The sequence below is a fragment of the Deltaproteobacteria bacterium genome (assembly GCA_016709225.1).
GTDB classification, from domain to species: Bacteria; Myxococcota_A; Polyangia; order Nannocystales; family Nannocystaceae; genus Xiheibacterium; species Xiheibacterium phototrophicum.
The window spans coordinates 576,715-692,057 of sequence record JADJEE010000001.1 but is presented as its reverse complement, the minus strand read 5'-3'; the positions used below and the strand labels follow the sequence as shown (position 1 = coordinate 692,057).

Below are 115,343 nucleotides of genomic sequence, written 5' to 3'. Positions count from 1 at the left end.
GCGAGCACCGTGCCCGCGCCGGCGTCGCCCGTCGGGGGTGCAGCGCCGACGATGCCGAGCGCCGCGCCGCCGGGTCGCACGCTGTCGCTCGAGCACGAGCCGGCGCAGTGGGGCGGCATGGACCAGGTGGGTCCCACGATGCGTGCGCCATCGGGCGCGGTGCCGCCGGTCGCAGGCGCGCCGTCGTCGGCGTCGATCGAGAGCGGACAGGGCACCAGCGCGCGCGGTGACTTCCGGCCGATCGAGCGCACGGTGCTGCTGCCGGAGCCCGCGCCGGTCCCCGCGAGCGCGCCGGCGCCCGACAAGATCGTGGTCTCGCCCGAGCTGCCGTCGTCGCAGACGATGACCGCCGGCTCCATCGCGCGCCCGCCCGCGTCGACGCCATCGCGACCCGGCGGTGCGCGACGCGTCGAGCAGCGCGCGGCCGCGGTCGCCACCGCGATCGGCATGACGCCGACGATCGGCGAGCGCCGTGCCGTGGCCGACGGCGCGCGCCTCGACCAGCAGGTCGAGGCCGCACGCGCGGCGGGCCTGACCGGCGCGTCGGCGCCGGCGGTGGTCGGCCGCTACGAGGTCCTGCTGCGAATCGCCCGCGGCGGCATGGGCACGGTGTACCTCGCGCGCATCACCGGCGAGGGCGGATTCCGACGTCTGTTCGCGCTCAAGGTCATCCGCGATCACCTGAGCCAGAACGACGAGTACGTGCGCATGCTGCTGCAGGAGGCGCGCATCGCATCGCGCCTGCACCACCCCAACGTGGTCGGCATCGTCGACATCGGCACGCTCGCCAACCAGCACTACCTCGTGATGGACTACGTCGAGGGCTGCACCTTCAGCGAGCTGCTCAAGGTGCACCGCCGCACGCGCCCGGCCCACCTCATCATCCCGCTGATGCTCGACGCGCTGACGGGCCTGCATGCGGCCCACTCGTTGGTCGACGACGACGGCGCGCCGCTGGTGCTGGTGCACTGCGACTTCTCGCCGCAGAACATGCTGGTCGGCACCAACGGCATCTGCCGCATCACCGACTTCGGCATCGCCAAGGCCGCCAACGCGCTGCACGAGCGCTCGAGCATCACGCGCGGCAAGCCGGCGTACGTCTCGCCGGAGCAGGTCATCGGCCGCGCGCTCGATCATCGCTCCGACGTCTTCTCGGCCGGCGTGGTGCTGTGGAACGCGCTCACCGGCGAGCAGCTCTTCAGCGGCGACTCGCCGGAGCAGACCCTGCAGGCGGTGCTGCAGCGCCCGATCCCGCCGCCGTCGACGGTGGGCCTGCGTCCGCCCAGCTGCTTCGACCGCGTGTGTCTGAAGGCGCTCGAGCGCGATCCCAACAACCGCTACCAGTCGGCCGAGCAGATGCTGATCGACCTGCGGCGCATCGCGATCGCGCAGGACTTCCTGGCGCCTTCGTCCGACGTCGGCCGCTGGGTCATCGACACCTTCGGTCGCCAGCTCGAGCTGCGGCGTCAGGCCGCGGGCATCTCCAGCCGTCCGCTCGGCATGGACAGCCAGCCCATCGCGATCTCGGTCGCGGTCCCCGAGCTGGGCCTGGGCGATCCCGAGCTCACCGCCGAGACCCGCGCGCTCCCCTACGACTACGGCCAGACCCCGGTCGAGTCGAACGCATCCAAGACGACGCTACTGCACAGCGACGTGGCCGCCGCGTTGCCACCGCCCGCACCGCGGCCGTCGCATGCCAAGGCGATCGCGATCGGCGTGGTCGTCACCTTCATCACGGTTGCGATCGCGATCGCGATCGCCCGCCCAGAGTGGATCCGCGGCGGCGCCGTCGACGAGTACGGTCGCTACGGCGACGCGAAGCCCGACGACACCAAGCAGGCCGACGGCGGCGACGCCGACGATGCCAAGCAGGCCGACGGCGGCGCGACCGACGATACCAAGCAGGCCGATCCGCCCGCGGAGACGAAGGTCGACGGCGACGCCAAGGCGCCCGACGCCAAGGCGCCCGACGCCACGGCGCCAAGCGGGGGCACCACCGCGGGCGACGCGAAGGCCGACGACGCCAAGGCGGGTGCCACCGCCGATCCGACGCCGCCCGCCGACGTGCCGCTCGCGCCGCCCGCCGACCGCAAGCCGAGCAGCGGCGGCACGGCACGTCCGACCGAGCCCACGCCCAAGCCGCCCAAGCCCAAGAAGCCGCGCCCGATGCCGCCCGAGCCGGTCGATCCACCGCCCGTCGATCCCCCGGCGAAGCCCAAGCCACCGCCGCCGCCCGACCCCAAGGCCAAGCCCAAGCCCGCCGGTGACGGTGGTGAGGTGCCGCCGCCGCCCGACCCCGCCGAGATCCTCGAGCCCGGCTAGGAGCGTGACCCCTTAAGGGGTCTCGCGCCTCCGTGCCCTGTACCCGTGCCCGCCGCCTCGCGGCTCAGCTCGCGCCCTTGTGGAACAGCACGGTGGGCACGGTCTTGAGGATGATCTTGATGTCGAGCCACAACGACCAGGTGTCGATGTAGCGCAGGTCGAGCTGCATCCACTCCTCGAAGTCGACCTGATTGCGGCCCGACACCTGCCACAGGCCCGTGAGCCCCGGCTTCACCGAGAGTCGCCGGCGCTGCCACGGCTGGTACTGCTCGACCTCGGACGGCAGCGCCGGCCGCGGCCCGACCAGGCTCATGTCACCCATCAGCACGTTGAAGAGCTGCGGCAGCTCGTCGAGGCTGGTCTTCCGGATGAAGCGGCCGACCTTGGTGATGCGCGGGTCGTGGCGGATCTTGAAGACCGGGCCGTCCATCTCGTTGAGGTGATCGAGCTTGGCGCGCAGCTTCTCGGCGTCGACCACCATCGAGCGGAACTTCAGCATCGTGAACTTGCGGCCGTTGCGACCGGCGCGGATCTGCCGGAACAACAGCGGCCCCTCGGACTCGATGCGCACCGCGATCGCAGCGGCGAGCATGATCGGCGACGCCAGCAGCAGGCCGAACAGGCTGCCGGCGATGTCGAGCAGGCGCTTGACCGCGAGGCGGGCCTCGTCGGTCGGGACCCGCCGCAGGCCCAGCATGGGGTAGTCGAAACCCGACACGTTGGCGACCTCGACGGTGCCGCTCGAGGGGTACTGCGGCGGCAGCGTCAGCAGCACGTCGACGCCGCGGTCGTCGCAGGCGGTGATCGCCGCCTTGAAGATCTCCGGTTGCTTGCCGTGCACCGCGAACACGACCTCGTCGACCGGCTGCCGATCGAGCACGCCCGCGAGGCTGCCGATGAAGCCCAGCTGGGGCCGCGCCCGCACGTCGACCGCCTCGCCGGGCAGCTGCACGAAGCCCACCAGGTTGATCGACCACGGCGAGTGCTTGCGGAGCGACTCGAGGAACGCCACCGCGGTCGCGTCGCTGCCGACGATGACCACGCGGTGACCGTCGCCGCGGCGACGGCGGATGATCTTGGTGGCCTCGACCAACGCCACGCGCCCGAGCAGCAGCGCGGTGAACTGCACGGCGCCGAACAGCAGCACGAAGCTGCGCGCGACGAACAGCAGCTTGAACACGAACGTGGCGAGGATGAACAGCCCCAACCCCAGCAGGGTCGCCTTGGCGTAGCGGTAGGCGGCGCGGCGGTAGATGAGCCGCAGGTCACCGCTGCTGGCGTAGTGGAACGACACCGCCCAGATCGGCGCCAACCCGATCAGCAGCCACTGGTAGTCGGCGGGATTGATGCCGGGCGGGACCCCACCGATCGACTTGAGCAGCGTCGCGATCGGGCCCGTGCGGTCCTCGGCGCGCGCGAGCCAGTCGCGCACGAACAAGGTGGCGAAGAACGCGGCCGCGCTCACGATCACGTCGAACGCGATCACGGTCTGGCGGAGGAATGCAGAGCGCTTGCGCCACACGGCTGGATTCGAACTCTTTGTCGGGGCGCCGCGTACGTGGGGCCGAACATGGCCCCCAACGACCCGCGGCGGCGCGGCGGATCGTGGCAGGTTTGACGACGACGCGGAAGACGCCCGGTTGCGACCCGGCGACACCCGAGATCAGGCTCGAAAGTGCCCTCCGGCGCGGCCCTGGGCTCCAGGTGCCGTCGCCGACTGCGCGCGCGCCGGTCTCGGATCCGCCGCACCGCAATGGCGTCGGCGATCGGCTCACAGTAGGATAGCGCGGACGATGGATCAGACCCGCACAGGACGCACGGTCGTTCCCGGCGCGATCATCACGGGCCGCACGATGGGCCCGGGTGAGCCCGGCCTCGACAAGATGCTCGAGGTGGTGGGTTCGAGCCCCGACCCCGTCGCCGCGCAGGCCTTCCTCGTGGTGCTCTCCGGCGGCGAGCCGGGTCGGCTGCATCAGCTGCAGCGCCCCGAGATGGTGATCGGTCGATCGAAGTACGCCGACATCCGCATCAACGAGCGCGCGATGTCGCAACAGCACGCGAAGCTGGTGCGGTGGGGCGATCACCATCGCATCTACGATCTCGGCTCGACCAACGGCACCTTCGTCAACAACCAGCGCATCACCGAGGCCGAGCTCTTCCCCGGCGACACCGTGCGCACCGGCGAGACCGTGTTCTCGTACATGGCCGGCTCGCAGCCGACCTCCAGCGAGCACACCATGGCGATCGGCACCGCCCGCTCGCGGCCGCCCTCGACCGGCGGCGGCGCGCTCGCGCCGATCCCCTACCCGCCGCAGCAGGCCCCGGGCGCCACCAGCACGCACCTGGCGCGACGCAACCCCAACACCGGCCTCGTCGCCGCGCCGCCCCCGGGCGCGCGCGTGTTCGAGGTGCCGATGCCGCGGGTCGGCCCCGAGCCCGAGCAGGACCTGCTGGGCCAGCTGCTCAAGATCATCGCGTTCTTCAGCCGCTACTGGCTGTCGATCCTCATCTGCGCGTTCCTCGGGGCCGCCGGCGGCTTTGCGTTCTACAAGCTGAAGAAGCCCGCGGCCAAGGCCGAGTTCGAGCTGAGCCTGGTGCCCAAGGCCACCGACAACCCGCTCGAGGCCGGCCGCCGCATGAACTTCGAGTTCTTCCGCTCGGCGCAGCAGAACTTCGTGCGACCGCTGCTCATCCTCGAGACCCTGCAGGAGCTGGGCGAAGAGGACGTGCCGGAGGACCGCGTGCGCGCGATCCAGAAGCGGCTCGAGTTCCAGCGCACCGGCGAGTTCTCGTACTCGGGCGCCTTCGATGCCGCGACCGCGGAGGAGGCCATCGCGTTCCTCGAGGTGCATCTGCGGCTCTACCTCAAGCAAGAGGTCGACAAGACCCTGAAGGCGCTGGTGCTCGAGGTCGAGACCCTCGAGCAGCGTCTGCGCGAGACCGAGGAGTCGATCACCGCCACCGAGCAGGCGGTGCTGTCGTTCCGCAAGGAGCACACCCAGGGCTTGCCCGAGCAGGCGCAGGAGCTGGCCTCGAACCTGATCGCGCTCGGCACCGAGCGTGGGCGTGCGGCCTCCGAGGTCGCCCGCACCTCGGCCGAGCTGCGGCTGTCGAAGCAGCGGCTCAAGAGCGAGTCGCCGATCATCGAGAGCCGGCTCGAGATGGCGCGCCCCTACGAGAACACGATCGCCGACGTGAAGCGACAGCTCGCCGAGGCCAAGGCCGCCGGTAAGGGCAACCAGCATCCCGAGGTCGTCGCGCTCAAGTCCCAGCTCAAGCAGCTCGAGGACCTGCGCGACGACGTCATGCAGAACGGCACCGGCACCGACATCGTCCGCGCCAAGAACCCCCTCTACAAGGACGCGCGGCTGCAGGCCGATGCCGCCGAGGCCGCCCACGCGATCGCGGTCGCCGAGCTCAACCGGCTCACCAACGACATCGAGCGCTCGCAAGAGATCGCCGAGCAGATGCCGGAGCTGCAGGCCGAGTACGCCGAGCTCGTGCGCTCCTACGAGGCCAGCAAGAAGGTCCACGACGCGCTCTTCGAGAAGCTGAGCGCCAGCCGTACGCAGCTCGACATGGAGCGCGCCAGCGTGACTGGCCGCTTCGACGTGATCGTGCCACCGAACGTGAAGCTCACGCCGTGGATCCGCACCCTGGCGATCCGCGTGGGCGCCGGACTCATCGCGGGATTCATCTTCGGCATCTTCCTCGGAATGCTGCGGGACCTGCGTCGCCTGGTGGCGGCGCGACTGGCCGCGCGCACGTAGGGTCGCGCGGCGACCGGGCATCGACGCGGCGCAGGGGTTTGGACGCGCGCGGCGGGTTGGTGCGCTGGCTCGGCTATCGCACGGGTACGCCGCCGTTGCCGACGTTGGCACCCTGGCCGGAGCCGACGCCGCGGCGCGTGACCTCGCGGCCGCCACGGGCGGTGCCGCCGGCGATGCGGAAGGCGACGTACAGCCACGCCTCGAGCTGCGTGCCCGTGAAGCTGCTCGACGCGAGGTGGGGCGTGCGGATGTTGGCGATGAAGCCGAACTCGACGCTCTTGGTGTCGTCGATGCGGTAGCCGATCGGCACCTGGTTGAGGAACGAGCTCTCGGTCTGCGGCACCCCGTTGGAGGCCGTCGGCAGCGGGCGCAGCGTCGCAGCGGTGTAGATCGCCGACACCACGCCGAAGGTCCAACGCGGCGGCATCGCGACGGTCAGCTGTACCGAGCCGGTTGCGCGCGGGGAGACGTTGCCGCCCAGCACGTCGAAGAAGCCCGACAGCCCGGTCGCGAAGGCGCCGTCCATGGTGTAGCGCGCGCGGGCGCGCAGGCGACCGCCGAGCCGGAAGCTGCCCACCGGCAGCACGCGTCCGCGCAGGCGATTGGGCGCGTCCTGCTGCGCCAGCACCTGGGCGTTGAAGACGCCGCCGTCGAGTCGGGTCTCGAGCCGGCGACGCACCTGACGGGTCCATCCCACGCGGGTGTCGCTGTTGACGAACAGGCCGCCCGGCCGGAAGTCGACCACGCCCTGGTAGCTCTGCACGTAGACGTCGTCGAGCGGCGCCACGGCCTCGGAGTAGGCGAGCCCGAGGTTGCCGGCGTACTGCGCCGGGAACGAGGTCTGCCCGGGCGCCGGGCTCTGGTTGAACGGCACGCGCAGGCCGGCCGACGGCACGATCGCGAGGCTGCGGCGGGCGTCGAGCCGCCCGGTGAAGTTGAGCCCGAGATCGCCGATCGCGAACTGGATGACGTCGGCCTGTGGCGCCGCGGTCTGCTGGCCGTTGAAGGCGATGCCGAGCGCGGTGTAGTCGAGCTCGCCGACGCTCGCGGCCGCCGAGGTCGTCATGTTCCAGCGACGATCGAGCGCGACCGAGTGCGACAGCTGCAGCTGATGGAGGAACAGCGGCCGCTTCAGCGACAGGATGTTGGGCAGTCGCAGCAGCATGCGCGGCGCGTAGCCGAAGGTGAGCGTGCCGCCACGACGATGCCGGTAGCGTAGGTCGACGTTGGGCGTGACCAGGGTGAGGAACGAGAACTGCGACGGTTGATTGGGCGCGACCGGGGCGTAGCCGCCGCGCACCTCCGCAACGACGCCGCCGGAGAGATCGACGCGACTCGCCTGCGGATCGATCGCGAGCACGCTCGCGAGCAAGGTCGAGACCTGGATCATGAACCCCGGGCCGCCCTACTCGACCACGATCACGTCGCCGTCGCGCAGCTCGAACTGCGCGCTGCGGGGCACGCCGCCGGTGAGATCGGTGTAGCGGAAGCGGATGCGCTCGGCCTTGGGATACTTGCGCACGACGTAGATGCTCTGCGGATCGGCGAACTCGGTGAGGCCGCCGGCGAGGGCCAGCGCCGCCAGCACGCCGTCGCCGTGGGCGACCGGGAAGCGACCGGGCGCACCGACCTCGCCCAGCACCGTGATCTCGGGCAGGCGCGGCGTGACCACCGAGACCCGCGCGTCGGGGTTCACCACGATGCCGTTCAGGCGCGCGTTGAGCTTGCGCGCGGCGGCCTCGGGCGTGAGGCCCTGGACCTCGAACGGCCCCACCAGCGGCAACACGATCGAGCCGTCGGCACCGACCTCGAACGGGGCCGCCGCCCGCAGCTCCTCCATCCGCGAGACCGTCACCGAGATGGTGTCGCCCGGTCGCAGCGGCACGCTGCCGATCGGGACCTCGGTATGCGGCATGTCGTTGACCCACACGTAGGGATGCCGGGGCGCGCAGGCCGGCGCGGCGAGCAGCAGCCCGCCGACGAGGAGCGTGGTCATCACGGGGACGCGGGACGAATCGAAGGTGCGCACTGCGGGACGATGATTTGCCGGTCTGCGCGCCCGCGCAAGCCCAAAGAGGCCGCAAAGCGGCCGACGATCGACGCGCGCACGCGTGCAGCGGCCGCGGACTCTACCGCCGCCGCGCCGTGCCGCCCAATGCGTGGCGCACGAAGTCCCGCAGCTGTCGTGGCGGGTCGACGGCGGGTTTGCCTTGGATCCGACGGCGCAACCGCCACGCGGTTGCAGCCGCCAGCCAGCCGACGTTCGCGAGCCACAGCTCGGGCTTGCCGCCCTGCTTGAGGAAGTAGTAGCGCCGCGAGTCGAACCAATAGGTCGGCACCGGCTTCTTGTTGTCCTTGATGCCGGTCGCCGCCGCGACCTCGTGCACGACGGTGGCCTCGCGCACGAACCACCGCTCCCACCCCGCCTCCGCCGCGCGGCGGCAGAGATCGGTCTCCTCGAAGTAGAGGAAGAAGTTCTCGTCGAACAGACCCACCGACTCGAGCAGCTCTCGGCGGATCATCGTGCTGGCGCCCGAGACCCAGTCGACCGGCTCGGTGCGATCGCACGGCAGGCTCCACACCGACCAGCGCTGCAGCAATCGCGTGGCGAGCCCCAGCCGCAGCGCGCCCTCGACCTCGCCCAGCGGGCTCGGGAAGCGGAACGCCGACACATGCGTGGTGCCGTCGGGGTTGACGATGTGGCTGCCCGCGATGCCGGCCGCCGGGTGTTCGTCCATGAAGCGCACGAGCGTGTCGATCGCCCCCGGCTGCACCACCGCGTCGGGGTTGAGCAGGTAGATCAGCTCGGGCGGATCGTCGCCCGACAGCGCCTCGCGGATCGCGAGGTTGTTGCCCGCCCCGAAGCCGCCGTTGCGCTCCGAGAGCAGCAACGAGACCGGCGCGTCGCCCAGCGCCGCCAGGCCCACGCGCAACACCGCCGGCGAGTCGTCGCCCGACGCGTTGTCGACCACCGCGATGCGACCGCCGTGTCGGCTCACCTCGGGCAGCGCGCTGGCGACCGCACGCAGCGACAGCGACGCGGTCTTGTAGTTGACGATGACGACCAGCAGTTTCATGAGCGACCCTCGCTAGGGGCCCCGCGGCGGTACGCCCGGCGAGCCCGATGGATGCGTGCCCGGAGGATACGCGCCCGGCGGATACGCGCCCGGCGGATACGCGCCCGGCGGATACGCGCCCGGCGGATACGCGCCCGGCGGATACGGCTGCGGCGGGTACGGCATCGCGGCGGCCTGCGGCTGCGGGGCGATCGCAGCGCCGGGACTGCCGCGCGCAGGCGCGCCCATGCCCTCGCAGACCCCGGCCAGGGCGCCGGCGAAGAAGTACGGGAAGACGGTGAAGAGGCCGTTGGGCAGCAGGTCCAGCGTGTGCAGCGCGGTCAGCAGCGACAGCGCATTGATGACGTACACCGCCTCGGCGTCGGCGAGCCTCCGGGTGCGCCGCCGGGCCATGAAGATCGGCCACACCAACAGGCCGAAGGCGCCCACGAAGCCGACCACGCCGCGGCTGCCGTACCGGATGATCCACTCGCCGTCGGTGACGGAGATGTCCTTGCCGCGCTCGTCGTAGACGCGATTGCGGCCGAAGCCGCCCCAGCCGAACCACTGCCGCTCGTTGGCGCGCTCGAGCAGGATGTCCTCGTTGTCGAAGCGAAAGCCCAGGGATTGCGCCCGCGCGGCGCTGTACTTGGCCGCGAACGCCACCAGATCGTCGGCCGGGAAGGCCTGCGTCGCCCGCAGCGAGGGGAACGCGATCACGAACAGCGACAGCACCACCGCCAGCCGCCCCGCCGACGCGACCTTGCGGCCCAGCAGCAGCGGCATCGCAGCGAGCGCGTAGATGTTGGCGCCGACGTTGCGCGAGATGAGCAGCATGCCCCAGAACACCGGCAGCAGGACCCCGGCGCCGAAGCCCGCGACCTTCTCGCGGGCGCGTCGCAGCATCGCCAACGAGAACATCCCCGCCATCAGGAACATCGCCACCGCGAGGCCCGACGAGAGGAACAGCGACGACTTGAAGCCGCCGCCGCGCATGTTGTGGGCGAAGTCGAGCGCGTAGTAGCCGTAGATCCAGTAGTGCAGCTGCGGCGAGAACCGCAGCTCGAACAGCATCAGCGGCAGCAGCAGCAGCATCGTGCCGGCGATGACCCGCGCCATCACGAGTGCATCCTCGCGGGTCCGAATCAGCACGCGGCCGAGGTGGAACGGCAGCAGGATCCCGAGCACGTCGCGGACCGTCGACGACAGGATGTCGTACTTGGTCATCGCCTGCAGGGTGATCTCCGGCAGACGTGTCTCGCCGTCGTAGTCGATCCCGCCGCCGATGATCACGGGATCCGGGTTGGTCAGCGACGTGCCGATGTTGCCGATGATGACGAGCAGGAACCACGCCTCGGCGCCCCGCAGGAAGCGCGCGCGGGCCAGCTCGCGACGTGCGAGCAGCATCGCGCCGAGGTAGCTGGCCAGGCATGCCACCGCCATCTTGTCGATCGGCGGCAGCGCCGGGGGGTCGAACGCGGCCAGCTCGGGCAGCAGCATCACGCCCAGCACCAGGGCCGTGATGCCGGCCTTGATGGGCTTCATGCTCGCGAACATCACGATGCCGATGGGGATCCAGACCAGCAGCGCGAGGTAGGCCTGTGGCCTGATATCCACCCAAACCGGCATCGTGCGCGTCTCGACTCGCCCCCGGAGGTCCGTGGTCTCGACCACGACATGCCCCGTGGCATGGTACGCGATCGGCTGCGCGCGCGTGCCTCGGGACCTGCCGCGAACCGCACGCCCTTCGCGTGTCGCAGGACGCCCCAACCGCGCCCACCCGCGGCCCGCAAACGGCCCGCGATCCGGCTGCGCCGGTTTTGGCCTGCAGGGCAAGGTCTGCTACCTTTCGAGGGCGACCGGGATGGGAGGCGATGGTGGCGGACAACACCGACGAACGACGCAAGTACCCGCGACTCAACGCGCCGCTCTACTTCCGGCCCGCACGGCGTCGGCTGCCACGGCGGCAGGTGATCGACGTCGGCATCGGCGGCATCCGGGTCTACAGCGACGAAGCGCTGTCGATCGGCGCGCGCTTCGAGATCGAGCTGTTCATGCCGGATCAGACCAGCTTGACGTGCCTGACCGAGGTCATCTGGGTGCGATCGATCGAGGGCGGTCAGCCGGCCGCGTACGACATCGGCCTGCAGTTCCTCGACGTGCCGCCCGAAGCGCTCGAGCAGCTCCGATCCCTCCTGGCCGCTGGCGCGTGATCCGGCGGCGCGACGCTCACAGGCGCGTGAGCACGTCGGTGAGGTTGCGCTGCCAGCTCGGCATGGCGCCGAGGATCGCCTCGGTCCGCGCGAGGTCCAGCACGCTGTAGGCGGGGCGGCGCGCCGGCCGTGGGAACTCGGCGCTGGTGCACGGCTCGACGCGGCAGCTCGGGGCCACCGCGGCCGCGATCGCGCTGGCGAAGTGGAACCACGTGCACTCGCCCGCGTCGGTGACGTGCGTGATCCCGCGGGTGCCGGATTGCAGCAGCCGCCAGCTGGCCTCGGCGAGGTGCTCGGCGCTGGTCGGGCGACCGCGCTGATCATCGACCACGCGCAGTGACTCCCGCTCGCGCGCAGCCTTGGCGATCGTGCGCACGAAGTTGTGGCCCCACGGCGCGTACAGCCAGCTGGTGCGCACCAGCAGGTAGCTACCACCGGCGGCGAAGAGACGGCGCTCCCCCAGCGCCTTGCTGCGGCCATAGGCGGCCAGCGGCGCGTGAGCGGCATCGACGGCGTACGGCACCTGGGCCTGACCATCGAACACGTAGTCGGTGCTGTAGTGCACCAGCGTGGCGCCGGCCCGCTGGCACCGCGACGCGAGCACGCCCACGCCATCGGCGTTCACCGCGGTCGCACCGGCCTCGTCGCGCTCGGCCCCGTCGACGTCGGTCCACGCGGCGCAGTTGACCACCACGTCCCCCGCGACCAGCGGCAATGCCTCGACGTGCTGTCGGGCCGTGAGGTCGAAGTCGGGGTGCGTGCGCGTGTCGTGCGGTACGCGCTGGCGCGTCAGCAGCTCGGTCCACGCGCGGCCGAGCATGCCGTCGGCCCCGAGCACGTGCACCGTCGTGCCGACGCCCGTCGGCGTGGTCATGCCTCGCCCCCGCCGGCAACCGCGAAGTTCGGCAGTCGCTCGCGCGGGAGGTCGCGCAGCCGGCCGAAGGCGAGGTCCTTCGGCGACAGGCTCGGGCTCGCGATCGGCCACTCGATGCCGAGGTCGGGGTCGTCCCAGGCCACGCCGAGCTCGGACTCGCGGTGGTAGGCGTCGGTGCACTTGTACGAGAACAGCGCAACTTCGCTGGTCACGCAGAAGCCGTGGGCGAAGCCGCGGGGGATGTACATCTGCGCGTGGTTGTCGCCCGACAGCGTGTTGCCGACCCACTGGCCGAAGGTCGGCGAGCCGACCCGCACGTCGACCGCGACGTCGAAGACCTCGCCCATCACGACGTGGACCAGCTTGCCCTGGCCGAACGGGTGCTGCAGATGCAGCCCCCGCAGGATGCCGCGGCGCGACATCGAGAGGTTGTCCTGCACGAAGGTCTCGGGGATGCCGACGTCCTCGTAGCGCTTGTGGGACCAGGTCTCGAGGAAGAAGCCGCGCTCGTCGCCGAACACGTCGGGCTCGATGAGCAGCACGCCCGCGAGCTTGGTGCGGGTGACCTTCACCTCGCCCTCCCCTCGTCGCACAACCGCAGCAGGTAGCGGCCGTAGTCGTTCTTCGCCAACGCCTCGCCCTGGCGGCGCAGCTCCTCGGGGGTGATCCACCCGCGCGTGTAGGCGATTTCCTCGGGACACGCGATCTGCAGGCCCTGCCGCTGCTCGATGGTCTGGATGAAGTTGGCGGCCTGCAGCAGCGCCTCGGGGGTGCCGGTGTCGAGCCACGCGATGCCGCGGCCCAGCAGCTCGACCTGCAGCTGGCCCTGCTCGAGGTAGCGCCGGTTCAGATCGGTGATCTCGAGCTCGCCGCGCGCCGACGGCTGGAGATCGGCCGCCAGGTCGCAGACCTGCTGATCGTAGAAGTACAAGCCGGTGACCGCGTAGTTGCTGCGCGGCGCCTTGGGCTTCTCCTCCAGCGAGATCACCCGCCCGTCGGCGGCGAACTCGGCGACGCCGTAGGCCTCGGGGTTGCGCACCCAGTAGCCGAACACGGTCGCGCCCTGCTCGCGCCGCACCGCCAGGCCGACCAGCTCCTGCAGGCTGTTGCCGTAGAAGATGTTGTCGCCCAGCACCAGCGAGCAGCCGCGGCCGTCGCAGAAGCGCTTGCCGATGATGAACGCCTGCGCGAGCCCGTCGGGGCTGGGCTGCACCTCGTAGGTCAGCTCCATCCCCCACTGGCTGCCGTCGCGCAGCAGCTCGGTGAACAGCGCCTGCTCGTGCGGCGTGGTGATGATCAACACCTTGCGGATGTTGGCCAGCATCAACACCGACAGCGGGTAGTAGATCATCGGCTTGTCGTAGATCGGCATCAGCTGCTTGCTGATGGACTTCGTCAAGGGATGCAGCCGCGTGCCCGAGCCGCCGGCCAGGATGATGCCTCTGTCGATCATGTCGGTCTCCAAGTTGGCTTGCTCGGCGTCGCGCGCCGGCGGGAAGGCGCGCGGGCTAGCGGCGCTCGTAGTTCTGCTGGATCCAGTTGCGATACTCGCCGGTGCGGACGCCCTCGATCCACGCGCCGTTGTCGAGGTACCAGCGCACCGTCTTGCGTAGACCGGTGTCGAAGGTCTCGCTCGGGCCCCAGTCGAGGTCACGGCGGATCTTGCTGGCGTCGATGGCGTAGCGCAGGTCGTGGCCGGGCCGGTCCTTCACGTAGGTGATGAGCCCGAGCAGCGCGTCCGACGGACGGCCGGTCTCCTGCGCGATGAGCTCGCACAGCTTGTGCACCACGTCGATGTTGCGGACCTCGTTGTTGCCGCCGATGTTGTAGGTCTCGCCGACCTTGCCGCGGGTGACCACGGTCCAGATCGCCTCGCAGTGATCCTGCACGTACAGCCAGTCGCGCACGTTGGTGCCCTGGCCGTAGACCGGCAGCGGCTTGCCGTCCTGGGCGTTCAGGATCATGAGCGGGATCAGCTTCTCGGGGAACTGCAACGGCCCGTAGTTGTTCGAGCAGTTGGTCAGCTTGACCGGCAGCTTGAAGGTGCGGTGGTAGGCCCGCACGAGGTGGTCGCTGGCGGCCTTGCTCGCCGAGTATGGGCTCGAAGGATCGTAGCGGGTGTCCTCGGTGAACAGGCCCTCGTCGCCGAGCGAGCCATAGACCTCGTCGGTGCTGACGTGGTGGAAGAGCCCGTGATCGGTGCCCCACGTGCGGCGCGCGGCCTCGAGCAGATTGAAGGTGCCCTCGATGTTGGTGCGCACGAACTCGCGGGGGCCGGAGATCGAGCGATCGACGTGGCTCTCGGCGGCGAAGTGCACGACCACGTCGGGCCGGTGCTCCTCGAACGCGGCATCGACGGCCGCGGCGTCGGCGATGTCGACCCGCGTGAACTGGTAGTTGGGCCGCTCGGCGATGCCCGCCAGACTGGCGAGGTTGGCCGCGTAGGTGAGCTTGTCGGCGTTGACGAAGGTGTGCTCGGGATGACGAGGCACCAACAGGTTGAGGAAGTTCGCGCCGATGAAGCCGGCGCCGCCAGTGACGAGGATCTTCATGGGCAGCTCTTGCTCGCCGCGGCCGTTGTTCGGGCGGTCGCGACTCTCCCTCGGTGCTTCTAGTATCAGGAGCGCCGGTTCGACCGCAACCGCCGCCCCCGATCCCGCATCGACGCCGTCGCGGGCACCGTTCGGATCAGAGCAGCGCGAGGAAGGCCGCGAGTGCGGCGCGCTCGTCCGCGGTCAGCGACGCGCGGGGATCGTCGCGATCCCCCGGCGCGGTGCCGCCGGCGTGGCTGAAGCTCGGGCGCAATCGCACGCGCGCGAGCACGTCGGCCAGCGTGGCCGCGCTGCCGTTGGTGAAGTACGGCCGCTTGATCCAGAGCCGTCGCAGCGAGGTCACGCGGGCGCCCTCGGGGTGCACGTAGGGCTCGATGCCGGTCCGCAGACGCGCGTCGCTGGCCCACACCAGTGGGCCTCGCGTCGACAGCACCTGCGCCTCCCACTGCGCCGGCGCCACGCGAGTCGTGGCATCGTCGGCGACCGTGCGCGCCTGGTGGCAGCCCTCGCAGTGCTGCTCGAACACCGCGGCACCAGCCCGCTCCTGCGCGGTGAAGCGCGGCGCGTCGCCGCTGCGCCGGGCCTCGCGCAGCCGTGCGACGACCTCGGGTGCGGTCTCGTGATCGAAGGCGACGAGGAAGTCGACCAGCGCGCGTCGCAACGCTTCGGCGTCGAGGACCTCGGTCGCGCCGAGCGTGCGCAGCCACGGGTGGTCGTCGGGCGAGAGCGCGAACGAGGGCCCCTGCGCGCTGCCGCGGTTGGCGACCGCGAACTCGTTGTCGACCATGGTCGCGAGCGTGCGGTCGAGCGCGCGCGAGAAGTGCGGACGATTGACGAACAAGCCCAGCAACGACTTGGTCGAGGCGTGCACGTCGGCGCGCCCGGTGTAGTGCACGCGCCCGTCGACGCCGCCCTCGAAGTGGCAGGTCTCGCAGGTGAAGCGGCTGCGGTGGCCGTCGCTGCTGGCGTGCGGCGCCATGATGTGGCTGAAGAACAACGCCTCGCCGACCCGCACGGAGGTCTCGGCGCCCGGGCGTGGATCGGCCGAAGCGACGGTGTCGACGTGGCCGTCGTCGCCGACGACGACCCAGCGATCGAGCAGCGGATCGGCGGCGAGCCAACCCTCGGCCATGCGCGCGACGTCGCGGATCCCCGGCGGCACGCGCGTGACCACGGGCGACGCCGAAACCCCGCCGTCGAGCCCGATGCGCACGCGCGCGAAGGCATCGCCACCGTAGCCGGTCACCGTGACCTCGACGTCGTCACCGACGCGCTCGAGCCCGACCCACTTGGGCAGCACCACGCCCCAGGGCCCGACGTCGATCGCCGCGACCCTGCGCGTGCACAGGCCGCCGGGCCCGGCGCAGCGCGTCGCGTGCAGCAGGTAGAGGAAGGAGTCGACGTAGCCGAACGAGCCGTCGCTGCGGTCGAGGGCGTGGTCCTCGACGCCACCGGCGGCGATCCACCAGCCGTCGTCGCCTGCGATCGCGGCCAGCGACCACAGCGGTCCGTCGTGCTGCACCTGGGCCTGCGCGCCGTCGTCGGTGCGCAGCCGCAGGCCGCGATCGAACAGACACGCTGCGCCGAGCAGCGATGGCGCGGCCGCCACCGCGATCGCGCCTGGACACCCGCCGACCGTCGTCGCGCCGCCGGTCGCGGCGTCGAAGCGACGCAGCTCGCCGCGGTAGCCGTCGGCCAGCACCGGCCCGCCGGGGCCCGCGACCGCATCGCGGATCACCGCAGCGCCCACCGCCTCCACGACCGCGACGGCACCGAAGCCCTCGGGCGTCACGGGCACGCGGGCGAGCTCGCCAGCGAGCCCGGCAATCCACAGCGCGTCGCCGTCGCGGACCACCGCGGTCGGTCGCGGCGGCGTCGAGGCCCGCGCCAGCTCGTGGCCCCCGGCGTCGAGCAACACCACCGCGTCGGCGCCCTGCAGCACGCCCGCGGCGCGCTCGCCCGTCAACGCGACGATCGCCCACGGATCGTCGCCGGCGCGCTGCGACCACGGCTGCAGCGTATCCGGCCCGAGCTTGGCGCGGCGTTCGTCTTCGTACGCCTGCAGCCGCGCGAACGCCTCGTCGGAGCCCGACGCGCGACCCGGCGTCACCGGCCCGCCCGCGCTGCGATCGACCGACGCCGACTCACACGCGAGTGCGAGCACGAGCGACGCCGTGGCGATGGCCACAGCGCGCATCGCAGCTCACCAGCCGCCTTCCTTCTTCTCTTCGGCCTTCTTCTCCTCGGCCTTCTCCTCGGCCTTCTTGGCGTCCTTGCCGTCCGTCTTCTTCTCTTCGGTCTTGGCGTCGCCGGACTTGTCGCAGGCGAGCGGGGCGGCGGCGAAGCCGAGGGCGACGAGCGTGCGGAGGATGAGAATGGACTTCGTCATGGGGTGTGGATCCTGGGTAGAGCGCAGACGCGAGGACTTGGCTTCGCACGAGACGCTCGAGCGTGCGGTCCGATCTGAAATCGATCGCGTCGGATCGACTACTGGCGACGTCGGCCGTCGTCGCGCAGCAACGCGGCCACGGTGCGCAGCAGCGTGAGCGAATCATAGGGCTTGTCCAACACGCCGTCGACGCCCGCCTCGCGCAGCTTGCGTTCGCGGGCGGGCTCGACGTAGCCGGTCGAGATCAACACCCGCGCGCCCGCATGGATGGCCCGGATCCGCATCAGCGCCGCCTCACCGTCCATGATCGGCATGTCGAGGTCGAGCAGCACGAGATCGATGCCACCGGCGGCGGCCGTGAAGGCATCCACCGCCTGCTGGCCATCGGCCGCCTCGATCACCTCCAGGCCCGCCTGGGTCAGCACCCGCGAGGCCGCCAGGCGCACCAGCGCCTCGTCGTCGGCGACCAGCACGCGGCCCCGCAGCGGGCTCGACTCGTCGAGGGTGTGCCGCTCGAGCTTCGGCGCGCCCGCGCGTAGCGGCAAGAACACGAACACCGTGGTGCCGATCCCCGGCTCGCTGTTCACCGCGATGTGGCCACCATGGTCCCGCGCAATCGCCAACGCGGTGGCGAGCCCGAGCCCGGTGCCGGCCCCCCGCGGCTTGGTCGTGAAGAACGGGTCGAACGCGCGGCGGCGGATCTCGGCGTCCATGCCCACGCCGGTGTCCGAGACCGTCACCATCGCGAGCTCACCGGCCGGCAGCATCAGCTGCTGGTCCGCGACCTCCTCGGGCAGGTCACGGCACTGCACCGCAGCGATGCGCAGCAACCCACCGTCGGGCATCGCCGCGATCGCGTTGAGGCCGATGTTCGTGAACACCTGTGCGAGCCGGCTGGCCTCGCCGCGCACCGCCATGTCCGGCGCGCACTGGACCTCGAGCGTGATGTTCCGGGGCAGGCCCGAGGTCAGCAGGCGCGCAGCGTTCTCCACCACCGCGCCCAGCGACAACACCTCGTGCACGCGCGGGCCAGTGCGCGCAAACATCATGAGGTCGCGGGTCAGCTCGCCGGCACGGCGGGCTGCGATCTCGACGTCGCGCAGCACCCGGCGGACCTCCTGCTCGTCCCAGTCGTCGAGCCCCTGCACGTGCGACACGTTGGCGAGCACGACCCCCAGCAGGTTGTTGAAGTCGTGGGCGATGCCGCCGGCGAGCTCCCCCAGCGCCTGCAGCTTCTGTGCGCGCAGCCGCTGTTCCTCGAAGCGATCGCGGGTCAGGAACTGCAGCACCGTCGCGCCGCCCATCGCGATGCGATCGCCGATCGTGAGCACTGCCTCGCTCACGCGTACGCCGTTCACGAAGGTGCCGTTGCGGCTGCCGAGGTCACGAATGACGTAGGTGCCGTCGCCGCAGTGGTTGATCGCCGCGTGGCGACGCGAGACGCCGTCGTCGTGGATCGTCAGCTCGACCATGCCGCGGCCGAGCACCAGCTCCTCGTGGATCGGCACCGACTGCCCGACGGTCTGGCCGAGCAACACCACCAGCTGCACCTCGGTCGACGCCGACACGCCGTCCACGAGCGGCGTGCGACGTAGTGACAGGGTCGAGAGTTCCAGCTCGGGCTGGGCCACGGCGCGTGCAGTATAGCGGGGTCGATGCCCGTCGGTCGTCCGGGGCAGCGCTGCGACCGCTGTCCCGTTTTGCATCCGCGCCGGCGGGGTGAGACGAAGAAGATGTGGGCAGGCCCCCCACGACGGCCGCGGTCGCTCGACGCGGGGTGGCGCGCTCACCAGGGCGATGACGTCACGTCATCGCACGACCAGGAGGTTCGTTCGCATGCGCTTGGGCAGGGCCTCGCGCAGCGCGAGGAGATCCACGTCGTCGAGCGCGACGCATCCGAGGGTCCAGTCGACCGAGGAACCACCGCCGTGGATGAGCACGGCGCCGCCGAGCCTGGTGTTCTGCGGCGGCACGCGACCGGCCCGCACATCGGCGACGATGCGATCCCGCGTGGCGCCGCCGATCCGACCGTCCCGCGCGGCCGCGACGGCGTCGGCCTCGTTCGGATAGTGGATCGCGATCGCGTGCTCGAAGCTCGACCATGGCTTGTCGGAGGTGCGGTACCAGCCCTCGGGGGTGCGGCCATCGCCCTGCACCTGCTTGTGTCCGGTCGGCGAGAAACCGAGGCCCACGCGATAGCAGGCGACGCGGGTGCCGGCGGCATACAAGCCCAGCCGCCTTGCACCCTTGAACACCACCAGCGTGGTGCTCGCGTCCAGGCGCGGATCGTCGGGATCGACCCCGTCGACGCTGGGCAGATGCGCAGTATCGAGTGGACAGCCGGGGTCGTCGGCTGCGCCAGCGTCGCCCGCGGGCGCCTCGAGCTCGCGCGCGTCGGCCTCGGCGACCGTCGTCGTGGGGGCGATGGTCGGGGCCGGCGCGGCGGCATCCGACGTCGCGGCGGCGACCGGGATCGCGGCGGCGACCGGGATCGCGGCGGCGGCCGGCGGCGCCAACGATGGCGGCGTCGGCGTGGACTCCGGTGGCGACGCGGCTCCGCAAGCGCACGCGGGCAGCGTCGCCAGCGTTGCACCGACGAGACCGACGCGTGACCACGCAGTGGCGCGACGCAGAGCTTCCACGACCGCCTCCAACGTACCAGCACGGCCATCGGTTCTGGTGTCGGCGAGCACGTTCGTGCGCGTGCCCGCCAAAAGTCTGCGACACTGCTCGGGTCCGAAGCCCCATGAGCGAAGACAGCACCGGCGCCACGCCCTCGGCCGAGTCCGAGCCGCCCGCGGCCAACTCCGGTGCCACCGTCACGGTCACGCTTCCGTCGGTGCGCACCCCCGAACACCCGAGATCGCCGCGGATCCGCGACACGTGGGAGCGACCGCTCGACCCCAGCGCGCCCGAGGCCTACCTGACGCGCGAGCTGACGTGGCTGAACTTCGCCTTCCGCGTGGTGCAGGAGGCCGCCGATCCCCGCACGCCACTGCTCGAGCGGGTGAAGTTCCTGGCCATCGTCGGCGGCACGATCGACGAGTTCTTCATGAAGCGGATCGGCGGGCTCGAGCAGAGCATCGCCGCCGGCATCAGCGAGCCTGGCGTCGACGGCCGCACGCCCGCGGAGCTGATCACCGCCTGCCTCGACGCGATCCGGGCGCTCGACGCCCGCATGCGCCTGTTGTGGCGAGGGCTCGAGCCGGAGCTCGCCGCCGAGGGCATCGCGGTGGTGCCGTTCGGCGCGCTCGAGCCCGAGCAACGCCAGCAGCTGCGCGACGCCTACTTCGAGAACGTGTTCCCGCTGATGACGCCGCAGGCGATGGACCCGGCGCACCCATTCCCGTTCATCTCGAACCTCTCGCTCAACCTGCTCGTCACGCTGCACTACCCCAACGACGCGATGCCGCTGTTGGCCCGCGTGAAGGTGCCGGTCGGCGCCGGCATCCCTCGGCTCATGCGCGTCGGCGACAGCCTGCGCTTCGTGCTGCTCGAGGACGTGGTCGCGCACAACCTCGACCTGCTGTTCCCCGGCATGGTCATCGAGAGCTGCACCGCGTTCCGTGTCACCCGCAACGCCGTCACCGAGGGCGACGAGGACCTCGCCGACGACCTCCTGGCGATGATCGAGTCGGAGCTGCGCGAGCGGAAGTTCGCCCAGCTGGTGCGCATGCAGGTCGCGCCCGGCATGCCGGCGCTGCACCGCAACCTGCTGGCGTCGAAGTTTGGTCTCACCGAGGGCGAGGTCTTCGAGGTCGACGGCATCATCGGCATCCGAGACCTCGCCGAGATCGCCGCGCTGCCGCTACCGCACCTGCACGACGTGCCACACCGGCCCGTCGACCACCCCGAGTTCGCCGACAGCCGCAACGTCTTTCACCAGATCCGCGACGCCAAGTCGATCCTCGTGCACCACCCCTACGAGTCGTTCTCGAGCTCGGTCGAGCGACTGCTGCGCGAGGCCGCCGAGGACCCCAAGGTGCGGGCGATCAAGATGACGCTGTACCGCACGTCGGCCGACACCCAGGTCGTGCGTCACCTGGTCAACGCGGCGCGCAACGGCAAGCAGGTCGCCGCGGTCGTGGAGCTCAAGGCCCGCTTCGACGAAGAAGCAAACATCCGCTGGGCCGCTCGCCTGGAGGAGGCCGGCATCCACGTCAGCTACGGCGTGGTCGGGCTCAAGACCCACTGCAAGGTGGTGCTGGTGGTGCGGCAGGACTCCGATCGCCTGCGACGCTACACCCACGTCGGCACCGGCAACTATCACGCCGGCAACGCCCGCAGCTACACCGACTTCTCGCTCTTCACCTGCGACGACACCATCGGTCAGGACATGACCGAGCTGTTCAACTACCTCACCACCGGCTATCGGCCCAAGCGGCGCTACGGCAAGATCCTCATCTCGCCGAAGCTGCTCAAGCAGGGCCTGCTCGAGAAGATCGAGCGCGAGATCGCGGTGCACGAGCGCGAGGGTGGCGGGCTCATCCAGATGAAGATGAACGCGCTCGAGGACGCCGACGTGATCGCGGCGCTCTACCATGCCGCGCGTGCCGGCGTGCGCATCGACCTCATCGTGCGCGACACCTGCCGCCTGCGTCCGGGCATCCCAGGCCTCTCGGAGACCATCCGCGTGGTCAGCGTGGTCGGCCGCTTCCTCGAGCACGCGCGGGTCTACTACTTCCGCAACGGTGGCGACGAGGAGTACTACATCGGCTCGGCCGACTGCATGACCCGCAACCTCGAGAGCCGGGTCGAAACCGTGGTGCCGATCGAAGCACCACATCTGCGCCGCGAGCTGCGGGCGGTGCTCAAGCTCCAGCTCGCCGACAACCGCAGCGCCTGGGACATGCAATCCGACGGCAGCTACGTGCAGCGCCAGGGCACCGAGCAGGGCACGCAGCAGCTGCTCATCGACCGCGCCGAGCGACGCCATCGCGAGGCCCATCGCCTCAAGCGCCGTCGGCCGCGGCCGATCGCGACGCGCCGGGTGTAGTTCGAACCCCGGAACGACGAAGGGCGCCGACGGTCGAGACCGCGGCGCCCTTGGTACGGCGAGCGGCTCGCGCCTACTTCTTGTCGAGGTTTTCCATGCGCTGCACGGCGCCCATGCTGAGCTCGTCGACGTTGGGCTTCATGCCGCCCGAGGGCGACTGGATCCAGCTGCCGACCTTCTTGTAGGCCACGCCGTAGGCGAAGCCGAAGACCAGACCGTACATCGCGATCCACGGCATGATCGACGCGTTGGACACGATGTGGACCAGCCGGATGCTCATGTCGAGGTCGACGTGGGTGGCGTTCTGGCTGCCCCACACGAGGATCGCGATGCCGGCGAACACCATCGCCAGCGAGTACAGGTTGGTGTGCGTGAGCTTGCCCCACAGCTTGCCGCGGTCGTCCTGGCGGAAGAACTCGAGGCTGTAGCGGATCGCCGAGTGACCGATGAAGTAGATCGCCGTGAGCGCGCCGTCGAACGGCATCAGCGGCAGGATCGCGTACATCACGGCGAACATCGCCAGGTAGATGCACAGCGCGTAGAGCTGCGCGGGGTGGATCTTCACGTTGTGCAGGTGGGGCGCGCAGCGGACCACCTTGGAGTCGAGGCTGGTGTAGCGGACGCCGAAGCGGCTGTCGGTCGGGCGCCCCCAGCAGCAGCCGTAGACGTAGCAGCCCAGGCGCGCGATGGCCTCGCCGAGCGGCAGCGCCAGCGCGGGCGCGTCGAGCAGACGCAGCACCGGCACGTCGGCGATCACCGCCACGGCCCACAGGCCGATGACGCCGCCGAAGATGCCGCCGTGCAGCATGTAGCCGGGCTTGACGATGGTCTGCAGCGGGCGACGGAACAGCTCGCGCCACTCGAGCATGATGCTGAACAGGCGCAGGCCCACCAGCACCGCGGGCACCACCACGAACAGGTAGAGCTTCGCGATCAGCAGCACGTCGAGGCCGGCCATCGCGTCGTACCAGAGCGACCCGGCGAAGCCGGTCGCGAACGCGGCCGCGGCCAGGAACGCGTAGGTGGTGAAGATCCAGTTGCCGGCGCGGAACAGCACCGTGCGGTTGTGGAAGTCGAGCGTCCAACGCCGCAGTAGCGACATCGGGCGCGCCGTGGCGGCAACGCCGTGGTGGGGAGCGGTCGGTGAACCGTGCGACATGGCGGAAGGGTTCTCGCCCGAGCACGCCCTGGGAGTCAAATCCAATGGGCCATTGGGGCGTCACGAACTGGAATCGAGGCGGCGCGCGTCGCGAGAACGCGCGCAAGCGCCCGAGATCTCCTGCGATCGCCCGTTCGCGCCCGCCCCTGCCACACGGCCGAAACGCGCATCCATGGGCCCGCGTGAGTCGCCCCTTGGGCGCCGATTTGCCCGCCACGTGACGCTGTCGTAGCGTGGCGAACGGCCTCGCCGAACATGCACCATCACTGCGACCACGACCACGGCCACGCCGATGACGACGGCGAGCCCAGCTCGACCGGCTTCCTGCCGATCTCGCTGGCGCTCGCGCTCTTCATCACCGGCCTCTTCGTGCTCGACGTGATCCCCTGGCACTGCTGAGCGTCGCGGCGCCGAGACGGCGCGCGCCCGAGGCACTGCGGCAGGGAGCTTGAATCGCGGACTGCGTCGCCGACCCGGGCCCGAGCGACCGTCAGCGACTGCGCTCGGCGTCGACCCACGCGTCGATCCCCGGATCGTCCTTGCGCGCCTGCGACAGCAGCTCGGCGGCGGTCTTCTCCGACCCGCTGCGCTCAGCACACAGCGCCAGGCCGGCCCGCGCCCGCGCGCGCTGCTTCGCGTTGCCGCGCTCGACCACCGCGAGGTAGTCGCTGCGCGCAGCCCCGCAGTCGCGGCGTCGACGGGCTTCGTCGCCGCGGGCGAGCTGCTCGGCGGGCGCGATCGCATCGACGCCACCGCCTCCGGCGGCGCCGGGCAGCTCGCGCGGCGGCGTGACCGGGCTCGCCGGTGGCGCAGCGCCGCTCGAGGGCTTGGGCGCCGACTTCGGCGCGCTGGGCTGCTTCACGTCGCGCTTCGCCTTGCGCTCCTGCTCGCCGCCGAGCGGGACGTCCGCTTCGGCCGCGCTCGCGTCGTCGACCGGGGTCGCACTGGCGCCGCGGGGTGCCGGCGTGGGCTCGGGTGCCTCGCCCTTGGTGCGCACGTCGGTGGCGGTTCGCCGCGCACCGCCCTCGTCGAAGGCGTCCTTCTCGGTGGCGACCAGCCCATCGCCGCGGGCGGCCGCCTCGGGCGCGGGCTCGGCCTGCGGCGCGGCCTGTGCGATGGCCGGATCGCGCCGCAGCTCGAAGGCCGACTCGCGCGGCGCCTCGGCCTTCGACGCGCCCTGTGCCACCGGTGCCTGCGCGACGGCAACCGGCTCACGATCGCCCTGCCGGATCACCAGCGTGGCCGCGAGCGCACCGGCGCCGGCGGTCGCGAGGCTCGGGATCCACCACACGCGCCGCAGCCGTGCCCACAGCCCCGGCCGCGGCGGCTCCACGACCGCCACCGCGGGCGCGAGCTCGCACGACGCACGGGCCTGCGCGAGCACGGACGCCAGCACGGACGCCGGCGGCGCGACGTCGAGGGCGATGCGCGTGTACTGCTGCAGCGCGCGGTACTCCTGGGCCCGCGCCCGCACGCGATCGCGGGCCTCGGCCGTCAGCTCGCTCGGCCAAGGCAACGCCTCGTCGTCGTGCTCGAGGCGATCCTCGAGTGCGTCGAGCTCGGCGGGCGCCCACGGGCGCTCGTGCAGTGGACCTTGCGTGGACATCGTGCGCGGATGTTCGTGGCAACGCGTCGCCGGGTGGGTTCGGTCTTTCCGGCGATGGTGAGCTGCCTTCGGCCTAGCAGGTTGTCGGGCCTGAGGGCAAGATGCCCTCCGCGTTGGTGCGCGCGATCACGATCGGACTCGTGCTGAGCGCCGCGAGCTGCGGGCCGCAGGCGGTGCTGCTGCGCGACGACACGCCGATCGTGGTGCACGCGAGCCCGCGCGCGCCCGAGCCCACTGCGCCGCCGGAAACGCCGCGCCTGGCCCCGTTGCATCGCGCCCCGGCGTTCCTGTTCCACCCCGCGGCGGCGCCGCTGTCGGCCCGCGCGGTGACCAAGGCGGTGCGCGTCGCAGCGGTGCGCGCCGATGGCCTGCGCATCGAGGGCGACTGTCGCGGCGCCTCGCAGGTGACCGCCGCCGACGGCACACGTCATCGACTGCCGACCCGCGCCGACGCGTCCGCGATCGCGATCGCACCCGACGGCGCCCACGCTGCGATCTCGACCGACGCGAAGGTCTCCCTGGTCGCGCTCGATCCGGTGCGCACACTCGGCACCTGGGAGGGTCGCGACGCGGTCTGGCTCGACGGCGACACGTTGCTGCTGCGCCAGGGCTGTCGGCTCGAGACCCTGCACGGCCTGCGCGGGACCCCGACGTTGTCGGTGCTGGGCGAGAGCTGCGGGCGCCCGCTGCGGGTCGAGCCTGCGCGCGGCCGGGTATGGCTGGCCGAGTTCGACGACGCAACGCCAGCCGAGGGCTCGCCGCGGCTGCAAGCGCTGGTGGGCATGCAGCGCGGCGCGGCGCCGCAGCGCGTCGAGCTATCGCCCGAGGACGACGCGCTGCACGATCCCCGGCTGTCCCACGACGCGAGCATCCTGTGCGGCACGGCGCGCCGCGAGGATCGCAGCGTGCTGTTGTGTCGTCCCCGCGATGCCGGTCGACTCGAGCCGGTCGCGCAGGACATCGTCGGCGCGCCGGTGTTCGCCCGCGACGCACCGCGGCTACTGGTGACCGTGGGCCCGCGCGCGCAAGGCCCCCGCGATCTCCACGTCGTCGACTTCGAGCTCGCGACCGTGCGGCGCATCGCGCGGGTGCCCCACCGCCGCGTCGAGTTCCTGCCCGGCGCGACGCAGGTGTTCGCGTTCGACGGTGCGCGCGGCGTCGTCTACGACCTCGACACCGGCGTCGAGTCGCGGGTCGGCGGCGAGCAAGACGACTGGGTCGGCGTGCTCCCGAACACACCCGACGCGGGCTCGTTCCTCGCGCTGCGTCTGCGCGGCGGCTGCAACGAGCTGCTGCGGGTCGAGCTGCCGTCGGCGTCGGCGGCCGACGACCCATCGGCCCCCTAGCGCGACGTCAGTCGACACCCGCGGCGGCGCGATCGAGCAGTTCGTCGAGCGCACCGAGCAGGTCGACGTTGCCGTCCTGCTGGTAGCTCGACAGCGCCTCCTCGCAGGCCGGCACCGCGTCGAGGAAGCGTCGCACGGTCGCGGCGTCGTCGATGACCGGCGCAGCCCGACCATAGCCGAGATGCTCGACCCAGCGCGCGTTCAGGGTCTGCTCGAACTGGCCCTGCAGCGGCACCACCAGCATCGGCTTGTGGAAGTAGGCCGACTCGCTGATCACGGTGAAGCCGCCGCCGACCACGACCGCGCGCGCGCTGGCGAGGTCGGCGATGAAGCCGGCCTCGGAGAACGCCCGGTGGCGGAGGTTGCCCTCGACCTTCTCCTCGGTCAGCCCGCGGTGCATGCCGTACACGCGACACTCGATGCCGACGGCGTCGAGCGCCCGCGCCAGCGCATCGTGCCCCTCGGCGGTCTGGTACACCAGCAAGTGATCACCGGCGGTCGCGGTGGTCGCGAGGATCTCGGGCCGCAGAATCGGCGGGTGCAGCGAGGTGTCGGGCTTGCGGATCTCGGGCTTGAAGAAGGTCGTGATGAGGTAGTGATCGCAAAACGGCAGCTTGCCCTTCACGAACGCGCGGGCGATCTCGAAGTTGGCCTGCTCGCCCTCGAGGATCTCGGGCGGGTGCCGACAACGATTGATGATCTGCATGTTGTCGATGCTGTAGACCGGCAGCCGATGGACCTTCGCGTAGAGGTAGGTCCACGACTCGAAATCGCTGATCACCACCTCGGGGCGGAACTCGGCCAACAGCTCGAAGTAGGCCTCGATGTTGCGCGGCAGCCCCATGCTGCCCGACAGCACGTTGGACCACAGCGTCTTGCCCAGCCGCACCCGGTTCTCCTCGGTCACGAAGTGCAGGCCGTGGATGCGGTTGACGCCCTCGAAGCGCTTTGCCAGAAAGTCCTTGGCGCGCCCCGAGGTCATGATCTCGACCTCGTGCCCGGCACCGATGAGGTGCTCGATCACCACGCGCGAGCGCGTGGCGTGTCCCATGCCTTCACCGACGACACCGTACAGGACGCGCATTGCCCGACCAGGATAACGTAAAGCCCGCGGGGCCGCGCGTGCGGGTGTTCGCGGAGCAGGTGCCGGCGGCCCGGCTGCGCAGTCGCGAGGTGATGACCGCGCTCGGAGAACGCGACATGCAGCTGGTGGCGGCGGTGTTCCCCGGCGACGATCCGTTGCCGACCATCGCGGCCGCACGCGAGCACGGCGTCGCGATCGCGCTGTGGCCGATGCTCGACGACCGCCACGGGCGCTGGGCCAACACCACCAACGCGCCGCAGTGGGCGGGCTTCGTCCGCGGGCTGCTGCACCGCTGCGACGCGCATGGACTCCGGCCCGACGAGCTCTGCGTGGATCTCGAGCCGCCGATCGCGAGCATGCGGCGCGCGCTCGACGGTCGCTTTGGCGCCGCCGCGCGCGGCCGCGGCGAAGCGCACCATCGCGGGCTCGCGTCGCTGCGGGACGCGCTCGACGACGCCAACGCGCGCGGCGTCACCAGCTGGGCGGCCGCGGTGCCGCTCGTGCTCGCCGACGGCGTCGACCGCGGCGGCTGGCAGTCCCTGCTGCGCACGCCCATCGACGCACTGCCGCTGGCGCGCGTGAGCGTGATGCTCTACAGCAGCCTGCTGGTGGGCTACGCCCGCGGTGTGCTGCGTCGCGACGACGCCGAGCCGCTGTTGTTCGCGGCGGCCCGGCGCGCGCACCAACGCTTCGGCGCCCGCGCATCGGCGGCACTCGGGGCCGTCGGCCGCGGTGCGCTCGGCGACGAGGCCGTGCTGCGCGACGTCGCCGAGTTGCGTCGCGACGTCGCGCTCGCACGCGCCGCCGGCATCGAGGACCTGGCGCTGTTCGACCTCGGCGGCGCGCTGCAGCGGGGGCCGTTCCAGCACTGGCTCGACGCGATGGGCCAGCCGGCGTGTGCCGACGTGCCGATGCACACCCGGCGCGCGCGGCTGCTGTGGCTGGCGTGCGCGGGCCTCGGGCGCGTGCTGCCGCGCGGGCGCGCGGCTCAGGGTGGATCGAGCTCGAACGACAGCGACAGCGCGGCATGATCCGACACGCGGCCGCTCGGCAGGTCGCGCGGCAGGGTCTTGGCCTCGCACGGCCGCAGCCCACGACCGGCGAAGTGGTCGACGCGCATGGGCACGCAGCCGTCCCACGCCGCCAGACGCTTCTCGAGCCAGCGAAACAGCGGCGGCGGGATGTACTGCAGGCTCTTGTCGCGCAGCTCGGGGTCGTTGAGATCGTAGTGGATGGTGCCGGCGGCCGGATCGGTGAAGCCGGCCCGCTCGAAGCCGGCGCCGTCGAGCACCTCGAAGACCTCGCGCTCGAAGTACTGCTCGGGGGTCATGTACTGGCGCACGGTGCCCGCGAAGCCGAAGCGCATGAGCTTGTGGATCACGTCGATGCCGAGCCCGATGGTGCTGCCGAGGTGATAGGTGTTGGTGTTGAAGTCGCCGCCCACCAGCACGCGGCGGATGCCGGTGGCGGCGACCGCATCCATCACGCCGCGCAGCTGGGCGGCGCGGTGCACCGGTGGCGCGAACGGATCGAGGTGCACGACCACCACCAGCAGCGGGCCGTCGTCGAGCACCAGCTCGCACAGCAGCGCGCGCTTGCTACCGAGCCGCTTCTCGAGCGCGTGGAACTTGTCGGTGAACTCCGGCAGCTCGACCGCCCACGCGCGCCGCACCGGCCAGCGCGTGAAGATCGCTGCGCCGTGCATGCCGAGCTGGTTCTCGAAGTGCGGCTCCTGCTCACCGGCGTCGCCTGGCGCGAGCACGAGATGGAAGTTGACGTAGACGTAGCCGAGCCCGGTCGCGTCGGCGATCGCCTGCGGGATGTCGCGATTGCCCGAGCGGCCCATGCCGAGGTCGACCTCCGTCAGCAACAGCAGGTCCGCCTGGGCCAGCGCGGGCTGGGCGAGCGCGGCCATCAGCGCGTCGAATCGCTTGCCCCGCTCGATGTTCCACGCCACCGCGTGGATCGGTCGTTGGGTGCTCGCGAGCGTGGTCGGACGCAGGTCCCACGCGAAGCCGTCGAGCATGCGGTCGATCTCTGGTCGCGCGCGCCGGTAGATGGGGTCGCGCTCCAGCAGGCGTCGGTGGCTGAGGCCCGCGAGGTGGGCGAAGTGCGGTTGCAGGCCGTGCACCAACGGCGAGCGTGGAGCCTCGGGCACCAGCTCGACCACGCGCGGGTCGCCGTGGACCCGCGGCCGGGGCTTCACGGCCTTGGCAACCGCCTTCTGAGTGATCGCGCGAACACGGCCGTGATGCGTCGCCACAACCAGCGCGGTACCAGACGCGCGCCCCACGAGGCAAGGCCGTAGACGAACCCCGGCACTGCCCACGCCCGACCGGCCTGCAGCGCCGCGATCGCGACCTCGGCACAGTGCGCCGCCGTGACCGTGGCCAGCGCCGGCGGCGTCACAGGCACCGTGCCTTGCGCCTGCTCGTGGAACTCGGTCGCGACCGGACCGGGCAACACCTGAGTCACGACCACGCCGGTGCCGGCCAGCTCGGCGCGCAGCGTGTCGGTGAAGCCGGTGACGTAGTGCTTGGTGCCGACGTACACCGAGAAGCCCGGCAGGTAGGTGATGCCGAAGCCCGAGCTGACGTTGAGCACGCCACCGTGGCCGCGCGCGACCATGCCCGGCACCAGCGCGCGACACAGCAGCGTCGGCGCCGTGATGTTGAGCGCGATCATCCGCTGCAGCCGCGCGGCGTCGGCGTGCTCGAGGAAGTTCTGATCGCCGAAGCCGGCGTTGTTCACCAGCACATCGACACCGCCCAGCTCGGCGAGCGCACGGGCGGCGAGCGCCTCGGTGGCGCGCGGGTCGGCGAGGTCGCAGTCCCACACGTGCACGCGCAGCTCGGGCCGCACGCCACGCAGCTCGTCGGCGAGCGCCTCGAGCCGATCGACGCGCCGCGCGACCAACACCAGCTGCGCCGCCGTGCGCCCGAAGCCCCGCGCGAACGCGGCCCCGATGCCCGACGACGCGCCGGTCACCAGCACGGTGCCGCCGAGCGAGGCCGACATCGCGGCGCTCAGCTCTTGATCTCGACGCCGGTGGCCATCAGCACGTGCTCGTCGCGGCTGCCCGCGACCGTGCTCGGATCGCCGCCCTTGTCCTGCTCGAGGTGCTTGACCTGGGCCTCGTCGAAGGTGCGCTTGGTCAGCGTGCCCTCGACCAGCACCGGCTTGCCGCGGCTGTCGACCGGCACCGCGAAGGCGTGGTCCTTCATCATCACGCGGGCGCTGTCGGTGCCGTCCTTCACGACCATCCAGCAGCCCTTCTTCTGGCACACCGCCTCGACCGTGCCGCTGACGAGCACGGTGTTGCCGGCGCCCTCGCCGATGGCCTTGGTCAGCGGCACCGCGGCGGCGACCGAGAACGGCGCGCCGAAGTGGCCGCTCGACGCCTTCGGGGCGTCGGGCTCCTGCCCGCCGCCGGGGCACGCACCATGGCCGTCGGCCTCGGTGCCGGCGTAGATGCAGCCCGCGTGTTCACCCTCGCCGGCGTGCGAGGCGTGCGCGACCTTGTCGGCGTCGGCGGTGGCCACGGTGTTCTGCGCCTGGCTCGGCGCGTCGGTCTTCGTGGTCGAGGCCGGGCTCACGTCGCGCGCACAAGCAGCGGTGGCGAGCAGCGAGAGGATCGCGAGGCGCATGATCGTCATGGCGGGATGATGAACCAAAGCCGACGCCGCCTCAAAGGGGGCGGCGTCGGGTGGATCAGTGTGGAACCGCTCGCGCGCGAGGCGGCGGCCGAGGTCACGCCCGCGCGCGACCTCGGCGTGGCCATCAGCCCGCGTGGGCCGAGCCGCCGGCGTGGGCTTCGGCGCTGGCCTTGACCTCGACCGAGATGCTCACGTTGGCCTGGATCGATGCTGCGGCGTCGATCGCGGCCTTGAACGGCGCGACCACGCACGCGGTGAGGCGCGCGCCGATCTTCGGATCCGACTTCAGCGAGACCACGACCTTCTGCGCGCCCTCGACGACGGCCTTGACGTTGCCGGCGACCGAGACGGCCTGGTCCTTCATGCCGATCGCGATCTTCAACACCGCCGGCAGGTGCTTCTCGAGCGCGGCCTTGTACTGCGCGACCGCGGCGGCGTCGGCCCCACCCTCGATGGTCACGCCGACCTTCGCCGGCGTGCACTCGATCTTCGCCGACAGCTCGGTGGTGCAGCGGGCCTGACACTCCGCGCTGACCTTGGGCGGCTCGAAGCTACCGTCGCACTTGGGCGCCTTCATCTCGACCGAACACTCGCCGTGGCAGGTGCCGCTGCACGAGCCACCCGCGTCCATCTTGCACGAGCCACTGCACGAGCCACCGCAGCTGCCCTCGGCCTGGGCGGCGCACTTGCCCTCGCACTTGCCGTTGCAGACGCCGCCCTTGTGGGCCTTGCCGTTGCACTTGCCGTTGCACTCACCGCCGCACTTGCCCGAGAAGCTGGCGTCGCAGCTGCCCTTGCAGGTGCCGGTGCACTTCGCGGAGGCCTGCAGATCGCAGCTGCCCTTGCACTGCGCGTCGCAGGTGCCCGAGAGCTTGCCGGGCTCGCACTTCACGTCGACCTTGCCGCCCTGCACCGTGGTGTCGCACTTCGCGAGGCAGTCGGCCATGGCGTCGATCGAGGTCGAGCAGTGCGGCGGCTGGATCGCCAGGGCGATCTTGGCGCCACCACCGAGCTTGCCGCGGATCTCACCCATCGCCGCCATCGCGGCCTTGCACGCGTCGGGGCCGGTCTTGTAGTCGCCAGGCTTGCCGAGGTCGGTCGCCAGGCCGCCGCAGGCGCCGGCGATCTCGCCATCGAGCTTGCCGGCGAAGCCCTTCAGCTCCGCGGCGGCCTCGAGACCGCCCTTGATCTGCGCGCCGACCTTGGCGTCGAGGGAGAATTCCTTCACCCAGTCGACCTTCGCGATCGCTTCGACGCTGGAGACGTCGGGACAACCCGCGACCGCGTTGGTCACGTCGGTGGGCGCGACGGTGGAGAGATCGCAGGAGGTGCTGACGGCGAGGCCGAGTCCGGCCCCGAGGAGGAGAGCGCGCACGGTGTGGAGCATGGGGGAGTCCTTCGCAACGGGAGCGCCGAGGGTAGCGCAAACGCGCGGGTTGCGGCTCCCCAGGCCGATGGACGTGGCCACGCCTCGATCCGGTGGCAGGGGCCCCGCGGGCCCGCTGCGTTGGACTACGGCGCGCGCTCGAGGATGATCCCCTCGAACGGCGGCGGCAGGTCGATGCTGCCCCCGACCGCGATCAGGCTGCCGTCACCGGGCCCCCACACGGCGTGCAGTGTCAGGAAGGTCGGCGCGTCCTCGATGGTCGCGACCGTGCTGCCCGGCTCGACCCACGCGATCCCGCCCTGCGGACCGACGAGGTGGGCGACGCCATCGGGCGCCATCCACGAGCCGTTCAGCCCCGGCGTCGCGACGTCGGCGACCGTCCATGCGCTGCCGTCGTAGCGCGCGAGCACACCGGCCGCGCGACCGCCCACCGCGAGCAACGTGTCGGCCCCGGTGCCCCACAGGGAGATGAGATCGGCGTCGGTCTCGATCGCGACCTGCGACCAGCCCGCGGCATCGCGGTGCAGCAAGAGCCCGGCGTCGCCGACCGCCCACAGATCGTCGGTGGCGAGCCCGAACAGCTTGAAGAGTCCGTGGCTCTCGACATCGAAGGTGGGCAGCTCCTGCAGCGTCCACGCGGCGCCGTCCCAGTGGCACAGCACCGGCGGTCGATCGAAGCCGTCGCCACCGACCGCCCACGCATCGTCGGCGTCGAACACCCACGCGCCCCACAGCGGCAACACCGTGCCGCAGCCGAACACCTCCCACGCGGTCGCGTCGTCGTCGCCCGCGCGCATGAGGATCGTGCCGTACTCGCCGACTGCCACACGGGTGTCGCCGGCGCCGTGGATCCAGTTGAGCTTGGGCGTGTCGATCGGCAGCGTCGCGCTCGACCACGCGCCCGCGCTGCGCACGAGCATCGCACCGACCGAGAGTCCGCCCTCACCGGTCTGCCCCCCGACCGCGTAGACGTGCGCAGCGCTCGGACCCCAGGTGCTCAGCAGCCCGCCGATGTCTTCGTCGGCCTCGAAGGCGATGACCCACGCGGGCTCCGACGCGGTCGTGCTGCCATCGACCGCGGCGCTGCTCGAGCTGCCGCCGCTGCCTTCGGCGTCCGAGCTGCCCACGCCCGTCGAGGTCGCCGTGCCGGCGGTCGTGCCCCCGCTGCTGCCGTCGGCGCCGCCGGTGCCGTGGCCCGCATCGTCGCGCCCACACGCCAGCGCCAGCGACGCCCCTGCGGCGCACGCCGCGATCCAATGCAAGCCCACCACGTCACGCATCCTCGAACACCCCACCCGTGGCTGCGAGGGTATCATCTCGCATGCACATGGGTTGGCTTCGAGGTGGTTGGCGGGCGCGCTGGACCGGCGTCGCGTGGTTGGGGTGTGTCGCGTGCGGTGCCCCGTCGGCCGGTGACACCGGCGGCGCGAGCAGCACGGGCGACGGCGGCGCGAGCACGACCGCGTCGGACACCACCCACGGCTCGAGCAGCGCGACGACGACGGTCGGTGCCAGCGACGACACTTCCACCAGCGCCGGCACCACCACCAGCGCGACGACGTCGGGCTCCAGCGACGGCAGCGGCAGCAGCAGCAGCAGCGATGCGGGCAGCAGCGACGGCGGCTCGAGCTCGTCGGGCGTGCTCGATACCAGCGGCTCGAGTGGCAGCGACGGCGGCATGCCGAGCCCGGCCTGCGCCGAGGGCTGCCAGGTCGAGTACGACTGCGCGATGCAATGGAACAGCGTCGAGGCCTGCATCGCGTGGTGCGACGGCAACCTCGCGATGGCGGCTGGATTCTCCGACGACTGCCACGACGCGTGGGAGGGACTCTCGGCGTGCATCGCCACCCTCGACTGCGATGGCTACGCCGAGTATCTGATGCCGACGGTGATCCCCTACCCGTGCCAGTCGGAGTCGGAGTCGCTGTCGGTCTACTGCGACGGGCAGTGATGCAGCGAACCGCGCCGCGCCCGAAGCAACGCGGACGCGCCCGGCGGTTGCGCGAGCGCTCGCGTGGATCGCCCTCGACACGCCCGCACGACGGGCAAGCACGCGCTGGAGCCGGCCGCCCTGGCCAGCCCGCAGGGCGCGGAATAAGCTGGGAGGGCACCCCGTCTGCGGGGAACTTCACGGCCACGGGGCACTCGAAGCCGACGTGCGGCGCGACGCCCCCGAAGCGGGCACACGCCAAACCCAACCGACGCACCGCACGTTTCCAGCACCCCGCCCACGGCGTCGCCGGCCCGCGCCGCACTGCTGCTCCCCTCCAAGTCCCCCATGCCCGTGTCGTTGCCCGCCCTCCTGCGTCGATGGTCCGCCGTCTCCAACCGGCGGCGCGCGCTCGAGGAGCTGGCTCGCGCGCTGGCATGGGTGGCGGCCGCCGGCGTGCTCGCGATCGGCATCGACCGTCTGCCCGCCGCGCTGGCGTGGTTGCAGTGGCCGACGCCGGGGTGGCTGGCCGATGTGGGGACCCGCGGCGCGATCACGACCTGGGGCCTCGCGCTCGTCAGCGTCGGCGTGATCGCAGCGGGCGTGCGGCGATTTCTTCGGCGTCGCACCGGCCCGTTCGCGCTCGCGCGCCGCCTCGATCGCGAGCACCACACGCAGGACCTGCTCGCGACCGCGTGGGCGATCGAGAGCGGCGCCGTGCAGCCCGACGCACCGATGGCCGCGATCGTCGTCGAGCGGGCGCGCGGCACCTCGGCGGGCCTCGGTCTGCCGGTCGCGCCGTGGGTGGGCCCGACCCGCGCGCTCGCGACCCTCGGCGTGATGGCGGCGGTGGTCGGGGTGTTGCCGACGCAGGCGCCGCTGCCGGATCTCGCCGGCACCGCCAGCGCGGCCGAGGCCGGCCCGAGCGCGCCACCGTTGCCCGAGGCCACGCGCGAGCGATTGCAGCGCACCGCGGAGGCGCTCTCGAAGCTCGAGCGTCGACCGGGGCTGCGCGAGTCCACCAAGCATGCGCTGTCGCAGGCGCGAGGGCACCTCGACGCGGTGCAGCGCGATCCCAGCAAGTCGCTGGGCGATCTTGCCCGCGCCGAGGAGGCCCTGCGCGCGGCCCAGCGCGAGGCGCAGGACAAGGGGCTGTTCGATCCGAAGCAGCTCGAGCAGCTCGACGCCGAGACGCTCGCGCGCGAAATGGTCGAGGCGATCGAGCGCGGCGACACCGACACCGCGGCCGCGATGGCCGAGGAGATCGCCCGTCGCACCGAGGACGCCAGCGATCGCGAGCTCGACACCTACGGGCGGGCAATCGAGCGCGCGCTCGAGAACACCGAGCCGAGCACGCGCTCGAGCGCGGACGCGCAGGCCCGCGAGCGCGGTGAGTCCGGCGAGTCCGGCAAGAGCGGCGAGTCGGGCAAGAGCGGCGAGTCGGGCAAGAGCGGCGAGTCCGGCAAGAGCGGCGAGTCGGGCAAGAGCGGCGAGTCGGGCAAGAGCGGCGAGTCCGGCAAGAGCGGCGAGTCCGGCAAGAGCGGCGAGTCGGGCAAGAGCGGCGAGTCCGGCAAGAGCGGCGAGTCCGGCAAGAGCGGCGAGTTGGGCAAGAGCGGCGAGTCGGGCAAGAGCGGCGAGTCGGGCACCAGCGGCGAGTCCGGCACCAGCGGCGAGTCCGGCAAGAGTGGCGAGTCCGGGGCGGGTGGCGAGGGTCCCAGCCGCGGCGAGTCCGAACGCCGCGCGCGCTGGCGCAACGAGGCCGAGTCGCTGTCCGAGCGGTTGCGCGGCGGCGAGTCCGGCAGTGCTCGCTCCGAGGCGCGCGAGCTGGCCGAGCGCATGCGACGTCGCGGCGGCTCCGGCTCGCTCGGTCGCGAGCTCGAGCGCGCCCTCGACGACGTCCACAAGGCGCGCTCGAAGCAGTTCGAAGAGATGAACCGCGGCGAGGGCGAAGGCGAAGGCGAAGGCGAGGGCGAAGGCGAAGGCGAAGGCGAAGGCGAAGGCGAAGGCGAAGGCGGCAAGCCCGGCGCCGGTTCGCGGCGCTTCGGCAAGCCCAGCGGCAAGCCCGGCCCCGGTGGTGGTCGCGGTCGCGACGAGAACTACGGCGACGTCACGCCGCCGCCCGACGCCAGCCGAGGTGGCACCGAGGAGGTGCAGACCCCCTCCGACGGCCCCGCCCGCGGTGCGGTGCGCTACATCAAGCGCTTCGCCGAGGGCCTGCGCGCCGGCCCCGAGTACGCCGACGTCCACCGCGAGTACGAAGACGTGGCCGAGGCCGCGATCCGACGCGAGAACATCCCCCTCACCCGCCGCGACTACGTGCGCCGCTACTTCGAGGCCGTGCGCCCCGACTGACGGCAACCCCATTCGTCATGAACACCGCGATTCCCACCGCTGCCCCCCTCGCCCCGACCGACGATCGCATCGCGCTCGCGCAGGATGCCCTCGGCGCGCTCAAGACCGAGATCGAGAAGCGCCTGTTCGGTCAGAGCTCGCTGGTGCTGCAGGCCATCATCGGGCTGCTCACCCGCGGCAACATCCTCGTCGAGGGGCAGCCCGGCCTGGGCAAGACGTTGCTCATCAAGGTGATGGCCGAGGCCATCGACCTCGAGTTCTCGCGCATCCAGTTCACCCCCGACCTCATGCCCGCCGACATCACCGGCAGCCAGACGTTGGTGCACGACGAGCACGGGCGCGCGCGACTCGACTTCCGCGCCGGACCGATCTTCTCGAACATGGTGCTGGCCGACGAGGTCAACCGCGCCACGCCCAAGACCCAGTCGGCGCTGCTCGAGGCGATGCAGGAGCACGCCGTCACGGTCGGCGGGGTGCGCCGGACGCTGCCCGAGCCGTTCCTGGTCGCAGCCACGCAGAACCCCATCGAGATGGAGGGCACCTACCCGCTGCCGGAGGCCCAGCTCGATCGTTTCCTGCTCAAGCTCGAGGTCGAGTTCCCGTCGTTCGCCGACCTGCGGGAGATCGGTCTGCGCACCACCGGCCGCACCGAGGACACCACCACCCGCGCGATGGATCGCGCGACGCTGCTCGACCTGCAGAACCTCGTGCGCGACATCGTGATCGCGCCCCACGTGGCCGAGTTCGCCGCCGCGCTGACGCTCGCGACCCACCCCGAGTCGCCCAACGCCCCCGCCGACATCAAGCGCTTCGTCCGCTACGGCGCCAGCCCCCGCGCGATGCAGGCGCTGTTGCTGGCCGGTCGCGCCTACGCGTTGCTGTGCGGCCGCGCGTGGGTGGCCGAGGACGACATCCGTGCGATCGCCCACCCGGTGCTGCGCCACCGCATGATCCCCAGCTTCGACGCCAAGCTCGAGGGCGTCACCAACAACCGACTGGTCGATGCGCTCATCGCCAGCGTGCCCAACGTGCACGCGGGCTGAAGCGGGCCCGACGAACCGACATGCACGTCGACCGCGCCGCACTCTCGCGCTTCGTCGCCCTGCGCCTGCGAGCCCCGGGGGCCGCGACCGCGCTGCAGGCAGGTGATCGGCGCTCGGCGTTCCGCGGCCGAGGGCTCGAGTTCGCCGACTACCGACCCTACGACCCCGGCGACGACCTGCGGCTGGTCGACTGGAACGTCTACTTCCGCCTCGGCACCGCGCTGGTGCGGCAGTTCCACGAGGAGCGCAGCCTGTCGGTCAAGCTGTGCCTCGACGTCAGCGCGTCGATGGACTTCGGGACCCCGCGCAAGGCCGACCACGGCGCGCAGCTGGTCGCGACGCTGGCGATGATCGCCCTCGCCCACCGCGACCCGGTCGTGCTCGCGTGCGTCGGTGGGCGCCAGCGTGGGCTGCGGGCCCGCGCGGTGAACCTCGACGGCATGCCCGAGCTGCTGCACCTGCTCGAGCGTGCCGAGCCCGACGGCGTCGGCGACACGCACACCCAGCTGGTCGCGCACCTCGGCCAGGGCCGCGCCGATCGCCTGGTGTTCGTGTCGGACCTGCTGCAGCCCGACGGCGAGCGCGACGCGCTGCTGCGGCTGTGCGCTGCTTCGTGCCCGCGACCGATCGTCATGCACGTGCTCGGCCCCGACGAGCTCGACCCCGATCTCGAGGACGTCGAGCGGGTCGTCGATGCCGAGACCGGCGAGCAGCTCGTCATCCGTGACGGCCGCGAGGCCAAGGCGGCCTATCGCGAACACCTCGCGCAGTGGCTGGCGGGCGTCGAGGCCCGCTGTCGCGCGCTGGGCATCCAGTACGTGCGCGCCGAGACCACCGGCACCACCGCGGACCTCGTGCACGGGCCGCTGTTCCGCGGGCAGGTGGTCGAGCACATGGCGGGGGGGGCATGAGCGCGGGCTTCCCGTTCGCGCTGGCGGCGTTGGTGCTCGCGGTGCCATTGGTCGCGGCGTACCTGCACCGGCGTCGACGCGTCGAGAAGCGCGTGCCGTCGCTGCTGCTGCTGCGCGTGATCGCCGGCACCTCGCGACCGACCCGGCGCGCGTGGTCGCGGCCGCGCCACCTGGTGTCGCTGGTGCTGGTGCTGCTGGCGCTTGTGGGGCTGGTGCTCGCGCTGGTCGATCTGCACGACGAGCACGATCGTCCGCGCGACTTCGTGGTGGTGTTCGACACCTCCGCGAGCATGGGCGCCAGCGACGGCAGCACGCGCCTGCAGCACGGCATCGAGGCGGTCGACACCGCCCTGGGCGCGCTGCGACCGGGCGACCGCGTCGCGCTGGTCACCACCGGCGCGCAGACCCTGGTGCGCGTGGGGCTGACCGAAGATCACGGCCGCGTGCGCGAGGTGCTGGGCACGTTGACGCCCGAGGGCGGCAGCCAGGGCGCCGCCGCGGCGCTGCGCATCGCCGACGCGATCTGCCGCGCGGGCGAGGACGGCTCGATCGTGCTGGTCTCGGATCTGGTCGGCGTCGACATCCCGGCGACCTCGTGCCCGGTCGAGCACATCGCGGTCGGCCGCGACGGACCCAACGCCGGCATCGTGGCGCTGTCGGTGCGCGAGGCCGACGCGCTGGGTCTGTCGGAGATCCACGTCGGGCTCACCTCGACGATGGGCCGCGTGCAGGAGGTCGAGCTCACGCTCGACGTCGACGGCGCGGTGGTCGACGTGCTCTCGCTCGATCTGCCGGCCAACGGCGAGATCGAGAAGCTGCACCGCGTGCCGTTGCCACCCGGCGAGCGGGTCGGCGCTCGCATCACGCACCTGCGCGAGGACGCACTGGTCGAGGACGACGCCGCCAGCGTCGCGCGCCAGGCCGGTGGCCGCGTCGCCGTGCTGCTGGTGGCCCAGACCCGGCTGTCGTTCACCGCCGAGGCGCTGCGTCTGCACCCGCGGGTCGACCTGCGCGTGATCGGCCCACAGGACGCGCTCGCCCCCGAGGAGCGCTTCGACCTCGTGGTGCTCGAGGCCGACTACCAGGCCGGCCCCCTGCCCTTCGCGCCGAAGCTGGTGGCCTTCGGCACCACGCCCACGCGGCTGGGCGCGCTCGCCAGCGGCAAGGTCGAGAGCCCCGAGATCCTGCGATGGTCCTACGACCATCCGCTCTTCCGCTTCGTCGATCTGCAGAACCTCGACATCACCGAGGCGCTGGTGCTGGTGCCGACCGAAGAGCAGACCTCGCTGCTCGACATCGAGGCCGGCAGCCTCGCGGTGACCGGGCGCTTCGACGGCCGCGACATGGTCTACCTCGCCTTCTCACCGGTCGCGAGCGATCTGGTGCTGCGGGTCGCGTTCGTGAACTTCATGGCGAACCTGGTCGAGTGGGCTGCGCCGCCACCACCCGAGCGCGACGACGCGCGACAGGGCGTGCTGTCGCTGACCGAGAGCCACCTCGCGCCGCCACCGAAGCACGGTGACGCCGCGCCCCGCTTCGCCGCCGGCACCCTGGCCGGCGCGCCGCTGTGGACGTGGCTGGCGATCGCGGCCCTGTTGGCGCTGGTGGTCGAGTGGCTGCTGCCGGCGCTGGTCGCTGCGGTGGTGCGTTTGCGGGCTCGAGCTTCGAGCAGGAGGCGCGCGTGATGTCGGCATGGCTGCCCCACTTCGGTCGTCCCGGCCTGCTGTGGCTCGCGATCGTGCCGGCGGCGTTGGTCGGCTACGACCTGTGGCGACGCTGGGGCGAGCAGCCCGGCCGCCGCATCGCCGCCGCGGCCACGCGCCTGCTCGGCACGCTCGCGATCGTGCTCGCACTCTCCGACCCGCGGTGGCACCGACACGAGCAGGTCGGCCACGTGGTCTTCGTCGTCGATCGCTCGGCGAGCGTGCCCGATGCCGCGCTCGCCGGCGCGATGGCCGAGGTCGAGCGCCTGCGCGGTGCGCTGTCCGACGACGTCCGCACCGGCTTGGTGCTGTTCGATCGCGACCCCGAGCTGGCAGTGCTGCCGGGCGGGCCATGGACGCCACCGAGCCCGCTGCGGGCCGAGCCCCGCGACGGCAGCGACATCGACGGTGCCGTCGCGATCGCGCTGTCGCTGGTGCCCGACGGCGAGAGCGGCGAGATCGTGTTGCTGTCCGACGGCCGCCGCAGCGGCGGCACGCTCGGCGTCGACGCCAAGGCACTCGCGGCCGCACGCGGGGTGCCGATCGACACCGTGGTGATCGATCCGGCGCGCAACGATCCCGCCGTGCTCTCGGTCGAGCTCGACGACACCCAGGTGCGGCCCGGTGCGACCGCGACCGGCAGCGTCGAGCTGGTCGGCGGCGACGCGCCGCAGCGCGGCACGTTGACCGTCACGGTCGGCGATGCCGTCGCGCTCACCCAGGCGGTGGAGCTACCGGCCGGCGAGACCATCACGGTGCCGTTCTCGAAGGCGCTCGATCCCAAGGCGCCGCCGGGGACCCAGCCGGTGCACGCCACGCTGTCGCTCGAGAGCAGCGGCGATCTCGATCCCGACAACAACGCGTCGGTCGCGTCGCTGGTGGTCGGCGAGCCGCCCAAGGTCCGCATCATCACCGGCGAGGAGGCCGACGGCGGCGCGCTGGCGCGGGCGCTGCGGGCCGAACGCATGGAGGTCGAGACCGTGCGCGCGAGCGCGATGACGGCCGACCACGCGAAGCTCGACGAGGTCGATCTCGTGGTGCTGGCCAACGCGCCCGCCGAGGCCATCGCCGGCGAGCGCGGCGTCTCCGATGCGTTCATGGCCAACCTCTCGCGCTGGGTCGACGGTGGCGGCGGCCTCATCGTGCTGGGCGGGCCGATGGCCTACGACATGGGCGGCTACGGCGACACCCCGCTCGAGAAGATCCTGCCGGTGAAGATCGATCCGGTCGAGCAGGAGATCGAGTCCGCCGCGACCATCGTCATCATCCTCGATCGCTCGGGCAGCATGTCGGCGATGGCGGGCTGGTCGAAGACCAAGATGGAGCTCGCCGACGAGGGCGCGGTGGCGTCGATGCGGCTGCTGCGACCGTTCGACCAGATCGCGGTCATGAGCGTCACCGAGGAGGTCCGCTGGGAGGTCAACCTCCAGCCGGTCGCCGACGGCAGCGACATGGAGCGCCGGGTGCTGCGGATCCGCGCCGACGGTGGCGGCATCTACGTGTACACGGCGCTCGAGGCCGCCGAGGAGACCATGCGCAAGGTCGACACGCCGCTGCGCCACGTGATCCTCTTCAGCGACGCCGCCGACTCCGAGGAGAAGGTCAAGGGCGTGCCGTTCGGCACCGGCGGTGGCACGACCGCTGAAGAGCTGGCCCGGCGCATGCGCGACGACGGCGTGACCACCAGCGTCATCGGCATCGGCTCCGAAGAGGATGTCGACACCCAGTTCCTGAAGGACCTCGCGAAGGCCGGCGGCGGGCGCTTCTACCTCACCGCCGACGCCAGCAAGCTGCGCTCGCTGTTCGTGCAGGAGACCGAGCGACTGGTCGACAGCTCGCTCAAGGAGACGCCGTTTCGCCCGATCACGCTCGCGCGTCACCCCGCGCTCGAGGGCCTCGACTACCAGCGCGCGCCGTTCTTGAAGGGCTACCAGCAGCTCGAGGCCCGCCCGACCGCCGAGATCGTGATGGCCGCCGCGGAGGGCAGCCCGCTGCTCGTGACCTGGCGCTACGGCCTCGGCCACGTGATGGCATGGGCCAGCGACGCCGGGCCGCGGTGGTCGGACGAGTGGCTGACATGGGCCGGCTACAACGCCCACTGGACGCAGCTGGCCCGCTTCGCGCTGCGCAACGGCTCGGGCACCGACACCGCGGTCGAGGTCAGCGTCGCCGGCGGCGAGGCGCTGGTCCGCATCGCGCGACGCGACGACAAGGGCCTGTCGATCGATGATGGCGCCATCAAGGCTCGCATCGTCGATGGCGACGAGACCCACGCGCTCGACCTTCGTGCGCGCGAGCCGGGCCTGTGGGACGCCGGCGTCGCGACCACGCCGGGCCGCACGTACACCGTCGAGGTGCTCGACGCGAGCGAGAAGATCGTCGCGCGTCACACCTTCGCGCCGCCGGCCTCGGCCGAGCAGCGCCATCGCACGCCCGACCGCGAGTTCCTCGCCGCGCTGGCGGCCACCTCGGGGGGCGTCGAGTCGCCGTCGACGCTGACGCCCGCGATCGGAACGTCAGCGACCTCGCAGGTGCGACGGCTGTGGCCGTGGCTCGTGGTGCTCGCGCTGCTGCTGCTCCCGCTCGATGCGATGCTGCGTCGCAGCGCGCGCGTCGTGTGATCGCCGGTCGACTTGACCGTCGATGGTGACGCCGCCGATCCTGCCGCGGGGGATCAAGGCCATGCATCGCACGCACCTTCGTCTTCGCACCGCCATCGGCGGCTGCGTGTTGTGGTTGGCGGGCGCCTGCGGCGACGCCAGCAGTGGTGAGGGTACCGGCAGCAGCAGCGGCGAGGCCGAGGGCAGCGGCACGGCGTCGGCGGGCTCGACCACCACCGCGTCGACCACCTCTGCCGGCTCGACCACCGCCGGCTCGACCACCGCCGGCTCGACCACCGCGAGCACCACCTCCGCGACCACCGGTCCCTCGGACGACAGCGGCGGCTCGAGTGACACCGGCGACCAGGGCCGCGACTACGGCAACGATCGCAGCAAGTTCTTCGGCGACGCGCGCTGCGACGTCGCGGGCCTGCAGCTGTGCGACTCCTTCGAGGACGGCGCGCTCGACCAGGCGGTGTGGCAGCAAAGCGGCACCGTCACCGTCGATGCGGCCAAGAGCGCGCGCGGTGCCGGCTCGCTGCACGTGCACACCGAGGGCAACGCGTTCTCCTTCGTGCGCGAGACCGTGACCTTCCCCGCCACCGACAACCGCTACTGGGGCCGCATGTTCGTGTGGATCGACGCGGTGCCGGTGGCGCCCGACTGGGCCCACTGGACCCTGGTCGGCGCACGCGGCTCGGGTGACACCAGCGAGATCCGCGTGGGCGGGCAGCTCAACCGCTTCGCGGGCATGACCCTGTTCGGCATCGGCAGCGACGGCGGCCCGACCGGCGACTGGACCAACCTCGACGACGATCCCGCGGGCGCGCCCCAGGCGGTGGTGGTGCAGGACTGGGTGTGCATCGAGTGGCTGCACGACGGCAGCACCAACACCACCGAGTTCTACTGGGACGCCGATCTACACCCCTCGCTGTCGACCACTGCGACCGAGCACGGTGGCAACGCAGGCGCCGACTATGTGATGCCGCAGTTCGAGTCGGTGTGGGTGGGCTGGTGGCTATACCAGGGCGGCTCGAACCCCGACCACTTCGACGTGTGGATCGACGAGGTCGCGATCGATCCGGTGCGGATCGGTTGCGTGCTGTAGTCGCGCTAGCGCGCCTCGAGATCGCACGCGTTCGCGGCATCGCGGAAGGCCCGGTTGGCGTCGCTCGACGTGGTGCTGCGGGTGACGAAGCGACGCGTCGCGCAGTCGTCGAGGCTCGGATCCCAGCTGGCCTCGCTGCCGCGGCGCCCGGTGATGCGGCCCCACACCAGCCGCGAGGCGGTGCTGTGATCGGCGAGGTACTCGAAGGCGCCGACGAGGTTGCCGTCGTCGCGCACGCCGAAGGCGAGGAAGAGGTCGAAGCGCTTGTCGTCGCTGTCGCGGGCGAACACCGCGTGGCCGACGGTGACCCACTCGGGCACGTGGCCGGCGTGATGATCGCCCATGCGGTGCAGGATGTCGCTCGAGCGCTGCACCGGATCGTGGGCGACGAAGCTGCCGTCGGCCTCGGTCCAGCCCTGCTTGACCATCTCGGCCGCGAGCGTGCACGTGGCCGCTTGTACGACCAGGTTCATCGTGTAGTGACCGACCACGTCGATGCCACCGCCGCCGGTGCTGCCATCGACGTGGGTGCGAAAGGCCCAGCTGCCCTCGAAGGGACGCAGCTCGGCGCACGGATCGACCTCGGGGTCGGCGACCTTGGGCTTGGCCGGCGCCTCGGGCTCGGGGGCCGGCACCGCGACCACGACCGGCGGCGGCGGCGGGGCCTGGTCGGGCAGCGCCGCGATCACGGCCGCAGCGGTGCCGCCTGCGACGGCGAGCCCGAGGCCGAGCGGCGCACTCCAGCGCAGCACCGCGGCGGTGCGCCCGCGACGACTGGGCCGTGCCAGCTCGGCGTCGGCGACGATGCTCGCGAGCGCGTGCTGGCCGAGCGGGGTCGGGCCGTCGCGGCCGCGATCGTCGAGCGGAGGCACGAGCCCGAGGGCGACCACCGCGGGTGGCAGCAGCGACGCGGACACCGGCCCGCGATCGCGCGTGCTCGTGAAGTAGACGCTGCGCAGCGCGAGCGCCTCGCCGCCGCGGGTCGGTGCGTGCAGCCGCCCGGTCCACGCCACCAACGCGGGCGCCAGGGCCTCGAGCGCCATCGCGAAGCGCAGCACCGTGCCCTGGGCGGCGCCGTGCAGCAGACCGACCGCGACCTCGTGGACCCGCTGCACGAAGCCCTGCACCGCCGCTTCGCTGCGCCGCGCGTCGCCGGGGAGCGGCAGCTGGACCCCGAGCGCGCTGTTCGAGCCCGCGATCGCGTGCGCGAGCTCGGCGTGGCCGGGCATGCGATCCAGCTTGGTGATCACCACGTGCACCGGCACCTGCACGCCGCAGTGCTGCACCACGAGCTCGAGTACCGTGCGCGCCGCGGCGAAGGCCGCGTCGTCGCGCAGGCCGTCGACCGCCACGCACACCAGCACGCCCGCCAGTGGGCGCGTGCGCGTGGCCTGGCCGAGCGCGCGCGCGAGTCGTGCGGTCTCACCGGCGTCGCTGCGGGCGTCGGGCGCGGCGGTGAACTCGACGAACGCCGCTTCGTCGCTGACCCGCGTGGACACCCGCAGGCCCTTGCGCGGCGACTGGAACCACCACTGCAGGCCGCAGTGATCGAGCAGCGCGGTCTTGCCGGCGTCGGCGAGACCGACCACGAGGTGCAGCGGCAGCTCCCGCGGCAGTCGACGCCCCGCCGCGCGCGAGCGCTCGATCGCACCCCGCAGCAGCGCCAGCTCGATGGCCGGCAGATCATCCCCGCGTCGCGGCGGCTGGTGGGCCAGCGCCGCGGCGGCCCCGGCCGCGACCGCGCGGGCCCGCAGCGCCGCGATCACGATCGCCACCACCAGCAGCACCAACGCCAGCACGGTGCCGGCGATCGCGAGGGTCAGCGACAGCTTGCCGAGCGCGAACAGACCCCACGACCCCGAGACCAGGGCCGCGATCGCGAGGCTGAGGAGGATGCGCAACGCCATCTTGGTCCCGGCTCCCGCTTCAGCGCACCACGAACGCCACCGCCATCGCGACGATGGCGAGCGCGGCCAAGCCCAGCGGCGCGAACGCGATCGGGCTCGGCGATGGCGCCACGATGCGCGCGTCGGGCTCGGGCGGCAGCTCGACGTTGGCCGACAACCCCAGCACCTGCGCCAGCCGTCGACGATGGCCGGCGAGGCCGACAGCGGCATCGGCCGCGAACGCGTACTGCCCCTGGAAGCCGAGCCCCAGCGCCAGCGCGAACACCCGCAGCACCTCGTGGCGCTGCTGCTCGACCAACGCATCGATGCGCGCGAAGAAGTTCACACCCGCGTTGTTGTCGTCGAAGTGGCGCAGCGACAGCGCCGCGGGCGGCCACACGCCGAACGCGTAGACCTGCTGCAGCAGCTCGTCGACCAGCGCGACCACGGGGTAGAGCGCCTGGCGGAACTCGTACTCGACCACGCCCGCGGCGGCACACGCCGACGCGGCGTCGCGGATTGCCGCCTCGAGGGTCTGCCGCAGTGCCTCGGGGTGCGGCGGCGCGGGGGCGTTGGCGATCTCGCACACCAGCTGCAGCAGCGGCGCGAAGGCGGACTCGATCGCGGATGCGGGCATCGGCGGCACGAACGGGCGTCGCGCACCCGCGACCGCACCGACCCTACCGCGTTTGCGCGCCGACGATCCCCATCGATGACGCGCGAGCGACCCGGCAAGACCGGGTGGATGCGGTGTCGTACCGTTCGCGATGACCGCTGCGACGCCTGCGACCGTCACCCTGCCCCGGCCCTGGACCCGGCGACACCCCGCCGCACGGGCGCTGCTGTGGCTGCCGCTCGCAGCCGCATGCGCCGCGCCCGAGCAGGGCGGGCCGGTGACGGGCGCATCGTCGCTGACCATCGGCGTGAGCGCAGATACCAGCGCTTCCGGCAGCGAGGGCACGAGCACGGGTCAGGCCACCAATCCCAACACCTCGGCCGACGGCGAGTCGACCATGGGCGCGCCCAAGTTCGATCTCGGCGACGGCTCGATGTGCGACGGCAAGGCTGCGGGGCTGTACTGCGACGGCAACGTGGCCGTCGAGTGTGCGGACAACGGCACGCTGGCCGACAGCCAGGCGTGTGCGCCCGAGGTCTGCGTCGAGGGCCAGGGCTGCGTCGCGTGCACCGTCGGCCAGTGGTCGTGCAAGGGCCCGCGCGTGATGTCCTGCAACGTGCAGGGCGACCCGTACTGGGAGGAGATCGAGGTCTGCGATCCCTCCGCCGGCGAGTACTGCGACGTGACCGTGCACGGCTGCTCGCCGCTGTCACCGCTGGGCGGCACCGAGCCGAGCGGCGTCTACTACTTGTACTCGACCTTCTCGCCGGTGGCCGACGGCTTCAACACCGTGTCCGACGTCGACAGCGAGGGCAACCGCATCTGGTTCACCGCGTGGTCGGGTGGGCAGCTGGTGGTCGCCGCCTACGACGTGCAGCTGCTCGATTCCGACGGTGACAACAAGCTCGAGCCCCACCAGCACCCCGACTCGGTCGACGAGCCCGGCCCCATCGAAGAGCGCGTGTTCACCTTCGTGCAGTCGATCCCGATCAGCAACGACGGCGCAGTGCCGCACCAGATGGAGCTCTACGCCACACCGACCACGCTGATGTGGGCCGGACCCAACCAGATCACCGCCTACGATCTCGCGACCGGCACCAGCTCGCAGGTGGCCCCGAAGTCGCCGTGGATCGGCGCGATGACCTACGGCTACCTCGCGTTCCTCGGCTACGACGAGGTCAGTGACGTGTGGTACTCGGGCAACGAGTCGGGCCGGCGCGTGTTCCAGTACGACGCCGAGACCCAGCAGTGGGGCTACGCCTTCGAGTTCCCGGTGCTGTCGGGCGATCACATGGACGGCATGGACGTCGTCACCGATCCCAACACCGGCATCCCGTACGTCTACGTCTCGGACATGACGAGCAACTTCATCGGGCAGTACCGCCACGACCCGGTGATGGGCTGGGTGCAGGAGAACCTCTTCACCTACGCCGAGGACACCGGCGTGCCGGTCGAGGGTTTCGGCTTCGGCGCGCTCTACCACTTCTGGGTCGGCGGCTGGAACCAGAACTCCTTCTACGAGATCGGCGGCGGCGACCTGGTCGACTTCCTCGACCCGCCCGGTTGATCGCCGCCGCCAAAGCGGTGGGCGTCAGCCCTGCCGATGCGCGGGCGTCAGCCCGGGGTGATGTACACGAAGCCGAGGCACATCTCGTCGTAGGTGTCCTCGCCCCAGGTGACGTCGACCGGCGTGCGCGGCACGCCGTCGACCACGGCCTGGTTGGCGGGCGAGTTGTCGAAGTTGCAGCGCAGCACCACGTGGTCGCCCGCTTCGACGTGGATCGGCGCGGCCAGCCGATAGCCCAGCTGCCAGCCGAAGTCCCACCGCGGGATGTCGACGCCGCAGCTGCGGCTGCCGTCCTGGTGATCGACCGCGAGACTGATCTCGGTGCCGAGGGTGTGCATGTGCAGGCCGATCGCGTGCACGTCGAACGAACTCGGCAGGGCGCGATCGAAGACGTGCTCGCTGGCGGCATCGCCGGCGGGGATCAGCATGTTGTCGCCGACCGGCCACGTCGGATCGGCGACGAACTGCGAGACGCCGACGCGCTCGACGCTGTCTTCGACGTCGAACGCGACCGCGGTCTGATCGGGCGAAGTGTCGCCCATCACGGTGTTGTAGTGCATGTTCAGCAGCAGCTTCGATCCGGTCGGCACGAGCATGCCGGTGCCCTCCGGTAGCACCGACGCGCCCGCACCCGGCACCCACACGCCCAGCAGCGCCCCGCCGCCGCCGGCCATGCCGGTGCCGCTGCCACAGGTCCAGCCGTCGCCGGCCTCGTCGGCGTCCTGGGCCTCGAAGTCCGCGACGTCCGCGGGGTCGACCATGCGCGCGACCAGGTGGTGCACGACCTTGCGGTTGCCCGGCAGCACCTCGTAGCCGGTGACGTAGACGTCGCTGGTCGCGGGCCAGTCGACCAGGAAGCAGCGGTGCTCGTCGAGCCCGCCCATCGGTGGCGCGGGCGTGTGCGGCTCGGCCATCGCGACCGTGAAGTCGACCTCGGGCAGCGTCGCGGTGGTGACAGGCAGCGGCGCGCCGACGTCGTTCGGATCGCCCTCGGCGGCGCCCTGGTCGACCCAGTCGACGATGGTCTGGATCTGCGCGTCGTCGAGGCTCGGATCGTAGAGGTAGTCGTTGCAGTCGCCGTCGGCGGGCCACGGCGGCATCAGGCCGGCAAGCAGCGCCGACGGCAGCGTCTCGGCGTAGACCGCCGCGTCTTGATAGCTGGTGAGGGAGAACGGCGCGACACCATCATCGGAGTGGCAGGCACCACAGCGCGCGTCGAGGATCGGCTTGACGTCGCGCCAGTAGACCACCGACGCCTCGGTGCCCCCCGAGGTGCTCGCGGGTGCCCCGTCGCTGCCGGCCGTGCTCCCATCGGCGCTGCCGCCCTCGCTGCCGGCCTCGGTGTCACCACCCTCGCTGGCGCCGGCCTCGGCAGCACCGGCCTGGGGATCATCGGCGCCACACGCCAGCGCCAGCGAGAGCGCGACGAGCAAGGAGGCTGCAGGAGGAACGTGGGTGTGGGCCGAGGGTGCGCGACGCATCGTGTTGGCTGCACAGCAAGCACGGGACCGCGGTCGCGCACGCGTGATGTCGCGGGGTTGCGAAGCTGGTCGCCGTGCCGCGATCGGCAGCCCATGGACCGCATGCAAGGGGGCGGCGCGGTGCCTGACGAACAGGCTGCGAAGCGCCGCTCGAGCCGCGAGCGCTCGCGAGTCTTCCCGTACGGGACTACCTTGCGACGGGCCCTGCGACCGGCGGCATCTTCTTCCCGCTCGGTAACTTTCTCGGTTGTCTCCCCGCAGAGCGGAAGGTATCTTCCCGTTCGGGATTTTCGATGCCGAGCTCCGCAGTTCGCACGCCCGCCGAGCTGGGCGGGCTGGTCCGTGCCCACCGCAAGCGCCTCGGCGCCACGCAGGTCGAGCTCGCCGCGCTCGCGGACGTCGGACCGCGCTTCATCGTGGAGCTCGAGCGCGGCAAGCCGACGCTCGAGCTGGGCAAGGCGCTCCGAGTCCTCGAGCGCCTCGGGCTGCTTCTCGAGGTCCGCGATCGCGAGGCGCCGAAATGAACGCGCTGCACGTCCTCACCGACGAGGCGTCGATCGGCGTGCTGTCGGACGTATCGGACCGATCGAGCCCATCGAGTCCATCGAATCATCGCATCGAATTCGCGTACGCGGCCACGTGGCTGTCGTCGCCGACGCGCTTCGCGATCAGTCACTCCCTGCCCCTGCGCGCCGATCCCTTCGGGGTCGAAGCCGAGCGGTTCTTCGGCAACCTCCTGCCCGAGGGTGCAATCCGCACGGCCGTGTGTCGTCGGCTCGGCATCAGCGAAGACAACGACTTCGCGCTGCTGCGCGCGATTGGGCACGAGTGCGCCGGGGCGCTGCGCATCGTGGAGGAGGAGCGCGAGCCTGCAACGCCGCAGCCCGATCGTCGCCTGCGCGACGCGGACCTCGAGCGCTGGGCGGGCTCGGGCGCCTACGCCGGCGCGGTCGGAGTCGCGCTGCGGCTGTCGCTCGCGGGCGCGCAGGACAAGCTCGGCGTGCGCGTGGACGGCGACAAGCTGCTGCTGCCCGGGCAAGGCTCACCGTCGACGCATCTGCTCAAGTTCCCGCACCGGGACTTCGCCGCGCTACCGCAGAACGAGGCGCTCGTGCTCAGCTTGGCTCGCCGCGTCGGGCTACCGACGGCCGACGCGAGGCTGTGGACACGCCACGGCGCGCCGCTGCTGCTCGTCGCGCGCTTCGATCGCAGCGTCGGTCCACCGACCCGGCGCCGCCACCAAGAGGATTTCGCGCAGGCGCTCGGCCTCGACCGCCGGCGCAAGTACGAGGCCGAGGGCGGCCCGACGTTCCACCGCTGCCTCGAGTTGGTGCGCGAGGTCAGCGCGACCCCGCTGCCCGACTCGCGGTCGCTGCTGCGCTGGCTGGCGTTCTGCGCGGTGGTCGGCAACCGCGACAACCACGCGAAGAACCTGTCGCTGCTGCGGGACGACACCGGCCACTGGCGACTCGCACCCTTCTACGACCTCGTGTGCACGACGGCGTATGGCCGCCTCTCCGCCCGCCTGGCGATGACGATTGGTGGCCGCGCCGACGCCGGCAACCTTCCCGCCGTCGCATGGCACGACGAGGCGAGGACCCTGGGCGTCAAAGCGAGATACCTCGTGGCGGTCGTCGAGGAGGTCACGGACGCCATCGCGCAGGCGCTCGCGCCCGCGATCGGAGAGCTCGCGGAGGTGCTCGGCCGCGACGATGAACTCGTGCCGGTGCGACGCGCGATCGACAAGGGCATCCGCGCAACCCGTCGAGGGCTGCGCGCACGCGGCCCGTGACGCTCGCTCACGCACCTCGCACTCGAGCGTCGTCGTCGGCTTCGACCCGCAGCGACGCGACCGCGCGCGCGCCGAAGGCCGCGTGCAGACGTGCGCGCGCGATCGCGGCGACATCCGTCAAGCCGGCCTTGGCGGCGGCCGAGCTCGTCGGCGTCGGCTCGGGCCACTGCACGAGCACGCACTTGCGCCGGCCGCCGTCGCGGCGGTTCTGCTCGGCGACCGCCAGCGCGGTGGTGCCGGAGCCGGCGAAGAAGTCGAGCACGATGCCATCCTTGCCGCAGCCGAGCTCGACGCAGCGTCGCACCAGCTCGATGGGCTTGGGGTGATCGAACAGCGCCGCGCCGAGCTCCTTGCGCAGCTCGATGCTGCCCTGCTCCGAGCGCAGCGCGGGGTCGTCCCACAGCGCGCGGGCCTTGGTGGTCTGCTTGCGGTGCTTCTCGTAGATGTTGCAGCCGCCGTCGCGACGCCGCCGCGCGACGACCTCGCTGCCAGCCGCGTCGCCCGGCACGATCGCGGCGCGCAGCTTGGGCTGCCCCCACCGCCACACGCTGTCGGCGCCCTCGCGGTTGCGCGGCCACACCTCGAGCCAGCCGCGGCGCGGCTCGAGCGCAGTCGGGTGGCACTCGAACGCGTCGACCCGCGAGGTGTCGACCCACACCGGGTAGAAGAGGTTGGGTCGGTTGGCCGGCGTGAAGCGAGGGTTGCGGTTGCGCAGCTCTCGGAGCTCGTAGGCGCCGCGACCATCGTCGTGCGGCAGCGTGACCTCGCGCGGCAGCTCGTGCACCCGCGGTGCGTCGCCGGCGGCGTAGCACAGCACGTACTCGTGGGTGACCGCGACCGGCAGATAGTCGCGGCCGCCGCGGTTGCTGACCACCACGATCTGCGCGACGAAGCGCTCGCGACCGAAGACCTCGTCGAGCAGCACCCGCAGGTGATGGACCTCGGCGTCGTCGATGCTCGCGAAGATCACCCCGTGCGGGGCCAGCAGCGCACGCGCCCGCAGCAGCCGCGGCAGCATCATCGCCATCCACGGCGCGCTGCGGCGGGCCTCGTGCTGCCGCGCCATCGGCCCCCGGGTGGCCGCGAAGCTGCGCACGCCTTCAGCGTAGATGCCCCGGTACACGAAGTCGCGGCCGCGGTTGTAGGGCGGGTCGATGTAGATCGCGTCGATGCGACCGCGGTAGCGCGGCTCGAGCAGCGCGAGCGCGTCGAGGTTGTCGCCCTCCACCAGCGTCACCGCGGCGGCGGTGCGTCGGGTGTCGCCGACCAAGCGGCCGCGCGGTGGCGCCACCGCGGCCGCCTCGGCCTGTGCACGACCGGGGAAGGCGAAGCCGAAGCCCTCGCGCCCGGCGGGCTGCACCGCCGACGACTCGCTCGCACCACGTCGCGCCATCTAGGGGACCAGGCTGGCGGCCTCGCCGTCGTCGTGCAGGCGCGCGCGCAGTCGCTGCCCGAAGGCGTCGCAATCGCCCGGCAGCCGCACGCGCAGATCGTGATCGCTCATCGCCCACAGCGCGCCGTCGCGATCGGGCGCACGGTGGCTGACGACGTCGAGCGTGGTGCCGATCGCGGCCGCACGGAAGCGGCGCTGCTGCTGCTGCGAGAGCGCGCGCAGCTGTGCCGCGCGGACGCGGATCGTGCTCGCGGGGACCGCGTCGGGCATCGACGCGGCGGCGGTACCGGGCCGCGGCGAGTACGGGAACACGTGCATCGCCGCCAGCGGTAGCGCGGCCAACACGTCGTGGGTGCGCGCGAAGGCGTCGTCGTCTTCGCCCGGGTGGCCTGCGATCACGTCGGTCGCGATCGCGAGCCCGGGTACGCGATCGATCGCCCGCTGCACCCGCTCGACGAACGCGCCCGTGCGGTGGGCCCGTCGCATGCGCGCGAGCACGCCATCGTCGCAGCTCTGCACCGGCAGGTGCAGGTGGCGACACAGCCGCCCGCGCTCGCGCGCGAGCAGATCGATGAGCGCATCGTCGAGCTCGTGGGGATCGATCGACGACAGCCGCAGTCGCGTCGCCCCCAGGTGGGGCAGCAGTCGCTGCACCAACCCGGCCACGCCACCGCGCTCGCCGAGGTCGCGCCCCCAGGTGCCCAGGTGCACGCCGGTCATCACGATCTCGGGCACGCCGGCGGCGACCAAGCCGTCGACGTGGGCCGCGATCGCGCCGAAGGGCAACGACCGCGAGCGGCCGCGCAGCTGCGGCACGATGCAGAAGCTGCATGCGTAGTCGCAGCCGTCCTGGACCTTGAGCAGCGCCCGCGCGCGTGCGTCGACGACCGGGGGCAACACCGCCAAGGGCGGCCGTCGCGACAGCTGCACCGGCGCCGGCGCCAGCGGCTCGCGACCGGCGTGCGCGAGCACGCGGGTGACCGCGGCGTCGGCATCGCGCACATCGAGCACGTCGAGCACCCCCGGCATCGCCGCGATCGCGGCGCCATCGGCGTGGGCCCAGCAGCCGCTCGCGATCACCTGCGCGCCGCCGCGACGCGCAACCCGACGCGTCAGCGCGCGCGCATCTGCCTCGGCCGACGCCGTGATCGCACAGCCGTGCACCACCACGAGCTCGGCATCGTCGATGCCCGCAGGCGCCAGACCGCGTTGATGCAGGCGTGCCGCCATCGCCTCGGCCTCCGAGGCCGAGACCCTGCAGCCGAAGCCGACCACCGCGACGCGCACCGGCGGCGACGCTAGCAGGGGCGTCGGCGCGGCGGCAACCGGGCGCGCGCAGGTCTTGCTACGCTCGCCGACGCCGGTGTCCATCACAGCCCCACGAACCGCGCTCGCGTGGGCGCTGGCATGCGCGGCCTGCCCCGCGACGGACGACGACCGCGGCGCACAGCCGTGGACCACCGAGGCGACGACGTCGAGCGACGGCAGCAGCACCGTCGGCGCCGAGCTCGAGGCCAGCAGCCACGGCGACCCGAGCGACGGCGGCAGCTCGACCGCCGCCGGCACCGACGACACCGCCGTCGACGACAGCACCGGCGCGCCCGCCTGCGAGCCGCCGCCGCCCGATCCGTCGTGGCTCGAGGACGAGATCGTCGACGTGGTCGAGCACCTCGGCGGGGTGCAGCCCATCGACGGCGTGCTGCTCGGCGATCGCGCCAACCCGCAGCGCCGCGCGCTGGCGGCGGGCTGGCTGCAGCAGCGCTTCGTCGATCTCGGACTCGACACCGAGCTGCACGAGTACGGCTCCGGCACCAACGTGATCGCGCGCTTGCCCGCGACCGGTGCGTCGCAGGGCACGTGGGTGCTCGGGGCCCACTACGACAGCGTGCCCGGCAGCCCCGGTGCCAACGACAACGCCACCGGCGTCGCGATCGTCGTCGCCGCCGCGCGACAGCTCGCGACGCTGCCGTGCCGCAGCCACGACGTGTTGTTCGTCGCCTTCGACGAGGAGGAGCTGGGCCTGGTCGGCAGCGGCGCGATGGCGGCCAAGCTGGTCGCCGATCGCGAGCCGGTCATCGCGGTGCACACCATCGATCAGATGGGCTGGGATCAAGACGGCGATCGCCGCGTCGAGCTCGAGCGCGCCGACGCGGGGCTGTTCGAGTTCTACGACGACGTGGTCGACGAGCTGCCGGCCATCGAGGGCCTCACGCCGACCGACACCGGCTTCACCGATCACGTGTCGTTTCGCGCGCAGGGCTTCGCCGCGGTCGGGCTCACCGAGGAGTACGTCTCGGGCGACACCACGCCGCACTACCACCAGTCGAGCGACACCGTCGACACCGTCATGCCGGCGTACACGCGCACCACCGCGACGCTGGTGAACCTCGCGTTCGCCCGCGCGATCACACCGCCCTGAGAGCCGGCGTGCCCGCGTCAGCGTGGCTTGCGACGCGGGCGATCGAGGGCCGGCAACAACCGCGGCAGCACCCGCATGCGCCGGCCCAGCTCGCGCACGAAGATGCCGGTCAGCTGCCCCGCGAGCTCGAGCATGCTCGAGGCCCGCAGCTCGATCGCCACCTCGGTGTCGGTCGCGGCGTCGACCATGGCCCCCCGCGCCACCGTCCGCACCCCGTCGGAGCGGATCTCCACCGCCATGCGGGCCACCACCGGCAGCTCCTCGTCGCGGGCCAGGGCCTCGGCATCGTCGCGGGGGAGCAGTTCGGTGGCCATCGCGCTGGATCCTCTCATGGGCGCTGGGGGGCCGCCGCGGGCCCTCGCATGACCCAACGGGTGCGCCCGTGCGCTGCGTTCGCCCACGGTCTGCGCCAGCTCACGGGCCCCGCAAGGGCAGCCCCACGCCCCCGTTGCGCCCACGCGCGGCGCGGCGCGCCCCGTTGCCCCCGGGCTTGTCGTGCCCCACACCCCCCGATATGCTCCGCGCCCACTCGACGTTCTTGGGGCCGCGGGAACCCCCAAAGTCCCCAAGGGGTCGGGAGTCTTCGCTTTCACAAGCGCCAAGGAGCAATATCGCATGAAACCCAGATACCCGAGCCTCGCCTGGCTCGGTGCCGCCGGCTTGCTGGTGGGCTGTCAGGGGTCGGGATCGTTCGCCAAGCTGCAAGAGTCCATCGCTGGAATCGAGCAGAAGCAGGACGCCATCCTCGCCAAACTGGACACCCTCGAGCAGAAGATCGGCAACGCACCCGCAGCTGGGCCGCAGAAGCCCGGTGCCGACAAGGGCCCTCGCCCTGGTCAGCCCGATCCCAAGGTCACCTACAAGGTTCCAGTCTCTGGCTGGTCCAAGGGCCCCGACGACGCGAAGGTCACGATCGTCGAGTGGTCCGATTTCCAATGACCGTTCTGCGGGAGGGTCGGTCCGACCCTCAAGGAAATCGTCGACGAGTACAAGGGTGACGTTCGCGTCGTCTACCACAACAACCCGCTGCCGATGCACAACCGTGCCCAGCCAGCGGCGCAGGCGGCCGAAGCGGCCGGCAAGCAGGGCAAGTTCTGGGAGATGCACGACAAGATCTTCGAGAACATGAAGGACTTGACCGATGAGAACTTCGCCAAGTGGGCGGGGGAGATCGGACTCAACGTCGAGCAGTTCAAGAAGGACATGGAAGATCCGGAGGTCAAGAAGAAGATCGCGGATCAGCAGAAGCTCGGCATCCAGCTGGGCGCACGGGGAACCCCGGCATTCTTCATCAACGGCCGCTACCTGAGCGGCGCGCAGCCGAAGGAAGCGTTCAAGGCCCTCATCGACGAGGAAATGAAGAAGGCCGACGCACTCATCGCCAAGGGCATCGCGAAGGACAAGGTCTACGAAGAGACCATCAAGAACGGCAAGACCGCTCCCTAAGCGTGCACACGCCAAGGGGGCTGTCGCCGACGGCCCCTGACGGCACCTCCGCCGCACGCCCCTCACGACGGGCACCGCGGCGGACGACGACCCCAGGGCCTACCCAGGACCTGGGGTCGTCTCGTTTCCGGGTCTGAAACCACGAATCACCGCCGACGACAGGTCGGCAACGAAGCAAAACCACCATGAGGAGTCATGACATCATGAAGAACAAGTTCATCACCGGTGCGGTCGGCATCGGCATCGCCGCGAGCCTCTCGATCGGCTGCCAGGGATCCGGTTCGTTCGCCAAGCTGCAGGAGTCCATCGCCGGCATCGAGCAGAAGCAGGACGCGATCCTCTCCAAGCTCGACGGCCTCGAAGCCAAGATCGGTGCGATGCCGGCCGGCGGCCCCGCCAAGCCCGGCGCGGCCGACCCCAAGGCCCAGCGCCCCGGCCAGCCCGACCCCAAGGCGACCTACAAGGTCGAGGTCGGCGACGCGTACACCAAGGGCGGCGCGCAGCCGAAGGTCACCATCGTCGAGTGGTCCGACTTCCAGTGCCCGTTCTGCAACCGCGTGGTCCCGACCATGGGCGAGCTGGTCAAGGACTACGGCGACGACATCGCGATCGCGTTCAAGCACAACGCGCTGCCCATGCACAACCGCGCCAAGCCGGCCGCGCTCGCGGCCGAGGCCGCCGGCAAGCAGGGCAAGTTCTGGGAGATGCACGACCTGATGTTCGCCAACAACAAGGACCTCACCGACGAGAACTTCGTCAAGTGGGCGGGCGAGATCGGCATCGACGTCGAGCAGTTCAAGAAGGACCTCGCCGACCCGGCGCTCAGCAAGAAGGTCGACGACAACCAGAAGCAGGGCACGCAGCTGGGCGCCCGCGGCACGCCGGCGTTCTTCGTGAACGGCCGCTACCTGAGCGGCGCGCAGCCCAAGGAGGCGTTCAAGGCCCTCATCGACGAGGAGATGAAGAAGGCCGACGCGCTGCTGGCCAAGGGCATCAGCAAGGACAAGCTGTACGCCGAGGTCATCAAGGCCGGCAAGACCGCGCCGTAGCCGTCACGCCGCCTCGGCGTGCGTGTGAAGGGGGGGTCCGCGCGTCCGCGGGGCCCCCCTTTCCTGTTGGCGGCGGCATCGGGTAGAAGGCAGCCATGGGCCGCACGTTCGAGAACCGCCGCCAGCAGATCATGAAGCGAGGCGATCGCGACGCCAAGGCGTTCACGCGCTGCGGGCGTCAGATCAGCATGGCCGTGAAGGCCAGCGGGCCCGATCCCGCCGGCAACGCGGCGCTGCGACGCGCGATCCAGAACGCACGCGCGGCCAACATGCCCAAGGACAAGATCCAGGGCGCGATCGACAAGGCCGCCGGCGTCGGCGGCGGCGCCGACTTCCAGGAGGTGCTGTACGAGGGCTACGGCCCGCACGGCATCGCGCTGTTGGTGCTGTGCGCGACCGAGAACCCCACGCGGACCGTCGCCAACCTGCGCTTCGCGTTCAAGAAGGGCAACGGCAACCTCGGCTCGAGCGGCAGCGTCGCCTTCATGTTCGACCAGTTCGCGGTGTTCCGACTCTCGCCCGAGGGCCTCGACCGCGACAGCCTCGAGCTCGAGCTCATCGATCACGGCCTGGAGGCGATGGTCGACGGCCAGGACGACGACGGCAAGCCGCTGGTGGTGCTGCGCTGCGCGCGGGAGAACTTCGGCGCGCTGCAGACCGGGCTCGAGGCCAAGGGCGTCGCGGTGGTGTCGTCGGGCTTCGAGTGGGTCGCAAAGAACACCACCTCGCTCGAGGAGTCGCAGGCCGACGAGGTCATCGAGCTCATCGACAAGCTCGAGCAGGACGACGACGTCCAGCAGGTCTTCCACACCCTCGAGTAGCGGCGCCGCGCGCTACTTCGCAGCGTCGAGCGCGGCGGCCTCGTCGAGGCTGGCCGCACAGCGGAACCCGAAGTGGTGGAACGGGTCGTTGCTGGGCACGTGCGCGCGCCGGTAGATGCCGGTGGCCTTCTCGTCTTCCCAGTACCACGAGCCACCGCGCACGATCTTGTTGCGCGTGGTGGCGCAGGTCGGCTGGTCGGCGCACGGGCCCTTGGGATCGAGGCCCTCGCAGTCGGCACCGCAGCTCGCCCAGCTCTTGCTGTTCCAGTCGGCGACCCACTCCCACGAGTTGCCGACCATGTCGAAGAGATCGTAGACGCCGGCCGGACGCGAGCCGACGTCCCACGGGCGTCCGGTCTCGGGCTTGCTGAACTGCTTCTTCAGGCCGCAGCCGCGACCGCTGGCGTCGCGATAGATCGCGCGCTCGCAGGTGACCGGATCGTTGCCCCACGGATAGCGCGCGCCATCGGGGCCGCGCGCCGCCTTCTCCCACTGCGCTTCGCTGGGCAGGTGCTTGCCCATGATGCGGCAGTACTCGACCGCGTCGAACCAGCTCACGCCGGTCATCGGCATGTTCGGGTGATCGTAGTCGGTGTAGCGCGGCCGGGCCTTGGGGCAGCCCTTCTCCTTCATGCACGCGTTGTACTGCGCGTAGGTGACCTCGTGACGGTCCATGAAGAACGTCTGCGCCCACACCGTCGCCGCCGGGCGAGCGTTCTCGGGGCCATCGTCGGCGCCGCGGATGAACGGGCCGCCCGGGATGCAGGCCATGTCGTCGGGGCTGCCGGCCGGACACGGCAGCATCGCGGTGCCGTCGGGTGCGACCGGCAGCGCCGCGGGCGTGGCGGCGGGCGCCGCAGCAGCCGCGGGCGCGGCGGGTGGCGCCGGGCTGGCTTCGATCGCGATGGGTGCCGGTGCGTCGCCCTTCGCCGGCGTGGCGGCGGCGGGCTCGGGGCTCGGGGCCGAGGGGCTGCGACCATCACAGGTCGCGACCGCGAGGAGCAACGCCAGGGTGATCCGCATGCGCGCGCACGTCTTTAGCAGAGCGACACACCGCCGCGCCAGTTCCGAAGCGCGTCGGTCCTGCTAGCGTGGTGTCGTCATGGCAACTCGGGTCGGAATCACGGCGGCGTCATGGGTGATGGCGGGGGCGATGGCGGCGGCCACGGCCTGCGGCAGCGATGGCGACGGCACCAGCTCACCGTTCGACTCGGGCTCGGCGACCACCACGGCCACGGGCGGCATGACGGCGGCCGACACCAGCACCTCGGCGCAAAGCGGCACCGCGACCACCGTCGGCAGCACCGCGGCCGACAGCACCGACGCCACCGGCGGGCTCAAGCTCGATGTCGGCTCGCCCGGCACCACCGGCAACGTGACCGACGGCAACGACGGCTGCACCTTCGTGGACCTGCTGTTCGTGATCGACAACTCGCCGTCGATGGGCCCCTACCAGGAGGCGCTCGCGGCCGCGTTCCCCGGCTTCGTCGATGCGATGGTCTCGAACCTGCCGCCGGGCACCGACCTCCACGTCGGCATCACCACCACCGACTTCAACTGCGGCAGCGGCGGCTGCTCGTGCAGCGAGGCCACGCTCAACTGCCACAGCACCGCGAGCATGCAGGCGATCCTCGACCACTACGACACCCCCGACGGCGGCAACAACGGTGGCAACGGCTCGCAGGGTCGGCTGTACCAGTACATGGGCATGAACTACTTCGCGACCACGACCGACCAGGACCCCGCGGCCCTGAAGGCGTGGTTCACCGGCGCCGCGGTGGCGGCGGGCGAGACCGGCTGCTCGTTCGAGATGTCGTCGGCGGGGGCCGGCTACGCCGCGCACCCGGCCAACGCGGCCGACAACGCCGGCTTCTTCCGCGACGAGGGTGCGGTGCTGATGATCTTCATCCTCACCGACGAGCCCGACAAGTCACCCGAGGGCACCGCCGCCTACCACGACATGATCACCGCCGTGAAGGCCGGCTGCGGCGGCGACGAGTGTGTGCTGACCGCGGGCCTCATCGACAGCTGCGTGCAGGCCAACGACGATCCGGTGTGGCAGTTCTTGAGCAGCTTCGGCGAGGCCCCGACGTGGGGCGACATCGACGACACCACGCAGTACACCGACGTGGTCGGCGACGCGCTCGCGGGCATCGTCGGCGAGACCTGCATGATGATCCCGCCGGCGGGGTGACGCGGTGATCGCCGCCCCGCTCGTGGCGCACCTCGGAGGCTCCGCGAGCCCACTGGCCGCGCCCTGCAAGACCGCAGCAAGCCCGTGGAAAAGAACTCCCCCGGCCACCGCAGCACCGGCCCATGCTCGGACTCGAGGAGGCCACCCCAAAGATGACGTCCCCACCGTCGTTCGTGAGGTTCGCACTTTGCTGCGCCGTACTGCTCGCGCCCAGCGTGGGCTGTCGCGCGCCGACCGACGGGCGGCCATTCGCAGGCACGGCTGCCGACGGCAGCAGTGGAGGATCCGGCAACGCGCTCGACGCCAGCAGCAGTGGCAGCGCGGCCACGACGTCGGCCGGGGTCGAGTCGGGCGAGTCGAGCACTTCGCACGGCATCGACGTGGGCAGCTCGAGCGGCGGCGGACCTTCGGTCACTGCGATCGACCTCCACGACGTCGTGCTGCATGACAACCCGCCCGAGCTCGCCGACTGGCCGATCACGACCACGCTGACGCGGGTCGAGTTCCGCGTCGACGGCGGTACCGACGGCAACGGTGGCGTGTTTGTCGAGTTCGACAAGAAGGACGGCGACGGGCGCTGGCCCGACATCGTCCCGCCCGGCTGGGACGGCCCGCTCTACTACACACTTGGCCTGGTCGAGAACATCGGTGGGCAGTGGCACGCATCGGCCGCGATGCAGTACTGGTACGGACTCGACGTCAACGGCGGAAACGTCGGCGCCGACGGCCAAGTCGCGATGAACTGGTACTACGACGCACACTGGGGCGAGATGGCAGGCCATCAGCCCACACAGGGCAAGAGCATCGGTGTGTTCATCGTCGCCGGCAACCTTCGCGGCGTCCTCGACGGCAGTCAGTCCCCGGTGCAGGAGCGATCCGACGTGGTGGTGGTGCCGTTCCCAGGCCCCGAGGGGGCCACGCACGCGTTCTGACGCAGCCGGCGACACGGAGCCGACGACGGCATCCACCCCTCCGAGCGAAGGCAGCTCACGGGGCGAGAGAGCCGCGACGTCGTCGGGCGAAGTGCACGAGATTGTCGAGCGTGCGATCGGTGTTGGTGGCCGCGCCGACCTGCAGCAGGTGGGCGAGCTGCTCGGCCGAGCTGCAGCGGATCGTGACACGCATGCGCGTGCCCTCGGCGACGGTATCGAGCACGACGGTGCCGATCGAGCCGAGCGCCTCGAACACCAGCTTCGCCGGCGGCTCGACCCGCTCGTAGGTACCGGTGAACGGCGGGCTGTGGCCCTCGTTCACGAAGCAGAAGCTGCCGCCCGGGCGCAGATCGATCTCGCAGCGCGCCAGCTTCGCGCCGGTCGGATCCCACCACTGCGAGAGCTGCTCCGGCCGCGTCCACGCGTCGAAGACCTCCTCGCGGGAGGCGGGCACCGTGCGTTCGAAGGCGATCGTGAGGGTCGAGTGGTCGATGTGATGGTTCATGGGGTCTTGCCGGCCTTTCGTCGTGATCGTCGGGGTGCCGTGGCGGTCGTCGATGGGCGCGCGGCCGCGGTCGCACGCCCACCGAGGAAGGACTCGAGGCGATCGAGGCGGCGCTCCCACTGCGCCCGGAACGGCGCGAGCCATACGTCGGCGGCCGCCAGCGGCCCACCCACGACCAAGCTGCGTGGACGTCGCTGCGCATCGCGAGCGGTGCGGATGAGCCCGGCGTCCTCGAGCACGCGCAGGTGTCGCGAGATCGTGGGCTGCGCCATCTCGAAGGGCGCCGCGAGCTCGGCGACGGTCGCATCGCCCTGCGCGAGGCGGCGCAGGATCGATCGCCGCGTCGGGTCGGCCAGGGCCGCGAAGACGTGGTTCAGGCGCGCCTCTTCGTTCATGCTCACTTCGCTATATAGCATGTTGGCTATATTTGCAAGCACCGCGCATCACCCCCTCGCTCCCGGCCCACCGACGCGGCGGGCCGAGGCCCGCTGCGCAAGCGGGCACCGCCATGTTCCATGGTGCGATTTGGGCCGTGTCCACCGGTGCCTTGCCGAGCCCTGCCGCCGCGCGACAAGATGCGATCGAGCGATGCCTTCGACGTGGCGAGCCGACGCGCTGCAGGCCCGCACTGCGATCGCAGCCGGCCGGCTGCGCGGTGCGACGCTGCGCGATCGCATCCGCCGGCAGCCGGTCGAGCTGCGCGATGGATGGCTCGACGTCGCGCTCGACCTACCGGCCCTGCCGCCCGACTCGCCGCTGCCCCGCGGCGCGGTGCCGTACCTGCCCGCCGGTGTCGACGCGATCCTCGGTCTGGTCGAGCGCGCGCCGCTTCGCCGGCACGACACGCTGGTCGACATCGGCGCCGGGCTCGGCCGCGTGGTGATGCTGGCCGCGCTGCTGACCGGTGCGACCGCCACCGGCGTCGAGCTGCAGGCACCGCTGGTGGCGGCGGCCCGCCACATCGCGGCGTCGCTCGGCGACGTGAGGGTCTCGTTCGTGCACGGCGACGCGCGCGAGATCCTGCCCGACGGCAGCGTCTACGTGATGTACGCCCCGTGCAACGGCGCGATGCTGCAGGCCGTGCTCGCACGGCTCGAAGCGTACGCGCACCGGCGCGCGTACGTGCTGGTCACCATCGACCTGCCGCTGCCGCCGTGCGCGTGGCTACGGCCACGCGGCGGCGACGACGACGACGCGGTACAGTGCTTCGACGCCGGCGTCGTGTGATCGTGCGCGGCGATCACATCGAGCGGCGGTACTCGCCGCCGACCTCGAACAGCGTGTGCGTGATCTGCCCGAGGCTGGCCACGCGCACGGTGTTCATCAGCTCCTCGAAGATGTTGCCGCCCGCGAGCGCGACCTGGCGCAGCTTCGCGAGCGCGGCCGGGGCGGCATCGGCGTGCCGCTGCTGGAAGCTCTCGAGCCGTTCGATCTGCGCCCGCTTCTCGGCCTCGCTGGCCCGCGTGATCTGCATCGCGGCGGCCTGGGCGTTCACGTCGAGATCGGGGTTCACGAAGGTGTTCACGCCGACGATCGGCAGCGCGCCGCTGTGCTTGCGGTGCTCGTAGTCGAGGCTCTCGTCCTGGATCTTGCCGCGCTGGTACTGCCGCTCCATCGCCCCGAGCACGCCGCCACGCTCGTCGAGCCGCATGAACTCGTCGAGTACGGCCTCCTCGACCAGCTCGGTCAGGGTCTCGACGATGAACGAGCCCTGCAGGGCGTTCTCACACTTCGCGAGGCCCTGCTCCTTGGTGATGATGAGCTGGATCGCCATCGCCCGACGCACGCTGGCCTCGGTCGGCGTCGTGATGGCCTCGTCGTAGGCGTTGGTGTGCAGGCTGTTGCAGTGGTCGTAGTAGGCGAACAGCGCCTGCAGCGTGGTGCGGATGTCGTTGAAGTCGATCTCTTGGGCGTGCAGCGAGCGACCGCTGGTCTGCACGTGGTACTTGAGCTTCTGGCTGCGCTCGGCCGCGCCGTAGCGATCGCGCATCGCGATGGCCCAGATGCGCCGGGCGACCCGGCCGATCACGGTGTACTCGGCGTCGAGCCCCATCGAGAAGAAGAAGCTCAGATTGGGCGCGAAGTCGTCGACCTTCAGGCCCCGCGCCAAGTAGTACTCGACCAGCGTGAAGCCGTTCGAGAGCGTGAACGCCAGCTGGCTGATGGGGTTCGCACCGGCCTCGGCGATGTGGTAGCCGCTGATCGACACCGAGTAGTAGTTGCGCACCTGCTTCGCCACGAAGTAGGCCTGGATGTCGCCCATCATCCGCAGCGCGAACTCGGTCGAGAAGATGCAGGTGTTCTGCGCCTGGTCCTCCTTGAGGATGTCGGCCTGCACGGTGCCGCGGACCTGCTGCAGCGTGCGATCGCGCAGCGTCGCCCACTCGTCGGCCGACAGCGCGCGACCGAGCTCGGCCTCGCGCAGCGCGACCTGCTGATCGATCGCGGTGTTCATGTACAGCGCCAGCAGGATCGGCGCGGGGCCGTTGATCGTCATGCTCACGCTGGTGTTCGGCGCGCACAGATCGAAGCCCGCGTAGAGGTCCTTGGCGTCGTCGAGCGTGCACACCGACACGCCGCTCTCGCCGATCTTGCCGAAGATGTCGGGGCGCTCGTCGGGGTCCTGGCCGTAGAGCGTGACCGAGTCGAACGCGGTCGACAGCCGCTTGGCCGGCTCGCCCGCCGACAGGTAGTGGAAGCGCTCGTTGGTGCGGCCGGGCCCGCCCTCACCGGCGAACATGCGCTTGGGATCCTCGCCCTCGCGCTTGAACGGGAACACGCCGCCGGTGAACGGGAACTCCCCCGGCGCGCCCTCGAGCAGGCCGAAGCGCACCAACGCGCCGGGCTCGTCGTCCGCCGGCAGGCACACCCGCGGCACCCGCGTGCCCGACAGCGTCTGCGTGTGTGTGGGGTAGCGGACCTCGCTGGCGCGGATCTTCACCACGTACTCGGGCTGCGCGTAGGCCTCGCGCAGCGCCGGCAGCGATTGCAGCACCCGCTCGGCATCGGCCGACACCGCCCGATCGGCGCGCGCGATGGCCTGCTCGAGCCACGCGCCGGTCTCGGCGGGCGCGCCCGGTAGCGCGGCCACGCGCCGCAGCGCCGCACGCTCGCGCACGGCCTCGACCTGCACCGCCACGGACTTCTTGTAGCTGCGCACGCAGCTGGCGATCTCACCCAGGTAGCGCACGCGATCGGGCGCGATGAGATCGCTGGTCTCGGATGCGACCTTCACCTGGTCGGCCGGCACCGCCGAGCGCCACGGACGCTCGCCGATCTCCGACAGCGAGCGACACAACGCGCCGTACAGGCCGTTCACGCCGGCGTCGTTGAAGCGACTCGCGACGGTGCCGAACACCGGCAGCGCGTCGTCGGGCACGCTGGGATCGAAGAGCTTGCGGTTGCGTCGCAGCTGCTTGCGGACGTCCCGTAGCGCGTCCTTGCTGCCGCGACGTTCGAACTTGTTGATGGCGACATGGTCGGCGACATCGAGCATCTCGATCTTCTCGAGCTGCGACGGCGCGCCGTACTCCGCGGTCATCACGTACAGCGTGCGATCGGCCAGCCGCGTGATCTCGGCGTCGCCCTGCCCGATGCCGCTGGTCTCGACGATGACGAGGTCGTAGCCGGCCAGCTTGCACAGCCGCACCGCGTCATCGGTGGCCTTGGCGAGCTCGCGACCGGCGTCGCGCGTGGCCATGGAGCGCATGTACACCCGTGGGTTGCGCAGCGCGTTCATGCGGATGCGATCCCCCAGCAGCGCACCGCCGGTGCGCCGACGCGTGGGATCGACCGAGATGATCGCCAGCGAGCGATCGGGATGATCCCGCAGCAGCCGAAGGATCAGCTCGTCGCACAGCGAGCTCTTGCCGGCACCGCCGGTGCCGGTGACCCCGAGCGTCGGCACCGTCGGCACTGGCCGCGACTGCATCGCGGCCCGCAGCGCCGCCGCGGCCGCGTCCTCGCGCTCGAGCACCGAGATGAGTCGCGCCAGGCGGCTCACGGCCCCCGGCTCGGGCCGGATGGCCGAGCCCTGCCCCAGCTTCGCCAGTTCGGCGATCGGATCGGCGGGCGCGGTCGAGACATCGGCGCCGCGCAGGATCATGTCGATCATCCCCTGCAGGCCGAAGTTGCGACCGTCTTCGGGGCTGAAGATGCGCGCGATCCCGTAGGCGTGCAGCGCCTCGATCTCGCGGGGCACGATGACCCCGCCGCCACCGCCCCAGATCGTGATGTGCCCCGCACCCTTGGCGCGCAGCAGATCGTGCATGTACTCGAAGTACTCGACGTGTCCGCCCTGATAGGAACTGCACGCGATCGCCTGCGCGTCCTCCTCGATCGCCGCGTCGACGACCTCCTCGGCGCCGCGGTTGTGGCCGAGGTGGATCACCTCGGCGCCGCTGCTCTGCAGGATCCGCCGCATGACGTTGATCGCAGCATCGTGGCCGTCGAAGAGCGACGCCGCGGTGACCACCCGGACCTTGTGCTGACAGACGTAGGGCCCGGCGTCGGGGGTCGTATCGGAGGACCGAGCAGCGGCGGATCGCATGGGCCCTTCACACCACAATCGCGCGCCGACGGCCAGCCCGGCCGCGCAGCGCGGGCCTGCGGCTTGGCGGGGCCCGTGCGGGTTTGGGCCCCGCGCCCACGGCGGGGGCCCGCGCCGGCGGGCGATCACGCGCGCGTGGTACCCCGCGCACGGTGCCCAGCGATCGCGGTCCATGGGCCATCCACCAGTGGATCGCGCGGATCGCCAGCAAGGCACGCGGCGAACCAGAGACTCCAGTTGCACCGAAGGGCGCCCGCACGCGCACCGGCATCGGTGTGGCCCCGCTCACGCCCTCGTCGCGGGGCCAGTGCCGCGCGGGCGACCGCGTCGAAACGTCGTTCACGCGACGACCGATCGGGCCATGCGCCCGGTCTCGCAACCGCGGCCAATCGCCGCGCTTGGGTTCGATCCAGACGCGCCGCGAGCCCCGCAAAAGCGGTTGGCAACCGCGCGCGCCCGTGCCATGTACGCCGCTCGCCCGGGCGCGCCCTCCCCACGACAGGGCGACGACGACGGCGGCGAGCCGCCCGAGCCGCCCGACCCGTCCGAGCCGTCCGACCTGCCCGACCCGTCCGAGATGATACCCGCGCGCTCCGCCACCCGTTCGAACCGCCCCGGCACAGGTCTGCCGTTTGGGCGCGCCGCGAAGGTCGGAGTACACTTGCTTACCGGACTCCCCTCACGCTCGCTCGTTTCTCCCTCCCATGGCCGATCGTCCGACAGGGTTCCAGAAGACCGCGCGCCTCGATGCGTCGGGGCCGAGCCGCGACGCGGATGCGAGCGGACACGCCGCCACCTCGCCCCATCCGTCGACGGTGTCGGCGGAGACCTCCCTCGCCGGCGCCTCGGCATCGAGCATCGAGATGGTCGTGTCGGATGATCTCGGCCGCACGATCGCCGGCCGCTATCGCATCACGGACGTGATCGGCGAGGGCGGCATGGGCGTCGTCTACGAAGCCTGGGACGCCCAGGTCGAGCGCAAGGTCGCCATCAAGCTCGTGCGATCGGACTCGACCTCCGATCGCAAGTTCCTCAGCCGCTTCCGTCGCGAGCTCGAGATCACCAGCCAGCTGCGTCACCCCTCGACGATCCGCGTGTTCGAGCACGGCGAGACCGAGGACGGTCGGCCGTACATGGTGATGGAGCTGCTGACCGGCGAGAGCCTCGCCGATCGGATGGAGCGCGGAGCGATCCCCGAGATGGAGGCGCTGCAGGTCGCGCGGCAGGTCGCCGAGAGCCTCAGCGAAGCCCACGAGCACGGTGTGTTCCACCGCGACTTGAAGCCCGACAACATCTTCATCGAGACCGTCGGCGTGTCGAAGGTCGTGAAGGTGCTCGACTTCGGCATCGCCGGTGGCGTCGACGCCACGCGCCTGACCCAGGCCGGCGAGGTGTTCGGCACGCCGCAGTACATGTCGCCCGAGCAGTGCAACGGCCTGCCGCTCGATCACCGCACCGACATCTACTCGCTGGGCTGCATCCTCTACGAGATGATCGAGGGCCGCCCGCCGTTCTCGGCCGAGACCCCGATGGCGACGATGCTCAAGCACGTGCGCGCCAAGGTCCCGGCGCCGCGACGCGCGAGCACCGAGACCGCGCGCGTGATGCTGATGGGCCTGCGCAAGGACCGGGCGAAGCGCATCCAGACCGCGGGTCGCTTCGCCGAGCTCATCGGCCACTGCATCGGCGCGCTGCGTGCGATGAAGGAGGGCCGCCCGCCCGACAGCAGCAAGGTGATGTCGGTCGGCGCCCAGCACAGCACCGGCTCGATGCAGGTGCCGCAGTCGATGCCCGCGACCGCACCGATGCCGGCCGGGCACCACTCCAACGTCGACAAGAAGGGCCTGCTGATCGTGCTGGGCCTGGGCGGCCTGGCGCTGCTGCTGGTGGTGGTGCTGGTGTTCGGCGATCTCGGCGGCAGCAAGTCGCAGGGCACCGAGACCACGCCGCCGGCGAACACCACCGCCGCGCCCGAGACGCCCGCGAACAACCCCAAGAGCTACCCGTTCAACCGCGCGCTGGTGCGCGCCAACGTGCCCGGCGCGAAGGTGTTCGTCGACGGCACCGAGCAGTGCGAGACGCCGTGCGAGATCAAGGTTCCCGTGGGCGACGACACCGCCCACGAGATTCGCCTGACCAAGGACGGCTACGTCGACGTGGTGCAGAACTGGCGCCCGAAGAACGTCGGCGAGCCGCTGCCGCCGCTGCCCGACATGCGCAAGCTCTGACGCCGCGAGGCGAGCGGCGTCCGGGATGCCCGCTTCGCGGCCCGATTGCCGCGGCTTGCATCGCGCCGGGCGCTGGGGCGATAGTCGGCCGCGATGGCCTCCGACGACGACTTCGCGGCGCTGTTCGAACAATCCGCGAGCAACGCCCCGCGCGCCCGCAAGCTCCGCGCCGGTGAGGTGGTCGACGGCACCGTGGTCGCGATCGGCGACGACACGGTGTTCGTCGACGTCGGCACCAAGGCCGAGGCCCGGCTCGATCGCGGCAGCGTCGTCGACGGCGACGGCAAGCTGCGGGTCGGACTCGGCGATCGCGTGCGCGTGACGGTCGTGAACCCGGGCGGCCGCGAGGCGCCGATCGTCGCGATGCAGCTCGGGCGCGGTGACATCGACGTGACGATGCTCGAGGCCGCGGTCGAAGGTGGCACCCCCGTCGAGGGCGAGATCGTCAAGGCGGTCAAGGCCGGGCTCGAGGTGATGGTCGGCAACGTCCGCGCGTTCTGCCCCGCCAGCCAGGTCGAGATCGGCCCGTCGGGCGAGCTGGCCAACTGGGTCGGTCAGCGCCACTTCTTCCGCGTCATCGAGGTCCGCGAGGGTGGCCGCAGCGTGATCGTGTCACGGCGCGCGCTGCTGCAGGCCGAGCGCGCCGCCCGGGCCGAGCAATTGCTGTCGAAGCTCGAGGTTGGCGCCGAGCTCGAAGGCATCGTGCAGACCATCCAGCCCTACGGCGTCTTCGTCGACCTGGGTGGCGTCGAGGGCCTGGTCCACATCTCGGAGCTCGGTCACGGCCGCGTCGCGTCGCCGAACGACGTCGTGAGCGTCGGCGAGTCGGTGCGCGTGAAGGTGTTGTCGATCGAGAGTGCAGCCAAGGGCGGCGCGCGCATCAGCCTGTCGATGAAGGCGTTGGTGCAGCCGGACGCGGTCAGCAGCAAGGCGCCCGCCGACGAAGTGCTCACCGGCACGGTCGCGCGCATCGAAGGCAACGGCATCTTCGTCGACACCGCCCAGGGCGGCGGCTTCGTGCCGACCGCAGAGCTCGACCTGCCGCCCGGTGGCGATCCGCGGCGCACGTACGAGATCGGGCAGAGCATCGAGGTCGTGCTGCTGCGACGCGACGCCGGCGGCAAGCTGCGCCTCAGCGTCCGCAAGGTCGCCGAGGCCGAGGCGCGACGGAACTTCCGCGACTTCCGCAGCGGCGTGGCGAAGGCCGGCACCTCGCTCGGCAGTCTCGGCGATCTGTTCAAGGGCCGCCTGCCCTCGGTGCCCGCGGGTCCGGCCCGCAGCGCCGCCGCAGAGCCCGGCGACGCGGCGCGCGAGCCCCGACGCAAGTCGACCGACCCCGCCGTTCGCACCGGCAAACCGCGCTGACGCCCATCGACGGGCCAGGACACAGGGTGGCGCAGCACGTTCGACACAGCCACGCGCTGACCCTGCAGACCCTCGTGACCACGCGCTGGCTGCTGCTCGGGCTGTGGGCGTTGGTGTTCGTCGTGCGCTGGTGGTCACCGCCGTCGGCCGACCACGCCCTCGGCTGGACCACCGCGGTGCCGCCGTGGCGCGCCGGCGTCGCGGTGCTGCTCGTGTGGGGCTCGTGCAACGTCGGCACGCGGCTATGGGCGGCCTCGCGCGACGTGATCACGCCCGGGTTCGTGGGCGCGCAGGTCTTGCTCGATCTGTTGGTCTCGTTGGTGCTGCTGCAGCTCTCCGGCGGCGCCGATCACCCCTTCACCGCGCTGCTGCTGGTGCCGATCGTGCTCGCGACCGCGCTCTCGCCCCGCTGGGCCGCCGCGGCCGTCGGCATCGCGGTGCTGGGCTTCGGCGCCTTGATGGTCGCGAACTCGATCGCGCACGGCAGCAGCGAACGTCGCGGCCTGCTGCACGGCAGCTGGCTCGCGCTGCTGTGCCTTGGAGCGCTCGTGGCGTGGTTGGTCCAACAGCTGATGGGTGCCCTGTCACGATCGCGCGCCGAGCTCGAACAGCTGCGCGACGCGACCATCCAGGATCAACACCTCGCCGCCCTCGGCACGCTCGCGGCCGGTGCCGCCCACGAGCTCGGCACGCCGCTGGGCACCGTGAACCTCCTCGCGGGCGAGCTGCCGCACATGGAACCCGAGGAGCAGCGCACGGCGATCGACACCATCAAGCGCGAGGTCGAGCGGTGCAAGGACATCCTGCATCGCATGGCCAGCCCCGAGGTGCGCGTGAGCGCGCTATCGGCCCGTGACGCACAACCGTGGTTCCTGTGCGAGCTGCAGGACGAGCTCGACGATCCCGAGGGCGTGAAGCTCACGTTCGTGGCCACCGCGGCGACCCGCGAGCTGCGCGGCACCACCACGCTGGCGCGTGCATCCCTGGGCCAGATCGTGCGGGAGCTGGTCACCAACGCCGCCGAGGCCTGTCGCCGCAAGCCCGGCACCCGCGGCGTCACCGTGCGCATCGACGTCGACGGTGACGAGGGGGTCATCGAGGTCGAGGACGACGGCGCCGGCATGGAACCGAGCGTCGCGGCGATGGTGTTCGATCCCTTCTTCAGCACCAAGCCCGAGGGACAGGGCATGGGCCTGGGGCTCTATCTCGCGCAGGCACAGATGCGCCAGCTCGGCGGCCGACTCGATCTACAATCGACGCCAGGCCGGGGTACCAAGGTCACCGTGCGGGTCACGCTACGACCGCCGGACCCGATGGCACTGCTCGGACCGATGACGGGATTGGGACGATGAACGCGGGCGCAACCGAGGTCGAAGGCGACACGCAAGAGACCATCTTGCTGGTGGATGACGACAAGGTCTTCTGCGGCGCGCTCGCGGGCGCGCTACGACGCCGAGGCTTCCGGGTGGTGGTGGCGCACAACGGCGACGACGCGATCGCCGAGGCCGGTGCGTGGCAACCCGAGCGCGCGCTCGTCGATCTGCGCATGCCCGGCAAGAGCGGCCTCGAGGTGGTGTCGGAGCTGCTGGGGATCACGCCGGGTCTGCGCATCATCGTGCTCACCGGCTACGGCAGCATCGCGACCGCGGTCGAGGCCATCAAGCTGGGCGCGATGCACTACCTGACCAAGCCCGCGAGCGTCGACGAGATCCTCGCGAGCTTCGATCGCACGCTCGCGGTCACCGAGGTCGAGGCCCCGAGCTCGCCGCGCCCGCTCGACGAGGTCGAGTGGGAGCACCTGCAGAAGGTCTTGACCGACTGCGGCGGCAACGTCTCGGAGGCCGCGCGTCGGCTCGGCATGCATCGGCGAAGCCTGCAGCGCAAGCTCGCGCGCGGCCGCCCCGAGGCCTGAGCTCGCCATGCGTGTGTTCGTTGCGCTCGAGCTGCCCGCGCCGGTGCGGGAGCACCTCGCGCTGGTCGGCGGCGGCATCCCGGGGGCCCGCTGGGAGCCGGCCGAGAACCTCCACCTCACGCTGCGCTTCATCGGTGAGCTCGAGGGTGCACCGCTGCGCGAGCTCCACGACGCGCTCGCGCAGGTGCGGTGCGAGCCCTTCCCGCTCACGCTCGCCCACGTGGGCTGCTTCCCGCCGCGCGGCCAGCCGCGGGTGCTGTGGATCGGCGTCGACGAGCCTGCGCCGGTGACCGAGCTGGCCCAGCGCATCGATCGAGCAGTGCGCAGCATCGGCCTGCCACCCGACGCCCGCAAGTTCGCCCCACACGTCACGCTCGCACGCCTGCACGACGCACCGCAGCAACGGCTCGCAGCGTTCTTCGCCCACCACGGCCTCCTGCGTACCGCGACGTTCGATGTCGACGGCTTCGCGCTGCACTCGTCGGTGCTGGGACATCGTGGCGCCCACTACCGCGTCGAGCGCCGCTGGGGCGGAACGTAGCGCAGGCGCACGCACCAGCGGCCGCAGCGGCGGAGCGTCGCAAGCGGCGCACGCACTTACGTCGCTCCAGCGGCCGTGTCATGCTTGGCGGCCTAGCATGGCCGGTCGGCGCCGCAGCATCTCGCCCCGCGTGGTCGGCCTCGTCGTGGTCGCACTGGGCTTGTTGCTGTTCGGTGGGCTGTTCCTGGTCGGCCAGCAGCAGGCGTTCTGGGTCCGCACCACCGAGGTCGTCACGGACTTCCGCACCATCACGGGGCTGCGTCGCGACAGCACCGTGCAGCTCGCGGGGGTCCGCATCGGCTCGGTGCAGGCGATCGACTTCGTGACCCGGCGCTACGTGTGCGACCCCTTGACCGAGGACTTCGGCCGCCACGGCGAGCGCCGCAGCAACGACTGCGACGCGATGCTGTTCTGCGCGACCAACGGCCTGTGCGCGTCGCTCGAGGGCTACGTCGCCAAAGCGATGCACCGCCCCTGCCTCGACGACGGCGACTGTGCGTCCGACGAGGTCTGCGTCACCACCGAGTTCCGCCGCCGCGCCCGACGGGTGGCGTGGCGCGGACCCGACGGGGTCTGTGCCCGCTACAACACCGACCACAAGCGCGTGCAGGTGACCATGCGAGTGCGCGAAGACAGCCTCGCGACCATCGGTAGCGACAGCCGCGCGACGGTCGTCAGCAGCGGTGTGCTCGGCGACCAGATGATCAACATCACCGCCGGCGGCCGCGACCCGCTACCGGCCGATCACCGCATCCAGTCGACCGCCTCGATGAGCGAGAGCCTGGGGCAGTTCCGCGAGAACTTCGTCGAGCTGTCCGACAAGGTCGAGTCGGGCCTCTCGGGCATCTCCTCGACCTTCGCCGAGCTCAACGACGAGAACACCATCTTGTCGGTCAAGCAGACCCTCGGGAAGCTCGAGGTCAACACCACCGAGATCGCCGCCGGTCGCGGCAGCGTCGGCGCCTTCATCGGCGACCCCGCGTACGAGGACGAGTTCGTGGCCACGCTGCGCAAGGCCCGGGACACCGCCACCTTCGTCGACGGTGTGGTCGCCGACGCCAGCCGCGGGCTCGCCAAGGTCGATCGCGACATCGGCCCCGACGTCGATGCGCTGCGCGGGAAGGTCGCCGACGTACGCGGCAAGCTGGCGCCGCTCGAGGTCCCCGCCGACGGCGCCGCGCCGACGCTGCTGCACGATCCCGATGGCCGCCTCACCGCCGAGTTCGAGCACTCGCTCACCAACGTCCGCAACGCCGCGGCAGCCGTCGCCATCGTCGCCGATCGCGTGGCCAAGGGCGAAGGCACCCTCGGCGCGCTGATCTACGACGAGAAGGTCCACCACGATCTCCACCTCGCCCTGGTCGACGTCGGCAAGGACTGGAAGGTCGGGCTGCTGGTGTGGCTGGCGCGTCGCGTGGGCCCCGAGTCGCCGAAGTCGCGCTGACGCGTCAGGCCGAGGTGATTGCACGCCGGGTCGCAGCGCCCGGCGCAGTGTCGTCGAGCCAGACCCCGCCGTCGTCGTCGATGCGCACACCGAGCGAGCGCCAGATGTCGTCGAGATCGACGTCGCCGGGCGCCGCCGCCAGGCGTGCGAACACCGAGGACAGCACCGCGTGGCCGGTGGCCCGATCGCCGACCTCGCACACGCGCGCGGTGCTCCAGTCCTGCCGCGCGTTGCCTCCCGCCGCGACGATGCCGCGCACGGCGTCGCGGATGCTCGCTCGACCACCGCTGGCCTCGCGCAGCTCGAGGTCGACCATGAACCAGAACAACGTGCCGCCCCAGTATGTGCGGCCCCATGTGTGGGTGTTGGCGAGGCCGCGATCGCCGGGCCCCGGTCGGCCGTGGTGCATCGATGCGGTCCAGCGCTCCCACACCCGCGTCACCGACAGCGCGCCGGCCCGCGCGCGCACGATGGGCTCGAGGTACGTCGAGAGTCCTTCCTGCATCCACCGCTGATCGTCGGGCAGGTCGGGGAAGCACGCGTGCAGCTGCTCGTGGACCATCACCCAGTCGGCGCGGAAGCCCTCGGCATCGGTCTGTCGGCCGTAGCGCACGCGGATCCACCGACCGTCACGATGACTCCCGAAGCCGACGCCACGGCCGGAGGTCGCGACCAAGGTGAGCTCGAGATCCGGCACCGGCATCCGCCCGCCGTAGTAGGCGGCGATCATCGCGGCGGCGTCGGCGGCCCAGCTCGACAGCAGTGGCAAGGCGGCGGGCTCACGCCCTTCGCTGCGGATCCGCAGCCGTGCGCCGGCAACCTCGCGCACCGCCTCGCGCTCGGGTGAGCGTGGCGTGCCCGGGGTCGCCCGCGGGCCGCAGCCGACCACCGCGGCGCCGGCCAATGCGCGGGAGAACTGACGTCGTCGCATGCGATCGCTGCCCGAGAGCATGACGCGAACTCAAGGCGACGAGGTCGCGGGCCGTCGCGGCAGCGCGATCCAGCCGTCTTGCAGCCACATCGTGCCGAGCGCCGCCGCGGCCGCGGCGGTGACCTCGGTGCCCTGCTCGCCGGCCGCCAGCTGCGCCGCGGAGGAGCAGCGCCCGCTCGCCCACAGCGACGCGGTGAAGGCACAGATGACGGCGTGGAAGACGTGGACGTTGCGGACCACCATCTCGGGCCACACGTACTCGAACGCGAGCCCCTTCGCGAGCGCATGCAGCACGCGCTTGCGTTGCTCCCACACCGTCGCTTGATCGCCGTGGTAGAGCGCGCGCGTGCGATCGCTGCCGAGCCACTGCACGAGCGTGAGCGCGGGCGCCACCTCGAGCAGGTTCTCGTGCAGTCGCAGCCGCGGCGACAGCCGGCGGCGCAGGAAGCTCGCGCGCGCCGCCAGCGGGCCGGTGCCCTGCCCCAGCGATTCGCGCGGCGACAGCCCGAGGCCCTGCAGCAACAGCTCGGCGGCCCGCTGGGTATAGGGCGTCACCGCGGGCTTGCCGGGGTCGCTGCGCCCGCGCGCGCGCAGGCGGGGCGCCCACGCACGCATCCACTGCACGACCGGCACCTCGCAGCGCTCGACCCCCGGGCACGGCAGCGTGCAGCGGATGCACGCCGGCAGCGTCAGCGGAGCATCGATCGCCACCAGCGTGTGGGCGTCGGTCCAGCGCTCGAGGTAGTCGACCAGCACGTCGTCGCGGAACAACGTGTCGCCGCCGCTCGGTTCGTCGTCGCGGCCGGTGCCGCGCTGGCCGTAGCGCAGCTTCGCGTCGGCCAGCACCAGCCGCCAGATGCCGTCGTGCTCGGTGTGCTCGAGCCGCGCGACCGCGGTGGTCTTGCCGCGGCCGCCACCGAGATCGACGCCGATGAAGCGACGCAGGCCCGCGCGCGCGCCTGCGTCACCCGTGGACGTCGACGGCGCGGGCGGCTCGGTCACTCGGGTCGCTCGGCGCCCTCGACCACCGACGGCGCACGGTCGCTGAGGAAGCGAATGTACGCGATGAGGGCCGGTAGCTCGAGCGCGGGCAAGGTGTCGACCAGCTCGCGCGCCTGTCGACGCAGGGTCTCGGTGGGGCCCTCGCCGCGCTGCCCGATGGGCTTCTCCAGCGGGATGTCGGGCTCGGGCGGCTGATCCGGGATGCCCCACGGCGGCTCCTCACCGAGCAGGATGTCCTGGGCCTCGAGCCAGCCGTTGATGTAGATGTGCAGCAGGTTGCCGCGGTAGGTGAACCACCGGTCGCGCTCGACCGGATACGACAGCAATACGTCCTTGAAGCGTCGGAACGCGCCCTTGCCGTCGATTGCGAGGATCAGCCGCTCGCGCAACGCGTCGTCGGCGACCGACTGTACGAAGCGCTCCATCCAGCGGTACTGCTCGCGGGACGACGCCGGATCGAGGTGCACGAAGCGGCCCTCGCTGCGGCGGATGAGCTGACGCTTCTCGTCGTCCTCGGGGCGCGAGTCGACGATCGTGGCGACCTGGCCGGTCTTCAGGTCGAGGTAGCTATGGGTCTCGGGCGCGTTGTGCTCGAAGGCTGTCTCCATTGCAGTCCAATCGGGCTTCGGCCCATGGGGCGAGACTCGCATGACGGATGATCTCCATGGGTGAGGGTCCGGCCTTGTCGGCACTCGGGCTGGTCAGACCCGCGGGTGACCGGACCTTGGTTCGGTGCGGACGCGCCCTGGGGGAACGCGCCTCGTTGAAGCCCGCAGCTTAGCACTTGTGGCGTGCACGGGCGCGAAAGCGTTCAGCCCCGCAGGCGCCGTCGCAGGCCCGCGAGCTCGCGGCGAAGCGCGGTGCGCTCGATCGCCCCCAGCTCGAAGCGACGCAGCAACGACTCGACCGCCTGCAGCGCAGCCGCACGCCCCGAAGCTCCGCGATAGCGGGCGATGCGTCGGGCCGCATCGGGTGGCGGGATCCGGTGCGGCAGCGCTTCGTCGGTGGCGCCCACCGGTGCTGGTGCCGAGGCAGCAGCCCGCGGCGCGGAGGACTCGCGGGCCATCGCGCCGGTCGAGGCGGCGTCCTCGTCCGACGTGGCCGTGGCCGCAGCCCCGGCCGCCGCCCGCAGGTGCTCGAGCTCGGCGGTGAGCTCGTCGACCGGACGCACGCGCAGCTGCGACAGCTCGCGCTCGAGCCCGGCCACGCGCCAGCGCAGGCTCTGCTCCCGCGCCAGCACGGCGTCCATGCGCTCGGCGGCACCGCTCGGATCGAGCGCACCGGCCAGCTGCTCGCGGACCTGGGCGAGGGCCTCGCGCAGCGCGGCGTTGTCGGCCTCGAGCGCGTCGATGCGCTCGACCTGGCGCTGCCGCTCGAGCCCGGCGAGCTCCGCCGCGCGGCGGGTCTCGTGCAGCTGCCGGCGCAGGCCGGCCACGACCCCGGCGGGCTCGACCACGTCGTCCTCGGGCAGCTCGACCAGCGTGAGCCCCTCGGCGAGCTCGGCGGCGTTGCCGACGATGCCGAGCCACACCGTGAGCGCCGGATCACCGGGGCCCAGGGTGTTGTCGAACGACAACGGCACCGGCTCCTCCGCGAGCGCGTCGAGGTCGTCGTCGTCGTCGTCCCACTGCGGCGCGCGGGTCTGCGTCGGCGCCTCGTCGTCGTCGTCGTCGTCGTCGTCGTCGTCGTCGGACTCGGCATCGAACTCGACGAACGCGAACATGCCCGGGGCGTAGCCGGCGTAGATCTTGGCGTCGGGCAGGCGCGGCCGCAGCAGCGCAGCGAACTCGTCGTAGGCGAGATCGTCGTCGACCGCGGTGACCACCGCCATGCGCCCGCGGCCCATCGCAGCCGCGACGTCGTCGAGCAGATCACGGGTCGGCCCGGCGAAGCGGCGCGCGTCGTCGCCGTCGTCCGCGGCGGCGCCGAGCGGACGTTCGTGCTCGCCGCGCACGAAGGTCACCAGCGCAATCTCCCATGGCGCACGGGCCACGCGGTCCTCGATCGCATCCATCGCCACGAAGCGAACCCCCGGCCAGTGCGGCGCGAGCAGGCGAGCGGTGTCGTCGGTGCCGACCAACATCCACACCGGCACGCCGCGCTCCCGTGGCACCAACGCGTCGAGCAGCTCGCGCCACGGCGCGTCGGCGCCGCGTCGCTCGACCAGCGCGTGCCGCAGCACGGCCTCGAGCTCGGGGTCGACGATCAGCCGCGCGCGCCCGCGCCACAGCGGATCGCAGAACGTATAGCGGGCAGCCCAGCGCATCGGCCTCTCCAGGGGCCACCTCTTATCAAGCCTGCCGCGGACGCGCCATGGCCTTGGCCGTATCGCCCGCGCGAGGGTGGTGTTTCGCGACGAGGGCCCACGGCACTACACTGTCGCCCGAGTCCGACCCGCGAAGGGCCGTCCGATCGCCGGTCCCCGCGCGGGGCCCACGACCACCCTCGCCCGACCAAGGCACCGACCTGCGCCATGGACACCCAGCTGCGCCGCAAACTCGAAGACATCCACGAGCGCCACGACGAGCTCGGAGAGATGCTGTGCGCGCCGGAGATCGTCGGTGACAAGACTCGCTTCCTCTCGCTGTCGCGCGAGCACGCCGAGCTGCGTCCGGTGGCCGAGGCCTTCGGCGAGTACCAGAACGTCGAGCGCGAGCTCGAGCAGACCCGCGCGCTGCTCGGCGACCCCGACATGCGCGAGCTCGCCGAGGCCGATCTGCCGCCGCTGCGGGAGCGACTCGCGCGGCTCGACGGCGAGCTGCAGAAGCTGCTGCTGCCGCGCGATCCCAACGACGGTCGCGACGTGCTGCTCGAGATCCGCGCCGGCACCGGTGGCGAAGAGGCCGCGCTGTTCGCCGGCGAGCTGTGGCGCATGTACAGCCGCTATGCCGAGCGCCAGGGCTGGAAGATCGAGCCGCTGACGGCGTCGGACGCCGCCGCCGGCGGTCTGAAGGAGGTCATCTGCGTGGTCCGGGGTAAGAACGTCTACGGCCGCCTCAAGTTCGAGTCGGGCGTGCACCGGGTGCAGCGCGTGCCCGCGACCGAGGCCCAGGGCCGCATCCACACCTCCGCGGCGACCGTCGCGATCATGCCCGAGGCCGACGAGGTCGACGTGCACGTCAACGAGTCCGACCTGCGGGTCGACACCATGCGCTCGTCGGGCTCGGGCGGGCAGCACGTCAACACCACCGACAGCAAGGTCCGCATCACCCACGTGCCGTCGGGCATCGTGGTGGAGTCGCAGCAGGAGAAGTCGCAGATCAAGAACCGCGAGATCGCGATGACGATGCTGCGCACCAAGCTGCTCGACGTCGAGCTACAGAAGCAGCAGGTCGCGCGCGCGGCAGCTCGCAAGTCGCAGGTGGGCTCCGGCGATCGCTCGGAGAAGGTCCGCACCTACAACTTCCCGCAGGATCGCGTGACCGATCACCGCATCGGCCTCACGCGGCACAACATCGACGGCTTCATGGCCGGCGATCTCGACGACGTCGTCGACGCGCTGTGCGCCCACGACGAGGCCGAGCGCCTGGCCGAGTCGCAGGGGGAGCGGCCGTGAAGCACAGCGTCGAGGTCGAGATCGCCGGGCAGCGCCTGACGATCCGCAGCGACGAGGGCCCGCAGTACGTGCAGGAGCTGGCCGACTACGTCGACGCGCAGCTGCGCCAGCTCGTGCCTGGCGGCCGCGCCAGCTTCAGCCTCCAGCGCGCGGCGCTGCTGGTCGCGATCCAGCTCGCCGACGAGCTGTTCCGCGAGAAGGACCTCCACCGTCAGTTCCGCCAGCGCGTCGGTGCCAAGCTCGACGCGCTCGAGCTCGCGTTGCAGGAACACGCCCGTCGACTCGACGAGCTGTAGCGTCACCGAAGAGACCCGCATGACCGACCCCACCGACTTCGCGTACACCTCGCCCGCGCTGCGCGAGCTCGCCGCCCGCGGCTTCATCGAGCAGGTCTCGGACCCGGCCGCGCTCGATGCCTTGCTCGCGGCCGGGCCGGTGACGTTCTACATCGGCTACGACCCCACCGCGCCGTCGCTGCACGTCGGCAACATGGTCTGCGTGATGGCCATGCGCCGCCTGCAGCGGCTCGGCCACCGGCCCATCGTCGTGCTGGGCTCGGGCACCGCGCGCATCGGCGACCCGAGCGGCAAGCAGGAGACGCGCAAGCTGCTCGACGACACCACCATCGCGCGCAACACCGAGGGCATCGCCCGCATCTTCGCGCGCGTCCTCGACGGCGAGCCCGCGCCGCAGGTGTTCGACAACTACAGCTGGCTGTCGCAGCTGGGCTACATCGAGTTCCTGCGCGACGTCGGCGTGCACTTCACCGTCAATCGCATGGTCGCGAGCAAGACCTACCGCGATCGGCTCGAGGCCGAGCAGCCGCTGTCGTTCATCGAGTTCAACTACCAGCTGCTGCAGGCCTACGACTTCTACCGCCTGCACCGCGACCACGGCTGCGTGCTCCAGCTCGGTGGCTCCGATCAGTGGGGCAACATCATCGCCGGCGTCGAGCTGGTGCGGCGCATGGCCGGCGGCTCGGGCACCGCCGCGCAGTGCCTCACGTTCCCGCTGCTGACCACCGCCGACGGCCGCAAGATGGGCAAGAGCGAGGCCGGCTCGGTGTGGCTCGACGGCAGCATGTGCTCGCCCTTCGACTACTACCAGTACTTCGTCGGCTGCGACGACCGCGACGTCCGGCGCATGCTGGCGATCTTCACCGACCTGCCGGTCGCCGAGATCGACGCGCTATGCCAGGCCGAGGGCGCGGCGCTACGCGAGGTGAAGCAGCGGCTCGCGTTCGAAGCGACCGCCATCTGCCACGGCCAGGAGGCCGCGAGCGCGGCCCAGGCCGCCGCTCGCCAGGCCTTCGGCGGCGGCGACGACTGGAGCGCGGTACCGCTGGTCGAACTCGACGTCGAGACCATCAAGCTGATCGAGCTCGTGGTCGATCCGAAGGTCGCGGCATTCCCGAGCAAGCGAGCCGCGCGCGAGCGCATCGAGGGCGGCGCCGTGCGGCTCGACGGGGCCCGCTGCACCGAGCCAGAGCGCGTGCTCGCGGGCGCCGACTTCGAGGACCGCACCCTGCGATTGCAGGCGGGCAAGCAGCTGCGCCTGCGCGTGCGCCTGGCTTGAGCCGGCGCGCTACTTGATCTTGGTGCGCAGGATGAGCCGCGGATTGGGGCTGGCCTGCATGCCGCCCGCACTGATCGCGAGATCGAACGATGCATCCGGGGCCCCCGCGGCCGGCACCGTGAACTCCGCCGTCGCACCGCCGCGCGCCGGCGTGAACGGCACCCACGGCCCGCCCGACGACGACCGCCACTGCGCGCTCACGGGCGCGCTGCTCGAGAGGTCCTGCACGAACACCTTCATGACCCCGGGGTTGGGATCGAACTCGTCGATGATGGTGCCGACCTGCACGCCGTTGACCGACACCACCAAGGCGGCTCCCACCTGCGAGGGCACGATGTTGACGGGGTCTACGTTCTCGAGCGTGATGGTCGCCATCGGAGCACCATCTTACTTGGGAAGCGGCCGCTTGGGATCGATGCGATCGGGGGCATCGGGTGCATCGGGTACGTCGGGTGCGTCGGGGTTGCTGTCGCGATGGCGGAGCGCGGTCTTGCGGAGGCGGTCGGCGAACGCGAGCAGCGACGGATCGTGGCCCGGCGCAGCCTCGATCGCCGCCCGCGCGGGCTCGATCTGCGCCAGCGCCAGGTCGGCATCGGCGGGCGAGCGCTCGAGCAGCGCCTCGGCGTAGTCGAGCCGCACGATCGCGAGCTCGACGTGGTCGGGCGCGTGGGCCCGCTCGGCGATCGCGAGCGCGCGGGCGTAGGCATCGACCGCCTCGTCGTGGGCCCCCTGCAGCAGTGCGACCGCGCCGATCCCGACCCACGCGAGCGCGAGGTCGGGATGATCCTCGGGCAGCTGTGCGCGCCCGATCTCGAGCACCCGCACGGCGTGCTCCCGCGCGGCCGCGAGCGAGCCGTGGTGCATCTCCCACTGCTGCAGCGCGGTGTGGACCAGCGCGAGGTCGGGATGCTGGTCACCGAGCGCGGCACGCCAGCCCTGCAGTGCGCGATCGAGCGCCACGCGGGAGGCGTCGACCTGCCCCCGCAGCAGCTCGACCTTGCCGAGGTTGTAGTCGATCGCCGCGAGCATCGGGTGCTCGGGGCCCAGCTGGGCGAGCGCGATCCGTCGCTGCCGCGCATGCAGGCTCGCCGCTTCGTCGAGCTCACCCGCCGCCTCGGCGGCATCGGCCGCGACGTCGAGCAGCGGCCAGCGGGTGGGCGCCAGGTCGTCGTCGTCGAGCGCCTCGACCAGGCCTTCGAGCTGCTCGCGCGCCGACGCGACGTCGCCCTCGAGCAGCGACAGCTGGGCACCGAGCAGACGCAGGCGCTCCTGCAGCCCCTCGTCGCCCAGCCGGACCACCGCTGCCCGCGCGCTGCGCAGGTCGTCACGACCCCGCACCGGGTCGCGCAGCTGGCCGATCGAGACCTTCGCCACCGACAACCAGGCCGATGCCGCGAGGGCATCGTCGCGCTCGGCCTCGGCCTGCAGCGCCGCCTCGCGAAGGTTCGCACGGGCGAGCTCGGACTCGCCGAGCGCACCGGCGAGCTCGCCGTCGAACGCCAACGCCTCGGCCTGCAATCCCGTGGAGCCGGTCGCCAGCGCCATCGCCCGCAGCTCGGCGCCGCGCCCTCGCAGTCGGCCGGCGTGGCCGAGCGCGAGCTCGGCACTCGCACGATCGAGCTCGCTGCGAACACGGGCCTGCTCGGCCCGGGCGGCGACGCTCGGCGCCGGCGACTCGCTGTGCTCCGCGCACTCGCTGCCGTCGGGGAGCGATGCGATCGCCCGCGCACGATCGAGGATGTCGTCGTCGCCACGCGCGAGCGCGTCGATCAACGCATCGACCCGCGAGAGCGCGCGCTCGAGGCAGCGATGGTGCGGCGGCGCGTCCTGGCCCTCGCAGGCCTGCTGTCGTCGCGTGCTGATGGCGTCGATGCGCGCGCCCAGGACCTCGAGCGCGGGCTCGTCGTGATCGCGCAGCGCCGCCACGCGATCCAAGCGGGCCTTCGCCGCGTCGCCCCGCGGGCCCAACTCGACGCAGGGCGCCGACTCGGCGCGGGCGCCGAACACCGGTACCGCCACGACCGCCAGCACGCCGGCCGCGGTCGCGATCGCGGCGCGTCGCGACGTCCGAGGCCGCACCGCGCGTTGCATCGCCTCGAGCAGCGCGGCCATGTCGGGCCAGCGCGCGCTCGACTCGTAGGCGAGGCCACGCGTCAGCACGCGCCACACCGACGCGGGCACCTCGGAGCGTGCCGGTGGCTGGGGACCGCTGCGATGGGCCTCGAACAGCTCGCCGATGCTCGCGCTCGCGAACGGTCGCTCACCCGCGAGCAGCTCCCACGCCATCACGCAAAACGCGAACTGATCGCAGCGCGGATCGATCACCTGTCGACGCAGCTGCTCCGGGGCCATGTACACCGGTGTGCCGACCACCGCGCCGGTGACGGTCAGTCGTGCCGACAAGGGGGTGTGCGGGCCCGGGCTCGGCGGCGTCGGCTCGGGCTCGACGTGCTCGGGCTCGGCGGTGTCGGCCGCGGCCCCCCGCGCGAGCCCGAAGTCGACCACGCGCACGCGCCCGTCGGCCGCCACCACCACGTTGTCGGGCTTGACGTCGCGGTGGACCAGACCGACGCGGTGGATCGCATGCAGACCCGCGGCGCACTGCTGCAGCGCGTCGAGCCGCCGCGCGATGCTCGGCCCCTGCTCGGCGAAGCGCCGCAGGGTGTCGCCGCGCACGATCTCCATCGCGATGTAGACCCGGCCCTTCACGGTGCCGACCTCGAAGATCTGCACGACGTTGGGATGGTTGAGCCGTGCCAGCGTCTGCGCCTCGCGCAGCAGCCGGGCCGCCGCCGCGCTGCTGCTGCTGCCGAGATCGGCGTGCACCAGCTTGATCGCAATCGTGCGATCGAGCTCGGGATCGCGGGCCGCGAAGACCTCGCCCATGCCACCGGCGCCGATGCGCTCGAGCACATGGTAGCGGCCGATCTGTGCCGGCGGTGCGACGCTCTCGCGCGCGCCGTCGCGTGCCGCCACGACGCCCGGCGACTCGAGTCGCACGGGCGCGAGCGAGATGGACAGGGTCGCCCGCGAGATCACCGAGTCGTCGTCGTTCACCGCCGCCCTCGTCACTCCCATCCTCGAGGTCCCGCGCGTCGCGCGATGACCCCGGCGACGATGGTGGCACGGCACGCCCATCGGCGCGACCACGATCCCGTCGATGATCCCATCGATCGAGGTCACGGCAGGACCGCAATCGCGGCATCGAGCGCCGCGAGGCCACCCCCGCGCGCCAGCGAGGCCACCGCGGCGCGGGCCCGTCGCGCCCCCGGGAGCGCGCGCCACAGACCCATCGCATGCCGGGTCACCGCGTAGGGGTCAGCACCGGTACGCGCCCATGCCTGCGCGCGCTCGCGCAGCGCCACCGCGATCTCGCGGCGCGAGCCGGTCGGCGCCGGCACACCGTACAGCCACGGGTCGACCTCGCGCCACGCCCAGGGGTCGTCGTAGGCCGATCGACCGATCATCACGCCGGCCAGTCGATCGTCGCGCAGGCGCTCGGCCGCGTCGGCGGGGGTCAGGAGGCCACCGTTGTAGATGACGGGCAGGCCCGGCCGAGCGGCCACCAGCGCGTGCACCTCGTCGGGCCGCAGCGGCGGCACGCTGCGGTTGCGCGCGGGCGCAAGCCCGCCGAGCACGGCGGCACGCGCGTGCACGATCACCCGCGCCGCGCCGGCCGACGCGACCGCGTCGACGAATGCGTGCAGGCGCTCGACGTGGTCGCGACCCGCGATGCCGAGTCGGTGCTTGACCGTGACGTCGACGCCGGCGACCGCGACCATGGCGGCGACCATCTCGGCGACCCGTGCGGGCTCGTCCATCAGCGCGACACCCCAGCGCGACGACGCCGCGGTCGGCGAGGGACAGCCACAGTTGAGATCGATCTCGACGAAGCCCCGCGCGGCGCCGATGCGCGCGGCAGCGGCCAGCGTGGCGGGCTCGCTGCCGCCCAGCTGCAGCGCCAGGGGTTGCTCGCACGGCTCGTGCGCGAGCTCGGCGTCGGCGCGCCCGCGGACGATCGCGTCGGCCGCGATCATCGGCGTGTACAGCAGCGCGCCGGCGCTGATGTGCCGGAACAGCCACCGGAAGTGGCGATCCGTCCGGTCCATCATCGGCGCGACGCTGAAGCGCCAGGGCGCGGGCATGCGCCGATGATGGTGCGACCGCGGTGGCGGCGACCGCAAGCACAGGTGCTATCGTCGCCCGCACGTGACGGTCGCGGTCCTCGGCGCGGGTTGGCTCGGTGCGGCGGTCGCTGCGGCGCTGCCGGGCGACGTGATGGCGACCACCCGCAGCGGCACGCGATCGCCGGCACTCGGGGCCGACATCGAGCTCCACGCGCTCGACCTGCTGCGCGACGACGTGCGCACGCATGCGATTGTCCGCGCCGACACCTGGGTCGTCGCCGTCGCCCCCGGCCGCGACCAAGGGCGCGAGGCGGTGTACCTCGAGGGTGCGCGCCGCATGCTCGCCGCGCTGCCCCACGCGCCCTCGCGTCGCCTGGTGTGGATCGGCTCGACGTCGGCGCTGCCGGATCTCGACGCCGAGCTCGACGAAGACTGCACGGCGTGGCCCGAGCACGAGCGCGGTCGCGTCCAGCGGCAGGCCGAGGGGCTGGTCGCCGAGGCTTGCGGGCGCGCGGGCACGCCATGGTTCGTGCTCCGCATGGGCGGGCTGTACGGCCCCGGCCGCGAGCTCGCGCGGCTGTACGGCGGCGAGGCGACGGGTCCACGCGCGGCCGCGCGACCGAGCCACGGCATGAACGCGACCAACCTCGTGCACCGCGACGACGCCGTCGCAGCGGTGCTCGCCGCGATCGCACAGCCGCGCGAGCGCAGCGGCATCGTGCATGTGGTCGACGACGATCACTGCCCGCGTCGTACGATGATCGATCACGCACGCCGCGAGGCCGGGCTCCCGCCTGCGATCTGGGCGGACGCCGACGAGCGCGTGATCGGCAAGCGCGTGCGCAACGACCGACTGCGAAGCTGGCTCGGCGTCACGCTCGCCCATCCCCGACACGGCGGGTGACCTGCCCGAACGGTGGGGCCTCGGGGTGTGAATTTCGGTGCCGGACCTTGCGACCCCCGAGACCCGGGCTTAGAGGTAAGGGCCCATGTCCCCCGTCGCGCTCGCGGTCACCGAAGCCCTCCCCGTGCCCGCTGCGACCGAGGCGGTCGATCTCCAGGCGCTGCAGCTCGAGCTCGATGCCGTGGCCGACGAGGCCGCGACCGCCCGCGCCGAGGGTCTGGGCCTGGATCGCGCCGTGAGGGACCCACGGTTCCCAGCGCTGGTCGGCTTCCACCGCGATCTACAAGATGCGCTCTTCGTCGAGGTCGACGAGCCCATCGTCGGTTGGCTCGCCGAGCTGCGCGGCGGCGACAGCGAGAGTCACGGTCGGCTCGAGCACTTCGCGGACGCGTTGTCCCGCACCGCGCGACACGACGACGGCAGCGGTCGCACGCGCGCACTCGCGGAGCTGCTGGTGTTCGAGGCCGTGCGGCTGCGGCTGTGCGTGGTGCTGTGGAGCAGCCAGGACTACGAGCGCACCGGCGGACACGACGACGACATCGATCAGGTCGCATGGTCGGAGGTCGAGGCCATCCTCGCCCGCCCCGAGCTCGCGCAAGGCGGCGTGCGCCCGCTGCAGGTGATGTTCGCGGCCGCGTGCGTGCAGCTGTTCCGCGGCACCCACGAGCGCATCGACGAGCTGCGCCGCAGCAGCGACGAGGTCCAGGAGCAGCTGGGTGTGCGCGCCCGCCTGAAGGCCGCGCTCCGCGAGCTCCGCCTGCCCGAGGCGGTGCTGCTGGAGAACGCGCTCTCGAACCTGCTCGGCGAGGACCGCCTCGAGCTCGAGGCGCTCAAGGCCGCCCACCCGCTCGCGCTCGATGGGCTCTCGCGCCAGGCGATGGACCAACGGGTCTCGCGCGGCCGCAAGGCGCTGGGCGCCGGTCCCGAGCACTGGCCGCGGCGGCGGCGACCTGCGCTGTTCGATCTGCTGCGCGACGACGATCGACGCTGACGTCGGGGATCCCGGCCGGGCCGGGCCGTGCTAAGCCAGCCCCGACGGTCTCGCGATGGCGCACAGAGACGGCGACACGGCCCTGCGCATGCGTCGATTGCTGGTGGTGGCGATCGCCGCCGCGATCACGCTGCTGGCCGACCTCTCGAGCAAGGCGTGGGCGTGGCACGAGCTGCGACCACACCCCCACCCGCCGCGGATGCCGATCCCGGGCGTGCTGCACTTCGCGTTCTCGCTCAACACCGGCGCTGCGTTCGGCATGCTGCGCGACGCGAGCTGGTCGCGTCATCTGCTGGTGGCGGTCGCGATCGCGGTGGTGGCGTACCTCGTGCGGCTGGCGTGGCGATGGCCCGGTCGCGCGTGGCTGGCGGCGGTCGGCATCGGGCTGCTGATGGGCGGCGCGCTCGGCAACCTCCACGACCGCCTGACCCGCGGCGTGAAGGTCTACGGCGAGGGCGTGCGCCACGGCGTGGTCGACTTCATCGTCGTGTACTACTGGCCGGGACGTCCGTGGCCCGCGTTCAACCTCGCCGACGTCGCACTCCTGCTGGGCATGATCGTCGTCGCGTGGTCGCTGTGGCAGCATCGAGCCGCGCTCGCGCGCTGACGGATCCGCATGCACCCGACGCTGTTCGAGCTGCCATGGGGTGGCACCGCCAACGCCTACGGCACGCTGATCCTGCTGGGCACGCTGGCGAGCATGCCCGGTGTGTGGTGGGATGCGGGGCGCCGCGGCGTCGCGGCCGATCGACGCGCGTCGTTCTTCGTCGACTTCTACCTCGCGCTCGCGCTCGGGGCCTTCGTGGGCGGCCGACTCCTGCACGTGCTGACCATGCCGCGCGAGTACGTCGACGATCCCATGCGGGTGTTCGTCAGCGACGGCACCGGCTTCGTGTTCTTCGGCTCGTTGTTGGCGATCGTCGCCTCGTGGGCGTGGTTGGCGCGCCGCCATGGCGTGTCCTTCGCGACGCTGTGCGATCTCGCCGCGACGTGGATGGCGCTCGGACACGGTTTCGGCCGCCTGGGCTGCTTCTTCGCCGGCTGCTGCTGGGGCGCGCCCGGGCCCACGCCACCGGCGATGTCGTTCGGCCCGGAGTCGATCGTCGCGCTGTCCGAGGGCGCGCCCTTGGTCGACGGCGCGACCGTGCCGCTACACCCGGTGCAGCTCTACGAGTCGATCGGGCTGTTCGTGCTCGCCGCGGTGCTCATCGCGATCCGGTGCTTGCGCGGCGTCGAGCCGCGCTGGCGTCAGGCCAGCCGCTACGCCCTCGGCTACGGGCTGCTGCGCCTGCTGACCGAGATGTTCCGCGGCGACGCCAGCCGCGGGCTGGCGTGGACGTGGAGTTCGCCGACACTGGCCGAGCTGCTGGGCCTGCCGCCGGCGCAGCCGTTGCTCCTGTCGAGCTCGCAGGCAATGGCGCTGGTGCTGGTGCTGGTCGGCGTCCTCGGCCTGCGACGCACGCGCCCACGCGCGTAGGTGCTATGCTCGCGCCCGGCAAATGTCCGACGCTCCCCCTTCGTCCGCGCCCGCGGAGCCCTCGCGTTCGAGCCGCCTGGTGCTGCTCGGCATCGTCGCCGCCCTCACGCTCGCGCTCGATCTGTGGAGCAAGGCGTGGGCCTGGGACACCCTCCGCGAGGGTGCCTCGGTCGAGGTGATCGAGAACTGGTTCTACTTCGAGTTCGGCTTCAACACCGGCTCGGCGTTCTCGTTCTTGCGCGACGCCAGCTATGCCCGGCTGGTGTTCATCGCCGTGACGCTGCTGGCGCTGGCCTACATGGGCAAGCTCGCGATGACGCTACCGACGCGCTGGGCCTCGGCCTACGTCGCGATCGCGCTGGTCTCCGGCGGCGCGCTCGGCAACCTCCACGACCGCTTCGTGCGGGTCATGGAGATCCGCGGCGAGGCCCGGCACGGCGTGGTCGACTTCATCAAGGTCTTCTACTGGAAGGACAGCCCGTGGCCGACCTTCAACGTCGCCGACGTCGCGTTGGTGGCGGGCGTGGCCCTGCTGTTCATCTTCCTCACGCGCCACGGCGAGACGATCGACGCGAAGGCGAAGGCCGGCGAGCCCGCTCCGGCCTAGGCGGCGCCGTCGCGGGCCGGCGGCCCCGCCGTCCGTTCGTCATGGCGCGGTGTCGGGCGCGAACGCCCGCACCTTGGCCCAGGTCTCGCGTCGCTCCGCCTCGGGCTCGCTGTCGATGACGATGCCGCCGCCGGCATGCAGCGAGAGCCCCTCGCGATCGAGCACGCCGGTGCGGATCGGGATGCTCATGCGCAGCCCGTCGGGTGCGAGCACGAAGATGGCGCCGCAATAGAGCCCGCGTGGGTGCTGCTCGAGCGCTTCGATGATGGCCATGGTGCGGCGCTTGGGCGCGCCGGTGATGCTGCCGCCCGGCACCATCGCTTCGACCAGCGCGCGCAGCCCGATGTCGGGCCGCAGGGTCGCGCGGATCTCGGTGACGAGGTGATGCACGGTCGGCAGCGGCAGCGCGCTCGGCTCCCGTGCAGCGACGACCGAACCCACCTGCGCCAGGCGGCCCAGATCGTTGCGCACGAGATCGACGATCATCACGTGCTCGGCGCGGTCCTTTTCGCTCGCCAGCAACGCGGCGGCGGCCGCCCGATCCCGCGCCGGATCGGACTCTCGCACGCGCGTGCCCTTGATCGGCCGGCTGGTCGCGACCACCGGATGCACACCGTCGTCGTCGACATCGAGCAGCGTCTCGGGCGAGTTCGACACCACCCACGCCGCGGCCAACCGCAGCAGCGCGCCGCGCTCGGCCGGCGCGCGGGCCCGCAGCGCGCCATACAGCGCCGCCACCCGCGTGGCCAGCGACCCGGCCGTCGGCTCGCGCCAGTGCGCGACGAAGCGCTGCGCCAGGTTGACCTGGTAGCTGTCGCCCGCGAAGAGGTGCTGCTTGGCGGCCAACACCTGCGCCCGGTAGTGCGCGGGCGACCACACCGCCACCGGCGGCGTCAGCGGCCACGGGCCCCCCACGTCCGCGGGTTGGACCTCCGCAAACCACGGCGGCAGAGCGTCGTCGCCGTGGACCCGCACCACGCCGTCGCGGCCACGCTCGAGCGCGCACGCGTAGCGCCGCAGCAGCAGCCCCGGCAATGCGCGGGGTCGCGGCGCACGTGCGGCCGCGAGGTCGGCCGCGAAGTCGTAGGTGATGGCGCCGATCCAGATGCGCGAGCGATCACCACGCCACGCGCGATCGACCACGTCGAGCAGCGCCGGGTCGTCGCCCTCGAGCTCGCGATCGGCGTGCAGGCCGAGGAACGATCGCCCGTCGTCGCCGCCGTCGAGCCATGCGAAGCCCGGAGTGTCGGCCGCGGCGGCCCGCAGCGCGGCGTCGACCCAAGCGGCGGGCTGGTGCAGACGCGGCGGCGTGCGATCGCGGGGTCGAGACGCGCCCACCGCCACCCCCCGCCTACGCGGTACGCCGCTGCTTGAGCGCGTTGCCGAACTCCAGCGTGTACGTGAGCGCCGACCACAGCGACAGCGCGAGTGCGAGGTACAGCCAGCCCATGCCCATGATGTGGAAGTCGATCGGCGAGTCGACCAGCGGCATGCGGTAGCGGTAGCGCGCCAGCACGCAGCAGATGCCGACCAGCTGGAAGATCGTCTTGGCCTTGCCGCCCTCGCCGGCCGCGATCACCACGCCCTGGTTGGCGGCGACCGAGCGCAGGCCGGAGATGTAGAAGTCGCGCCCGAGCATCAACACCACGATCCACGGCGGCAAGAGGCCGACCATCACCAGCCACACCATCACGCTCATGGCCATGAGCTTGTCGGCCAGCGGATCGACGAACTTGCCGAACACGGTCACGAGGTTGCGCGAGCGCGCCAGCCAGCCGTCGAGGATGTCGAGGCCGCTGGCGGCGGCGAACAACAGCGCCGCGTAGAAGTTCCGCAGCGGATCGGTGGGATCGATGAGCACCAACACCGGCGGGATGAGGAACAGCCGCCCGATGGTGATGAGGTTGGGCAGGTTCAGCACCTCGCGCTTGAACGACTCCCAGCCCTGCGGTCGCGTGCGCCGCTCGCCGGCGTCGTCATTCATGCGCGGCTCCCTGCGGCCGGCAACGAGCCCGACTCGCTGCGACGCGACGGCGGCGTCGAGACCCCCGGCAACACCACGAACACCGCGCCCTCGCCCTCGCAGTGCAGGAAGCCGATCTCGGGCTCGAGGTGCGGCACCACGTTGCCGACCCAGCCGACGAAGCCGCTGCGATGCACGCGATAGGGCCGCTCCGGCGAGATCTTCACCGCCACCAGCTCGCCGGGCACCCGCAGCGCCACTGCGCCCTCGCCCACGATGCGCACCAGCGAGATCGATCGACGCGAGCGCGGCAGCTGACCGACGTCCCACATCAGCGTCGACTCCATGGCCCAGATGTAGCTCTCGACGAAGAAGCACAGGTCGCGCTGCAGCTGCAGCGCCAAGAAGCGCTCGTGCTCGCGCGACAGCACCAGCTGGCCCTCGCCTTCCATCGAGACCAGGCGCTGGAACACCTCCGGCACCGCGCGGCCCTGCATGCGGCGGTTGACTGCGCGGATGTCGAGGTTCTCGCTGCACAGCAGCACCGCCTCGGTGCGCGTCATCATCTCGCCGCGCACCGTCACCATGAGGTGGCCGTCGGCCGTCAGCGACAAGGTCGGCGTGTCGCGTCCGGGGTTGAGCAGGCGTCCGAACGCGAACTCGGTGACGCCGGGGATCGGGGGCGGCAGCGGCATGCCGGGCGCGAGACTACCGCAAACGCCCGCGGCGCGTTCAAGGCTCGAGGTGTCGCGCCGGCGCCCGGCGCAGCTCGCCGGCGCTGCCGGCCTGGCGCTCGTAGGCGTAGAAGCGACGCAGGACCCCGCGCACGTAGGCGCGGGTCTCCTCGAACGGTGGCACGCCGCCGTACTTCTCGACGTTGCCGGCGCCCGCGTTGTAGGCCGCCAGCACCAGCACCATGTCGCCGCCGTAGCGGTTGGCGAGCAACCGCAGGTAGCGCGCACCGCCGTGGATGTTCTGCGCCGGATCGAAGGCCTCGCGCACGCCGAGCGTGCGGGCGGTCCGCGGCATCAGCTGCATGAGGCCCATCGCACCGGCCCGCGAGACCGCGTGGGGATAGTAGTTCGACTCGGTGTGGATCACCGCGCGCAGCAGCGACTCGGGCAGCTGATAGCGGGTCGCTGCGGCGCGGATGATGCTGTCGTAACGATGGAAGCGCTCGGCCCCCAGCGCGACCGGCTGGTCGTCGCCCGCGCGCCGCTGCGGGCCCTGGCCCTTGCTGGCGTTGCCCGGCAGGCTCTTCCACAGCTGCCAGGCGCCGCGCTCGCGACCGGGCAGGTTGGTGACGTGGATGGTGCCGTCGCGATCGACGTAGCGGTAGTAGTTGTTGCGACCGTCGGCCGCGCTCGCGCCCGGCGACGACAGGCCGAGCGCCCACGCCAGCCCGAGCGCGGCGGCCAGCACCGCGGCGGCGCGGACGACGAAGGGGCGCAGTCGCGACATCGGCCCCGGCAGTGTAGCGCGCGGTCGCCCGCCGACGCACGAAAGCCGCGGGTCTCGACCGGTCACGCGCCCCGCGAGGCCACCGTCCAGGTGGTGGCCAGGTCATCGGACCCGCCGGGCGCGAGCGATCGCGCGCGGCTTTTGGGCTACATTGCCGTCGCACACCAAGCCGGGGCCCGCCGCTTGACCACCGAGATCCATCACAGTGACGTGCTCGTGCTCGGCAGCGGGCTCGCCGGTCTCTACTTCGCGCTCGAGGTCGCCGACCGCATGCGCGTCACGATCCTCACCAAGGCGGTGCCGGAGAGCTCGAACACGCAGTGGGCCCAGGGCGGCATCTCGGCGGTGTTCGACGACGACGACTCGGTCGCGTCCCACGTCGACGACACGCTGCGGGTCGGCGCGGGCCTTTGCGATCGCAGCTTCGTCGAGCACGCCGTCGAGCTCGCGCCCACGCTGGTCGGGCGGCTCGCCAACGTCTACGGCGTGCAGTTCGATCGCGAGGACGGCAGCGGCGGCTTCGTGCTCGGCCGCGAGGGCGGCCACAGCCACCGCCGCGTCGTGCACCACCTCGACACCACCGGCGCCGAGATCGTGCGCGGCCTGCTGGCCGCGGCGATGCGGCACCCCAACATCCGCATCCTGCCGCACCAGATGGTCGTCGATCTGTTGTCGTGGTCGAAGCAGGACGGCTCGCGGGGGTGTTTCGGCGCCTACAGCCTCGACGTGCCGACCGGCGAGGTGCACTGCCACGTCGCCCGCGTGACCCTGCTGGCCACCGGCGGCGCCGGCAAGGTCTACCGCTACACCAGCAACCCCGACGTCGCGACCGCCGACGGCGTCGCGATGGCGTACCGCATCGGTGCCACGGTCGGGAACCTCGAGTTCATGCAGTTCCATCCGACCTGCCTGTTCCACCCCGGCGCGGGCAGCTTCCTGGTGTCCGAGGCGGTCCGCGGCGAGGGCGGGATCCTGCGCCGCAAGGACGGCTCGGGGCTCATGGACGGGCGCCATCCGATGGGCAGCCTGGCGCCGCGCGACGTGGTCGCGCGGGAGATCGACGCCGAGCTCAAGCGCACCGGCGAGCCATGCGTGTTCCTCGACGTCACGCACCTCGATCCCGAGTTCGTGATCGGCCGCTTCCCCGCCATCCATCGCCGCTGCCTCGAGCTCGGCATCGACATGCGGACGCAGCCGATCCCAGTGGTACCCGCGGCCCACTACATGTGCGGCGGCGTGAAGGTCGATCGCTGGGGGCGCACCGACATCCCGGGCCTGCTGGCCGCCGGCGAGGTCTCGCTCTCGGGCATGCACGGCGCCTGTCGCCTCGCGAGCAACAGCCTGCTCGAGGCCGTGGTGCTGGCGGCCGGGGCCGCGCAGGTCTGCGACGAGTTCGGCCGCACGCCCCCGACGGCGGTGCGCGACTGGAACGCCGGCGACACCGTCGACTCCGACGAGGCCATCATGGTCAGCGCCAACTGGGGCGAGGTGCGGGCCGCGATGTGGAACTTCGTCGGCATCGTGCGCTCCGACAAGCGACTCGAGCGCGCGCGACGACGCATCGAGCTCATCCGCGAGGAGATCCGCGAGTACTACGTGCGCCACCGCGTGACGCGGGATCTGCTGGAGCTGCGCAACGTCTCGCTGGTCGGCCACCTCGTGATCGAGTGCGCGAGACGGCGGCTCGAGAGCCGCGGCCTGCACTACAACCTCGACTATCCCGCGCCGAACGAGGCCTTCGCCCACGACACCGTGTTCGACAAGCGACAGGGCGTGACCGCATGAGCCGCACGCGCCGCAGCTGGGTGCTGGTCGCAGGCCTGCTGCTGGGCTGCCGCCACGCGCCGATCCACTCGCCACAGGCGCTGCGCGACGCCTGGCTCGACGCGCTCGAGCACGACGATCCGCGCGCCGCCTATGCCCTGCTCGGCCGCGATGCACGGGCACGCGAGCCCTACCCCGCGTTCTTGGCCCGCTGGCGTGCCGACGCGAGCGAGCGCGCGGCCGTGCTGGCCGCAGCGCGCGCCAGCAAAGACGACGCGATCGTGCAGCGCAGCGCGACCGCGGTGCACCGCAACGGCGTGGTCGTGCGGTGGACGAAGATCGGCAAGCACTGGTTGGTGGTCGACGGACTGCCGGGTGCGCAGCACGCCAGCACCCCGGCGGAGGCGATCCGCGGCTTCCTGCACGCGCTCGCGCGCACCGATCTCGCGTCGGCCGAGCACTTCCTCGCCGACGATCTGCGCGAGGCCATGCACGAGGACTGGGCGCGCCGGGCCGAGGCCATCGAGGCCGCCCTGCGCGTGCCGGGGGCGGTCGAGCTCAGCGACGATCTCTCGCGTGCACAGCTCCGCTACGAACCGCAGCGGGTGTTGACCCTCGAGCAGACCCCCGGCGGCTGGACCATCACCGCCCTCGAGTAGGCGGGGTCGGCGGCGCCAGCGGCCAGGGTGGCGACTGCAGTTGCCGTGACCCGGCGTCTCCGGCTACGACGGTTGCCAGCCGAACGGGCTGCGAAATCCGCGCATTCCGTGTATGGGCGCCCCTCCTACATCGAGGCATGGAACTTGCTCACGGGGCCGTCGCCGGGCGTTCGCCGCCCGAGGAGGCAGCGCATGGAGCCCTCGTTTCGCGTCGGAGACAAGTCGGTTTACCCCACCCACGGCGTGGCAGACGTCGTTGCGGTCGAGCTCAAGACCGTCGCGGGGAGCGACCTGGCGTTCTACCACCTGCGCGTGATGGGCTCGGGCCTCAAGATCATCGTGCCGGTGCACAAGGCCGTCGAGAACGGCATGCGACCGGTGGCCGCCGAGGCCGAGGTCGACGAGCTGTTCGAGCTGCTGCGGGACCACGAGGTCCCCTGTGACCGCCAGACCTGGAACCGACGTCACCGCGGCTTCATGGAGAAGATCCGCACCGGGTCGCTCTTCGAGGTCGGCGAGGTCTACCGCGACCTGTCCCTGCTCAAGCAGACCAAGCAGCTCTCGCACAGCGAGAAGCAGATGCTGCGGACGGCGCGGGACCTGCTGGTGAAGGAGCTCGCCGTGGCCCGCGCCTCTTCGGAGGATCAGGTCGCGAAAGAGCTGGACTCGATGTTCAAGAACTAGCACCCTCCGCGGGCTTCTTGGCCGGTCCGAGACGGCCAAAGGGACGTACGCCACGTGGAGAACGCCGATCACATCCAGCTGCAGATCTGCACCGACCCCTGGGACGAGGTCGACGTGGACGCGTTCGTCTGCCCGACCAACTCCACGGGGTTGATGTCGCACTACCCGGCCGCCAAGCTGCGCGAGCTCGCCGGCGTCGAGATCGAGGGCCTGGTGCGGGAGCACGTCCCGCTGGCCATCGGTGCCGCGTTCGTCACGCCGGCCGGGAAGATGAAGGCGCGGCACCTCATCCACGTGCCCAACACCGAGGAACCGGGGGGCCGCGTGCAGGTCGAGGATATCCTGCGGGCGACCGCGGCGGTGATCGTCGCGTGCCAGGTGAAGGGCTTCACCAGCGTCGCGATGCCGCTGATGGGCGCCTTCGAGACCGGCATCCCCGCCGAGGAGGCCGCGCGCGCGATCCACAGCGAGTTCCGCGCGTGGCGCGGCGACAAGCCGCTCAAGGTCGTGTTCATGGCCAAGGACGCCGACGAAGTCGAGGTGTTCGAGATGGCCATCGAAGGCACCGGCTAGCCGCGGCACGCGTGGCGGTGGAGATCCCCGCCGTTTCGCGCCCGCGCCCGACGTCGACGGCCCGGCCCGACGGGCCGCGATGCAGCGCCTGCGGGCGCGAATTCCCGCGCCAGACGGCCTCGGCAACCCCATCGCCGACTCGGGCACGCACCGTCGCGCGCGCAGGCGGGCTGTGATACACCCCGGGCCGAACGCATCGCCGATGGCTGCATCCTATCTCCCCGCGCTCGTCTTCGTGATCTTCGCGGTCGGCTTCGCCGCGCTGATGCTGGGCATCACGATGGTGCTCGGCCCCAAGCGAACCTCGGCCATCAAGGACGAGCCGTTCGAGTGCGGCAGCGAGCCCATCGGCAGCCCACGCGTCAAGTTCAGCGTCAAGTTCTACCAGGTCGCGATTCTCTTCCTGGTGTTCGACATCGAGGTGGCGTTCCTCTACCCGTGGGCGTCGCTCTTCCGCGAGCTGTCGTGCACGGGCCCGCTGAACGCGGCCGGTGTGTGCACCTCGGCTCCGAGCATGTTCGGGCTGGTGGAAATGCTGGTGTTCCTGGTCATCCTCGTGATTGCGCTGGCCTACGTGTGGCGCAAGCGAGCGCTCGACTGGGCGTGAAGTCAACCGAGACCAACGGAGGATCCCCATGGCCGATTCCGGCGCGAGCTACGTGCCCACGGTGCTGCAAGACGCGGTCAACTGGGCCCAGAAGTACAGCCTCTTCACCTACCCGTTCGCGACGGCGTGCTGCGCGATGGAGTTCATGTCGACCATGGGCTCCCGCTACGACATCGCGCGTTTCGGCGCCGAGTTCCCGCGCTTCTCGCCGCGGCAGGCCGACCTGTTGATCGTGATCGGCACCATCACCGAGCGCCAGGCGCCGGTGCTGCGCCGGGTCTACGACCAGATGCCCGATCCCAAGTGGGTGATGGCGTTCGGCGTGTGCGCCTCGACCGGCGGCTTCTATCAGAACTACACGGTCATGCCCGGCGCCGACCAGGTCATCCCGGTCGACGTCTACGTGCCGGGCTGCCCGCCGCGGCCCGAGCAGGTGCTCGACGGCCTGATGGCGCTGCAGCGGCGCATCCAGGAGCACCGCGGACACTGCCAGCAAGAGATCGGCAACACCGCCGCGATCGGCTACACGGACCGCCGACGCCTGCCGGTGCTGCCCGACGGCACCAGCATGACGCTGCTGCCCGACGAGCGGATGCCCACCGACGGGAGAGTGCGCTGATGGCCCAGCGGGTGCTCGAATTCCTGCAGCGCGAGCGCGCCGCCGCACTCGTCGAAACTGGCAGCTACGCCGGCGACGAGATCGCGGTCGTGCATCGCGATCACATCGTCGACGTGCTCACGCTGCTGCGCGACCACGCCGAGACGAAGATGAACATGCTGACCGACCTCACGGTCGTCGACTACCTCGGTCAGCAGCCGCGCTTCGAGGTGGTCTATCAGCTGTACAGCCTCCCGCTGAAGCACCGCGTGCGCGTGAAGGTCCGCATCGGCGACGCCGAGGACGAGTGCTGGGTGCCGAGCGCGTGCGGTCTGTGGCACGCGGCCAACTGGGCCGAGCGCGAGGCGTGGGACCTCTACGGCGTGCGCTTCGAGGGCCACCCCGACCTGCGCCGCATCCTGATGTACGACGAGTTCATCGGTCACCCGCTGCGCAAGGACTACCCGCAGAACGGGCGCCAGCCGCTGATCCGCCGCCCCGACGCGCCGTCGACCGACGACCAGACCACGCGGCTGCTGAGCAACAGCCACGACCGTCGCATCGGCTAGCGCCACCTGAAGCCCTCCCCCTTCGCAACGAGCGACGTCCGACGATGAGCGCACCCACTGCCACCCCCTCGAGACCGCTGGCCACGAACGCCGCCGAGACCTTCGACGCCAAGGGCCGCCAGGCCGGTGAGCTGTCGCTGTCGCCGTCGCTGCAGGCCTTCGCCGAGCAGGCCGAGCGCCTGCCGACCGACGAGCTCATCGTGAACATGGGCCCCTCGCACCCCGCGATGCACGGCACCGTGCGCGTGGTGCTGCGCATCGACGGCGAGACCATCAAGGACGCCGACGTGCAGGTCGGCTACCTGCACCGCGGCTTCGAGAAGGAGAGCGAGAGCGCCACGTACACGCAGATCTTCCCGTACGTGGATCGGCTGAACTACGTGTCGCCGATGCTCAACAACGTCGGCTTCGCGATGGCGGTCGAGAAGCTGCTCGGCATCACCGCGCAGATCCCCGAGCGCGCCGAGTACATCCGCGTGATCGTCGGCGAGCTGTCGCGCGTCGCCGACCACCTCACCTGCATCACCGCCTCGCTGGCGGAGCTCGGCGGGCTCACGGCGTTCTTCTGGGGCAACCGCGCCCGCGAGCACATCTGGGAGCTGCTCGAGGACGTCTCGGGCGCACGCATGACCCACAGCTACTGCCGCATCGGCGGCGTCGCGTGGGACCTCACCGCCGACTTCGAGGACAAGTGCCGCGGCAAGCTCGTGAAGATCCGCGGGCTCATCGGCGACATCCGCAAGCTGGTCGAGCGCAACCGCATCTTCCTCGATCGCATGCAGGGCGTCGGCATCATCTCCGCCGAGGACGCCATCAGCTACGGCATCACCGGGCCCAACCTGCGCGGCAGCGGGGTCGACTACGACGTCCGCAAGGACCAGCCCTACTCGGTCTACGAGCACTTCGACTTCGACGTACCGGTCTCCGACGGCTGCGACAACCTCGCGCGCTACCTGGTGCGCATCGAGGAGATGGAGCAGTCGATGCGGATCATCGAGCAGGCCTTGGTGCAGATCCCACCGGGCGCCGTCATCGTCGACGATCCGCTCATCGCCTTGCCGGCCAAGCGCGAGGTCTACAACTCGATCGAGGGCATGATCGCCCACTTCAAGCACATCATGGACGGCCTGCGCGTGCCGCCCGGTGAGGCCTACAGCTTCACCGAGGGCGGCAACGGCGAACTGGGCTTCTACATCGTCAGCGACGGCACCGGCCGCCCCTACAAGAACCGCTGCCGTCCGCCGTGCTTCTACGCCACCGCCGCGCTGCGCCAGATGATCCTCGGGGCCAACATCGCCGACGTGGTGCCGATCTTCGGCTCGATCAACATGATCGGCGGCGAGTGCGATCGCTGATTTTCCCCCACGCAAGACGAGCTTCGCGAGAGCGCCGACCATGACCAGCTCCGATCCGCCCGTGCCCAGCCGCCCCCGTTCGGCGACCATCATCATGCAGCCCGATCCGCCGCCGCCCCCGGCCGCGGCGCGGACGATTGCGCAGACCGCCGTGAAGCTGCCGGACAACCTCGAGGCGCCGGCGCCGGCCAGCCCGAACCTGCCGGCCACGCCCGAGCCCGGCGGCCCGACCGTCACGATGACGATCGACGGCGAGACCGTCACGGTGCGCAAGGGCACCAACGTGCTCGAGGCCGCCAAGCTGCTCGGCAAGGACATCTGCCACTTCTGCTACCACCCGGGGCTGTCGATCGCCGCCAGCTGCCGGCAGTGCCTGGTCGAGGTCGAGAAGAACCCGAAGCTGCAGCCCTCGTGTCAGCAGATCGTCGGCGACGGCATGGTCGTGCACACGCAGAGCGAGGTCGTGCTCGAGGCCCGACGCGCGCTGCTCGAGTTCACGCTCAAGAACCATCCGATCGACTGCCCGATCTGCGACAAGGCCGGCGAGTGCACGCTGCAGCGGCACTACATGGACCACGATCATCAGCTCACGCGGGTGGACGTCGCCAAGATCCGCAAGCCCAAGCACAAGGACATCGGCCGCGAGATCGTGCTCGACGCCGAGCGCTGCATCCTGTGCTCGCGCTGCATCCGGTTCTGCGAGGAGATTCCCGGCACCGGCGAGCTGACGATGACCAACCGGGGTGACCACGAGATCCTCGACATCGCGCCCGGTCATCGCCTCGACAACGCGTACTCGATGAACGTGGTCGACATCTGCCCGGTCGGCGCGCTCACGGCCAAGGACTTCCGCTTCGCGATCCGAGCGTGGGAGCTGCGGGCGACGCCGACCACCTGCACCGGCTGCGCGACCGGCTGCGCGATCGAGCTGCACACCAAGCACGAGCATGCGCACCGCATCGTGCCGCGCTTCGACGAGCACGTGAACGGCCACTGGATGTGCGACGAGGGTCGCTACACGTACCACGCGCTCGACGCCGAGCAGCGCATCCGCCACGCGCGGGTCGACGGCGACGAAGTCTCGCTCGGCCACGCGATCGCGACCGTGGCCAAGCGCCTGCGCGGGCCCGGCAAGAAGATTGCCGCGGTGTTCTCGGGCACGGCGACCTGCGAGGCCAACGGCGCACTCGCCGAGCTCGCCGAGCTCCTGGGGGCGGACCGCTTCGTGGTGGGACGCCCGCCCGGCAAGACCGACGCGCTGCTGCGCGACGCCGACAAGAACCCCAACCTGCGCGGTGCAATCGCAGCGGCCGGCAACGCGCGCCACGAGGGCGAGCTCGGCCTCGAACTCGCCGGTCGGGCCTACGACGCGGTGCTGTTCGTCGACGCCACGCTCGAGCTCTCGGAGGTCGTGCGCAAGGCGCTGGGCTCGATCACCAGCGTGTGCATGGCCGACCGCGCCAGCAACCTGGCGCAGGCCTGTGCAATCGTGCTGCCCGCGACCAGCTGGGCCGAGAGCCTGGGCGGCATCATCAACCGCCAGGGGCGCCTGCGGGTGCTGCAGCCGGCGTGGCGGCCCGAAGGCGACCGCCGCGAGGCCGCCGACCTCATCCGCGACATCGCACTCGCGCTGGGCGAGCGCGACCTCGGCTCGAGCCGCGAGCGCTCGCGGGCGCTGGCCGAGACCCACGACAACGCCGAGCTGCGACGCCTGACCGCCGACCCGGTCGCCGCACGCCCGACCCTGCTCCGCTTCGCCCACAGCCGCGGTTGATCCGACCCGCACGGCCCCCCAGGGACTCCATGCACGCCCACGCCCATCGCCTGCTCGCGCTCCTGCTGCTCGTCTTCACCGGTCTCGTGGCGCCGACCGGCTGCGCCGATCCACCGTCGTCGAGCCAGCGCGCGCAGGTCGTGCGGACCGAGCCGTCGACGGTGGTCTTCCACCCCGAGACCAAGCCGGTCGCGGTCGACGTCATCAACACCAGCGACAAGCCCATCGCGGTCGGTGACTTCCGCGTCGAGGGGCCCGACTGGGCCTCGTTCAGCCTCGTCGAGCCGATGAACGCCGGCATCCTGCGCCCGGGTGACCGCGCGACGCTGCACGTGCAGGTCGACGCAGTCTCGCTGCGTGGGCCCGGCGAGCCCGTGCAGGGCTCGGTCGTCGAGCACGACGCACCGCGCGAGCCCATCGGCCCCAACGACTTCCGCGAGGGCAGCGCGAGCCTCAGCTTCCGCGCGGCCGGGACCACCGCCGCGGTGGCGCTGCGCTTCGAGGATCCGCCGTGGACCTCGCAGTACCTGTGGCCGGCGATCCTCAAGGTCCTCGCACTGGTGATGGCCTTCATCATGCCGCTGGCCTCGCTGCTGACGTGGATGGAGCGCAAGCAGAGCGCGATGATGCAGGACCGCGTCGGTCCCAACATGGCGCGCATCACCATCGGCAGCTTCACGCTGCGCGCGTGGGGCCTGCTGCACATCGCGACCGACGGCCTCAAGATGCTCTTCAAGGAGGACTTCGTGCCGCGCCGGGCCCACCGCGCGCTGTACACCCTCGCGCCGCTGCTTGCGTTCATCCCCGCGCTGGTGGTGTTCGCGATCGTGCCGTTCGGCGATGGCCTCTGCTACGGGCGCCTGTTCGACTCGCTGTCGCAGGCCGACGTCGACCAGTGCGCCGCCGGTCGCGGCGGCACCCCGCTGCAGATCGCTCAGATCGACGTCGGGCTGCTCTACTACTTCGCGATCGCCTCGCTGGCGACCTACGGCACCACGCTCGCGGGCTGGTCCAGCTACAACAAGTGGGCGGTGCTCGGCAGCCTGCGCGCGTCGGCGCAGATGATCTCGTACGAGGTCGCGATCGGTCTGACGATCGTCGGCGCGCTGCTGGTCTACGGCACGCTCGAGCCGCACGCGCTCGTGATGGCGCAGACGGCCACCCACTGGGGCATCCTGCTGCAGCCGCTGGCGTTCATCCTCTTCTTCACCGCCGCGATCGCCGAGACCAAGCGCGCGCCGTTCGACCTGCCCGAGGGCGAGTCGGAGATCATCGGGTACTTCATCGAGTACTCGGGCATGCGCTTCGGCCTGTTCTTCCTCGGTGAGTTCATCGAGGTCGTGTTCGTCTCGGCGCTGGTGACCACGCTGTTCCTCGGCGGCTGGACCCTGCCGTTCGGCATCCTCGGCGCGCACGGCTTCTCCAGCGCGCTGGCCTGCCAGGCGTTCTTCGGCGGCGCCGGCATCACCCTGATGGTGGCGGCAGCGATGTGGTGGCGGGCGAGCAAGCACGCCGAGGGCTTCGCGTCGCTCGTGCTCATCATCGGCACCATGCACCTGCTGGTGGCGGTGTGGTCGCTGTTCACCGGCTGGGGCACCGAGCTACCCCACATCGCGGTGGTCAGCGTGGGCCTGCTGACCTGGGGCCTCAAGGTGCTCGCGCTGTGCTGGCTGCAGCTGCTCATCCGCTGGACGCTGCCACGCTTTCGGTACGACCAGCTCATGAGCCTGGGTTGGAAGGGCCTGCTGCCGCTGTCGATCGCGAACATCGTCCTCACCGCCGTCGTGGTCTACGCGCTCACGCCGAGCGCCGAGGCCCCCGCCACCGGCCCCAACGCCGCGGCGGTCGAGGCCAAGGCCCCAGCCGACACGAAGCCGACCGGCGACGCGAAGGCCCCGGGCGACGCGAAGGCGCCGGCGGCCGCCGGCGCGCCTGCCGACACTGCCAAGCCGGCCCAGCCGAGCGAAGGGAAGACCCCATGACCATCGGCGTCAAGAACGTCTCGCTGCAGCGAACCGCACGCGATCAGATCTTCCTGCCCGCGATCCTCGAGGGCCTGCTGACCTCGGCGCGGCACTTCTTCAAGAACACCATGACCAAGGGCATGGGCGACGTCGACACGATTCGCTACGGCGAGCCGGACGTCGATCCCAAGACCTACTACCCCGCGCGCTACCGCGGCGTGCACCGCTTGATGTTCCGCGAGGATGGCTCGGTGCGCTGCGTGGCGTGCATGTGCTGCTCCACCGTGTGCCCGGCGAAGTGCATCTACATCGTTGCCGAGGACCGCAAGGACGACGCCGAGAAAGCCCCCGAGAGCTTCGTGATCGACGAGCTCAAGTGCGTGGTCTGTGGCCTGTGCGTCGAGGCCTGTCCATGTGATGCGATCCGCATGGACTCGCGTCAGCACATGACGCCGACCGAGACCCGCGAAGCCGCGGTGTTGCGCAAGGTCGACCTCATGAGCCGGGGTGGTCCGTCGGTCGCGGTCCAGGGCGGGCTCGGAGCCGACTATCGCGCGGTCGAGCCGGCCGCCGACCCGCGCTTCGCCGACTCGCGCTCGCACGGCACTTAGCGCCCATCAGGTTTGCACGCCGCTGGCAAGTCGCCCGCGAGGCGAGCGCGACAACCCGAGCCACGCTCGCATGTCGCCCGCCGAACGCGCTGGGCGATTTTTGCCGATGGTTGCGTCGGTCCGCTCTGCTATCTTGGAGTGCAGGTCAGCCGACGCTCGGCGTTCGAGTTCTACCTACTCTGTTCAACCAGGGAACCGCCTCTGCCCGTGGGAGTGCAAGCCCGTTCGGCGGGAAGCCCGAAGCGGATATCCGTGGTGCCCACCTGCTACGGTAGGGGTTGAACTGGAATCGTCGAGCGTCGGTGGACCTGCTTTTCGTCGCGTTGCGGCGGGCGGCCGTAGTGACCGCGCGCCGGCGCGCCACGAGCTCAGGTCTGCGCCTTCAAGGCCTCGATGGCGTCGCGCAAGCGCAGGCGCGTGCGGTCCTTGCCACACGCGACCAGCGTCTCGAACAGCGGCGGCGCGGCCGTCCGGCCCACCACCGCCAGGCGCAGCAGGCCGAAGATCTCCTTGGTCTTCCAGCCACTGCGCTCGCAGAAGCCGCGGGCAAAGGCCTCGACGGTCTCCTTGGTGAAGGCGCGGGCGTCCTTGTCCTTCTCGATCTCCTCGAGGAAGCGCGTGAGGATCTCGATGACCTCCTCGCGCGTGCGGTTCTTGAGCGCGAACTCGGGGAGCACGGGCCGCAGGTCGATCGAGCCGCCGAAGAAGAAGCTCGCGAACGGCACGAAGTCGTCGAGTCGCTGGATGCGCTCGCGCGACAGCTCGACGATGGCCCGCAGCCGCTCGCGCTCGAAGACGTCGCCCAGCAGCCGCTCGCACAGCGCATCGACCGACAGCGCGCGCAGGTCCTCGCCGTTCCAGGCCGCGAGCTTGACCGGGTCGAACACCGGGCCGCCCGCCGACAGACGCGACAGGTCGAAGCACTCGACCATCTCCGCCAGCGTGAAGCGCTCGCGGCCGTCGGGCATCGAGAAGCCCAGGGTCGCGAGGAAGTTGAGGAACGTCGTCGGCAGGTAGCCGAGCGCGCGGTAGTAGTTGATCGACACCGGGTTCTTGCGCTTCGACAGCTTGCTGCGATCGGCGTTGCGCAGCAGACCCACGTGGTAGAACTCGGGCGCCTCCCAGCCGAAGGCGCGGTAGAGCAGCACGTGCTTGGGGGTGGAGCTGAGCCACTCCTCACCGCGGATCACGTGGGTGACGCCCATGAGGTGGTCGTCGACCACGTTGGCCAGGTGGTAGGTCGGAAAGCCATCCGACTTGACCAGCACCTGCTCGTCGACCTGCTCGACCCCGAAGCGGATCTCGCCGCGCAGGCGATCGGGCACGATGACCTCGCCGTGCTCGGGCACCGCCAGACGGACCACGTGGGTCTCGCCCGCGGCCGCGCGGGCGGCCGCCTGGGCGGGGTCGAGGCCGCGGCAGTGGCGGTCGTAGCCGGGGTGCTCGACCTTGTCGGCGAGCTGCTGCTTGCGCAGCGCGTCGAGCCGCTCGCGGGTGCAGAAGCAGCGGTACGCCGCACCGGAGGCGAGCAGCTGCGCCACGTGGCTGCCGTACACCGCCAGGCGCTCGGACTGGCGGTAGGGCCCGTGCGGCCCGCCGACGTCGGGGCCCTCGTCCCAGTCGAGCCCGAGCCACCGCAGGGCCTCGAAGATCGCGGTCTCGCTGCTGCGAGAGGACCGCTCCTGGTCGGTGTCCTCGATGCGCAGCACGAAGCGGCCGCCGTGCCGCTTGGCGAAGGCGTAGTTGAACAGCGCGATGTAGGCGGTGCCAACGTGGGGGTCGCCGGTCGGGCTGGGCGCGATGCGGACCACGGGCGGCATGCGCCCCTGCACCTCGGTCATGCCCGCTCCTACCACAAGCCGGGCAACGCCGTTACACTCTGTCGCCGTGGCCGACGACAACATCGACGACGGGCTCATCGACGTCGTGATGCAGACGGTCGGCCGTCGCGTGCTCGAGCGCGCCGCGGCCTCGGCCGAGCTGCTCGAGACGCTGATCCATGCCCAGGGCCGGGTGCTGCGGCGCGATCAGGAGCTGTGGGCGGGCCACGCGGTGCTGAACTACGACCGCGAGCTGCTGCCGCGGGTGGCCCGCGCCAGCAGCCTCGGGACCTCCGTCTACCTCGGCAACCGCCGCATCGCGACCTATACCTCGCTGGACGCCGGCCCCGCGCCCGAGGTCGGTGCCTACGCCGAGGCCGAGCTGGTCGAGACCGTGCTGCGCAAGCGCCAGCCGTTCCGCGGCACGCTCGAGTGGAACGGCCGCCCGACCATGCTGGCCGCACGCCCACTGTTCGCGAGCGACAAGCCCGAGGAGTACGGCCCCATCGGCATCCTCGAGGCCTACCAGGACGTGGGCACCCTGCGTGACATGCTCGCCGCCAGCTGGCGCCGCGGCGCGGCCGAAGACCCCGCCACGCTGGTGCGTGCGCTGCACGCCGAGCGCCTCGGCGCGGTGACGGAGTTCGTCGACGACGTCGCGCGACGGCTGCAGCTGCTCGCGCTCAACGGCAACATCATCGCCGCCCAGGCCGGGGACCACGGGCGGGCCTTCCGCGTGGTGTGCCGCGAGCTGGGCAGCCTCGCGGAGCAGTCCAAGGACGTGGTCGCCGAGGTGCGGCGCCTGGGTGAGGACGCCCGCCGCAGCGAACCCGCCGAGCCCAACGGACCGATGGCCGATGCCTGAGACCGCCCGCTCCGACGCCCGCGCCCGCGCGGCCGCACACCGGTGCAGGGGTGCCATGCGTGCAGCGGCGCGCGCCCGTCGGATCGGCTCCGCATGCGCGCATGATCCCGTGCGGCCCGGCGAGTGGCGGGTCGAAGCGATGCGATCCCAACCGAAATCCGGTCCTGGAGGGGGCCCTCCACGGGCCCCTTCGAAGCGTGCTTTGTTCTCTCATTTCAAACAGTTAACCCCGGCTCGATCGTCAACGACATCTCGACCCTCCTTCGAAATTGCCTGCATTTTCGGGGTCTTTGATGCTTGTTGGTAAGATCGCGCCGTGCTAGGTCACGTGCGAGCGTAGGCCGGAGTTTGGTCATGGATCAGATCTTCGAGAGCCATTTCGGTGGGAATCAGAGCTCGAGCAACGGGGGCGAAGCCGATGGCTACTGCCCCAAGTGCCGCGCAGATACCCAACACATCATCCTCGAGAGCTACGCGGAGGAGATCCGTCGCGTGCAGTGCGCCGTATGCGGCGACACGCACGGATTCAAGCCCCCGCGGGGTGGTGAGGACGACAATCCCGAGCCGCTGGCCGCTGCGAAGCGACGTGGCGCGAAGAAGCTCGACTGGCTCGAGGGCATGAACGCCTACCCGCTCGACACGGCGGTTCGATACTCGCCCAAGGCGGCGCTGTCGCTCCACCAGATCGTCGTGCACCCCACCTTCGGCGTCGGCTTCGTCTGCGAGATCGCGGGCGAGCAGAAGGTCGAGGTCATGTTCCGCAACAACCTCCCGCGCGTGCTCGTGCACGGTCGCGGCGAGACCGACGAGGAGCGTGCGGGCGAGCGCGTGGCCGAGGAAGAGGTGCGTCAGCTGCTCGGCCTCGAGCTCGGGCCCTCGCCCGAGGAGATCGCCGCCGAGCGCGAGCGTCGACTCGCGGAGGAGGAGGCCGAGCGCCAGCGCGAGCGCGAGGAGAAGCGCCTCGCCGCCGAGCGCGAGCGGGCCGCCCAAGCCGAGCGCCGCGAAGAAGAGCGCCGTCGTCGCGAAGAGGAGCGCGAGGCCAAGCGTCGCGAACGCGACGAGGAGCGCGAGCGCAAGAAGCAAGAACGCGAGCAGGAGCGCGTGCGCAAGGCCGAGGAGCGTCGCCTCGAGGCCGAGCGCAAGCGCGACGAGCTGAACAAGGCCCGCGACGACGAGCGCCGCCGCAAGGACGAGGAGAAGGAGTCCAAGCGACTCGCCAAGCTCGCCGAGAAGCAGCAGGCCATCAAGGCCAAGGAAAAAGAGAAGGAGCAGGCGGTCAAGGAGAAGGAGCGCCTCGCCAAGGAGAAGCTCAAGGAGAAGGAGCGCCTCGCCAAGGACAAGGAGCGCGAGAAGGAGCGTGCCGCCAAGGAACGCGAGAAGGAGCGCCTCGCCAAGGAGAAGGACAAGGAGAAGGAGCGCCTGCTCAAGGACAAGGAGAAGGAGCGCCTCGCCAAGGAGAAGGACAAGGAGCGCGCCGCCAAGGCCAAGGAGAAGGAGCGCCTCGCCGCCGAGCGCGAGAAGGAGCGCCTGCTCAAGGACAAGGAGAAGGAGCGCCTCGCCAAGATCAAGGAGAAGGAGCGTCTCGCCAAGGAGAAGCTCAAGGAGAAGGAGCGCCTCGCCAAGGAGCGCGCCAAGGCCGTGAAGAAGCCCGCCGCGAAGAAGGCTGCCAAGAAGCCCGCGGCGAAGAAGGCCGCAAAGAAGCCGGCCGCAAAGAAGCCCGCCGCAAAGAAGGCCTCCAAGAAGCCGGCGGCCAAGAAGCCGGCGGCCAAGAAGCCGGCGGCCAAGAAGCCCGCGGCCAAGAAGCCCGCGGCCAAGAAGCCGGCCGCAAAGAAGCCGGCCGCAAAGAAGCCCGCCGCCAAGAAGCCCGCCAAGAAGGGCAAGTGACGTCGCGCGCCGCGGGTCGCCCGGCCGGGCCCCGCGGCGTGAAGATCGCGCCCCCTGCGTGGGGTCAACACCATGGCCCGCACCGTGGATGACGACGACGACGAGCCACGTACCCGCGCCCCCGCGGGTGCGTGGCAGCGTCACCTCGCGACCCGCGTCGACGGGCTGACCAGCGCGGTGCTGGTGTTCCCGCTGTTCCTCACCTACCAGCTGGGCATCCTCGGCGGGCGCGGTCAGAACGGCGTCGACGTGCTGACGCGATCGCTCGTCGATCTGGCGGAACGCGACCTCCACAACTACCTCGCGATCCTCGTGGCGCTGCTGGTCGTGTACGCGGCGGTGCTGCTGGTGCTCGCGCGCCGCGATCGATTCCATCCCCGCGCGTTCGTGCCGGCCATGGCGGAGTCGGCGGTCTATGCCCTGACCATGGGCACCCTCATCGTGTTCGTGATGGACCGGGCGCTCGGCGTGATTCCCGGCCTGAGCGTCGGCGGCGGACCGGGTGCAGCCGACGTGGTGGTCATCTCCGCCGGCGCCGGGTTCCACGAGGAGCTGGTGTTCCGCGTGTTGGTGATGGGCGCCTGCGCGTGGCTGCTCACAGGGCTCACCGGCGAGCGCCGGGCGTGGCTGCTGGCCCTGTTGGTGTCGTCGCTGGTGTTCTCGCTCGCGCACCACGTCGGCAGCAGCGGCGAGCCCTTCACGTTCGCCGCGTTCGTCTACCGCACACTGGCGGGGGTCTTCTTCGCGGTGGTGTACCGCGTGCGTGGCTTCGCGGTCGCGGCCTGGACCCACGCGCTGTACGACGTCTACGTGCTGTCGTTGCAGTGAGCCGCCCGCAGCGGGGCGCTCACGCGACGGTGATGGTGACTTGCTTGTCGTCGCGCAGCAGCGTGCGAGCCAGCTGCACCAGATCGGCAACCCGCACCGCCTCGATGCGCGCCGCATAGTCGTGGTGTGCGGCGTAGCCGAGCCCGTAGATCTCGTTGAACGCCATCATCGACGCGATTCGTCCCCTTCGCTGCAGCGCAGCCTCGGCCTGGCCGACGAGGTACGCCTGCGCGCGCTCGACTTCGTCGACCCGCACGTCACCGCCGCAGACCCGCCGGCGCTCGCGCTCGAGCGCCGCGTGGGTGCGCGCGAGCTTGTCGGGCGAGGTTGCGGCGTAGAACGCCACGTGGCCGGCGTCGAGCCCTTCACTCGACGACGCCGACACGTGATAGACCAGCGGCTCGTCCTCGCGCAGCGCGGCGAACAGCCGACCGGCCTGGCCGCCGAGCACCGTGGTCAGCACCTCCATCGCCCAGACCCGCGGATCGGACAACGTGAGGCCCGGCCACGCATGCACCACGTGGGCCTGCTCGCGGCTGCGTCGCACGCGATGGCTGCGGCGCTCGGCCAGCTGCGGTCGTGGGCCCGGCCAGCGCGTGCGTGACGGCGGCGCGCTCGCGTCGCCCTCGAGGCCCTCGAGCAGATCGACGATCTCGGCCGGGTCGAAGTCGCCGCAAAGGGCCAGGCACGCGCGACCGACCGGATAGTGCGTGCGCCATAGCTTGCGCAGCGCGGCGCGATCGACCGCGGCGAGCGTCTGCGGCGTGCCGCGGCGGCGGCGGCCGTAGGCGTGCGCGCCGTAGAGGCGCTCGGCCGCGGCCTGGAACGCCAGCCCCGCGAGATCGTCGCGGTCGGCGGCGAGTTCCTCGATGGCCAGGCGCCGCTCGTTGGCCAGCTCGTCGTCGGCGAAGCGCGGCGCGCGGGCGCACTCGATCAGCCGCCGCAGCAGCAGCGCGCGATCGGGCGCGAGGCACTCGAAGTGCAGGCCCACGCTGTTGCGCCCCGACACGCCGTCGAGCACCGCGGCGCAGCCCTCGATCTCGCGTGCCAGCGCATCGCCGTCGCGCTCGTCGGTGCCGCGCGTGAGCAGGGTCGCCATCAGCGGGCTCGCGCCGGCGAGCGCCGCGGGCTCGATGCGCTGACCGCCGGGCCACACCATCCAACCGGCCAACATCGCGAGGCTCGGATCGGGGCGCATGCGCAGGCGCAGGCCGCCGCGCAGCTGCGTGCAGACGATGCCGTGGCGATCGCGGGTCAGCTGCGGCCCGGTGGTCGCGTGCGCGCTGCCCTTCAGCCGCGCCAGCAAGCGCCGCTGCAGCGCGCGGGCCTGCGCCGCGTCGAACTCGGACGACGGCAGCACCAGGGCGATCGAGGCCCGCTGCGGCCGCAGGTGCACGGCAGCCGCATCCCGGAGGCTCGCGGGGGTCTGCGCCTGCAACATCGCGAGCAGGCGGCCGTCGAGGTCGATGCCCTGCCCCAGGCTCAGATAGTAGCCGAGCGCGTGGGCGAGGCCGTTGCTGGTCTCGCGGCGATACACGACGTCGCTCGACAGCACCGCGCGCGCCCGCGCCAGCTCGTCGGCGAGCACCGGCGTGCGCTGCAGCAGGCCGATCATGTCGAGCATCGCGCCTGTCGCGGCCTCGATGCGCGCCGCGGGCCCGTGCGCCGCGACCGTGAAGGTGCTGCCCTGGCGCCCCGCAATCAGGCTCGCGTGCGCGTCGGTCACCAGCCCGCGACCGCGACGCAGCTCCCGCGCCAGCCAGCTCGACTCGCCGTAGCCGAGCACGCACGAGGCCAGCTCGAGTGCAACCGCCTGCGGGCCGGGCCACGCCGGCGACTGCCAGCCGATGGCGACGTGGGCCTCGTGCACGTCGTCGCGCACGACCACCACGTGGGGCTCGCGCGACGGCGTCGGGGTCCGCAGTCGGCGCGGCGCCGCGACGGTGGGGAACCGCGAGAGCACGCGGCGGGCCGCCGCGACCACGCGAGCCGACGGCAGCGGACCCGCCACCACCAGCGCGAGCCGATCACCGGCGTAGTTGCGCGACAAGAATCGCCGCAGCACCGCGGGCGTGTGCGCCGCGACCTCGTGGGCGCAGCCCAGCACCGGCCGGGCATAGCCGTGCTCGCCGAAGAGCGCCGCGACCATCTCCTGCACTACGCGCGAGCCGGGATCGTCGTCGTACTGCTTGATCTCCTCGAGCACGACCTGGGCCTCCTGCGCCAGCTCGCTCGCGAGCGGACGCGCGTGCGCGACCGGCCGCACCAGCGCCTCGAGTGCGGCGTCGAAGGCGGACGCCGGCACGGTCGCGTGGAAGACGGTCTCGTCGTGGCTGGTGAACGCGTTGACGTCACCGCCCAGGGCCTCGATCGACGACGCGATGTCGACGCGCTTGCCATCGATGCTCAGCGGCTTGAACACCATGTGCTCGAGCAGGTGGGCGCAGCCGTGCTCGCGCGGGCCCTCGTCGGCGGTGCCGGCGAAGATCCACAGCTGGATGGCCACCGTGCTGGCTCCGGGACCCCGCCGCGGCGTCTGGTGGACGATGACGCGGGCGCCGGAGCGCAGGCGCGTCTGTTGCGGGGTGCGGGTGGCTGGTGATCGCCTACTGTCCATCGGTTGCGGTGTCGGGGTCGAAGCGGCGGGTGGGCACCGCGGCGGTTTCGGCGTGCGGCCGACGTGGCCATGGGCGGTGCCGGAGTGCGCCGATTGCCGTGCGGTACGCCGTTGCCCCCGCACGGTACACGAACTGACGCGGGCCCGGAGCCGACGGCGAACCGCCGGGCGTGCACGCTCGACCGCCACCGGCCGCCCCCGATCCGTCGGCGATGGGGCGATCCCGCGGGACGGCGGCGCTCGAAGTCGTGTTACCGTGCCACGGTCGTCCCCTCCAACGACCGCCTGCGACCGCCGTGCAGATGCTCGATCACGAGGCCCAAGCGCCCGACGCCCCCGCCGTGCTGCCGTGTCCCCTGCCGGGACGCCACAGCCGCGAACCCGCCGAGCTGACCGAGTTCCGCGCGAACGCGGCCGATGAACGCGCGTTCCATCGCTTGCGGCGCCAGTACCGCGACAGCGAGGACTGGCGCTCGTTGGCGACGCTGCTGCTGCTGCACGCCGCGGCCACCGAGACCGCGACCGCCGAGCAACGCTCGAAGGCCGCCGAGCTGTGCGTGCAGGCCTACGAGCTGTGGCTCGAGCGCGTGAAGGATCGCGACGAGGCCGCCCACGCGCTCGCGCGCGCGCTGCAGCTGCGGCCCGACAACCTGCGCGCGCACGAGCGACTGCGAAAGCTCTACGAGCTGATGGGCGCACACAAGGAGCTCGTCGAGCTGCTGCGTTGGCGCGTGCAGACGCTCCCCGCCGGGGCCGACGCCGCCGCCCTGCACTTCGAACTCGCCGAGCTGCTCGAGCAGCACTTCCTCGCGATCGGCGAGGCGGTGCAGCACTACGCCCGCGTGGTCGAGCTCGATCCCAACCACGCCAAGGCCTGCGATCGCTTGATCCGGCTGTACCTGGTCGCCGGCGCCTGGCGTCCCGCGGCCGCGCAGCTGGTGCAGGAGCTGGCCAAGCTCGAGGGCTCGAGTGACCGCGTGCGCGTGGCCGAGCTGCACCGTCGGCTCGCGAGCATCGAGTCCGAGCAGTTCGACGACGTGCCCTCGGCCGCGCGCCACCTGCAGGCCGCGCTCAAGGTGGTGCCCGACGACATCGAGGCGCTGCGGGCCTTCGGTGTGCTGTACCTGGCCTCCGGTAAGGCCACCGAGGACGGCGTCGCCAAGGCCGCCGACATCTTCTACAAGGCGGCCGAGCTCGCGCGTCGACGTGGCGACAAGCCCCGCGCGCTCAAGCTGCTGCGGCGCTCGCTGATGCTCGCGCCCGATCACCAGCAGGCCTCCGCGGCGCTGGAGAACACGCTCATCGATGCCGAGGACTGGCTCGCGCTCGACGAGCTGTACCGCGAGTGGCTGTTCCACTTCAGCGGCGCCGATGCGGTCACGCTGCAGCTGCGCCGCGCCGAGCTGCTCGATCGACGGCTGTACCGCCGCGAGGAGGCGCGCGCGCTGTTCGAGGAGGCCAGCCGCTACCAACGCCCCGACGACGAGTCGTGGCGCCGGCTCGAGCAGATCTACGCCGACAGCGGCGATCACTGGGCGCTGGTCGGCCTGCTCGACGCACAGATCGAGCGCATGCCCGACGAGGTCCCGACCGAGACCCTGCTGCGCGCCGCGATGGTGTGCCGCGACGAGCTCGGCGACGAAGAGCGTGCCGCGGTCTACTTCTACAAGGTGCTCGAGCGCGAGCCCTTCAACGCCGGCGCATTCGAGGGCTACAAGGAGCACTGGCGGCGCAAGCACAACTGGACCCACCTGCGCGACCTCATCCTCTACCAGATCGAGCAGGCCGCCGCGTATCCCGAGGGCGAGAGCCCCTACGACGCGCGGGCCTTCGCGGAGGAGTTCGTCGAACTCGCCGACATCTGCGAGCGACGCCTGGGCGACATCGACGGCGCGCTCGATGCCTGGGGTCGCTTGCAGGCCGCGTACCCCGACGACGCGCGCCCGGCCAAGCACATCGCCCGCATCGAGAAGCGCGCGCGCATGTGGGACAACATGGTGCGGGTCCAGGAGGCCGAGCTCGAGCGCACCGTGGACCCCGCCAAGCGCCTCGACATCCTGAAGCGCCTCACGCAGGTCTACCGCGATCGCCAGGTCAACCCCGAGCGCGCCATCGAGCTGTACGGCGAGATCCTCCAGCTGTCGCCGAGCGACATCCAGGCCACCCGGGCCCTCACAGCGCTGCACGACCGCGCCGGCGACTACGAGCGCGTGGTCGACATGCTGCGCGACCAACACGATCGTTCCCGCAGCGGCACCGAGCGCATCGCGATCCTGCGGCGCATGGCCGAGCTGTGGCACCACGAGCTGAGCCAGCTCGAGCACGCCGAGTGGGCGTGCCGACAGATCCTCGAGATCAGCGCCGACGATCGCGAGGCCTCGTACCGGTTGCAGCAGCTGCTGGAGGAGCAAGGCCGCTACAGCGAGCTGCTCGAGGTGCTCGCCCACGAGCTGCCCAGCGCCGGCTCGCCCGACGCCAAGGCCAAGCTGCTGCGTCGCATGGCCCGCATCGCCGAGCTCGACCTCGCCGACGAGGACCGCGCGGCCTCGCTGTGGACCGAGCTGCTGGAGCTGCGCCCGGGCAACCTCGAGATCGTCGACAAGCTCGTGCTCGCCTACGCGAAGGCGGGGCGCAACGAGGAGCTCGGCACCCTGCTGACCAAGGCCGCGGGCTCGCCCAAGACCCCGCTCGTGCGGCAGATCGACTACCTGCTGCGGCTGGGACAGCTGGCCGAAGCCGCGCTCGACGACCCGATGCTCGCGCGCACCTCGTTCGAGCGGGTGCTCCGCAGCCGCCCCGATCACCGTGGTGCGCTCGAGGCCCTGGTCCGCATCTATCGTCGCGAGGACGCGTGGCAGCCCTTGGTCGCGGTGCTCGGCAAGCTCCAAGAGCTGGCCGAGACCGAGGACGACGCCTTCCGCATCGCGTGGGAGCGCGCCGAGATCCTCGCCGAGCAGCTCGACGATCCCAACGGCGCCGCCGAGCTGCTCGAGTCGCTCGGCGAGGATCTGGCGCTGGGGCGGCGCGAGGTCGCCTCGAGCCTGCTCGAGCTGTACGAGCGGGCCGGCCTCCACCGCAAGCTGGTGCGCCAGGCCGAGCTGCTGCTGCTGGCGGCCGAGTCCGCCGAGGAGCGGCGACGGCTGTACGGCACCATCAGCAACACCTGGCTGCAGCACCTCGGCGACAAGCAGGCCGCGGTCGCGACCTACGCCCGCTTCGTGCACGAGTTCTCGACCGACCTCGAGGGTCTCGCGACCATGGCGCGGCTGCAGCACGACGTCGGCGACCACGAGGCCGCACTGGTGACGCTGCAACGGCGGCTCGATCTCCTCAGCGAGGTCTCGGCCCGCACCGCCACGCTCGAGCAGATGGCGACCATC

The 115,343-nt window shown here is 71.5% G+C and carries 98 protein-coding genes and 1 other RNA gene (2 of these 99 only partly in view); 55 read left to right on the top strand and 44 right to left on the bottom strand.

Going from position 1 to position 115,343, the window contains the following annotated elements; translation table 11 throughout:
• On the top strand, positions 1–2,322 hold the 3' portion of the coding sequence (locus IPH07_02895) for a protein kinase (GenBank protein ID MBK6916327.1). Its footprint begins 1,455 nt before the window's first position; only the last 2,322 of its 3,777 coding nucleotides appear in the window; its start codon lies beyond the left edge, outside the window; it ends in the stop codon at positions 2,320–2,322.
• A gap of 64 nt (positions 2,323–2,386) precedes the next feature.
• On the opposite strand, the gene IPH07_02890 is transcribed toward IPH07_02895, so the two are convergent.
• Positions 2,387–3,844 carry a sugar transferase gene (locus IPH07_02890; GenBank protein ID MBK6916326.1) on the bottom strand — a complete coding sequence of 486 codons (1,458 nt, stop codon included), beginning with the start codon at positions 3,842–3,844 and terminating at the stop codon, positions 2,387–2,389.
• Between the two features lie 271 nt (positions 3,845–4,115).
• Here IPH07_02890 and IPH07_02885 point away from each other — a divergent pair, with 271 nt between their 5' ends.
• Complete coding sequence (locus tag IPH07_02885; GenBank protein MBK6916325.1) at positions 4,116–6,092, top strand: FHA domain-containing protein; 1,977 nt, start codon at positions 4,116–4,118, stop codon at positions 6,090–6,092.
• A 73-nt stretch (positions 6,093–6,165) separates the two neighbouring features.
• On the opposite strand, the gene IPH07_02880 is transcribed toward IPH07_02885, so the two are convergent.
• The 4 genes from IPH07_02880 to IPH07_02865 form a co-directional block, all read right to left on the bottom strand.
• Positions 6,166–7,482: a hypothetical protein gene (locus tag IPH07_02880; GenBank protein MBK6916324.1), complete on the bottom strand. Its 1,317-nt coding sequence runs from the start codon at positions 7,480–7,482 to the stop codon at positions 6,166–6,168.
• A gap of 15 nt (positions 7,483–7,497) precedes the next feature.
• Complete coding sequence (locus IPH07_02875; GenBank protein ID MBK6916323.1) at positions 7,498–8,088, bottom strand: polysaccharide biosynthesis/export family protein; 591 nt, start codon at positions 8,086–8,088, stop codon at positions 7,498–7,500.
• A 133-nt stretch (positions 8,089–8,221) separates the two neighbouring features.
• Positions 8,222–9,169, bottom strand: a complete 948-nt coding sequence (locus IPH07_02870) for a glycosyltransferase family 2 protein (protein ID MBK6916322.1) — start codon at positions 9,167–9,169, stop codon at positions 8,222–8,224.
• A 12-nt stretch (positions 9,170–9,181) separates the two neighbouring features.
• A complete protein-coding gene (locus IPH07_02865; GenBank protein ID MBK6916321.1) occupies positions 9,182–10,765 on the bottom strand; it encodes a hypothetical protein in 1,584 nt (527 codons plus the stop codon).
• 257 nt (positions 10,766–11,022) lie between these two features.
• Between IPH07_02865 and IPH07_02860 the strand changes: the two genes are divergently transcribed.
• Complete coding sequence (locus IPH07_02860) at positions 11,023–11,361, top strand: PilZ domain-containing protein (protein MBK6916320.1); 339 nt, start codon at positions 11,023–11,025, stop codon at positions 11,359–11,361.
• Between the two features lie 16 nt (positions 11,362–11,377).
• On the opposite strand, the gene rfbD is transcribed toward IPH07_02860, so the two are convergent.
• From rfbD to IPH07_02820, 8 genes are all read right to left on the bottom strand, one after another.
• Positions 11,378–12,199 carry a dTDP-4-dehydrorhamnose reductase gene (rfbD, locus tag IPH07_02855; GenBank protein ID MBK6916319.1) on the bottom strand — a complete coding sequence of 274 codons (822 nt, stop codon included), beginning with the start codon at positions 12,197–12,199 and terminating at the stop codon, positions 11,378–11,380.
• Positions 12,200–12,231: 32 nt separating this feature from the next.
• Complete coding sequence (gene rfbC / locus IPH07_02850) at positions 12,232–12,807, bottom strand: dTDP-4-dehydrorhamnose 3,5-epimerase (protein MBK6916318.1); 576 nt, start codon at positions 12,805–12,807, stop codon at positions 12,232–12,234.
• Positions 12,804–13,688, bottom strand: coding sequence for a glucose-1-phosphate thymidylyltransferase RfbA (rfbA, locus tag IPH07_02845; GenBank protein ID MBK6916317.1), 885 nt, complete (start codon positions 13,686–13,688; stop codon positions 12,804–12,806). The genes rfbC and rfbA overlap by 4 nt, the downstream gene beginning before the upstream one ends.
• Before the next feature lie 55 nt (positions 13,689–13,743).
• Positions 13,744–14,787 (bottom strand): dTDP-glucose 4,6-dehydratase, encoded by a 1,044-nt coding sequence (gene rfbB, locus IPH07_02840; GenBank protein ID MBK6916316.1) that lies wholly within the window; start codon positions 14,785–14,787, stop codon positions 13,744–13,746.
• A gap of 136 nt (positions 14,788–14,923) precedes the next feature.
• Positions 14,924–16,984 carry a hypothetical protein gene (locus IPH07_02835; protein ID MBK6916315.1) on the bottom strand — a complete coding sequence of 687 codons (2,061 nt, stop codon included), beginning with the start codon at positions 16,982–16,984 and terminating at the stop codon, positions 14,924–14,926.
• Positions 16,985–16,990: 6 nt separating this feature from the next.
• Positions 16,991–17,176 carry a hypothetical protein gene (locus IPH07_02830; GenBank protein ID MBK6916314.1) on the bottom strand — a complete coding sequence of 62 codons (186 nt, stop codon included), beginning with the start codon at positions 17,174–17,176 and terminating at the stop codon, positions 16,991–16,993.
• Positions 17,177–17,274: 98 nt separating this feature from the next.
• On the bottom strand, positions 17,275–18,807 hold the full coding sequence (locus IPH07_02825) for a response regulator (protein MBK6916313.1): 1,533 nt from the start codon (positions 18,805–18,807) through the stop codon (positions 17,275–17,277).
• Positions 18,808–18,984: 177 nt separating this feature from the next.
• Complete coding sequence (locus IPH07_02820) at positions 18,985–19,818, bottom strand: L,D-transpeptidase family protein (GenBank protein ID MBK6916312.1); 834 nt, start codon at positions 19,816–19,818, stop codon at positions 18,985–18,987.
• Between the two features lie 104 nt (positions 19,819–19,922).
• Here IPH07_02820 and ppk1 point away from each other — a divergent pair, with 104 nt between their 5' ends.
• Positions 19,923–22,172 (top strand): polyphosphate kinase 1, encoded by a 2,250-nt coding sequence (ppk1, locus tag IPH07_02815; protein MBK6916311.1) that lies wholly within the window; start codon positions 19,923–19,925, stop codon positions 22,170–22,172.
• A gap of 73 nt (positions 22,173–22,245) precedes the next feature.
• Here the strand turns inward: ppk1 and IPH07_02810 are convergent, their stop codons facing one another.
• Positions 22,246–23,274 (bottom strand): prolipoprotein diacylglyceryl transferase, encoded by a 1,029-nt coding sequence (locus IPH07_02810; GenBank protein MBK6916310.1) that lies wholly within the window; start codon positions 23,272–23,274, stop codon positions 22,246–22,248.
• A gap of 312 nt (positions 23,275–23,586) precedes the next feature.
• Between IPH07_02810 and IPH07_02805 the strand changes: the two genes are divergently transcribed.
• Positions 23,587–23,730, top strand: a complete 144-nt coding sequence (locus tag IPH07_02805) for a hypothetical protein (GenBank protein ID MBK6916309.1) — start codon at positions 23,587–23,589, stop codon at positions 23,728–23,730.
• Positions 23,731–23,821: 91 nt separating this feature from the next.
• Here IPH07_02805 and IPH07_02800 read toward each other — a convergent pair whose 3' ends face one another.
• Positions 23,822–24,937, bottom strand: coding sequence for a hypothetical protein (locus IPH07_02800; protein MBK6916308.1), 1,116 nt, complete (start codon positions 24,935–24,937; stop codon positions 23,822–23,824).
• Between the two features lie 101 nt (positions 24,938–25,038).
• Between IPH07_02800 and IPH07_02795 the strand changes: the two genes are divergently transcribed.
• A complete protein-coding gene (locus IPH07_02795) occupies positions 25,039–26,283 on the top strand; it encodes a hypothetical protein (GenBank protein ID MBK6916307.1) in 1,245 nt (414 codons plus the stop codon).
• 7 nt (positions 26,284–26,290) lie between these two features.
• On the opposite strand, the gene IPH07_02790 is transcribed toward IPH07_02795, so the two are convergent.
• Entirely contained in the window at positions 26,291–27,367 is a 1,077-nt protein-coding gene (locus IPH07_02790) for a teichoic acid biosynthesis protein (GenBank protein MBK6916306.1), read from the bottom strand.
• Here IPH07_02790 and IPH07_02785 point away from each other — a divergent pair.
• Positions 27,367–28,398 carry a hypothetical protein gene (locus IPH07_02785; protein MBK6916305.1) on the top strand — a complete coding sequence of 344 codons (1,032 nt, stop codon included), beginning with the start codon at positions 27,367–27,369 and terminating at the stop codon, positions 28,396–28,398. The genes IPH07_02790 and IPH07_02785 overlap by 1 nt on opposite strands.
• Here IPH07_02785 and IPH07_02780 read toward each other — a convergent pair.
• From IPH07_02780 to IPH07_02760, 5 genes are all read right to left on the bottom strand, one after another.
• Positions 28,356–29,573: an endonuclease/exonuclease/phosphatase family protein gene (locus IPH07_02780; GenBank protein MBK6916304.1), complete on the bottom strand. Its 1,218-nt coding sequence runs from the start codon at positions 29,571–29,573 to the stop codon at positions 28,356–28,358. The genes IPH07_02785 and IPH07_02780 overlap by 43 nt on opposite strands.
• Positions 29,570–30,385 carry an SDR family oxidoreductase gene (locus IPH07_02775; protein ID MBK6916303.1) on the bottom strand — a complete coding sequence of 272 codons (816 nt, stop codon included), beginning with the start codon at positions 30,383–30,385 and terminating at the stop codon, positions 29,570–29,572. The genes IPH07_02780 and IPH07_02775 overlap by 4 nt, the downstream gene beginning before the upstream one ends.
• An 8-nt stretch (positions 30,386–30,393) precedes the next feature.
• Positions 30,394–31,014 carry a DUF4920 domain-containing protein gene (locus IPH07_02770; GenBank protein MBK6916302.1) on the bottom strand — a complete coding sequence of 207 codons (621 nt, stop codon included), beginning with the start codon at positions 31,012–31,014 and terminating at the stop codon, positions 30,394–30,396.
• A gap of 133 nt (positions 31,015–31,147) precedes the next feature.
• Positions 31,148–32,398, bottom strand: a complete 1,251-nt coding sequence (locus IPH07_02765) for a hypothetical protein (GenBank protein ID MBK6916301.1) — start codon at positions 32,396–32,398, stop codon at positions 31,148–31,150.
• 137 nt (positions 32,399–32,535) lie between these two features.
• Entirely contained in the window at positions 32,536–33,681 is a 1,146-nt protein-coding gene (locus IPH07_02760; protein MBK6916300.1) for a hypothetical protein, read from the bottom strand.
• Between the two features lie 56 nt (positions 33,682–33,737).
• Between IPH07_02760 and IPH07_02755 the strand changes: the two genes are divergently transcribed.
• From IPH07_02755 to IPH07_02725, 7 genes are all read left to right on the top strand, one after another.
• On the top strand, positions 33,738–34,361 hold the full coding sequence (locus IPH07_02755) for a hypothetical protein (protein ID MBK6916299.1): 624 nt from the start codon (positions 33,738–33,740) through the stop codon (positions 34,359–34,361).
• A gap of 327 nt (positions 34,362–34,688) precedes the next feature.
• The gene (locus IPH07_02750; GenBank protein MBK6916298.1) at positions 34,689–36,692 is read left to right on the top strand and encodes a hypothetical protein; all 2,004 of its coding nucleotides are present in this window, start codon (positions 34,689–34,691) and stop codon (positions 36,690–36,692) included.
• 17 nt (positions 36,693–36,709) lie between these two features.
• The gene (locus tag IPH07_02745) at positions 36,710–37,735 is read left to right on the top strand and encodes an AAA family ATPase (GenBank protein ID MBK6916297.1); all 1,026 of its coding nucleotides are present in this window, start codon (positions 36,710–36,712) and stop codon (positions 37,733–37,735) included.
• 20 nt (positions 37,736–37,755) lie between these two features.
• Complete coding sequence (locus IPH07_02740; protein ID MBK6916296.1) at positions 37,756–38,646, top strand: DUF58 domain-containing protein; 891 nt, start codon at positions 37,756–37,758, stop codon at positions 38,644–38,646.
• The gene (locus IPH07_02735; protein ID MBK6916295.1) at positions 38,643–40,331 is read left to right on the top strand and encodes a VWA domain-containing protein; all 1,689 of its coding nucleotides are present in this window, start codon (positions 38,643–38,645) and stop codon (positions 40,329–40,331) included. The genes IPH07_02740 and IPH07_02735 overlap by 4 nt, the downstream gene beginning before the upstream one ends.
• Positions 40,259–42,970 carry a VWA domain-containing protein gene (locus IPH07_02730; GenBank protein ID MBK6916294.1) on the top strand — a complete coding sequence of 904 codons (2,712 nt, stop codon included), beginning with the start codon at positions 40,259–40,261 and terminating at the stop codon, positions 42,968–42,970. Before IPH07_02735 ends, IPH07_02730 begins: the two co-directional genes overlap by 73 nt.
• A gap of 22 nt (positions 42,971–42,992) precedes the next feature.
• Positions 42,993–44,057, top strand: a complete 1,065-nt coding sequence (locus IPH07_02725; GenBank protein MBK6916293.1) for a hypothetical protein — start codon at positions 42,993–42,995, stop codon at positions 44,055–44,057.
• Between the two features lie 5 nt (positions 44,058–44,062).
• On the opposite strand, the gene IPH07_02720 is transcribed toward IPH07_02725, so the two are convergent.
• A complete protein-coding gene (locus tag IPH07_02720) occupies positions 44,063–45,964 on the bottom strand; it encodes a hypothetical protein (protein ID MBK6916292.1) in 1,902 nt (633 codons plus the stop codon).
• 19 nt (positions 45,965–45,983) lie between these two features.
• Positions 45,984–46,580, bottom strand: coding sequence for a DotU family type IV/VI secretion system protein (locus IPH07_02715; GenBank protein ID MBK6916291.1), 597 nt, complete (start codon positions 46,578–46,580; stop codon positions 45,984–45,986).
• A gap of 130 nt (positions 46,581–46,710) precedes the next feature.
• On the opposite strand from IPH07_02715, the gene IPH07_02710 reads away from it, so the two are divergent.
• Complete coding sequence (locus IPH07_02710; protein ID MBK6916290.1) at positions 46,711–48,126, top strand: hypothetical protein; 1,416 nt, start codon at positions 46,711–46,713, stop codon at positions 48,124–48,126.
• 47 nt (positions 48,127–48,173) lie between these two features.
• Here the strand turns inward: IPH07_02710 and IPH07_02705 are convergent, their stop codons facing one another.
• The gene (locus IPH07_02705; GenBank protein ID MBK6916289.1) at positions 48,174–49,559 is read right to left on the bottom strand and encodes a monooxygenase; all 1,386 of its coding nucleotides are present in this window, start codon (positions 49,557–49,559) and stop codon (positions 48,174–48,176) included.
• 341 nt (positions 49,560–49,900) lie between these two features.
• Here IPH07_02705 and IPH07_02700 point away from each other — a divergent pair, with 341 nt between their 5' ends.
• Both IPH07_02700 and IPH07_02695 read left to right on the top strand, forming a co-directional pair.
• Entirely contained in the window at positions 49,901–50,131 is a 231-nt protein-coding gene (locus IPH07_02700; GenBank protein MBK6916288.1) for a helix-turn-helix transcriptional regulator, read from the top strand.
• Positions 50,128–51,399: a type II toxin-antitoxin system HipA family toxin gene (locus IPH07_02695; GenBank protein ID MBK6916287.1), complete on the top strand. Its 1,272-nt coding sequence runs from the start codon at positions 50,128–50,130 to the stop codon at positions 51,397–51,399. The genes IPH07_02700 and IPH07_02695 overlap by 4 nt, the downstream gene beginning before the upstream one ends.
• Positions 51,400–51,406: 7 nt before the next feature.
• On the opposite strand, the gene IPH07_02690 is transcribed toward IPH07_02695, so the two are convergent.
• On the bottom strand, positions 51,407–52,792 hold the full coding sequence (locus tag IPH07_02690; protein MBK6916286.1) for a site-specific DNA-methyltransferase: 1,386 nt from the start codon (positions 52,790–52,792) through the stop codon (positions 51,407–51,409).
• Complete coding sequence (locus IPH07_02685; GenBank protein MBK6916285.1) at positions 52,793–54,163, bottom strand: MiaB/RimO family radical SAM methylthiotransferase; 1,371 nt, start codon at positions 54,161–54,163, stop codon at positions 52,793–52,795.
• Between IPH07_02685 and IPH07_02680 the strand changes: the two genes are divergently transcribed.
• A complete protein-coding gene (locus IPH07_02680; protein MBK6916284.1) occupies positions 54,156–55,211 on the top strand; it encodes a M20/M25/M40 family metallo-hydrolase in 1,056 nt (351 codons plus the stop codon). The genes IPH07_02685 and IPH07_02680 overlap by 8 nt on opposite strands.
• 17 nt (positions 55,212–55,228) lie before the next feature.
• Here IPH07_02680 and IPH07_02675 read toward each other — a convergent pair whose 3' ends face one another.
• Positions 55,229–55,525, bottom strand: a complete 297-nt coding sequence (locus IPH07_02675) for a hypothetical protein (protein ID MBK6916283.1) — start codon at positions 55,523–55,525, stop codon at positions 55,229–55,231.
• A 301-nt stretch (positions 55,526–55,826) separates the two neighbouring features.
• Here IPH07_02675 and IPH07_02670 point away from each other — a divergent pair, with 301 nt between their 5' ends.
• The 4 genes from IPH07_02670 (at position 55,827) to IPH07_02655 (ending at position 58,527) form a co-directional block, all read left to right on the top strand.
• On the top strand, positions 55,827–56,150 hold the full coding sequence (locus tag IPH07_02670; GenBank protein MBK6916282.1) for a hypothetical protein: 324 nt from the start codon (positions 55,827–55,829) through the stop codon (positions 56,148–56,150).
• Positions 56,151–56,186: 36 nt separating this feature from the next.
• Positions 56,187–56,657, top strand: a complete 471-nt coding sequence (locus IPH07_02665; GenBank protein ID MBK6916281.1) for a DsbA family protein — start codon at positions 56,187–56,189, stop codon at positions 56,655–56,657.
• A 203-nt stretch (positions 56,658–56,860) separates the two neighbouring features.
• Positions 56,861–57,706, top strand: a complete 846-nt coding sequence (locus IPH07_02660; GenBank protein ID MBK6916280.1) for a thioredoxin domain-containing protein — start codon at positions 56,861–56,863, stop codon at positions 57,704–57,706.
• A 95-nt stretch (positions 57,707–57,801) separates the two neighbouring features.
• Positions 57,802–58,527, top strand: a complete 726-nt coding sequence (locus tag IPH07_02655) for a YebC/PmpR family DNA-binding transcriptional regulator (GenBank protein ID MBK6916279.1) — start codon at positions 57,802–57,804, stop codon at positions 58,525–58,527.
• Between the two features lie 12 nt (positions 58,528–58,539).
• On the opposite strand, the gene IPH07_02650 is transcribed toward IPH07_02655, so the two are convergent.
• The gene (locus IPH07_02650) at positions 58,540–59,550 is read right to left on the bottom strand and encodes an SUMF1/EgtB/PvdO family nonheme iron enzyme (protein MBK6916278.1); all 1,011 of its coding nucleotides are present in this window, start codon (positions 59,548–59,550) and stop codon (positions 58,540–58,542) included.
• Between the two features lie 79 nt (positions 59,551–59,629).
• Between IPH07_02650 and IPH07_02645 the strand changes: the two genes are divergently transcribed.
• Both IPH07_02645 and IPH07_02640 read left to right on the top strand, forming a co-directional pair.
• Entirely contained in the window at positions 59,630–60,721 is a 1,092-nt protein-coding gene (locus IPH07_02645) for a hypothetical protein (GenBank protein MBK6916277.1), read from the top strand.
• 152 nt (positions 60,722–60,873) lie between these two features.
• On the top strand, positions 60,874–61,653 hold the full coding sequence (locus IPH07_02640) for a hypothetical protein (protein MBK6916276.1): 780 nt from the start codon (positions 60,874–60,876) through the stop codon (positions 61,651–61,653).
• 55 nt (positions 61,654–61,708) lie between these two features.
• On the opposite strand, the gene IPH07_02635 is transcribed toward IPH07_02640, so the two are convergent.
• Positions 61,709–62,158, bottom strand: a complete 450-nt coding sequence (locus tag IPH07_02635) for an SRPBCC domain-containing protein (GenBank protein ID MBK6916275.1) — start codon at positions 62,156–62,158, stop codon at positions 61,709–61,711.
• Positions 62,155–62,553, bottom strand: a complete 399-nt coding sequence (locus tag IPH07_02630) for a winged helix-turn-helix transcriptional regulator (protein ID MBK6916274.1) — start codon at positions 62,551–62,553, stop codon at positions 62,155–62,157. Before IPH07_02630 ends, IPH07_02635 begins: the two co-directional genes overlap by 4 nt.
• A gap of 193 nt (positions 62,554–62,746) precedes the next feature.
• Here IPH07_02630 and IPH07_02625 point away from each other — a divergent pair, with 193 nt between their 5' ends.
• A complete protein-coding gene (locus tag IPH07_02625) occupies positions 62,747–63,385 on the top strand; it encodes a class I SAM-dependent methyltransferase (protein MBK6916273.1) in 639 nt (212 codons plus the stop codon).
• 13 nt (positions 63,386–63,398) lie between these two features.
• On the opposite strand, the gene IPH07_02620 is transcribed toward IPH07_02625, so the two are convergent.
• Positions 63,399–66,707, bottom strand: a complete 3,309-nt coding sequence (locus IPH07_02620) for a cobalamin-dependent protein (protein ID MBK6916272.1) — start codon at positions 66,705–66,707, stop codon at positions 63,399–63,401.
• 704 nt (positions 66,708–67,411) lie between these two features.
• On the opposite strand from IPH07_02620, the gene IPH07_02615 reads away from it, so the two are divergent.
• The 6 genes from IPH07_02615 (at position 67,412) to IPH07_02590 (ending at position 74,197) form a co-directional block, all read left to right on the top strand.
• On the top strand, positions 67,412–68,935 hold the full coding sequence (locus IPH07_02615) for a serine/threonine protein kinase (protein MBK6916271.1): 1,524 nt from the start codon (positions 67,412–67,414) through the stop codon (positions 68,933–68,935).
• Between the two features lie 93 nt (positions 68,936–69,028).
• Positions 69,029–70,300, top strand: coding sequence for a S1 RNA-binding domain-containing protein (locus IPH07_02610; GenBank protein MBK6916270.1), 1,272 nt, complete (start codon positions 69,029–69,031; stop codon positions 70,298–70,300).
• Between the two features lie 26 nt (positions 70,301–70,326).
• A complete protein-coding gene (locus tag IPH07_02605; protein MBK6916269.1) occupies positions 70,327–71,652 on the top strand; it encodes a HAMP domain-containing histidine kinase in 1,326 nt (441 codons plus the stop codon).
• The gene (locus tag IPH07_02600; GenBank protein ID MBK6916268.1) at positions 71,649–72,212 is read left to right on the top strand and encodes a response regulator; all 564 of its coding nucleotides are present in this window, start codon (positions 71,649–71,651) and stop codon (positions 72,210–72,212) included. The genes IPH07_02605 and IPH07_02600 overlap by 4 nt, the downstream gene beginning before the upstream one ends.
• 7 nt (positions 72,213–72,219) lie before the next feature.
• Entirely contained in the window at positions 72,220–72,753 is a 534-nt protein-coding gene (gene thpR / locus IPH07_02595; protein ID MBK6916267.1) for an RNA 2',3'-cyclic phosphodiesterase, read from the top strand.
• 97 nt (positions 72,754–72,850) lie between these two features.
• Positions 72,851–74,197: a hypothetical protein gene (locus tag IPH07_02590; protein MBK6916266.1), complete on the top strand. Its 1,347-nt coding sequence runs from the start codon at positions 72,851–72,853 to the stop codon at positions 74,195–74,197.
• A gap of 4 nt (positions 74,198–74,201) precedes the next feature.
• Here the strand turns inward: IPH07_02590 and IPH07_02585 are convergent, their stop codons facing one another.
• From IPH07_02585 to IPH07_02570, 4 genes are all read right to left on the bottom strand, one after another.
• Positions 74,202–75,149, bottom strand: coding sequence for a hypothetical protein (locus IPH07_02585; protein MBK6916265.1), 948 nt, complete (start codon positions 75,147–75,149; stop codon positions 74,202–74,204).
• Positions 75,150–75,158: 9 nt separating this feature from the next.
• Positions 75,159–76,130, bottom strand: a complete 972-nt coding sequence (locus tag IPH07_02580) for a DUF429 domain-containing protein (GenBank protein MBK6916264.1) — start codon at positions 76,128–76,130, stop codon at positions 75,159–75,161.
• On the bottom strand, positions 76,127–76,780 hold the full coding sequence (locus IPH07_02575) for a hypothetical protein (protein MBK6916263.1): 654 nt from the start codon (positions 76,778–76,780) through the stop codon (positions 76,127–76,129). Before IPH07_02575 ends, IPH07_02580 begins: the two co-directional genes overlap by 4 nt.
• Positions 76,781–76,941: 161 nt before the next feature.
• Entirely contained in the window at positions 76,942–78,396 is a 1,455-nt protein-coding gene (locus IPH07_02570) for a hypothetical protein (GenBank protein ID MBK6916262.1), read from the bottom strand.
• 219 nt (positions 78,397–78,615) lie between these two features.
• On the opposite strand from IPH07_02570, the gene prfA reads away from it, so the two are divergent.
• The 3 genes from prfA to IPH07_02555 are packed head-to-tail and all read left to right on the top strand — an operon-like array spanning position 78,616 to position 81,261.
• Complete coding sequence (gene prfA / locus IPH07_02565) at positions 78,616–79,686, top strand: peptide chain release factor 1 (GenBank protein ID MBK6916261.1); 1,071 nt, start codon at positions 78,616–78,618, stop codon at positions 79,684–79,686.
• Entirely contained in the window at positions 79,683–79,982 is a 300-nt protein-coding gene (locus IPH07_02560) for a cell division protein ZapA (GenBank protein MBK6916260.1), read from the top strand. The genes prfA and IPH07_02560 overlap by 4 nt, the downstream gene beginning before the upstream one ends.
• 19 nt (positions 79,983–80,001) lie before the next feature.
• Complete coding sequence (locus tag IPH07_02555; GenBank protein MBK6916259.1) at positions 80,002–81,261, top strand: tyrosine--tRNA ligase; 1,260 nt, start codon at positions 80,002–80,004, stop codon at positions 81,259–81,261.
• A 9-nt stretch (positions 81,262–81,270) separates the two neighbouring features.
• On the opposite strand, the gene IPH07_02550 is transcribed toward IPH07_02555, so the two are convergent.
• From IPH07_02550 to dusA, 3 genes are all read right to left on the bottom strand, one after another.
• Positions 81,271–81,636 (bottom strand): hypothetical protein, encoded by a 366-nt coding sequence (locus IPH07_02550; protein ID MBK6916258.1) that lies wholly within the window; start codon positions 81,634–81,636, stop codon positions 81,271–81,273.
• A gap of 12 nt (positions 81,637–81,648) precedes the next feature.
• Entirely contained in the window at positions 81,649–84,318 is a 2,670-nt protein-coding gene (locus IPH07_02545; GenBank protein MBK6916257.1) for a protein kinase, read from the bottom strand.
• Positions 84,319–84,440: 122 nt separating this feature from the next.
• Positions 84,441–85,406: a tRNA dihydrouridine(20/20a) synthase DusA gene (dusA, locus tag IPH07_02540; GenBank protein ID MBK6916256.1), complete on the bottom strand. Its 966-nt coding sequence runs from the start codon at positions 85,404–85,406 to the stop codon at positions 84,441–84,443.
• Positions 85,407–85,470: 64 nt separating this feature from the next.
• Here dusA and IPH07_02535 point away from each other — a divergent pair, with 64 nt between their 5' ends.
• From IPH07_02535 to lspA (IPH07_02515), 5 genes are all read left to right on the top strand, one after another.
• Positions 85,471–86,292, top strand: coding sequence for an NAD-dependent epimerase/dehydratase family protein (locus tag IPH07_02535; protein ID MBK6916255.1), 822 nt, complete (start codon positions 85,471–85,473; stop codon positions 86,290–86,292).
• A gap of 85 nt (positions 86,293–86,377) precedes the next feature.
• On the top strand, positions 86,378–87,283 hold the full coding sequence (locus tag IPH07_02530) for a hypothetical protein (GenBank protein MBK6916254.1): 906 nt from the start codon (positions 86,378–86,380) through the stop codon (positions 87,281–87,283).
• A gap of 55 nt (positions 87,284–87,338) precedes the next feature.
• Positions 87,339–87,890: a signal peptidase II gene (gene lspA, locus IPH07_02525; protein MBK6916253.1), complete on the top strand. Its 552-nt coding sequence runs from the start codon at positions 87,339–87,341 to the stop codon at positions 87,888–87,890.
• 9 nt (positions 87,891–87,899) lie between these two features.
• Positions 87,900–88,760 (top strand): prolipoprotein diacylglyceryl transferase, encoded by an 861-nt coding sequence (locus IPH07_02520; GenBank protein MBK6916252.1) that lies wholly within the window; start codon positions 87,900–87,902, stop codon positions 88,758–88,760.
• 22 nt (positions 88,761–88,782) lie between these two features.
• On the top strand, positions 88,783–89,367 hold the full coding sequence (gene lspA, locus IPH07_02515; GenBank protein MBK6916251.1) for a signal peptidase II: 585 nt from the start codon (positions 88,783–88,785) through the stop codon (positions 89,365–89,367).
• Positions 89,368–89,406: 39 nt separating this feature from the next.
• Here lspA (IPH07_02515) and IPH07_02510 read toward each other — a convergent pair whose 3' ends face one another.
• The 4 genes from IPH07_02510 to IPH07_02495 are packed head-to-tail and all read right to left on the bottom strand — an operon-like array spanning position 89,407 to position 92,791.
• A complete protein-coding gene (locus tag IPH07_02510) occupies positions 89,407–90,705 on the bottom strand; it encodes an anthranilate synthase component I family protein (protein ID MBK6916250.1) in 1,299 nt (432 codons plus the stop codon).
• A 13-nt stretch (positions 90,706–90,718) separates the two neighbouring features.
• Positions 90,719–91,351 carry a CDP-diacylglycerol--glycerol-3-phosphate 3-phosphatidyltransferase gene (gene pgsA, locus IPH07_02505; GenBank protein MBK6916249.1) on the bottom strand — a complete coding sequence of 211 codons (633 nt, stop codon included), beginning with the start codon at positions 91,349–91,351 and terminating at the stop codon, positions 90,719–90,721.
• A complete protein-coding gene (locus IPH07_02500) occupies positions 91,348–92,025 on the bottom strand; it encodes an AIM24 family protein (GenBank protein MBK6916248.1) in 678 nt (225 codons plus the stop codon). The genes pgsA and IPH07_02500 overlap by 4 nt, the downstream gene beginning before the upstream one ends.
• Before the next feature lie 37 nt (positions 92,026–92,062).
• Positions 92,063–92,791 (bottom strand): lytic transglycosylase domain-containing protein, encoded by a 729-nt coding sequence (locus IPH07_02495; GenBank protein MBK6916247.1) that lies wholly within the window; start codon positions 92,789–92,791, stop codon positions 92,063–92,065.
• Positions 92,792–92,974: 183 nt separating this feature from the next.
• On the opposite strand from IPH07_02495, the gene nadB reads away from it, so the two are divergent.
• The 12 genes from nadB to ssrS all read left to right on the top strand — a co-directional run bounded on the left by nadB (position 92,975) and on the right by ssrS (position 104,262).
• Complete coding sequence (gene nadB, locus IPH07_02490) at positions 92,975–94,576, top strand: L-aspartate oxidase (GenBank protein ID MBK6916246.1); 1,602 nt, start codon at positions 92,975–92,977, stop codon at positions 94,574–94,576.
• Positions 94,573–95,214 (top strand): hypothetical protein, encoded by a 642-nt coding sequence (locus IPH07_02485; protein ID MBK6916245.1) that lies wholly within the window; start codon positions 94,573–94,575, stop codon positions 95,212–95,214. Before nadB ends, IPH07_02485 begins: the two co-directional genes overlap by 4 nt.
• Positions 95,215–95,406: 192 nt before the next feature.
• Complete coding sequence (locus IPH07_02480; protein ID MBK6916244.1) at positions 95,407–95,898, top strand: CarD family transcriptional regulator; 492 nt, start codon at positions 95,407–95,409, stop codon at positions 95,896–95,898.
• A 54-nt stretch (positions 95,899–95,952) separates the two neighbouring features.
• Complete coding sequence (locus tag IPH07_02475; protein MBK6916243.1) at positions 95,953–96,471, top strand: macro domain-containing protein; 519 nt, start codon at positions 95,953–95,955, stop codon at positions 96,469–96,471.
• A 202-nt stretch (positions 96,472–96,673) separates the two neighbouring features.
• Positions 96,674–97,078: an NADH-quinone oxidoreductase subunit A gene (ndhC, locus tag IPH07_02470; protein ID MBK6916242.1), complete on the top strand. Its 405-nt coding sequence runs from the start codon at positions 96,674–96,676 to the stop codon at positions 97,076–97,078.
• A gap of 28 nt (positions 97,079–97,106) precedes the next feature.
• Positions 97,107–97,697, top strand: a complete 591-nt coding sequence (gene nuoB, locus IPH07_02465; GenBank protein ID MBK6916241.1) for an NADH-quinone oxidoreductase subunit NuoB — start codon at positions 97,107–97,109, stop codon at positions 97,695–97,697.
• Positions 97,697–98,245, top strand: coding sequence for an NADH-quinone oxidoreductase subunit C (locus tag IPH07_02460; GenBank protein ID MBK6916240.1), 549 nt, complete (start codon positions 97,697–97,699; stop codon positions 98,243–98,245). Before nuoB ends, IPH07_02460 begins: the two co-directional genes overlap by 1 nt.
• 44 nt (positions 98,246–98,289) lie before the next feature.
• On the top strand, positions 98,290–99,600 hold the full coding sequence (locus tag IPH07_02455; protein MBK6916239.1) for an NADH-quinone oxidoreductase subunit D: 1,311 nt from the start codon (positions 98,290–98,292) through the stop codon (positions 99,598–99,600).
• A 40-nt stretch (positions 99,601–99,640) separates the two neighbouring features.
• Complete coding sequence (locus IPH07_02450; GenBank protein ID MBK6916238.1) at positions 99,641–101,374, top strand: (2Fe-2S)-binding protein; 1,734 nt, start codon at positions 99,641–99,643, stop codon at positions 101,372–101,374.
• A gap of 29 nt (positions 101,375–101,403) precedes the next feature.
• Positions 101,404–103,356 (top strand): NADH-quinone oxidoreductase subunit H, encoded by a 1,953-nt coding sequence (locus IPH07_02445; protein ID MBK6916237.1) that lies wholly within the window; start codon positions 101,404–101,406, stop codon positions 103,354–103,356.
• A 2-nt stretch (positions 103,357–103,358) separates the two neighbouring features.
• Complete coding sequence (locus IPH07_02440; protein ID MBK6916236.1) at positions 103,359–103,949, top strand: NADH-quinone oxidoreductase subunit I; 591 nt, start codon at positions 103,359–103,361, stop codon at positions 103,947–103,949.
• 140 nt (positions 103,950–104,089) lie between these two features.
• Positions 104,090–104,262: non-coding RNA, 6S RNA (gene ssrS, locus IPH07_02435), on the top strand.
• 55 nt (positions 104,263–104,317) lie between these two features.
• Here the strand turns inward: ssrS and IPH07_02430 are convergent.
• The gene (locus IPH07_02430; protein MBK6916235.1) at positions 104,318–105,769 is read right to left on the bottom strand and encodes a glutamate--tRNA ligase; all 1,452 of its coding nucleotides are present in this window, start codon (positions 105,767–105,769) and stop codon (positions 104,318–104,320) included.
• Between the two features lie 67 nt (positions 105,770–105,836).
• Here IPH07_02430 and IPH07_02425 point away from each other — a divergent pair, with 67 nt between their 5' ends.
• From IPH07_02425 to IPH07_02415, 3 genes are all read left to right on the top strand, one after another.
• Complete coding sequence (locus tag IPH07_02425) at positions 105,837–106,634, top strand: hypothetical protein (protein ID MBK6916234.1); 798 nt, start codon at positions 105,837–105,839, stop codon at positions 106,632–106,634.
• Between the two features lie 354 nt (positions 106,635–106,988).
• Complete coding sequence (locus IPH07_02420; GenBank protein MBK6916233.1) at positions 106,989–108,518, top strand: hypothetical protein; 1,530 nt, start codon at positions 106,989–106,991, stop codon at positions 108,516–108,518.
• 72 nt (positions 108,519–108,590) lie between these two features.
• Entirely contained in the window at positions 108,591–109,346 is a 756-nt protein-coding gene (locus IPH07_02415; protein ID MBK6916232.1) for a CPBP family intramembrane metalloprotease, read from the top strand.
• A 19-nt stretch (positions 109,347–109,365) separates the two neighbouring features.
• On the opposite strand, the gene IPH07_02410 is transcribed toward IPH07_02415, so the two are convergent.
• Positions 109,366–111,852, bottom strand: a complete 2,487-nt coding sequence (locus IPH07_02410) for an insulinase family protein (protein MBK6916231.1) — start codon at positions 111,850–111,852, stop codon at positions 109,366–109,368.
• 407 nt (positions 111,853–112,259) lie between these two features.
• On the opposite strand from IPH07_02410, the gene IPH07_02405 reads away from it, so the two are divergent.
• A protein-coding gene (locus tag IPH07_02405; protein ID MBK6916230.1) for a tetratricopeptide repeat protein crosses the window boundary here: on the top strand, positions 112,260–115,343 show its start. It continues 6,060 nt past the right edge of the window; 3,084 of the gene's 9,144 nt are visible here — the first part of the coding sequence; the start codon lies at positions 112,260–112,262; its stop codon lies off the right edge, out of view.

Bases quoted from the DNA above. Each gene is read 5' to 3' on its own strand.
- IPH07_02550 (MBK6916258.1), bottom strand. From the start codon at position 81,636: ATGGCGACCATCACGCTCGAGAACGTAGACCCCGTCAACATCGTGCCC.
- IPH07_02530 (MBK6916254.1), top strand. From the start codon at position 86,378: ATGTCCCCCGTCGCGCTCGCGGTCACCGAAGCCCTCCCCGTGCCCGCT.
- IPH07_02670 (MBK6916282.1), top strand. From the start codon at position 55,827: ATGAAACCCAGATACCCGAGCCTCGCCTGGCTCGGTGCCGCCGGCTTG.
- IPH07_02860 (MBK6916320.1), top strand. From the start codon at position 11,023: ATGGTGGCGGACAACACCGACGAACGACGCAAGTACCCGCGACTCAAC.
- IPH07_02690 (MBK6916286.1), bottom strand. From the start codon at position 52,792: ATGGCGCGACGTGGTGCGAGCGAGTCGTCGGCGGTGCAGCCCGCCGGG.
- IPH07_02460 (MBK6916240.1), top strand. From the start codon at position 97,697: ATGGCCCAGCGGGTGCTCGAATTCCTGCAGCGCGAGCGCGCCGCCGCA.
- IPH07_02720 (MBK6916292.1), bottom strand. From the start codon at position 45,964: ATGGCGTTGCGCATCCTCCTCAGCCTCGCGATCGCGGCCCTGGTCTCG.
- IPH07_02875 (MBK6916323.1), bottom strand. From the start codon at position 8,088: ATGACCACGCTCCTCGTCGGCGGGCTGCTGCTCGCCGCGCCGGCCTGC.
- lspA (MBK6916253.1), top strand. From the start codon at position 87,339: ATGGCGCACAGAGACGGCGACACGGCCCTGCGCATGCGTCGATTGCTG.
- IPH07_02775 (MBK6916303.1), bottom strand. From the start codon at position 30,385: ATGTCGGCCTCGCTCGGCGGCACCGTGCTGGTGACCGGCGCGTCGTCG.
- IPH07_02520 (MBK6916252.1), top strand. From the start codon at position 87,900: ATGCACCCGACGCTGTTCGAGCTGCCATGGGGTGGCACCGCCAACGCC.
- IPH07_02795 (MBK6916307.1), top strand. From the start codon at position 25,039: ATGCCCTCCGCGTTGGTGCGCGCGATCACGATCGGACTCGTGCTGAGC.
- IPH07_02485 (MBK6916245.1), top strand. From the start codon at position 94,573: ATGAGCCGCACGCGCCGCAGCTGGGTGCTGGTCGCAGGCCTGCTGCTG.
- IPH07_02415 (MBK6916232.1), top strand. From the start codon at position 108,591: ATGGCCCGCACCGTGGATGACGACGACGACGAGCCACGTACCCGCGCC.
- IPH07_02830 (MBK6916314.1), bottom strand. From the start codon at position 17,176: ATGACGAAGTCCATTCTCATCCTCCGCACGCTCGTCGCCCTCGGCTTC.
- IPH07_02630 (MBK6916274.1), bottom strand. From the start codon at position 62,553: ATGAACGAAGAGGCGCGCCTGAACCACGTCTTCGCGGCCCTGGCCGAC.
- IPH07_02495 (MBK6916247.1), bottom strand. From the start codon at position 92,791: ATGTCGCGACTGCGCCCCTTCGTCGTCCGCGCCGCCGCGGTGCTGGCC.
- IPH07_02620 (MBK6916272.1), bottom strand. From the start codon at position 66,707: ATGCGATCCGCCGCTGCTCGGTCCTCCGATACGACCCCCGACGCCGGG.
- IPH07_02715 (MBK6916291.1), bottom strand. From the start codon at position 46,580: ATGCCCGCATCCGCGATCGAGTCCGCCTTCGCGCCGCTGCTGCAGCTG.
- IPH07_02770 (MBK6916302.1), bottom strand. From the start codon at position 31,014: ATGCGCCTCGCGATCCTCTCGCTGCTCGCCACCGCTGCTTGTGCGCGC.
- IPH07_02420 (MBK6916233.1), top strand. From the start codon at position 106,989: ATGGATCAGATCTTCGAGAGCCATTTCGGTGGGAATCAGAGCTCGAGC.
- ndhC (MBK6916242.1), top strand. From the start codon at position 96,674: ATGGCTGCATCCTATCTCCCCGCGCTCGTCTTCGTGATCTTCGCGGTC.
- ppk1 (MBK6916311.1), top strand. From the start codon at position 19,923: ATGAGCGAAGACAGCACCGGCGCCACGCCCTCGGCCGAGTCCGAGCCG.
- IPH07_02500 (MBK6916248.1), bottom strand. From the start codon at position 92,025: ATGCCGCTGCCGCCCCCGATCCCCGGCGTCACCGAGTTCGCGTTCGGA.
- IPH07_02755 (MBK6916299.1), top strand. From the start codon at position 33,738: ATGGGTTGGCTTCGAGGTGGTTGGCGGGCGCGCTGGACCGGCGTCGCG.
- IPH07_02615 (MBK6916271.1), top strand. From the start codon at position 67,412: ATGGCCGATCGTCCGACAGGGTTCCAGAAGACCGCGCGCCTCGATGCG.
- IPH07_02645 (MBK6916277.1), top strand. From the start codon at position 59,630: ATGGCAACTCGGGTCGGAATCACGGCGGCGTCATGGGTGATGGCGGGG.
- IPH07_02445 (MBK6916237.1), top strand. From the start codon at position 101,404: ATGCACGCCCACGCCCATCGCCTGCTCGCGCTCCTGCTGCTCGTCTTC.
- rfbA (MBK6916317.1), bottom strand. From the start codon at position 13,688: ATGATCGACAGAGGCATCATCCTGGCCGGCGGCTCGGGCACGCGGCTG.
- IPH07_02660 (MBK6916280.1), top strand. From the start codon at position 56,861: ATGAAGAACAAGTTCATCACCGGTGCGGTCGGCATCGGCATCGCCGCG.
- IPH07_02480 (MBK6916244.1), top strand. From the start codon at position 95,407: ATGGAGCCCTCGTTTCGCGTCGGAGACAAGTCGGTTTACCCCACCCAC.
- IPH07_02590 (MBK6916266.1), top strand. From the start codon at position 72,851: ATGGCCGGTCGGCGCCGCAGCATCTCGCCCCGCGTGGTCGGCCTCGTC.
- IPH07_02790 (MBK6916306.1), bottom strand. From the start codon at position 27,367: ATGCGCGTCCTGTACGGTGTCGTCGGTGAAGGCATGGGACACGCCACG.
- IPH07_02740 (MBK6916296.1), top strand. From the start codon at position 37,756: ATGCACGTCGACCGCGCCGCACTCTCGCGCTTCGTCGCCCTGCGCCTG.
- IPH07_02570 (MBK6916262.1), bottom strand. From the start codon at position 78,396: ATGCGCTGGGCTGCCCGCTATACGTTCTGCGATCCGCTGTGGCGCGGG.
- IPH07_02575 (MBK6916263.1), bottom strand. From the start codon at position 76,780: ATGCGAGTCTCGCCCCATGGGCCGAAGCCCGATTGGACTGCAATGGAG.
- rfbB (MBK6916316.1), bottom strand. From the start codon at position 14,787: ATGAAGATCCTCGTCACTGGCGGCGCCGGCTTCATCGGCGCGAACTTC.
- dusA (MBK6916256.1), bottom strand. From the start codon at position 85,406: ATGCCCGCGCCCTGGCGCTTCAGCGTCGCGCCGATGATGGACCGGACG.
- IPH07_02700 (MBK6916288.1), top strand. From the start codon at position 49,901: ATGCCGAGCTCCGCAGTTCGCACGCCCGCCGAGCTGGGCGGGCTGGTC.
- pgsA (MBK6916249.1), bottom strand. From the start codon at position 91,351: ATGAATGACGACGCCGGCGAGCGGCGCACGCGACCGCAGGGCTGGGAG.
- IPH07_02635 (MBK6916275.1), bottom strand. From the start codon at position 62,158: ATGAACCATCACATCGACCACTCGACCCTCACGATCGCCTTCGAACGC.
- IPH07_02810 (MBK6916310.1), bottom strand. From the start codon at position 23,274: ATGTCGCTACTGCGGCGTTGGACGCTCGACTTCCACAACCGCACGGTG.
- IPH07_02885 (MBK6916325.1), top strand. From the start codon at position 4,116: ATGGATCAGACCCGCACAGGACGCACGGTCGTTCCCGGCGCGATCATC.
- IPH07_02640 (MBK6916276.1), top strand. From the start codon at position 60,874: ATGACGTCCCCACCGTCGTTCGTGAGGTTCGCACTTTGCTGCGCCGTA.
- IPH07_02800 (MBK6916308.1), bottom strand. From the start codon at position 24,937: ATGTCCACGCAAGGTCCACTGCACGAGCGCCCGTGGGCGCCCGCCGAG.
- IPH07_02655 (MBK6916279.1), top strand. From the start codon at position 57,802: ATGGGCCGCACGTTCGAGAACCGCCGCCAGCAGATCATGAAGCGAGGC.
- IPH07_02455 (MBK6916239.1), top strand. From the start codon at position 98,290: ATGAGCGCACCCACTGCCACCCCCTCGAGACCGCTGGCCACGAACGCC.
- IPH07_02745 (MBK6916297.1), top strand. From the start codon at position 36,710: ATGAACACCGCGATTCCCACCGCTGCCCCCCTCGCCCCGACCGACGAT.
- IPH07_02610 (MBK6916270.1), top strand. From the start codon at position 69,029: ATGGCCTCCGACGACGACTTCGCGGCGCTGTTCGAACAATCCGCGAGC.
- IPH07_02880 (MBK6916324.1), bottom strand. From the start codon at position 7,482: ATGATCCAGGTCTCGACCTTGCTCGCGAGCGTGCTCGCGATCGATCCG.
- IPH07_02625 (MBK6916273.1), top strand. From the start codon at position 62,747: ATGCCTTCGACGTGGCGAGCCGACGCGCTGCAGGCCCGCACTGCGATC.
- IPH07_02600 (MBK6916268.1), top strand. From the start codon at position 71,649: ATGAACGCGGGCGCAACCGAGGTCGAAGGCGACACGCAAGAGACCATC.
- IPH07_02695 (MBK6916287.1), top strand. From the start codon at position 50,128: ATGAACGCGCTGCACGTCCTCACCGACGAGGCGTCGATCGGCGTGCTG.
- IPH07_02750 (MBK6916298.1), top strand. From the start codon at position 34,689: ATGCCCGTGTCGTTGCCCGCCCTCCTGCGTCGATGGTCCGCCGTCTCC.
- IPH07_02835 (MBK6916315.1), bottom strand. From the start codon at position 16,984: ATGCGCGCTGTGGCCATCGCCACGGCGTCGCTCGTGCTCGCACTCGCG.
- IPH07_02725 (MBK6916293.1), top strand. From the start codon at position 42,993: ATGGTGACGCCGCCGATCCTGCCGCGGGGGATCAAGGCCATGCATCGC.
- IPH07_02430 (MBK6916235.1), bottom strand. From the start codon at position 105,769: ATGCCGCCCGTGGTCCGCATCGCGCCCAGCCCGACCGGCGACCCCCAC.
- IPH07_02805 (MBK6916309.1), top strand. From the start codon at position 23,587: ATGCACCATCACTGCGACCACGACCACGGCCACGCCGATGACGACGGC.
- IPH07_02650 (MBK6916278.1), bottom strand. From the start codon at position 59,550: ATGCGGATCACCCTGGCGTTGCTCCTCGCGGTCGCGACCTGTGATGGT.
- IPH07_02585 (MBK6916265.1), bottom strand. From the start codon at position 75,149: ATGCTCTCGGGCAGCGATCGCATGCGACGACGTCAGTTCTCCCGCGCA.
- lspA (MBK6916251.1), top strand. From the start codon at position 88,783: ATGTCCGACGCTCCCCCTTCGTCCGCGCCCGCGGAGCCCTCGCGTTCG.
- IPH07_02710 (MBK6916290.1), top strand. From the start codon at position 46,711: ATGACCGCTGCGACGCCTGCGACCGTCACCCTGCCCCGGCCCTGGACC.
- IPH07_02450 (MBK6916238.1), top strand. From the start codon at position 99,641: ATGACCAGCTCCGATCCGCCCGTGCCCAGCCGCCCCCGTTCGGCGACC.
- IPH07_02870 (MBK6916322.1), bottom strand. From the start codon at position 9,169: ATGAAACTGCTGGTCGTCATCGTCAACTACAAGACCGCGTCGCTGTCG.
- thpR (MBK6916267.1), top strand. From the start codon at position 72,220: ATGCGTGTGTTCGTTGCGCTCGAGCTGCCCGCGCCGGTGCGGGAGCAC.
- IPH07_02735 (MBK6916295.1), top strand. From the start codon at position 38,643: ATGAGCGCGGGCTTCCCGTTCGCGCTGGCGGCGTTGGTGCTCGCGGTG.
- nuoB (MBK6916241.1), top strand. From the start codon at position 97,107: ATGGCCGATTCCGGCGCGAGCTACGTGCCCACGGTGCTGCAAGACGCG.
- IPH07_02555 (MBK6916259.1), top strand. From the start codon at position 80,002: ATGACCGACCCCACCGACTTCGCGTACACCTCGCCCGCGCTGCGCGAG.
- IPH07_02685 (MBK6916285.1), bottom strand. From the start codon at position 54,163: ATGGACACCGGCGTCGGCGAGCGTAGCAAGACCTGCGCGCGCCCGGTT.
- IPH07_02675 (MBK6916283.1), bottom strand. From the start codon at position 55,525: ATGGCCACCGAACTGCTCCCCCGCGACGATGCCGAGGCCCTGGCCCGC.